121 protein-coding genes, 6 tRNA genes and 1 pseudogene (1 of these 128 running past the window's edge) are annotated in these 115,343 nt (G+C 52.8%); all 128 read left to right on the forward strand.

The genetic code is table 11. The features are described 5' to 3' along the window. The coding region (locus tag PHO67_00005; protein MDD5545534.1) for a macro domain-containing protein at window positions 1-293 on the forward strand (293 nt) is incomplete at its 5' end. A 595-nt stretch (window positions 294-888) separates the two neighbouring features. Continuing rightward, window positions 889-1,203 carry a 50S ribosomal protein L21 gene (gene rplU / locus PHO67_00010; GenBank protein MDD5545535.1) on the forward strand — a complete coding sequence of 105 codons (315 nt, stop codon included), beginning with the start codon at window positions 889-891 and terminating at the stop codon, window positions 1,201-1,203. A 9-nt stretch (window positions 1,204-1,212) separates the two neighbouring features. After that, on the forward strand, window positions 1,213-1,452 hold the full coding sequence (gene rpmA / locus PHO67_00015; GenBank protein ID MDD5545536.1) for a 50S ribosomal protein L27: 240 nt from the start codon (window positions 1,213-1,215) through the stop codon (window positions 1,450-1,452). Between the two features lie 19 nt (window positions 1,453-1,471). Continuing rightward, window positions 1,472-2,440, forward strand: a complete 969-nt coding sequence (gene obgE, locus PHO67_00020) for a GTPase ObgE (protein MDD5545537.1) — start codon at window positions 1,472-1,474, stop codon at window positions 2,438-2,440. After that, window positions 2,437-3,231, forward strand: coding sequence for a glutamate 5-kinase (gene proB, locus PHO67_00025; GenBank protein MDD5545538.1), 795 nt, complete (start codon window positions 2,437-2,439; stop codon window positions 3,229-3,231). The genes obgE and proB overlap by 4 nt, the downstream gene beginning before the upstream one ends. Then, on the forward strand, window positions 3,232-4,491 hold the full coding sequence (locus tag PHO67_00030; GenBank protein MDD5545539.1) for a glutamate-5-semialdehyde dehydrogenase: 1,260 nt from the start codon (window positions 3,232-3,234) through the stop codon (window positions 4,489-4,491). 4 nt (window positions 4,492-4,495) lie between these two features. Continuing rightward, window positions 4,496-5,065: a nicotinate-nucleotide adenylyltransferase gene (gene nadD / locus PHO67_00035; protein ID MDD5545540.1), complete on the forward strand. Its 570-nt coding sequence runs from the start codon at window positions 4,496-4,498 to the stop codon at window positions 5,063-5,065. A 12-nt stretch (window positions 5,066-5,077) separates the two neighbouring features. Further along, entirely contained in the window at window positions 5,078-6,043 is a 966-nt protein-coding gene (gene corA / locus PHO67_00040) for a magnesium/cobalt transporter CorA (GenBank protein ID MDD5545541.1), read from the forward strand. Then, the gene (locus PHO67_00045) at window positions 6,034-7,044 is read left to right on the forward strand and encodes a hemolysin family protein (protein MDD5545542.1); all 1,011 of its coding nucleotides are present in this window, start codon (window positions 6,034-6,036) and stop codon (window positions 7,042-7,044) included. Before corA ends, PHO67_00045 begins: the two co-directional genes overlap by 10 nt. Before the next feature lie 119 nt (window positions 7,045-7,163). After that, window positions 7,164-7,304: a DUF5679 domain-containing protein gene (locus PHO67_00050; GenBank protein MDD5545543.1), complete on the forward strand. Its 141-nt coding sequence runs from the start codon at window positions 7,164-7,166 to the stop codon at window positions 7,302-7,304. Beyond that, on the forward strand, window positions 7,294-7,647 hold the full coding sequence (gene rsfS / locus PHO67_00055; protein MDD5545544.1) for a ribosome silencing factor: 354 nt from the start codon (window positions 7,294-7,296) through the stop codon (window positions 7,645-7,647). Before PHO67_00050 ends, rsfS begins: the two co-directional genes overlap by 11 nt. 60 nt (window positions 7,648-7,707) lie before the next feature. Then, on the forward strand, window positions 7,708-9,372 hold the full coding sequence (gene argS, locus PHO67_00060; GenBank protein MDD5545545.1) for an arginine--tRNA ligase: 1,665 nt from the start codon (window positions 7,708-7,710) through the stop codon (window positions 9,370-9,372). Between the two features lie 69 nt (window positions 9,373-9,441). Further along, on the forward strand, window positions 9,442-11,364 hold the full coding sequence (gene mfd / locus PHO67_00065) for a transcription-repair coupling factor (protein ID MDD5545546.1): 1,923 nt from the start codon (window positions 9,442-9,444) through the stop codon (window positions 11,362-11,364). A gap of 49 nt (window positions 11,365-11,413) precedes the next feature. Beyond that, entirely contained in the window at window positions 11,414-12,247 is an 834-nt protein-coding gene (locus PHO67_00070; GenBank protein ID MDD5545547.1) for a peptidylprolyl isomerase, read from the forward strand. Further along, window positions 12,244-13,203 (forward strand): peptidylprolyl isomerase, encoded by a 960-nt coding sequence (locus PHO67_00075; GenBank protein MDD5545548.1) that lies wholly within the window; start codon window positions 12,244-12,246, stop codon window positions 13,201-13,203. Before PHO67_00070 ends, PHO67_00075 begins: the two co-directional genes overlap by 4 nt. Beyond that, a complete protein-coding gene (pdxA, locus tag PHO67_00080; GenBank protein ID MDD5545549.1) occupies window positions 13,181-14,185 on the forward strand; it encodes a 4-hydroxythreonine-4-phosphate dehydrogenase PdxA in 1,005 nt (334 codons plus the stop codon). The genes PHO67_00075 and pdxA overlap by 23 nt, the downstream gene beginning before the upstream one ends. 2 nt (window positions 14,186-14,187) lie before the next feature. Next, complete coding sequence (gene rsmA, locus PHO67_00085; protein ID MDD5545550.1) at window positions 14,188-15,027, forward strand: 16S rRNA (adenine(1518)-N(6)/adenine(1519)-N(6))-dimethyltransferase RsmA; 840 nt, start codon at window positions 14,188-14,190, stop codon at window positions 15,025-15,027. 48 nt (window positions 15,028-15,075) lie between these two features. Continuing rightward, window positions 15,076-15,372 carry an Asp-tRNA(Asn)/Glu-tRNA(Gln) amidotransferase subunit GatC gene (gene gatC / locus PHO67_00090; protein ID MDD5545551.1) on the forward strand — a complete coding sequence of 99 codons (297 nt, stop codon included), beginning with the start codon at window positions 15,076-15,078 and terminating at the stop codon, window positions 15,370-15,372. A gap of 9 nt (window positions 15,373-15,381) precedes the next feature. Continuing rightward, window positions 15,382-16,827, forward strand: coding sequence for an Asp-tRNA(Asn)/Glu-tRNA(Gln) amidotransferase subunit GatA (gene gatA, locus PHO67_00095; protein MDD5545552.1), 1,446 nt, complete (start codon window positions 15,382-15,384; stop codon window positions 16,825-16,827). Continuing rightward, entirely contained in the window at window positions 16,828-18,264 is a 1,437-nt protein-coding gene (gatB, locus tag PHO67_00100) for an Asp-tRNA(Asn)/Glu-tRNA(Gln) amidotransferase subunit GatB (protein ID MDD5545553.1), read from the forward strand. 43 nt (window positions 18,265-18,307) lie between these two features. After that, entirely contained in the window at window positions 18,308-19,648 is a 1,341-nt protein-coding gene (locus PHO67_00105) for a S41 family peptidase (GenBank protein ID MDD5545554.1), read from the forward strand. Continuing rightward, window positions 19,645-20,826, forward strand: coding sequence for a divergent polysaccharide deacetylase family protein (locus tag PHO67_00110; protein MDD5545555.1), 1,182 nt, complete (start codon window positions 19,645-19,647; stop codon window positions 20,824-20,826). Before PHO67_00105 ends, PHO67_00110 begins: the two co-directional genes overlap by 4 nt. 5 nt (window positions 20,827-20,831) lie before the next feature. Continuing rightward, entirely contained in the window at window positions 20,832-21,827 is a 996-nt protein-coding gene (tsaD, locus tag PHO67_00115; protein MDD5545556.1) for a tRNA (adenosine(37)-N6)-threonylcarbamoyltransferase complex transferase subunit TsaD, read from the forward strand. 16 nt (window positions 21,828-21,843) lie between these two features. Beyond that, a complete protein-coding gene (locus PHO67_00120) occupies window positions 21,844-22,527 on the forward strand; it encodes an MgtC/SapB family protein (GenBank protein MDD5545557.1) in 684 nt (227 codons plus the stop codon). 22 nt (window positions 22,528-22,549) lie between these two features. Then, entirely contained in the window at window positions 22,550-23,083 is a 534-nt protein-coding gene (locus PHO67_00125; GenBank protein ID MDD5545558.1) for a polymer-forming cytoskeletal protein, read from the forward strand. Then, complete coding sequence (locus PHO67_00130) at window positions 23,052-23,447, forward strand: helix-turn-helix domain-containing protein (protein MDD5545559.1); 396 nt, start codon at window positions 23,052-23,054, stop codon at window positions 23,445-23,447. Before PHO67_00125 ends, PHO67_00130 begins: the two co-directional genes overlap by 32 nt. Window positions 23,448-23,452: 5 nt before the next feature. Further along, window positions 23,453-24,202: a nickel pincer cofactor biosynthesis protein LarB gene (gene larB, locus PHO67_00135; GenBank protein MDD5545560.1), complete on the forward strand. Its 750-nt coding sequence runs from the start codon at window positions 23,453-23,455 to the stop codon at window positions 24,200-24,202. Next, the gene (larC, locus tag PHO67_00140; GenBank protein ID MDD5545561.1) at window positions 24,199-25,383 is read left to right on the forward strand and encodes a nickel pincer cofactor biosynthesis protein LarC; all 1,185 of its coding nucleotides are present in this window, start codon (window positions 24,199-24,201) and stop codon (window positions 25,381-25,383) included. Before larB ends, larC begins: the two co-directional genes overlap by 4 nt. Further along, window positions 25,376-27,085: an ATPase, T2SS/T4P/T4SS family gene (locus PHO67_00145; GenBank protein ID MDD5545562.1), complete on the forward strand. Its 1,710-nt coding sequence runs from the start codon at window positions 25,376-25,378 to the stop codon at window positions 27,083-27,085. Before larC ends, PHO67_00145 begins: the two co-directional genes overlap by 8 nt. A 1-nt stretch (window position 27,086) precedes the next feature. Continuing rightward, complete coding sequence (gene gspE, locus PHO67_00150) at window positions 27,087-28,823, forward strand: type II secretion system ATPase GspE (GenBank protein ID MDD5545563.1); 1,737 nt, start codon at window positions 27,087-27,089, stop codon at window positions 28,821-28,823. A 55-nt stretch (window positions 28,824-28,878) separates the two neighbouring features. Then, a complete protein-coding gene (locus tag PHO67_00155; protein ID MDD5545564.1) occupies window positions 28,879-30,147 on the forward strand; it encodes a type II secretion system F family protein in 1,269 nt (422 codons plus the stop codon). Window position 30,148: 1 nt separating this feature from the next. Further along, entirely contained in the window at window positions 30,149-30,616 is a 468-nt protein-coding gene (locus PHO67_00160) for a type II secretion system protein GspG (GenBank protein MDD5545565.1), read from the forward strand. Window positions 30,617-30,628: 12 nt separating this feature from the next. Beyond that, entirely contained in the window at window positions 30,629-30,982 is a 354-nt protein-coding gene (locus PHO67_00165) for a prepilin-type N-terminal cleavage/methylation domain-containing protein (GenBank protein MDD5545566.1), read from the forward strand. Then, a complete protein-coding gene (locus PHO67_00170; GenBank protein ID MDD5545567.1) occupies window positions 30,966-31,742 on the forward strand; it encodes a prepilin-type N-terminal cleavage/methylation domain-containing protein in 777 nt (258 codons plus the stop codon). Before PHO67_00165 ends, PHO67_00170 begins: the two co-directional genes overlap by 17 nt. Then, the gene (locus PHO67_00175; protein ID MDD5545568.1) at window positions 31,739-34,717 is read left to right on the forward strand and encodes a PA14 domain-containing protein; all 2,979 of its coding nucleotides are present in this window, start codon (window positions 31,739-31,741) and stop codon (window positions 34,715-34,717) included. Before PHO67_00170 ends, PHO67_00175 begins: the two co-directional genes overlap by 4 nt. Before the next feature lie 10 nt (window positions 34,718-34,727). Next, a complete protein-coding gene (locus PHO67_00180) occupies window positions 34,728-35,597 on the forward strand; it encodes a hypothetical protein (GenBank protein MDD5545569.1) in 870 nt (289 codons plus the stop codon). Between the two features lie 60 nt (window positions 35,598-35,657). Continuing rightward, entirely contained in the window at window positions 35,658-38,225 is a 2,568-nt protein-coding gene (locus tag PHO67_00185) for a hypothetical protein (GenBank protein ID MDD5545570.1), read from the forward strand. Between the two features lie 19 nt (window positions 38,226-38,244). Then, window positions 38,245-39,324, forward strand: a complete 1,080-nt coding sequence (locus tag PHO67_00190; protein MDD5545571.1) for a hypothetical protein — start codon at window positions 38,245-38,247, stop codon at window positions 39,322-39,324. Window positions 39,325-39,402: 78 nt separating this feature from the next. Next, window positions 39,403-41,052, forward strand: coding sequence for a type IV pilus assembly protein PilM (gene pilM / locus PHO67_00195; protein ID MDD5545572.1), 1,650 nt, complete (start codon window positions 39,403-39,405; stop codon window positions 41,050-41,052). Between the two features lie 15 nt (window positions 41,053-41,067). Further along, a complete protein-coding gene (locus tag PHO67_00200) occupies window positions 41,068-41,817 on the forward strand; it encodes an Amuc_1100 family pilus-like protein (protein ID MDD5545573.1) in 750 nt (249 codons plus the stop codon). Next, complete coding sequence (locus PHO67_00205) at window positions 41,814-42,491, forward strand: hypothetical protein (protein ID MDD5545574.1); 678 nt, start codon at window positions 41,814-41,816, stop codon at window positions 42,489-42,491. The genes PHO67_00200 and PHO67_00205 overlap by 4 nt, the downstream gene beginning before the upstream one ends. 5 nt (window positions 42,492-42,496) lie before the next feature. Then, complete coding sequence (locus tag PHO67_00210) at window positions 42,497-43,624, forward strand: hypothetical protein (GenBank protein ID MDD5545575.1); 1,128 nt, start codon at window positions 42,497-42,499, stop codon at window positions 43,622-43,624. Continuing rightward, window positions 43,621-44,742: a hypothetical protein gene (locus tag PHO67_00215; protein MDD5545576.1), complete on the forward strand. Its 1,122-nt coding sequence runs from the start codon at window positions 43,621-43,623 to the stop codon at window positions 44,740-44,742. Before PHO67_00210 ends, PHO67_00215 begins: the two co-directional genes overlap by 4 nt. Continuing rightward, a complete protein-coding gene (locus PHO67_00220; protein ID MDD5545577.1) occupies window positions 44,739-45,842 on the forward strand; it encodes a hypothetical protein in 1,104 nt (367 codons plus the stop codon). Before PHO67_00215 ends, PHO67_00220 begins: the two co-directional genes overlap by 4 nt. Continuing rightward, a complete protein-coding gene (locus PHO67_00225; protein MDD5545578.1) occupies window positions 45,839-46,171 on the forward strand; it encodes a hypothetical protein in 333 nt (110 codons plus the stop codon). Before PHO67_00220 ends, PHO67_00225 begins: the two co-directional genes overlap by 4 nt. 58 nt (window positions 46,172-46,229) lie before the next feature. Then, window positions 46,230-48,899, forward strand: a complete 2,670-nt coding sequence (gene polA, locus PHO67_00230) for a DNA polymerase I (protein ID MDD5545579.1) — start codon at window positions 46,230-46,232, stop codon at window positions 48,897-48,899. Next, entirely contained in the window at window positions 48,899-50,293 is a 1,395-nt protein-coding gene (glgA, locus tag PHO67_00235; GenBank protein MDD5545580.1) for a glycogen synthase GlgA, read from the forward strand. The genes polA and glgA overlap by 1 nt, the downstream gene beginning before the upstream one ends. Further along, a complete protein-coding gene (coaE, locus tag PHO67_00240; protein ID MDD5545581.1) occupies window positions 50,293-50,895 on the forward strand; it encodes a dephospho-CoA kinase in 603 nt (200 codons plus the stop codon). The genes glgA and coaE overlap by 1 nt, the downstream gene beginning before the upstream one ends. Beyond that, entirely contained in the window at window positions 50,871-51,389 is a 519-nt protein-coding gene (locus PHO67_00245; GenBank protein ID MDD5545582.1) for a GGDEF domain-containing protein, read from the forward strand. The genes coaE and PHO67_00245 overlap by 25 nt, the downstream gene beginning before the upstream one ends. After that, the gene (rho, locus tag PHO67_00250) at window positions 51,379-52,710 is read left to right on the forward strand and encodes a transcription termination factor Rho (protein MDD5545583.1); all 1,332 of its coding nucleotides are present in this window, start codon (window positions 51,379-51,381) and stop codon (window positions 52,708-52,710) included. Before PHO67_00245 ends, rho begins: the two co-directional genes overlap by 11 nt. A gap of 18 nt (window positions 52,711-52,728) precedes the next feature. Continuing rightward, window positions 52,729-52,929, forward strand: a complete 201-nt coding sequence (gene rpmE, locus PHO67_00255; protein MDD5545584.1) for a 50S ribosomal protein L31 — start codon at window positions 52,729-52,731, stop codon at window positions 52,927-52,929. Between the two features lie 15 nt (window positions 52,930-52,944). Continuing rightward, entirely contained in the window at window positions 52,945-54,015 is a 1,071-nt protein-coding gene (gene prfA / locus PHO67_00260; GenBank protein ID MDD5545585.1) for a peptide chain release factor 1, read from the forward strand. A 2-nt stretch (window positions 54,016-54,017) separates the two neighbouring features. Then, window positions 54,018-54,803, forward strand: coding sequence for a peptide chain release factor N(5)-glutamine methyltransferase (gene prmC, locus PHO67_00265; GenBank protein MDD5545586.1), 786 nt, complete (start codon window positions 54,018-54,020; stop codon window positions 54,801-54,803). Continuing rightward, on the forward strand, window positions 54,803-56,068 hold the full coding sequence (murA, locus tag PHO67_00270; protein ID MDD5545587.1) for a UDP-N-acetylglucosamine 1-carboxyvinyltransferase: 1,266 nt from the start codon (window positions 54,803-54,805) through the stop codon (window positions 56,066-56,068). Before prmC ends, murA begins: the two co-directional genes overlap by 1 nt. Window positions 56,069-56,071: 3 nt before the next feature. After that, complete coding sequence (gene rpsP, locus PHO67_00275; protein MDD5545588.1) at window positions 56,072-56,314, forward strand: 30S ribosomal protein S16; 243 nt, start codon at window positions 56,072-56,074, stop codon at window positions 56,312-56,314. A gap of 1 nt (window position 56,315) precedes the next feature. Further along, complete coding sequence (gene trmD, locus PHO67_00280) at window positions 56,316-57,050, forward strand: tRNA (guanosine(37)-N1)-methyltransferase TrmD (GenBank protein ID MDD5545589.1); 735 nt, start codon at window positions 56,316-56,318, stop codon at window positions 57,048-57,050. Then, a complete protein-coding gene (gene rplS, locus PHO67_00285) occupies window positions 57,050-57,385 on the forward strand; it encodes a 50S ribosomal protein L19 (GenBank protein ID MDD5545590.1) in 336 nt (111 codons plus the stop codon). Before trmD ends, rplS begins: the two co-directional genes overlap by 1 nt. Then, window positions 57,372-57,956 carry a ribonuclease HII gene (locus tag PHO67_00290; protein MDD5545591.1) on the forward strand — a complete coding sequence of 195 codons (585 nt, stop codon included), beginning with the start codon at window positions 57,372-57,374 and terminating at the stop codon, window positions 57,954-57,956. The genes rplS and PHO67_00290 overlap by 14 nt, the downstream gene beginning before the upstream one ends. Continuing rightward, on the forward strand, window positions 57,953-58,558 hold the full coding sequence (locus PHO67_00295) for a histidine phosphatase family protein (protein ID MDD5545592.1): 606 nt from the start codon (window positions 57,953-57,955) through the stop codon (window positions 58,556-58,558). Before PHO67_00290 ends, PHO67_00295 begins: the two co-directional genes overlap by 4 nt. Before the next feature lie 197 nt (window positions 58,559-58,755). Next, window positions 58,756-59,928: a glycoside hydrolase family 2 TIM barrel-domain containing protein gene (locus tag PHO67_00300; protein ID MDD5545593.1), complete on the forward strand. Its 1,173-nt coding sequence runs from the start codon at window positions 58,756-58,758 to the stop codon at window positions 59,926-59,928. A 7-nt stretch (window positions 59,929-59,935) separates the two neighbouring features. Then, the gene (gene rlmN / locus PHO67_00305; GenBank protein ID MDD5545594.1) at window positions 59,936-61,036 is read left to right on the forward strand and encodes a 23S rRNA (adenine(2503)-C(2))-methyltransferase RlmN; all 1,101 of its coding nucleotides are present in this window, start codon (window positions 59,936-59,938) and stop codon (window positions 61,034-61,036) included. Then, complete coding sequence (locus tag PHO67_00310) at window positions 61,030-63,057, forward strand: hypothetical protein (protein ID MDD5545595.1); 2,028 nt, start codon at window positions 61,030-61,032, stop codon at window positions 63,055-63,057. Before rlmN ends, PHO67_00310 begins: the two co-directional genes overlap by 7 nt. A 46-nt stretch (window positions 63,058-63,103) precedes the next feature. Continuing rightward, window positions 63,104-64,783 (forward strand): formate--tetrahydrofolate ligase, encoded by a 1,680-nt coding sequence (locus PHO67_00315; GenBank protein ID MDD5545596.1) that lies wholly within the window; start codon window positions 63,104-63,106, stop codon window positions 64,781-64,783. 2 nt (window positions 64,784-64,785) lie between these two features. Further along, window positions 64,786-65,271, forward strand: a complete 486-nt coding sequence (locus tag PHO67_00320; GenBank protein ID MDD5545597.1) for a cyclodeaminase/cyclohydrolase family protein — start codon at window positions 64,786-64,788, stop codon at window positions 65,269-65,271. Next, window positions 65,268-66,083 (forward strand): bifunctional 5,10-methylenetetrahydrofolate dehydrogenase/5,10-methenyltetrahydrofolate cyclohydrolase, encoded by an 816-nt coding sequence (locus PHO67_00325; GenBank protein MDD5545598.1) that lies wholly within the window; start codon window positions 65,268-65,270, stop codon window positions 66,081-66,083. Before PHO67_00320 ends, PHO67_00325 begins: the two co-directional genes overlap by 4 nt. Continuing rightward, on the forward strand, window positions 66,080-66,742 hold the full coding sequence (locus PHO67_00330; GenBank protein MDD5545599.1) for a methylenetetrahydrofolate reductase C-terminal domain-containing protein: 663 nt from the start codon (window positions 66,080-66,082) through the stop codon (window positions 66,740-66,742). The genes PHO67_00325 and PHO67_00330 overlap by 4 nt, the downstream gene beginning before the upstream one ends. Further along, window positions 66,743-67,609, forward strand: a complete 867-nt coding sequence (locus PHO67_00335) for a methylenetetrahydrofolate reductase (GenBank protein ID MDD5545600.1) — start codon at window positions 66,743-66,745, stop codon at window positions 67,607-67,609. Between the two features lie 126 nt (window positions 67,610-67,735). Continuing rightward, entirely contained in the window at window positions 67,736-68,284 is a 549-nt protein-coding gene (locus PHO67_00340) for a hypothetical protein (GenBank protein ID MDD5545601.1), read from the forward strand. After that, window positions 68,253-70,670 (forward strand): homocysteine S-methyltransferase family protein, encoded by a 2,418-nt coding sequence (locus PHO67_00345; GenBank protein ID MDD5545602.1) that lies wholly within the window; start codon window positions 68,253-68,255, stop codon window positions 70,668-70,670. The genes PHO67_00340 and PHO67_00345 overlap by 32 nt, the downstream gene beginning before the upstream one ends. Window positions 70,671-70,675: 5 nt before the next feature. Then, entirely contained in the window at window positions 70,676-71,530 is an 855-nt protein-coding gene (panB, locus tag PHO67_00350; protein MDD5545603.1) for a 3-methyl-2-oxobutanoate hydroxymethyltransferase, read from the forward strand. A 31-nt stretch (window positions 71,531-71,561) separates the two neighbouring features. Further along, the gene (locus PHO67_00355; GenBank protein ID MDD5545604.1) at window positions 71,562-72,371 is read left to right on the forward strand and encodes a sulfide/dihydroorotate dehydrogenase-like FAD/NAD-binding protein; all 810 of its coding nucleotides are present in this window, start codon (window positions 71,562-71,564) and stop codon (window positions 72,369-72,371) included. After that, a complete protein-coding gene (gene gltA / locus PHO67_00360; GenBank protein MDD5545605.1) occupies window positions 72,371-73,768 on the forward strand; it encodes an NADPH-dependent glutamate synthase in 1,398 nt (465 codons plus the stop codon). The genes PHO67_00355 and gltA overlap by 1 nt, the downstream gene beginning before the upstream one ends. Then, window positions 73,769-74,845 carry a hypothetical protein gene (locus PHO67_00365; GenBank protein MDD5545606.1) on the forward strand — a complete coding sequence of 359 codons (1,077 nt, stop codon included), beginning with the start codon at window positions 73,769-73,771 and terminating at the stop codon, window positions 74,843-74,845. Next, window positions 74,842-75,909: a tRNA 2-thiouridine(34) synthase MnmA gene (gene mnmA, locus PHO67_00370; GenBank protein ID MDD5545607.1), complete on the forward strand. Its 1,068-nt coding sequence runs from the start codon at window positions 74,842-74,844 to the stop codon at window positions 75,907-75,909. Before PHO67_00365 ends, mnmA begins: the two co-directional genes overlap by 4 nt. Further along, window positions 75,897-76,697 carry an ATP-dependent sacrificial sulfur transferase LarE gene (larE, locus tag PHO67_00375; GenBank protein MDD5545608.1) on the forward strand — a complete coding sequence of 267 codons (801 nt, stop codon included), beginning with the start codon at window positions 75,897-75,899 and terminating at the stop codon, window positions 76,695-76,697. Before mnmA ends, larE begins: the two co-directional genes overlap by 13 nt. Then, a complete protein-coding gene (locus tag PHO67_00380) occupies window positions 76,697-77,401 on the forward strand; it encodes a diphthine--ammonia ligase (GenBank protein ID MDD5545609.1) in 705 nt (234 codons plus the stop codon). The genes larE and PHO67_00380 overlap by 1 nt, the downstream gene beginning before the upstream one ends. A 40-nt stretch (window positions 77,402-77,441) precedes the next feature. Continuing rightward, window positions 77,442-77,518: transfer RNA gene (locus PHO67_00385), tRNA-Met, on the forward strand. Between the two features lie 104 nt (window positions 77,519-77,622). Continuing rightward, the gene (locus PHO67_00390) at window positions 77,623-78,222 is read left to right on the forward strand and encodes a carbohydrate binding domain-containing protein (GenBank protein ID MDD5545610.1); all 600 of its coding nucleotides are present in this window, start codon (window positions 77,623-77,625) and stop codon (window positions 78,220-78,222) included. Between the two features lie 4 nt (window positions 78,223-78,226). Beyond that, window positions 78,227-79,615 (forward strand): tRNA lysidine(34) synthetase TilS, encoded by a 1,389-nt coding sequence (gene tilS, locus PHO67_00395; protein ID MDD5545611.1) that lies wholly within the window; start codon window positions 78,227-78,229, stop codon window positions 79,613-79,615. 60 nt (window positions 79,616-79,675) lie between these two features. After that, on the forward strand, window positions 79,676-81,508 hold the full coding sequence (gene ftsH, locus PHO67_00400; protein ID MDD5545612.1) for an ATP-dependent zinc metalloprotease FtsH: 1,833 nt from the start codon (window positions 79,676-79,678) through the stop codon (window positions 81,506-81,508). Between the two features lies 1 nt (window position 81,509). Beyond that, window positions 81,510-82,727, forward strand: coding sequence for a dihydropteroate synthase (folP, locus tag PHO67_00405; GenBank protein ID MDD5545613.1), 1,218 nt, complete (start codon window positions 81,510-81,512; stop codon window positions 82,725-82,727). Next, entirely contained in the window at window positions 82,720-83,565 is an 846-nt protein-coding gene (gene cdaA, locus PHO67_00410) for a diadenylate cyclase CdaA (GenBank protein MDD5545614.1), read from the forward strand. The genes folP and cdaA overlap by 8 nt, the downstream gene beginning before the upstream one ends. After that, window positions 83,562-83,723, forward strand: a complete 162-nt coding sequence (locus PHO67_00415; protein MDD5545615.1) for a hypothetical protein — start codon at window positions 83,562-83,564, stop codon at window positions 83,721-83,723. Before cdaA ends, PHO67_00415 begins: the two co-directional genes overlap by 4 nt. Window positions 83,724-83,735: 12 nt before the next feature. Continuing rightward, window positions 83,736-84,461 (forward strand): pyridoxine 5'-phosphate synthase, encoded by a 726-nt coding sequence (locus tag PHO67_00420; protein ID MDD5545616.1) that lies wholly within the window; start codon window positions 83,736-83,738, stop codon window positions 84,459-84,461. A gap of 4 nt (window positions 84,462-84,465) precedes the next feature. Further along, window positions 84,466-84,843 (forward strand): holo-ACP synthase, encoded by a 378-nt coding sequence (acpS, locus tag PHO67_00425; GenBank protein ID MDD5545617.1) that lies wholly within the window; start codon window positions 84,466-84,468, stop codon window positions 84,841-84,843. Continuing rightward, the gene (locus PHO67_00430) at window positions 84,840-85,688 is read left to right on the forward strand and encodes an NAD(P)H-hydrate dehydratase (GenBank protein ID MDD5545618.1); all 849 of its coding nucleotides are present in this window, start codon (window positions 84,840-84,842) and stop codon (window positions 85,686-85,688) included. The genes acpS and PHO67_00430 overlap by 4 nt, the downstream gene beginning before the upstream one ends. Window positions 85,689-85,826: 138 nt before the next feature. Further along, window positions 85,827-85,902 (forward strand) — tRNA-Thr (locus tag PHO67_00435). Window positions 85,903-86,036: 134 nt separating this feature from the next. Further along, window positions 86,037-86,121: transfer RNA gene (locus PHO67_00440), tRNA-Tyr, on the forward strand. A gap of 129 nt (window positions 86,122-86,250) precedes the next feature. Then, a tRNA-Gly gene (locus PHO67_00445) sits at window positions 86,251-86,324 on the forward strand. Between the two features lie 53 nt (window positions 86,325-86,377). Next, window positions 86,378-86,650 carry a TMEM165/GDT1 family protein gene (locus tag PHO67_00450; protein ID MDD5545619.1) on the forward strand — a complete coding sequence of 91 codons (273 nt, stop codon included), beginning with the start codon at window positions 86,378-86,380 and terminating at the stop codon, window positions 86,648-86,650. A 69-nt stretch (window positions 86,651-86,719) separates the two neighbouring features. Further along, window positions 86,720-88,117: a DUF4139 domain-containing protein gene (locus PHO67_00455; GenBank protein MDD5545620.1), complete on the forward strand. Its 1,398-nt coding sequence runs from the start codon at window positions 86,720-86,722 to the stop codon at window positions 88,115-88,117. Between the two features lie 14 nt (window positions 88,118-88,131). After that, the gene (locus PHO67_00460) at window positions 88,132-90,177 is read left to right on the forward strand and encodes a hypothetical protein (GenBank protein MDD5545621.1); all 2,046 of its coding nucleotides are present in this window, start codon (window positions 88,132-88,134) and stop codon (window positions 90,175-90,177) included. 202 nt (window positions 90,178-90,379) lie between these two features. Then, window positions 90,380-90,455: transfer RNA gene (locus PHO67_00465), tRNA-Thr, on the forward strand. 48 nt (window positions 90,456-90,503) lie between these two features. Next, window positions 90,504-91,706: an elongation factor Tu gene (gene tuf / locus PHO67_00470; GenBank protein MDD5545622.1), complete on the forward strand. Its 1,203-nt coding sequence runs from the start codon at window positions 90,504-90,506 to the stop codon at window positions 91,704-91,706. Window positions 91,707-91,710: 4 nt separating this feature from the next. Continuing rightward, window positions 91,711-91,860, forward strand: a complete 150-nt coding sequence (rpmG, locus tag PHO67_00475; protein MDD5545623.1) for a 50S ribosomal protein L33 — start codon at window positions 91,711-91,713, stop codon at window positions 91,858-91,860. A gap of 51 nt (window positions 91,861-91,911) precedes the next feature. Beyond that, window positions 91,912-91,988: transfer RNA gene (locus PHO67_00480), tRNA-Trp, on the forward strand. 12 nt (window positions 91,989-92,000) lie between these two features. Further along, complete coding sequence (secE, locus tag PHO67_00485; GenBank protein MDD5545624.1) at window positions 92,001-92,201, forward strand: preprotein translocase subunit SecE; 201 nt, start codon at window positions 92,001-92,003, stop codon at window positions 92,199-92,201. Window positions 92,202-92,207: 6 nt separating this feature from the next. Next, a complete protein-coding gene (nusG, locus tag PHO67_00490) occupies window positions 92,208-92,738 on the forward strand; it encodes a transcription termination/antitermination protein NusG (protein MDD5545625.1) in 531 nt (176 codons plus the stop codon). 1 nt (window position 92,739) lies between these two features. Continuing rightward, window positions 92,740-93,165: a 50S ribosomal protein L11 gene (gene rplK / locus PHO67_00495; GenBank protein MDD5545626.1), complete on the forward strand. Its 426-nt coding sequence runs from the start codon at window positions 92,740-92,742 to the stop codon at window positions 93,163-93,165. A 13-nt stretch (window positions 93,166-93,178) separates the two neighbouring features. After that, window positions 93,179-93,871 carry a 50S ribosomal protein L1 gene (rplA, locus tag PHO67_00500; protein MDD5545627.1) on the forward strand — a complete coding sequence of 231 codons (693 nt, stop codon included), beginning with the start codon at window positions 93,179-93,181 and terminating at the stop codon, window positions 93,869-93,871. A gap of 5 nt (window positions 93,872-93,876) precedes the next feature. Next, window positions 93,877-94,407 (forward strand): 50S ribosomal protein L10, encoded by a 531-nt coding sequence (gene rplJ / locus PHO67_00505; protein ID MDD5545628.1) that lies wholly within the window; start codon window positions 93,877-93,879, stop codon window positions 94,405-94,407. A 24-nt stretch (window positions 94,408-94,431) separates the two neighbouring features. After that, window positions 94,432-94,839, forward strand: coding sequence for a 50S ribosomal protein L7/L12 (rplL, locus tag PHO67_00510; protein MDD5545629.1), 408 nt, complete (start codon window positions 94,432-94,434; stop codon window positions 94,837-94,839). 34 nt (window positions 94,840-94,873) lie between these two features. Continuing rightward, complete coding sequence (gene rpoB / locus PHO67_00515; GenBank protein ID MDD5545630.1) at window positions 94,874-98,569, forward strand: DNA-directed RNA polymerase subunit beta; 3,696 nt, start codon at window positions 94,874-94,876, stop codon at window positions 98,567-98,569. Between the two features lie 53 nt (window positions 98,570-98,622). Next, complete coding sequence (gene rpoC / locus PHO67_00520) at window positions 98,623-102,612, forward strand: DNA-directed RNA polymerase subunit beta' (GenBank protein ID MDD5545631.1); 3,990 nt, start codon at window positions 98,623-98,625, stop codon at window positions 102,610-102,612. 12 nt (window positions 102,613-102,624) lie between these two features. Next, window positions 102,625-102,996 (forward strand): 30S ribosomal protein S12, encoded by a 372-nt coding sequence (gene rpsL / locus PHO67_00525; protein MDD5545632.1) that lies wholly within the window; start codon window positions 102,625-102,627, stop codon window positions 102,994-102,996. 13 nt (window positions 102,997-103,009) lie between these two features. Further along, window positions 103,010-103,477, forward strand: coding sequence for a 30S ribosomal protein S7 (rpsG, locus tag PHO67_00530; protein ID MDD5545633.1), 468 nt, complete (start codon window positions 103,010-103,012; stop codon window positions 103,475-103,477). 51 nt (window positions 103,478-103,528) lie between these two features. Beyond that, complete coding sequence (gene fusA / locus PHO67_00535) at window positions 103,529-105,607, forward strand: elongation factor G (GenBank protein ID MDD5545634.1); 2,079 nt, start codon at window positions 103,529-103,531, stop codon at window positions 105,605-105,607. A 13-nt stretch (window positions 105,608-105,620) separates the two neighbouring features. Further along, the gene (tuf, locus tag PHO67_00540) at window positions 105,621-106,823 is read left to right on the forward strand and encodes an elongation factor Tu (GenBank protein MDD5545635.1); all 1,203 of its coding nucleotides are present in this window, start codon (window positions 105,621-105,623) and stop codon (window positions 106,821-106,823) included. A gap of 2 nt (window positions 106,824-106,825) precedes the next feature. Then, the gene (gene rpsJ, locus PHO67_00545) at window positions 106,826-107,143 is read left to right on the forward strand and encodes a 30S ribosomal protein S10 (GenBank protein ID MDD5545636.1); all 318 of its coding nucleotides are present in this window, start codon (window positions 106,826-106,828) and stop codon (window positions 107,141-107,143) included. Window positions 107,144-107,171: 28 nt separating this feature from the next. Then, window positions 107,172-107,795: pseudogene (gene rplC / locus PHO67_00550) on the forward strand (50S ribosomal protein L3). Between the two features lie 98 nt (window positions 107,796-107,893). Further along, window positions 107,894-108,523 (forward strand): 50S ribosomal protein L4, encoded by a 630-nt coding sequence (gene rplD, locus PHO67_00555; GenBank protein MDD5545637.1) that lies wholly within the window; start codon window positions 107,894-107,896, stop codon window positions 108,521-108,523. Continuing rightward, window positions 108,520-108,801: a 50S ribosomal protein L23 gene (gene rplW, locus PHO67_00560; protein MDD5545638.1), complete on the forward strand. Its 282-nt coding sequence runs from the start codon at window positions 108,520-108,522 to the stop codon at window positions 108,799-108,801. Before rplD ends, rplW begins: the two co-directional genes overlap by 4 nt. A 10-nt stretch (window positions 108,802-108,811) precedes the next feature. Continuing rightward, on the forward strand, window positions 108,812-109,636 hold the full coding sequence (gene rplB / locus PHO67_00565; GenBank protein MDD5545639.1) for a 50S ribosomal protein L2: 825 nt from the start codon (window positions 108,812-108,814) through the stop codon (window positions 109,634-109,636). Window positions 109,637-109,639: 3 nt separating this feature from the next. Then, the gene (gene rpsS / locus PHO67_00570) at window positions 109,640-109,921 is read left to right on the forward strand and encodes a 30S ribosomal protein S19 (GenBank protein MDD5545640.1); all 282 of its coding nucleotides are present in this window, start codon (window positions 109,640-109,642) and stop codon (window positions 109,919-109,921) included. Between the two features lie 21 nt (window positions 109,922-109,942). Continuing rightward, window positions 109,943-110,338, forward strand: a complete 396-nt coding sequence (rplV, locus tag PHO67_00575) for a 50S ribosomal protein L22 (protein ID MDD5545641.1) — start codon at window positions 109,943-109,945, stop codon at window positions 110,336-110,338. 9 nt (window positions 110,339-110,347) lie between these two features. Continuing rightward, window positions 110,348-111,055, forward strand: a complete 708-nt coding sequence (gene rpsC, locus PHO67_00580; protein MDD5545642.1) for a 30S ribosomal protein S3 — start codon at window positions 110,348-110,350, stop codon at window positions 111,053-111,055. A 48-nt stretch (window positions 111,056-111,103) separates the two neighbouring features. Beyond that, on the forward strand, window positions 111,104-111,526 hold the full coding sequence (gene rplP, locus PHO67_00585) for a 50S ribosomal protein L16 (protein MDD5545643.1): 423 nt from the start codon (window positions 111,104-111,106) through the stop codon (window positions 111,524-111,526). Window positions 111,527-111,545: 19 nt separating this feature from the next. Beyond that, window positions 111,546-111,746: a 50S ribosomal protein L29 gene (gene rpmC, locus PHO67_00590; protein MDD5545644.1), complete on the forward strand. Its 201-nt coding sequence runs from the start codon at window positions 111,546-111,548 to the stop codon at window positions 111,744-111,746. Continuing rightward, window positions 111,743-111,991 (forward strand): 30S ribosomal protein S17, encoded by a 249-nt coding sequence (rpsQ, locus tag PHO67_00595; protein MDD5545645.1) that lies wholly within the window; start codon window positions 111,743-111,745, stop codon window positions 111,989-111,991. The genes rpmC and rpsQ overlap by 4 nt, the downstream gene beginning before the upstream one ends. After that, window positions 111,988-112,356: a 50S ribosomal protein L14 gene (gene rplN, locus PHO67_00600; protein ID MDD5545646.1), complete on the forward strand. Its 369-nt coding sequence runs from the start codon at window positions 111,988-111,990 to the stop codon at window positions 112,354-112,356. Before rpsQ ends, rplN begins: the two co-directional genes overlap by 4 nt. Continuing rightward, window positions 112,357-112,671 carry a 50S ribosomal protein L24 gene (gene rplX, locus PHO67_00605; protein MDD5545647.1) on the forward strand — a complete coding sequence of 105 codons (315 nt, stop codon included), beginning with the start codon at window positions 112,357-112,359 and terminating at the stop codon, window positions 112,669-112,671. A 14-nt stretch (window positions 112,672-112,685) separates the two neighbouring features. Continuing rightward, a complete protein-coding gene (rplE, locus tag PHO67_00610; protein MDD5545648.1) occupies window positions 112,686-113,234 on the forward strand; it encodes a 50S ribosomal protein L5 in 549 nt (182 codons plus the stop codon). 3 nt (window positions 113,235-113,237) lie between these two features. Continuing rightward, on the forward strand, window positions 113,238-113,423 hold the full coding sequence (locus PHO67_00615) for a type Z 30S ribosomal protein S14 (GenBank protein ID MDD5545649.1): 186 nt from the start codon (window positions 113,238-113,240) through the stop codon (window positions 113,421-113,423). A gap of 19 nt (window positions 113,424-113,442) precedes the next feature. After that, window positions 113,443-113,832 (forward strand): 30S ribosomal protein S8, encoded by a 390-nt coding sequence (gene rpsH / locus PHO67_00620; protein ID MDD5545650.1) that lies wholly within the window; start codon window positions 113,443-113,445, stop codon window positions 113,830-113,832. A gap of 9 nt (window positions 113,833-113,841) precedes the next feature. Next, window positions 113,842-114,387 (forward strand): 50S ribosomal protein L6, encoded by a 546-nt coding sequence (gene rplF, locus PHO67_00625; GenBank protein ID MDD5545651.1) that lies wholly within the window; start codon window positions 113,842-113,844, stop codon window positions 114,385-114,387. Window positions 114,388-114,392: 5 nt separating this feature from the next. Then, complete coding sequence (gene rplR / locus PHO67_00630) at window positions 114,393-114,755, forward strand: 50S ribosomal protein L18 (GenBank protein ID MDD5545652.1); 363 nt, start codon at window positions 114,393-114,395, stop codon at window positions 114,753-114,755. Window positions 114,756-114,796: 41 nt separating this feature from the next. Then, window positions 114,797-115,279, forward strand: coding sequence for a 30S ribosomal protein S5 (gene rpsE, locus PHO67_00635; GenBank protein MDD5545653.1), 483 nt, complete (start codon window positions 114,797-114,799; stop codon window positions 115,277-115,279). Beyond that, window positions 115,280-115,343: the start of a 50S ribosomal protein L15 gene (rplO, locus tag PHO67_00640; protein MDD5545654.1), read on the forward strand. 380 nt of this gene lie beyond the right edge of the window; only the first 64 of its 444 coding nucleotides appear in the window; the start codon lies at window positions 115,280-115,282; the stop codon falls past the right edge of the window.

Raw genomic sequence — 115,343 nt, forward strand, 5'->3', positions numbered from 1 at the left:
AACATGTGATTCACACAGTCGGCCCTGTCTGGCGCGACGGCAAGCACAACGAGCCGGAATTACTCGCCTCATGTTATCGTAATTCTCTCAACCTCGCGAAGGAACACGGCCTCAAAACCATCGCTTTTCCGTCCATCTCCACCGGTGTCTACAGATTTCCCATCGAATTAGCAGCACCGATAGCCTTTAAGATGGCGCAGGAATTTATCACTCAGAGCCCCAACGCCTTAGAGAAAATCATCTTCGTCCTTTTCTCCGCGCAGGATCTGCGGGTTTATGATAGTATATATTAGGAAGGAGAATTAAAAAAATGGATCAGATAATTCAGAGGGGTAAAATATGAAACATCCACGAAGTCTTACGCTTAAACTTAAGAGTACGCCTATAGAAGTCAAAAATTACTTGAACGAACTTGAAAAAGAAAATGCCAGTCTTCAAAGAAATATTGCTAAATATCAGGTAAAAAATTTAACTTAACAAAACGAAATAAAGGCGCTTAAGAAAATGCGACCGACTCCATCAGAATATGTAATTCGTCATATAAGTGAAAAATAAGGTGACAGTATACTTAATTCCCTAGTCACCCTTCCTCAAAAGGAAAGATAAATTTCTAGCTTGCTATGACGACCAGGCAATCTGGTGAGCAAAGAGCCGATTTATGACGCAGGGCCGATATATCGGCCCGAGTAATAAAGAAAGGCCGAGCGAACCGATTGACTGGTCGTCGAGTGAATTACTTGTGACAGCTACCTAATTCACCCCACCCAGAAGAGGGAATCAGGAAGCAGTCACCGTAATTCACCGATTATTCATTGACACCCGCCGCTATTTAAGGTATAATCTCCCGAAATCCGTAATTCCCAATAAAATAAGAGAAGGAGTGTTTCTATGTACGCCGTAATAATGACAGGCGGGAAGCAATATAAGGTCGAAAAGGGCGCGACGATCACGGTCGAGCGCCTGACGCATCCCGAAAAAGACAAAGAAGTTACGATAAAAGAAGTGCTCATGGTCCATGACGGCAAGGAAGTCAAGTTCGGCAAGCCTTTCCTCAAGGACGCCAAGGTGGTCGCGGACGTCGTATCCGACTTCAGGGGCAAGAAGCTGATGTCCTATAAATACAGAAGGCGGAAGGACTCGCACTGGAAGAAGGGCCACCGCCAGGAGTTGACGAAACTTAAGATAAAAGAGATAAAGGTTTAGGAGGAGACGATGGCTCATCATAAAGGACAAGGTTCAACAAGAAACGGCCGGGACAGCAATTCCCAGAGGTTAGGATTAAAGGCTTCAGGCGGGCAGAAGGTCACAGCCGGAAGCATTATAATAAGGCAGCGCGGGACCCCGTTTAAAGCGGGCATCAATGTCGGCAAGGGCAAAGACGACACGCTTTTCGCCTTAAAAGACGGAATTGTAACTTTCAAGTCCAAGACAGTCAGCATCCTGCCACAATAACAAGAAGCCGAAAGCCAAGGTGTTTGTAGATACCGCGAAGATCGAGGTCAAAGCAGGCCACGGCGGCGACGGTTGCTCGAGTTTGTATAAGGACAGGTATTCCCGTTACCCGGTCATGAACGGCGGGCCGGGCGGCAACGGCGGCAACGTCGTAATACGCGCGAACGAGAACATACACACCCTCCTGGACTTCCAATTCCGCAGGCATTTCAAGGCCCACAAAGGCGAGAACGGCTCATCCAATAACAGGAACGGAAAGACCGGGGAGGACTGCGTCATCGAGGTCCCGGTCGGGACTATCGTCGCGGATTTTAATAAGGGACATGTCTTAAGGGACCTGACCGCATCAGGAGAGAGTTTTATCGTCGCCAAAGGCGGCCTCGGCGGCCGAGGCAACGCCTGTAAAAAACCCGCGGCACCGGGCGAGCCCGGCGAAGAGAAGATACTCTCGCTCGAGCTGAAATTGATAGCCGATTGCGGGCTTCTCGGTTTTCCGAACGCCGGCAAATCTTCGCTCATCTCGTTCATCTCCAAAGCCAAGCCGAAGATCGCGGCGTACCCGTTCACTACGTTACAGCCGGTGCTCGGCATAGTCGAATATGATGACGGCCGCCATTTTAAGATAGCCGATATCCCGGGCCTGATCGAAGGAGCGCATGAAGGCAAAGGGCTCGGCCATAAGTTCCTTAAGCATATCGACCGCACAAAAATACTGGTGCATATTATTGACATGGCCGGGGTGGACGGCAGGGACCCGCTCGAGGATTACAAGATATTAAATAACGAATTGAAGCAATACGGCGCAAGCGCGGAGAAGAAACCGCAGATTTTAGTCGCCAACAAGATGGATATCGCCGCGGCGAAAAAGAACCTAAAAAGGTTTAAAGAAAAAATAAAAAAGGATATAATACCTATATCGGCAAAGACCGGCGACGGCACAGAGGAACTCGTTGAATTGATAGTGGAAAAACTGGATAAGACAGGATGAGGGAAAAATATCTTTCAAATTTGAAACTCGTAGTAGTCAAGGTCGGGACGTCTACATTGACGTCCAAGACCTCGCCCATGGACAGAAGCTCCATAAAGAGCATCTCCAGGCAGGTCTGCGAACTGCGCGATAAGGGAATAAAGGTCGTCCTCGTAAGCTCGGGCGCTATCGGCGCGGGCATGCACCTTCTGGGGCTTAAGTCCCGTCCGAAGACGCTCGAACACCTCCAGGCGGCCGCGGCGATAGGCCAGGCCCAGCTTATGAAGGCATATGACGAGTATTTCAAGGACCACGGCCGCAAGGTCGCGCAGGTGCTTTTGACGCGCGACGACCTCGAGGAGAGGAAGAGATACACGAGCGTAAAGAACACGATACACACCATTCTTGAATACGGCGCCGTCCCTATCATCAACGAGAACGACACAGTCTCGGTCGACGAGATAAAATTCGGCGATAACGACACGCTCGCGAGCCTCGTGGCGAAATTGCTCGGGGCGGACCTGCTCATACTCCTTTCCGACGTCGACGGCCTCTACTGCCACATGGAAAATAAGGAAGTCATCGATGTGGTCGAGGAGATAGACGGCGGCATAGAAAAACTCGCCTGCGGCACCGACAAGGAGACATGCGTCGGCGGGATGTCGACTAAGATAAAGGCCGCGAAGACGGCCACCGAAGCCGGCATTCCCATGGTCATAGCCAACGGAAAGACCGAAGATATCCTGACCAGGATCGTAAACAAGGAAAAGGTCGGGACCGTATTTATTCCCCGGAAGAGGAGCCAGTCCTAGATGAGCGGCTTGAAAAACGATATGATTGCTATTGCCCGGGACGCGAAGAAGGCGTCTCTCCTCATGGGCCATATCTCATCCGCGGTAAAAGAGAAGGCGCTGCTCGCGATGGCGGACGGGCTCGAGGAGAACAAGTCCGCCGTATTTGCCGCGAACAAAAAGGACGTGAAAGCGGCCGCGGCGAAGAAATTAAGCCCGGCGTTCATAGACCGGCTCACATTGAACGAGAAACGTATAAAGTCCATGGCCGCATCCCTTCGCCAGGTCGCCTCCCAGCATGACCCGATCGGCGAGGTGATAAAAATGTGGACGCGCCCGAACGGCTTATGGATAGGGAAATTAAGGGTGCCGCTCGGCGTGATCGGCGTCATATATGAATCGCGGCCGAATGTCACGGCCGATTGCATAGGGCTATGCCTTAAGGCGGGGAACTGCGCGATATTGCGCGGCGGGAGCGAGGCTATAAATTCAAATATCGCCATCTTCGATATCCTTAACGGCGCGGCAAAAGAGAACGGTATACCTGACGGGGCTATCAGCCTGGTGAAGACGACCGACAGGAAGGCCGTCCATATACTCCTGACTTTAAGCGATTACGTCGACCTGATAATACCCCGCGGAGGCGAGAGCCTGATAAAGGAAGTCGCCCAACGTTCGAAGATCCCCGTCCTCAAGCACTATAAGGGGATATGCCACGTCTATGTGGACGAGGACGCGGACCTCAATATGGCTGAGAAGATATGCTTCAACGCCAAGGTCCAGAGGCCTTCGGTCTGCAACGCGATGGAGACCCTCCTGGTAAACGAGGACGTCGCGGCGAGGTTTTTGCCTTCGATGGCAAAGAAATACAAAGAGGCGGGCGTCGAGATAAGGGGCTGCCCTATGACCCGGAGGATCGTCAAAGGGATAAAGGCCGCAACCGAGAAAGATTGGTCGACCGAATACCTCGGCCTGATAATTTCGATAAAGGTCGTCAAGGGCCCGCATGAGGCGATCGAGCATATAAACAAATACGGCACGAAACTCTCGGATGCCATCGTGACCGAGAATTACCATAACGCGGTCGAGTTCCTCCGCAAGGTCGACTCGGCTGCGGTCTATGTCAACGCCTCGACGCGTTTTACCGACGGCGGCGAGTTCGGGTTCGGCGCCGAGATAGGCATCTCGACCGACAAGTTCCACGCCCGCGGCCCTGTCGGGGTAGAGGAACTCACAAGTTACAAATATATAATCTACGGCGACGGGCAGGTAAGGGAGTGACATCATGCGTATAGGCATACTCGGCGGCACGTTCAATCCCATCCACGTCGGCCATCTCGTCCTGGCCGAAGAGGCGAGGGAGAAGCTCAACCTCGATAAGGTGATATTCGTCCCGGCGTATATACCGCCTCATAAGAAGGACGAGGAGCTCGCCGAGCCGAACGACAGGTTCAAGATGGTTGAGCTGGCGCTTAGGGGTAATTCGGATTTCGAGGTATCGTCGTTCGAAATCGACGCGAAGACGACTTCTTATTCGGTGGAGACACTGAAGGCCTTCAAGCAGAAATACGGCGAGGAGACCAAGCTCTTTTTTATAACCGGCGCGGATTCACTGGGCGAGATATATTCATGGAAAGAGATCGACCAGATATTCAAGCTTTCGAATTTCATCGTGGCCAACCGCCCGGGATACGACATAGGGAACGTCCCGAACGGCATCGATGTTGTCACGATCACTTCGCTGGAGATCTCATCTTCCCTTATAAGGAAGAAGCTAAGGGAAGACAAGTCGATAAGGTATCTTGTCCCCGAACCCGTAAGGGAATATATAATAGCCCGAAGGCTTTACAGATAACGGAGGAAGACGATGAGGAACTATTACGTTACGCCTGAAGGCAGGCTCCGCAAGGATATACCCGTCGAGGAATTCCGCCAGGCCCTGGCGGCGGAGAAATCGTTGCTTTGGGTGGATATGGAAGCCCTCGAGGACGACGATATAGAGATACTGATGGACGTATTCGGCCTCCACCCGCTGACCATAGAGGACTGCATAATGGTCAACGCCAGGCCGAAAGTCGAGGATTTCCAACACTACCTCTCCCTCGTGACCCAGGGCGTAAGGACAAACGACGAGACGAAGAAGATAGAGGTCTTTGAGGTGGATTTTTGCCTCGGGAAGAACTATCTTATAACCGTCCATACCGACGCGATCAAGCCTATAACCCTTAACCTCGAGAGGGTCGATAAAGGTTCGCCTATAATAAAAAGGGGCGGAGATTTCCTCATGTGCTCCATACTGGAGTCGCTCGCTGACAGCTATTATCCCCTCGTCGACCAGTTCGACAAGCGGGTCGATGAGATGGAAGCGGAGCTCTTCAAGGACCCCACGACAAAGACCTTCAACCAGATATACAGGCTCAAGAACGACACAATGCTCCTGCGCCGGACGATAGGCCCGCAGGCCGACATCTTCTCCATCATGACCCGCGGGGACTTCCCGCTCATCCTGCCGGCCAATTACGTATATTACAGGAACGTCTTCGACCACCTGGTGAGGATAAATGATATCGTCGGCACCTCGCGCGATATCGTCACAGGCGCGCTCGAGGCATACGTATCCATCGTCTCAAACAGGCTGAACGAAGTAATGAAGGTCCTGACTCTCCTGGCCACTGTTATGATGCCGTTCATAGTCATCCCGAGCATCTACGGCATGAACCTGAAGTTCCTGCCTTTTTCTCAGCATGAGAACGGCCTCTTCTTCATACTGGCATTCACCCTCGCGTTGACTGTAATCATGGTTTTATACCTGAAGAATAAGAAATGGTTATGATAAACGAGCTTAAGGTATTCTGGCCGCTCCTGATAGCGATAGGAGTCCTGTTGGTCCTGTCGGCTTTCTTTTCTATGTCGGAGACGGCGCTCATATCCTTGAACAAGATACGTTTGCGCCATTTGATGTCAAAGGGAAACAAGAAGGCGAAGCTGGTATACTCCCTCATCTCCAATCCCGACCGTTTTATCACAGGGATACTCGTGGGGAACAATATCGTTAATACCGCGATATCAGTCCTCATCGCCTTTGTGCTCATACGTATATTCGGGGAAGACGTGGGAATGGTGCTCGCCACCGTAATAGGCGCTACCCTCCTCGTGGTCTTCGGCGAGATAATCCCGAAGGTCTTCGCTGTGCAGCACTCGGAGAAGACCTCGCTGGGACTTGCCGTCCCGCTGAAATTCGTCCTTGCGGTCCTGGCGCCTGTCGCCCGTATCTTTTACGGCCTCGGCAACGGCATAATCAAGGCCTTCGGCGGCGAGCCGAAGCGTGCCCCGCTCATCACCGAGGAGGAGATAAGGCTCATGATAGAGCTGGGCAAGGAAGAAGGCGTCCTCGGCGATGAGGAGCGCAAGATGCTCCACAGGATATTCGAGTTCGGCGATACGCTCGTCAGCGAAGTCATGATCCCGAAAGAGAAGATAATAGGAATAGACGTCGATGCCTCGGCCGAGGAGCTGCTCGATCTCCTGGTGGAAGAAGGCCACGCGAGGGTGCCGGTCTATAAGGGCTCGATCGACCGTATAGAAGGGATCCTCTACGCGCGGGACCTTCTCTATATCTGGCAGAACAAAGGCCTGGTCATAATACCGGACCTGCTGCACCAGCCGTATTTCATACCGAAGAACAAACGTGTCAGCGATTTGCTTAAGGATTTCCAGCGGATGCGGATACAGATGGCGATAGTCGTGGACGACAAGAAACAGACGATCGGCCTCATAACCCTGGAAGACCTTATAGAGGAGATAGTGGGGGAGATAGACGAGTCACTGGAATGAAAGGCGCCCGCTTTGTGGCGGGTCATCTTTATCCCGCACCCTACAAAAGGTGCGGGGTTGACAGCGATTTAGAGGTGTGGTAGACTAGAGTCATTCCAAAACCTTACAGGAGGTGCTAGATGGAAGGTTATTGCGTTAAATGCAAGAAGAAGCAGGAAATGAAAGACACAATGAAGCAGAAGATGAAGAATGGCCGCGAAGCGATGAAGGGTAAATGCCCGGTTTGCGGCACGGGAATGTACAGGATACTTGGAAAGTAAGACAGAGCCCAGATCAAAAGCTGTACTGATAGCTGAGACCGCAAAAGAGAAGAAGGCTGAAGACATAGTATTGTTGGACGTGAGCAGGGTGTCCGCGTTCTGCGATTATTTTATCGTTATGACCGCGAACAACACCCGCCAGGTCAAGGCTATATCGGATGAGATAGAAGATAAGCTGGAGGAGGAGGGTTACCGCCTCTGGCACAGGGAGGGCGACAGGGAATCGAGCTGGTTGCTGCTCGATTTCGGGAATTGCGTCGTCCATATCTTCGATCCGGAAGCCAGAAGGTTCTATGGCCTCGAAAGCTTATGGGGTGACGTACCCCGCGAGAATCTCGGCTAGTATTGGATATCCTTAAATGCCACCCGCATCCCTGCGGGTGGCATTATATTTAGGAGAGGTATGATAGAGACCCGGATACTTGAATTTCTCGATAAGAATTTAGGCGCGGCAGAGAAGATCAAAGGCCTTTACGCCCGGGACCTGCTCTGCCTCGAGAACCCCAAGGACCCGGCGCACGGGGATATCTCGACGAATATCGCCTTCAGGCTAGCCAAGCCGCTTAAGGTGAATCCGGCCGACTTGGCTAAAGAGATCGCCAAGGCGCTCACCGGCGCCCTCGCGTCCTCGCCGCTCAAAGGCGAGGTCGACGCCATAGAGCCGCTTAACGGTTTTATAAACATAAGGCTTTCGGCCCAGGCGCTGCGCCAGATACTAAAGGATATAAAGTCCGGGAAAGAAAAATTCGGTTGTAACGATTCCGGGAAGGGGAAGAAGATACAGGTAGAGTTCGTCAGCGCGAACCCGACAGGCTCGCTTAGCGTCGCGCACGCGCGCCAGGCCGCATTCGGCGATTCGCTGGCGAATATAATCAGGGCCAACGGCCATGAAGTTACCCGCGAATATTATATAAACGACGAAGGCGTCCAGATAACGATACTCGGCCAGTCGATATACGCCAGGTACAGGCAGGAGATAGGCGACCAATATGAATTACCGGAGAACGGCTATAAGGGCGAGTATATAAAGGAGATGGCCGAAGAGTTCCGCAAGGAACACGGCGATAAATATAAAGCAGGGACGCCGGAGGACTTAAAGGTATTTTCAGAGTGGGGTTGCGATTATCTCCTGAAGGAGATCAAGCAGGAGCTCCTGGATTTCGGCGTGCTCTTCGACGTCTGGTTCAGCCAGAAGGCGCTCGGCGCGTCCGGTAAGATAGAGAAGACGCTCAGTCTTCTCAGGGAGAAAGGGTTATTATACGAGGCGGAAGGCGCGCTCTGGTTCAAGTCCACGCAATTCGGCGATGACAAGGACAGGGTTGTCAAGAAGAGCGACGGCACATACACATATGTCACGCCGGACATCGCCTATCACAAGGATAAATTCGAGCGCGGGTTCTCGCGGGTCATCGACATTCTGGGGCCGGACCATCACGGATATATAAACAGGATAAAAGCCGCGGTCCAGGCGCTCGGCTACCCGGCCTGCGCGGTATCTATAATAATAATACAGCTGGCGACATTATATAAGAACGGGCAGCCGGTGAAGATGTCCACACGGGCCGGCGAGTATATAACTTTACGGGAGGTCCTCGATGAAGTAGGGAAAGACGCGGCGCGGTTCTTTTTCCTGATGAGAAAAGCGAACGCCCACCTCGATTTTGACCTCGAACTCGCGAAGAAGCAGACGCCCGAGAACCCGGTCTATTATGTCCAGTACGCGCACGCGAGGATATGCAGCATACTCGCCTTGTCGAAATTACCGGACGGGGATATTGCGGGCGCGGACCTCAAGCTGCTCGGCGCGCCGGAGGAGTTGAATTTATTCAAAGAGTTGAGGCAGTTCCCGCAATCGGTGAAACTTGCCGCGCAGGAGCTCGACCCTTACAGGATAATAACATATCTGCAGGAATTGGCGGCTTGCTTCCATAAATTCTACGAGGCGAACAAGGTCATCTCGGACGACGCGGAGCTCAGCCGCGCGAGGATCTATCTCGTTTCATGCGTCAAGCAGGCCCTCGCCAACGGCCTGACCCTGCTCGGAGTCTCCTGTCCCGCGAAAATGTAAACCCGATTCGGTGACAGTATACTTATCTCCCGATAATTAAGTATACTGTCACCATAATTATCTAAAGCTATGTTCGAATCGCTAAAGCTATATAAGAATGAGGAATTGAGCCTCAATAAGGTGCACGGGCAGCTGGTCGAGCTGGGTTATGCGCGCCGGCCGAAGGTAGCCGAACAGGGGGAGTTTGCCCAGCGCGGCGGCATCCTCGACATCTTCCCTGTGACTTTCGACGAGCCGGTGCGCCTCGAGTTCGACGCGGACAGGCTCGCGCATATCAAATCATTTGATATCGCAACCGGCACTTCTTTCCTCGACCACCAGATGGCGATCATCCTTCCGGCCAAGGGCATTGTGCCGCGAAAACTAAAGACTCGCCGCATCCCGGGCGTCGAGATCTCCGAAGACCTGCCGATAAGCAACTTCGTCGACATATCCCCGGGCGATCACGTCGTCCACGTGAAACACGGCATAGGCCGGTATAAAGGGATAGAGCGCGTAAAAGAGCCCAAAGGCGTCATCGATTATATCGTCATAGAATACGCCGAAGGCGCGAAACTTTTCGTCCCGATGCCGGAGATGAACCTAGTCCAGAAATATATAGGGTTCGAGGGCAGGCCTCCGAAACTATACAAACTCGGGACCAGGGCATGGGCGCTGGCCAAGGCCCGCGCGCAAAAAAGCATCTATTCGCTCGCGTTGGAATACATCGAGATCCAGGCGAAGCGCGAGGCGTTGAAGGGTTTCGCCTTTTCGAAAGATACGGACTGGCAAGCGGAGCTCGAGAGGTCGTTCCGGTTCAAGGACACGCCGGCGCAGGCCAGGGCCGCGCAGGAGATAAAACGCGACATGGAAAGCCCGAAGCCGATGGACAGGCTCGTCTGCGGCGACGTGGGATACGGAAAGACCGAAGTCGCCCTGCGCGCCGCGTTCAAGGCCGTCACGGACAATAAGCAGGTCGCGATGCTCGTGCCCACGACCATCCTTGCCGAACAGCATTACGCGACATTCAAGGAGAGGATGGAGAAATACCCGGTGAATATCGAGATGCTCTCGCGTTTCAGGAGCGGGACAGAACAAGGCGCGATAATCGCCGGCGTAAAAGACGGATCGGTCGATATCATAATAGGGACGCACCGGCTCCTCTCGCACGATGTCGCGTTCAGGGAGCTCGGCCTGGTAATAATCGACGAGGAACAGAGGTTCGGCGTAAAACACAAGGAGCGGTTGAAGAGGATGAGGCTCCTGGTCGATGTTCTGACGCTTACGGCCACGCCGATCCCGCGCACCCTCTACATGTCGCTGATGGGAATAAAAGATATGTCGGTGATCGACACCCCGCCCGAGAACAGGATACCGGTCGCGACGAAAGTCGCGGAGTTCGACGAGCGGATAATAAAAGAAGGGATAAAGCGCGAGCTCAAACGCGGCGGCCAGGTCTTTTTCGTGAATAACAGGATACAGGGGTTGAATAAACTGGCGGAGCGGTTGAGGGAGATCGTCCCGGGGGCCAGGGTGGAGGAGGCGCACGGGCAGATGCCGGCGCACGAACTGGAGAATATAATGGTCGGGTTCATAAAAGGCAGGATAGATGTGCTAGTTTCCACCGCTATAGTCCAATCCGGCATAGATATCCCCAACGCGAACACGATATTCGTTAACCGCGCCGATATGTTCGGACTCGCCGACCTCTACCAGTTGAGGGGCCGGGTGGGCAGGTATATAGTCCAGGCCCATTCATATTTTCTTTATCCCAAGGGGTGGCAATTGCCCAAGGACGCCGAGGCGAGGCTTAAAGCGATCGAGGAGCATACCGAGCTCGGTTCCGGCTTCAAGATAGCGATGGAGGACCTTGAACTGCGCGGCGCCGGAAACCTTTTGGGTACGGAACAGCACGGGTTTATCCAGGCGATAGGTTTTGACCTTTACTGCAGGCTGCTGAGGAGCACGATAGCCGGTCTCCGAAAGGGCTTGCCTATCCGGAGCCGGTTATGATATATTATTCCAAATACTTACCAGAGAGAAGATAATGACGGAAAGGCCTATGATAAAAATCCATATTGCAGCGCTGCTCTTAGCCGCGGTTTTTGTGTTCCCCGGATGCGGTAATGCGAAATCGAAGCCCCTCGCGACCGTTGACGGCAAGGCCATTACGGTCGGGGATTTCGAGAAGAGGCTTTCCAAGATGCCGGCTTACTATAAGACGCTCGCGGGCGAGCGTAAAAAGGATTTCCTCGATGATATGATAAATGAGCAGCTTATCTATAAGGAAGCGCTCAAACGGGGCATCAACAGAGAGCGAGAGGTAAAGGATCTTTTGGACGAGGCGAAGCGTAAGATACTTATAGCTAAACTGATGGAAACGGAAGTCAAGAAGTCCGCGGTCTCCGAAGACAAGATAAAGGAGTTCTACGAGTTGCACAAGGACGATTTTGTCACGCCGCTTAAGCTGCGGGCGAGCCATATAATGGTCGATACAGAAGACGAGGCCAACGAAGTCCTCCGGAAGCTGAAAGACGGCGGCGATTTCGCGCAGTTGGCTAAGCAATATTCGAAGGACCCCTCGAAAGGGAGGGGCGGCGACCTGGGCTATTTCATAAAAGGGCAGCTGATGCCCGAGATAGAAGAGGTCTGCTTCAAGCTCGAGGTCGGCCAGACGAGCGATATAATCAAGACGAAATTCGGCTACCACATAATAAAACTGACCGACAGGATCGAGCCGAGGGCGGTGGAACTCTCCGAGGTCAGGGACGCCATAGAAAAAGAGTTGAAGGATAGGGCCCAACAGCGGACGCTCGATGATCTTGTCAAGAACCTGAGGTCGAAAGCGCACGTCAAGATAAACGAAAAGCTGTTGGAAGCGGGGCCGGATAAATGAGGACAGGGATAAGCATGTTATTGTTGGTCCTTGCATTGGGGCTGCATCCCCAGGCCCTTTGCCAGACGACCGGCGCCGTTAACAAGATACTTGCGGTCGTGAACGACGAAGTCGTAACCGAGACAGACCTTGATGCGGCCCTCGGTTCGAGTATCGAGGAGTTAAAGAAGGAATTTTCGGGAGACGAGCTTAAGGCGAAGACGGAAGAGGTGCGCAAGGAACTCCTGAAGCAGATGATAGAGGACAGGCTGATACTCCAGGAAGCGAAAAAATATAAGATTAACGTTGATGATTTCGAAGTGGAGCAAAGGCTGAAAGACGTAAAATCGCGTTTCCCCTCGGAAGACGCCTTTTATTCCGAGGTCGAGAGGTCCGGTGTCTCGACCGACATCCTGAAAAAGCGCTATAAGGAAAATATAATGATGTCCAAGCTCGTGAACCAGCAGGTAAGGGAGAAGATAGTCGTTACTCCCACCGAGATAGAGAGTTATTACAAAAAACATTCGGCAGAACTGAAGGCGCCGGAATCGGTCCATCTCTTCGGTATCGTCATCCGTTTCGATGCGGGAAGCACCGAGGACGACATCAAGCAGAAAGCGGAAGATGTGGTAAAACTCGCCAGGGAAGGCCGCGATTTCAACGAACTGGCCAAGGTTTACTCGCAGGGCGCAAAGGCGCAGGAGGGCGGGGACTTCGGAATTGTCGAGAGAGGGCAAATGCGCGGGGATTTCGAGAATGTCATATTCGTTTTAAAACCGGGTGAGATCAGCGACCCGGTAAAGACCGATGCAGGATATTTTATCTTCAAGGTATACGAGAAAAAAGAGAGTTACGTGCGGCCGCTCCAGGAAGCGCGCAGCGATATAGAGGATATAATATACAGGGATAAGGCCCAAAAGCGGTATCAGGACTGGATAGAGAAACTGAAACGCGATGCTTTTATACAGGTCAAGTAATACCCGCAGGCAGCCGCGTCCGCGGGTCGCCGTAACCATCGGCGACCCTTTTGGCGTAGGGCCCGAGATAGTATTAAAGATGTTGGCAAGCCGCAAATTACGCAGGCTTGCCGATTTTATTATTGTCGGCGACAGTTCGGTCATTAACGCCGCGTTAAGGCTCCCCGGAGTCCCGGCAGAGCTCCCTCGGGGAGTCTCGGTGTCAGACCCGCATATAATCGCTCCCAGCAAGGTGAAATTCGGCCGCCAGTCCAGGCTTTCCGGCGAGGCCTCGCTGGCCTATCTCGATCTCGCCCTCAAGCTCATAAAAGAAAAGAAAGCCGATTGCCTCGTGAACGCCCCCTTAAGCAAAGAAGCGGTCTCGTCCGCGTTCCCGCGCATAAATTTCATAGGCCACACGGAATATATCGCGGATAAGTTCAAGACCGCGGATTTCGCGATGATGCTGATAGGCGGGCCGCTTAAAGTCACGCTTGTGACGAGGCATATACCGGTCCGTGCGGTGTCAGAGGCGGTGACGAAAGAAGAGATAATCAAGGCCATAAAATTGAGCCATAGGGCGCTTACCTGTTATTTCGGCATAGCCGAACCGAGGATAGGGATCGCGAGCCTGAACCCCCACGGGGGAGAAGGCGGGAAGATAGGCACCGAGGAGATCAAAATAATAGCCCCGGCGGTGAACGAAGCGAAGAGGCATTTTAAGAACATAATCGGCCCGGTTTCGTCCGAAGCGCTGTTTTACATGGCTTACCGCCGGAAGCTTGATTGCGTGGTTGCCATGTATCACGACCAGGGGCTTACGCCGCTTAAGATGATAGCGCGCGATACCAGCATAAACATCACGCTGGGCCTGCCGTTTGTCAGGACCTCGCCCGGCCACGGTACGGCTTTCGACATAGCAGGGAAAGGGATAGCCGATCCCCGGCCCCTGGCCGAGTCGGTAAAACTCGCCATAGATATATTCAAAAAAAAGAAGGGCTGAACTTGTTCAACACCCCCGAATTAAAATCCGTTTTAAAAAAATACGGGATCGTGCCCAAGAAATATCTCGGCCAGAATTACCTGGTTGACAGCGATGTTATCGAAGACATAATAGAAGACGCCAAATTCAGCGAGACGGACTGGGTGATGGAGATAGGCGCCGGATTGGGCGCGCTCACCGAACGCCTTACCCGCGAAGTAAAACACGTCCTCGCGATAGAAAAGGACAGGAACACCTGCGTGGCGCTTGGCGATATACTGAAAGAGTTCACCAACGTAAATATCGCCTGTGAAGATTTCCTGGAACTCGACCTCGAGCGTGCCCTCGCCGAATCGCCTTACAAGGTCAAGGTGATCGGGAACCTCCCGTACTATATCACTACGCCTGTGATCGAAAAATTGCTCGTGAATAGGAATAATTTCGAGACGATATTCATAACCATACAGAAGGAAGTCGCCGAGAGGATATGCGCGAAGCCGGGAGGAAAGGATTACGGCTCGTTGTCGGTATTCGTGCAGTACTATACGAAACCTTTTATATTACTGGACATAAATAGGCGCGCGTTCTATCCCGAGCCCGAGGTCGATTCATCGTTCGTCGAGCTCTCGATACTCCAGAAGCCGTCGGTCCAGGCCAACGATACCGAGAAATTCTTCGCCGTAGTGAGGGCCGGGTTCGGCCAGCGAAGGAAGACCCTGCTCAATTCCCTGTTTTCTAGTGATGAGATAAAACTCGATAAGGCCGGCCTGGCGGAGCTTCTTAAAAAGATCGGCATCGACCCGAATATCAGGGCCGAGAGGCTCTCCCTCGAGGAATTCGCCCGCATCTCCAACGCCCTCTAACCCACCGGTTGACATTTTGTGTAAGTTGTGATAACTTAGCAAGTTAAGATGAGTGAAATGGAAGAGAAGGTAAGATATGTCGCGCGGTTGGCGAGGATAAAATTGACCGATGAAGAGGTCGGTTTATTCTCGCGCCAGCTGGACGGGATACTCGGTTATGTCGACAAGCTGAACAAGAAGCTTGACATACAGAAGGAAACCCCGCCGATGAGCCACCCGCACGAAGCTTCGAACAGCTTTAGGGCTGACGAGGTGAAACCGTCGCTTCCGCCCGAAAAAGTGCTTGCGAACGCCCCCCAGAAGAAAGGTGATTTCTTCAAGGTCCCGAGGATAATAGAAGAATAATTCGCGCATATGGATAATCTTTATTCCCTCACGGCAGGCGAACTCCTGGGCCTGCTGGATAAGAAGACTATAAAGCCCGAAGAGATAATCGAATCGGTATATTCCCGCGCGCAGTCCGTCGACAAGAAGATAAAAGGCTACCTCAATCTCGACAGGGAGAAGGCCTTAAGCCGGGCGAAGAGCCTTCCGTCTTCCGGAAAATTGAAAGGTATCCCGGTCGCCGTCAAAGACAATATCTGCGTCGAGGGCGAGCTTACTACCTGCGCCTCGAAGATACTCCGCGGTTTCAAGCCCCCGTATAACGCGACTGTCATCGAGAAATTAAAGTCCGAAGGCGCGGTGATCTTCGGCAAAACGAATATGGACGAATTCGCGTTCGGTTCTTCCTGCGAGAACTCCTCGTATTTCCCGACATTGAACCCGTGGGATACCGCGAGGATACCCGGCGGCTCAAGCGGCGGATCGGCGGCGGTCGTATCGGCCGACGAGGCGGTAATGGCGATAGGTTCGGATACCGGCGGCTCGATAAGGCAGCCCGCTTCTTTATGCGGCGTCGTCGGGATGAAACCGACATACGGAAGGGTATCGCGATACGGCCTTATCGCGTTCGCCTCAAGCCTCGACCAGATCGGCCCTCTTACGAAGGATATCAAAGACGCGGCGCTGTTGTTGGGCGTAATAGCCGGTTTCGACGAAAAAGATTCAACATCGGTAAATGTTCCCGTCCCTGATTATGCGTCTTATCTCAAAAATGACGTAAAAGGCGTGAAGATAGGCATACCTAAAGAATATTTCGTGGAAGGGATGGATAAAGAGGTCGAGGCCTCGGTCAGGGAAGCGATAGCCCTCCTTAAAGGCAAAGGCGCGCAGATCGTCGACGTATCCCTGCCGCATACCGAATATGCCGTAGCGGTATATTATATACTCGCGACCGCGGAGGCATCGTCCAATCTCGCGCGTTTTGACGGGGTGCAATACGGTTATCGCTGCGAGGATCCCGCAAACCTCCTTGATATGTATGAGAGGACGCGGGGTGAAGGTTTCGGCGCGGAAGCTAAGAGGAGGATAATACTCGGCACATACGTCCTGTCGAGCGGATATTATGACGCTTATTATCTCAAGGCGCAAAAAGTCCGCATGCTTATAAAGAACGATTTTGAGCAGGTCTTCAAGAGCGGCTGCGACTGCATATTGACGCCGACTTCACCGACGCCGGCGTTCAAGGTAGGGGAAAGGTCCGCGGACCCGCTTTCGATGTACCTCTCGGACATATTTACGATATCGGTAAACCTCGCCGGCGTCCCGGCGTTATCCATGCCGTGCGGATTCACGAAGAGCGGCCTGCCGATAGGGATGCAGCTCATCGGGAATTTCTTCGAGGAAGGGAAGATATTCAACGCGGCCTACGCTTACGAGAGCAATACCGACTGGCACAAGAGGAGCCCTAAACTTTAAATGGCGTACGAACCCGTCATAGGACTTGAGGTCCACGTCCAGCTTAAGACCGTATCAAAGATGTTCTGCGGCTGCACGACTGAGTTCGGCGGCGCGCCGAACACCCATACTTGCCCTGTCTGCCTTGGTTTTCCCGGGGTCCTGCCGGTATTGAACCGCCGCGCGCTGGTCGAGGCGATAAGGGTCGCCCTTGCCGTCGGCTGCAAAGTATCGGACAAGGTGAAATTCCACAGGAAGAACTATTTCTACCCGGACCTGCCGAAGGATTACCAGATATCGCAATACGACGAGCCGCTTTCGGAGAACGGTCGATTAAATATAAAGATCAACGGCGGGGAGAAGACAATAAAGATAAAAAGGGTGCATATGGAAGAGGACGCGGGAAAGCTCATCCATGAAGAGGGCGGCGATTCAAGTTTTGTCGATTTCAACCGCTCCGGGATGCCGCTCCTCGAGATAGTGAGCGAGCCGGATATAAATTCCCCGGAAGAAGCGTACATGTACCTGACCGACCTGAAGCTGCTCCTGCGTTACCTTGGGGTATCGGACTGCGACATGGAGAAGGGCAGCCTGCGCTGCGACGCCAACATATCGATCAGGAAAAAAGGCGGGACCGGGCTCGGCACCAAGGCCGAGGTAAAGAACATGAATTCGTTCAAGGCCGTGAAATCCGCTCTCGAGTTTGAATTCGAAAGGCAATCCAAATGCCTGGAGGCCGGCGAAAGGATAATCCAGGAGACGCGCCTCTGGGACCCGGATAAAGGGATAACCGTATCGATGCGCTCGAAAGAGGAAGCGCACGATTACAGGTATTTCCCCGAGCCGGACCTTGTCCCTTTCGCGCTCGAGGCGGCGATGGTGGAAAATGAAAGAAAAGATCTCCCGGAACTGCCCGAAGCGAGGAAGGCGAGGTTCATCGCCGCGTTAAGCCTGACCGAATATGACGCGGAGGTCCTGACCCAGGATAAAGATACCGCCGATTATTTCGAGGAATGCGTTAAATTTTATAATAAGCCGAAGATCGTCTCGAACTGGCTGATGGGCGACGTCTCGGGATACCTGAACGCCAAGAATTTATCTGTCAGGGGTTCGAAACTTAAGCCGCAGGCGCTTGCCGGCCTTTTGAAAGAAGTCGATTCGGGAAAGATAAGCGGCAAGATGGCGAAAGACATCGTAATCGAGATGCTCGATACCGGTAAGGACGCGTCCGCCATAATTTCGGAGAAGGGACTCGCCCAGATCTCCGACACCGGAGAGCTCGAGAAGTTCGCCGAAGAGGCGATAGCGGAGAACGCGAAGACCGCGGAAGATTTCCTGAACGGCAAGGATAACGCGCTCATGTTCCTCGTCGGGCAGGTGATGAAGAAGACCAAGGGGAAGGCCAATCCCGCGGTCGTGAACAAGATATTAAGGGATAAACTTTCTAAAAAACAATAACAACCCTAATCTTATTGGGAGAAGAGGGTAAAAGGAGAATAGGATGCGTAAGATCAAGTTTGCAGTCTGGCTTTTGGCGGTATTTTTAACGCTTTCGACCCTACTTTCCGAGGCGTCGACGGATACCGCCAGGGAACAGGCGCCGCAAAAGGCCGCGCCTGTGGCGGGAAAGAGCCAGACCGCCCCGGCGGTCAAGGCCGCGCCCGAGAAGGAAGAGGACATTTATAAACAACTCGAGCTTTTCTCCGACACACTTTCTATCGTCCGCTCCGAATATGTCGATGACGTCAAGACGAAGACCCTGATATACGGGGCGCTCAAGGGAATGGTCCAGTCACTCGACAAATTCAGCGAATTTATGGACCCGGAGTCTTATGCAGAGATGAAGGTCGAGACCGAGGGGGAATTCGGCGGGATAGGCATCGAGATAGCCATCAAGGATGACCTGCTTACGGTCATCGCGCCGATAGACGATACCCCGGCTTTCAAGGCGGGCGTAAAGGCCGGCGACAGGATAGTGAAGATAGATAAAGACATAACGCGCGGCATCACCCTGGTCGAGGCAGTGAAAAAGCTCCGCGGGAAACCGGGGACGCCAGTCACGATAACGGTCCTGCGCGAGAGCGAGAGCAAGGTCCTCGATTTCTCGATAACAAGGGATACCATCAAGGTGAAGTCGATAAAGAACCCGAGGATATTGGAAGATAAGATAGGATACATCAAGCTCAGCATATTCCAGGAGCGTTCGGCCAGGGACCTCGAGGACGCGCTGGTCGAACTCGAGAAACAGGGAATGGACAGCCTTATCCTTGACCTGAGGAACGACCCGGGCGGGCTTTTAAATGTCGCCGCCGAGGTCTCGGGCAAATTCCTCCCTGCCGGAGAGATGATAGTATATACCAAAGGCCGCAATGACAAGCAGGAGATGGAATTCCGCGCCAAAAATAAGAAACCAAGGACCGATTACCCGATGGTGGTCCTTGTCGATCAGGGTTCCGCCTCCGGCTCGGAGATAGTCGCCGGGGCTTTACAGGACCACAGGCGCGCCGTATTGGTGGGGATGAAGACTTTCGGAAAGGGATCGGTCCAGACCGTTATACCGCTTTCCGACGGCTCGGCTATACGGCTTACCACGAGCAAATATTATACACCTAACGGCCGTTCCATCCACGGACAGGGCATCATACCCGATATAGTAGTGGAATTCAAGCCGGTCAAGAAGGAGGCCGCTCCTAAGGAGGATCCCGCCGAGGTCTTCGAGAAACTTGAGGAAAAGCCCGGGAAGCCTTCGGAGAAGAAAGAGGTATATGACAACCAGCTCCAGACCGCAGTGGACGCGATAAAGACGATGAGGATATACAAGTCCTCCGTTGTTAAAAAATGAGCAGGATAAACATCCGCAATATTATAGTTGTCATAGCGGCGGTTATATGCGCTGCTTTCCTGTTCAATGCGGCCAGGGACCTGTTTCACGACAGGACTATCGAGCGCATCCTGAATGCCGAACTCGCCGCCGGGAAGGTCTCCAACAAGGACATGGTCGGCAAAGTAAAACATGTCTACCTCGAAAAGAGATACTGGGTCCCGGATTCTTTCTCCTTCGATGATTTCGAAAGGCGTCTCGGTAAGTCACTCGACAAGGCCGGGTTTAAATTATTGCCGGTCTCGAGGACGGTAAAAGAGAGCGCGGTAAAGGCCGCAGTCCCCGGAGGGAGCAGGGCCCCGGCGGGGGCCAAGAAAGAATTAAGGGAAGAGGCGTCTTTCCTGATCGCGGAACGCCCGTCGAGCAACCCCGTATTCCGCCTGACGCTTATCCACAGGGTTCCGGCCATCCCGGCGCCGCCGGCTCCGAAACCCCCGGTCATCCCTGCGCCCCCTGGAGTAAAACCGTCCCCGGTAACTCCGCGTCCGAAGCTGGCTATAGTGCTGGACGACTGGGGATACAACACGAAAAATCTCGACACTCTTCTGCAATTGGACATGCCTCTGACGGTTTCGGTCCTGCCCGACCTGCCGTATTCTACGCTCATCGCGCAAAAAGCGAAAGAGCGCGGCTTCGAGGTGATCCTGCACATGCCCATGGAACCTAAGGCCAAGATGAGGCTTGAGCTGATGACGCTTCGCACCGACATGAGCGAAAAAGAGATACAGGCCGGGTTTTCCAAGGCGCTGCAGACAGTCCCCGGCGCGGACGGGGTCAATAATCACGAGGGATCCAAGGCTACCGAGGACCGTAAGTTCATGAGGGTAGTGTTCGGCGAACTTAAAAAGAATAACATGTTCTTCCTCGACAGCCTCGTTACGAACTATTCCGCTTGCGAGCGGGTCGCGAAAGAGACTGGCGTGAGGTTCGTCAAGAGGTCGGTATTCCTCGATAACGAGAGCGATCCCGCCTATATAAAAAAGCAGGTCGAAAAGGCGATGGCCCTCGCGATAAAGAGCGGCGCCGCGGTAGCGATCGGGCACGACCGCCCTAACACCATAGCCGTTCTGAAAGAGATGATACCGGTCATCGCGAGCAAGGGCATAGAGATGGTATACGTATCGAATTTGGCGAGGTAAGGATAATGCTTGTCCTCGGCATCGAGACATCTTGCGATGAGACGGGTGCCGGCGTGGTAAAGGACGGCAACAGAGTGCTCTCCGACGCGGTAGCTTCTTCTCTCGAATTCCATAAGAGATACGGCGGTGTAGTACCGGAGATAGCCACGCGCTACCATCTGGAAGTCATCGATTATGTGGTGAAGGATTCGCTCAGATCGGCCGGCAAAACGTTGAAAGATATCGATCTCGTCGCGGTGACACAGGGGCCGGGACTGGTCGGCGCGCTCCTTGTCGGGATATCGTTCGCAAAATCCCTCAGTTATTCCCTCGGTATACCGGTCGTAGGCGTAAACCATCTCTGGGCGCATATCTACTCAGGGCTCATCGGCCGCACCAAGGTCAAATTCCCGATCATGGGCCTTGTCGTTTCCGGAGGCCATACCAGCCTCGTCCTTTGCGAAGATATAGGAAAATTCAGGTTGCTCGGCCAGACGAGGGACGACGCGGTGGGCGAGGCGTTCGACAAGGTCGCAAAGATACTAGGGCTTGGTTATCCGGGCGGGCCGGCGATCGAAAAGGCGGCGCTCCGCGGCGACCCGGACGCAGTCAGGTTTACTTACCCATATATGGGCGATGATTCATACGATTTTAGTTTCAGCGGGATGAAAACTGCGGTATTATATCATGTGAAGGGCCGGAAGCTTACCGCTGCAATGAAAGCGGATATCGCGGCGAGTTTCCAGAAGGCCGCTGTCGGAGCGATCGTCGAAAAAGCCGTATCGGCCTGCGCGGAAAAAAAGATAGGCTGCCTGGTCGTAGGCGGAGGTGTGAGCGCCAACAGGATATTAAGGGACAAACTTACCGGCGCCGGCGAAAGGAACGGGATAGAAGTCATATTCCCGCCGATGCGGCTTTCGCTCGATAATGGCGCGATGATCGCCTCAACGGGTTACCTTTTATTCAAGAACGGGAAGAGGTCGGGACTATCCCTGACCGCTGAACCGGATCTCGGGATCTAGCTAGAAGGAGAGAGCGATGGGACTTAGCGAATATGATATGATAATCAGGCTGTGCCTGGCCGCGATATTAAGCGGGTTTATAGGATACGAGCGCGAGGTCCACGGGAGGCTGGCCGGCCTGAGGACACATATCCTCGTAGGTATCGGCTCGACCCTCATAATGCTTACTTCGATGCATATATTTGATATATACAGGGGAGTGGCGACCCCCGACCCTGCCCGCATCGCGGCGCAGGTCGTTAGCGGTATAGGTTTTCTCGGAGCCGGCACGATAATAAGGTTTAAGGCCTCGGTCCGCGGCCTTACGACCGCGGCAAGCCTCTGGACCGTCGCGGGCCTCGGCCTCGCGGTCGGCGCGGGCTTATTTATAGCGGCTACCGTTACGACGATCCTGGCGTTAGTGGCCCTCTTCTTCCTTAACAGGCTGGAGAGGGTAATGATAAGGAGGGATTGGTATAAGTTCCTCGAGATAGACACAAAGGCCGGCGCCTCTCAGCTCCAGGAGATACGGTCGGTCCTTTCCGAGTATGACGCGGAGATAAAAGATTTCGACGTGAAAAGATCCTCGTCTTCCGAGGACCTCATCATAAAGATCAATGTCAAGCTTTTGACCAACGAATTCGATAGCGAGATATTGTCCAAGATTCGCGAACTGGACGGGGTCAAGAGAGCGGGTTGGTCGTCGTCGGTCGATTCATAAAAGCACGAGAGGGGGTGTCAAGATGCTCGGCAAAGGAAGGAAAGCGGAAGAGAAGGTATTGGATGTCGATGCCAGCATGCAGGGAACGATGTCTTTCAAGGACCCGGTGAATTTGCAGATAAACGGGAGGTTTGAAGGCACGCTTGACACGAAGGGAACGCTTACCATCGGAGAGAAGGCATTCGTAAGCGCGAACATAGTCGGAGACGAGATAACCATTGCGGGCAGGGTGACCGGCGAAGTGGTCGCGAAAAAATCCCTTAAGCTCATCTCCCCGGCGCGCGTCGACGGGAACATAAAGACGCCGCTCCTGGAGATAAGCAAGGGAGCCGTCCTGAACGGCAATTGCCAGATGGTCTCCGGAGGAAGGGCCTCGTCGCAGGCTGCGGCCGAATTGATGGAAGTGGAGGAGGTCGCCAGGTACCTCGAGGTCGATTCGTCGGTGGTCAGGGATTGGGCGGTCAGCGGAAAATTGCCCGCGATAAGGGAAGGTGACAGGCTGCATTTTGATAAAACCAAGATAGATGAGTGGATCGCATCGGAACGAATTAAATAAGGCATTCAACGCTCCGGCCGAACAGGAGAAGCTTATAAGCCTCCATGACGCCGCGGATATCCTTGAGTTGAGCGAGGAGGAACTGCGGCGTTTCGTCGCCGAAGGGAAGATCCCCGCTTACAGGATCGGCGGCGAATACCTGAGGTTCAGGAAGAGCCAAGTCGAGGCCTTGCGCAGCAGGATACGCATACTGAAGCACCAGTCGGTCCCGATACTCGACATCAGGCCGGCGCAGAGGGAAGAGAAGAAGGCCGGGTACTCGATATTCGACAGGATAAGGGATTTCGTATATTTTAACGATTTCTATATCCTCGCGTTCATTTTGATCGTCCTTTTAGTGGCGTTCATTCTCCTGAGAAGATAGGCATCATGGATTATTCCAGGCGTTCAATAAAAAAAGTACTCTCTCATCTTAAAGACGGCAGGATCTCCCGGGGGGCGGCTTTCAAGAAGTTCGAGCATTTTCCTTTTCACGACATGGGTTTTGCCAAGATAGATTTCCACCGCGCCATCCGCAAAGGTTTCCCCGAAGTCATATTCGCGCCCGGCAAGAAAGACCGCGATATCGCCGAGATAGCGAAACGTATCATCGCCAGCGGGAATACGCTCCTTATCACCAAGGCCTCACCGGAATTATACGGGTATCTTCGTATCTCCATACCCGTCCTGAAGTTCAACGAGGACGCGAGGATGATATATTACGCGAGGAAGCGGCCGCGGCTCAAAAAGAGCGAGGTGCTTATCGTGACCGCCGGCACATCGGATATTCCCGTCGCCGAGGAGGCGGTGTTGACGCTTGAACTCCTCGGGAACCGCGTTGGGAAGCTTTACGATGTCGGGGTCGCGGGCATACACAGGGTGGTCGGCAATATCCCGCTCCTGAAGAAGGCTAAGGTCATAATAGTCGTAGCCGGGATGGAGGGGGCGCTGGCCTCGATAGTCGGCGGGCTTGTCGCCTGCCCGGTCATAGCCGTGCCGACGTCGGTGGGATACGGCGCTTCGTTCGGCGGGCTGTCGTCGCTATTAACGATGCTGAACTCGTGCGCGCCCGGTGTGTGCGTGATGAATATCGATAACGGTTTCGGCGCCGGATATTTCGCGGGGCTTATAAATAAATGACCCATCACAAAAAAATATTATACCTTGATTGCCCGAGCGGGATAAGCGGCGATATGTTCCTGGGGTCGCTCATAGATTGCGGCCTCGATATCAGGCGCCTCGCCTCGCAGCTGCGCAAGATTAAGATAGGCGTATATAAATTGGCGGCGCGCAAAGTCTCTCGCGCCGGCGTATCAGGCGTCAAATTCGACGTCATATATAAAAAGCACCGTGGGCACGAGCATACTGATGACAAGACATTCAAGGGCATCGCGAAGGCGATAAATTCATCAGGCCTCTCAAGCCGGGTCAAAGAAACATCCGTCGCGGTATTTACCAATCTCGCGAAAGCGGAGAGCAGGGCCCACGGGATCCCGGTTGGGAAGGTGCATTTCCACGAGGTCGGAGATATAGATTCCGTCGTGGATATAGTCGGCGCCTGCGTCGCTCTGGAGGAGATGGGAATAGATGAGGTTTATTCTTCGCGCCTCACTGTCGCCAATCCCGCTCCGGCGACCGCTTACCTGTTGCAGGGGATAGATATCTCCGTCGCCGTCTCGCCTTTTGAATTGGCCACACCCACAGGCGCCGCGCTCCTTAAGACATTTTCAAGATCACAGATCGATATACCGGCAATGAAGGTCCTCCGGGCCGGGTTCGGCGCCGGAAGCCGCGAGATCCCGGGCCGGCCGAACCTGCTCAAGGCGATAATAGGCGAGAGAAGGACAAACGGCGATGCGGATATCGTCACGGTATTGGAGACCAACATCGATGATATGAACACCCAGGTCTACGGGTATCTTATCGACAGGCTCTTTGAGGCGGGGGCGCTGGATGTTTATATCACGCCTGCGATAATGAAAAAATCGCGGCCCGCCTGCGTATTGACGGTCCTCTCCGGGCCCTCGACGGCCGGGGTTCTCTCGGGGATCATCTTCGAAGAGACGTCCACATTCGGCATCAGGCGGCATAACGCCGAACGGCTGAAACTTGAACGTAAAATAGTTGAAGTAAAGACAAAATATGGTAATATAAAGGTGAAGGCGGGCTTCTACAAGGACTCGCTTAATATCTGTTCTCCGGAATACGAAGATTGCAAAAGGATCGCGGGGCTCAAAAAGGTTCCTTTTTCGGCCGTTAGGCGCGAGGCCGAGGCCGCAGCGCGCAGGAACATAAAAGGGGAGAAGCGGGGATTTGCTTAATAAGAGCAGGCTCATAGCCGAATACGTCAGGTCCATAGGGATCCTGGAAGAATCCCAGGTCAAGAACGTCCTTAAGTCACAGGTCGAATCAGGCGGCCGTCTCTCCGACATCCTCACCGGAATAGGTTTTTTAAAGATAGAGCAGCTCAGGGACCTCATCGTGCAGGAATTCTCCCTCGCCCGTTCCCCGATCTTCGACATGGAGATACCATTCGATGTGCTCCAGAAGGTAAAACCGAACATCGCCTACCGGCACAGGATGGTGCCTATTAAATACGCGGACGACGTGCTTACGGTCGCCACCGATGATCCCATAAATCTCCTCGCGCAGGATAATCTCGAAGACTTAACCGGGTGTAAATTAAATTTTGTCCTGACCTCGGAGACCAATCTTTCGATCGCGCTAGAAAAACATTACGGGGGCAGCAAGAACATCCTCGATGCGGTCGCGCAGAAAAAGGATTCGGAGATAGCGGTATCTTTCAAGGGAGCGGCCGGAGAGGTCGCCAAGGAAGAGGAGAAAGAGGAAGCCCCGATAATAAAACTGGTCACGCAGATAATCGCCGAGGCCGTAAAGAACCGTGCCTCGGATATCCATGTCGAGCCGCTCGAAGATAAATTCCGCATACGGTACAGGATAGACGGCGTCTTGCACGAAGTGCCGGGCCCGCCCAAGCAGCTGCAGCCGTCTATCATAAGCCGCCTGAAGATCATGGCCGGTATGAATATAGCGGAGAAGAGGTTGCCCCAGGACGGCAGGATAAGGATCCATGGCGCGGGAAAGGACCTCGACCTGCGTGTTTCCACGCTCCCTGCTCTTTATGGTGAAAGCGTGGTCATGAGGATCCTCGATAAATCGAGCTTCATGCTGGGCCTTAAGGAATTGGGATTTCTCCATGGGGACGCGGACACGTTTGAAAGGCTGATACATCTCCCTTACGGGATGTTGCTTATAACCGGTCCCACCGGCAGCGGCAAAACGACGACGTTATACGCCTCGCTTAGCTATATCAATAAGCCGAACAAAAAATTAATAACGATCGAGGACCCGGTCGAATACCAGATCTCAGGGATAAACCAGGTCCACGTCAAGCCTTCGATCGGCCTGACTTTCGCTTCCGGCCTCAGGACGATGCTGAGGCAGGCGCCCGACGTCATAATGGTCGGCGAGATACGCGATTTCGAGACGGCGTCTATCGCGATACAGGCGGCCCTGACCGGGCATCTCCTCTTCAGCACGCTCCATACCAACGACGCTGCCGGCGCTTTTACGCGCCTGATAGATATGGGCGTAAAATCGTATCTGGTGAGCTCTACGGTGCAGGCGGTCATGGCCCAGCGCCTCGTCAGGAAGATCTGCGACAACTGCAGGGAAAACTATCAACCGAGCCTAGAGGAATTATATGTGCTTGGTTACAAACAGGACGATCCGAAAGCAAGCGAGATAAAATTATGGCGCGGGCACGGCTGCAAGAACTGCAATTATACGGGCTACCGGGGAAGGATAGGCATTTTCGAGCTTCTTATCAATACCGACGAAATAAGGGAGATGATCATAAAGAGGCTGCCTTCTCCCGAGATCAGGGACGCGGCCCGGAAGCACGGCATGAAACTCCTGCGCGAGGACGGCCTCTCGAAAGCGCTGGAGGGCATAACCACTATATCTGAGGTCGTGCGCATAACGCACGGTTACGAGGAATAAAATGGCTTCGGAAAAAGATCAACAGTCTAAACAGGAAAAATTCAAGAAGATAGGCCAGATGCTTCTCGAGAAAGGCCTTATAAATGACCATCAATTGGAACAGGCCCTCGAGGAACAGAAACTGACGGGAAAACTCCTGGGCCGGATCTTGATCGATATGGGGCTGGTCAAAGAGGAGGATATCCTCCAGGTCCTCGGCGCGCGCTCAGGCTTCTCGGTAGCAAGGCTTAAGGGTACGAAGATCCCGAAGGAGGTCATCGACAAGGTCCCGGCCTCGGTCGCCAAGATATATACTATCATTCCCGTCGCCATCGACGGTAACCAGCTCACCGTCGCTATCGCCGATCCGCTGAATGTGGCTGCCTTCGACGACCTGCGGTTTACCCTCGGGATGAACATCAAGGGCGTCGTAGCCAGTGATGAGGAGATAAAAGAGGAGATACAGAAATATTACGGCGCCGAGGGCGAGACGATACAGGATGTCCTGGGCGTATTCGGCGAAAAGATGGAACTCCTCCCGGTCGGAGAAGAAGCGACGGATATTTCCACGCTGCAGGAGCTCGCTTCCCGCGCCCCGGTCATAAAATTATTGAACATGATATTACTGCAGGGAGTCAAAGAGAAGGCCTCGGACATACATTTTGAGCCGTTCGAATCGGATTACAGGATAAGATACAGGGTAGACGGCGTCCTTTATGAGGTGGCGCGGCCCCCGAAGAACTTGAGCCTCGGACTTTCGTCGAGGATAAAGGTCATGGCGAACCTCGATATAGCCGAACGAAGGCTTCCCCAGGACGGGCGCATCATGGTCACGATAGAAGGAAAGAGCGTCGACCTCAGGATCTCGACATTGCCGACGATTTTCGGAGAGAGCGTCGTCATGAGGGTGCTCGACAGGACTACTGTCAGCCTTTCGATCGACGATGTGGGGATGCTCGAGGATACAAAGAAGAAGATACGCGCCCTGATCATCAAGCCCAACGGGATACTCCTAGCTACCGGGCCGACAGGCTGCGGCAAAACGACCACTTTGTACGGCTGTATGAAGGAGATAAACAAGATAGAATATAAGGTCATCACGACCGAGGATCCCGTCGAGTACGACCTTAAAGGCGTAATACAGGTGCCGATAAACGCCAAGATCGGCCTCACCTTCGCGGCATCGCTGCGCCACATCTTAAGGCAGGACCCCGATATAATCATGGTCGGCGAGATCCGCGACGCCGAAACCGCCCAGATAGCCATCCAGGCCTCGCTCACCGGACATCTCGTCTTCTCGACCATACACACCAATGACGCGGCAGGGACCATAACCAGGCTTATAGATATGGGCGTCGAGCCGTTCCTGGTGACCTCGACGCTCGAGGCTGTACTTGCCCAACGCCTAGTCAGGAAGATATGCCAGTTCTGCAAAGAGGAATATACGCCCGAGCCGGAGATGCTATCCGACCTGGGGATAAAGCCTGAAGTCGCGAAGGGGAAGAAGTTCTACAGGGGAGCCGGCTGCGTAAAATGCAATAATTCCGGATATAAAGGAAGGACCGGCATATTTGAGCTCCTTATCCTTAACGACAAGCTCAGGGCACTGATAATAGAGAAGGCCCATACCGCATTGATAAAAGAGGCCGCCATAGAGGCCGGCATGAAGACCCTTCTTAACGACGGCCTTGAAAAGGTATTCCTCGGCGCCACTACGCTCGAGGAGGTCCTTAAAGAAGCCCAGACTGCGATCCTTTGACTTTCGGTAACTTATAGGGTATATTTATATTATAGACGAGAGAGGAACTACAACTATGGCAATATTCAATTACGTGGCTATCGACAAGGACGGGAAAGAGATAAAAGGCAGGCTAGAGGTCAACTCTAACGATGAGGTGGTGACCCAGCTCCGCCAAAAGGGGCTTTATCCGGTAAGCGTAAGCGAGGAGAAGTCGAAAACGCCCGCCGCCGGCGCGGTTAAAGACCTGCGTGAAAGCCCTGCCCCGGCTAATAAAGTATCTATACTGAATCTCTCGTTGGGAGGGGTCAGCCAGAAGCAGGTGACCGTTTTTACGAGGCAGCTGGCCACGCTTATCGGGTCAGGCCTTCCTCTCGTGCGCGCGCTTTACGTCCTTGAGCGCCAGGAGAAAGGGGCCCTGAAAACGACCATCCGCGGCCTGGCCGAACAGGTAGAGGGCGGCAGTTCTTTTTCCGAAGCGCTCTCGAAATATCCGAAGGCTTTCCCTCCGCTTTATGTAAATACGGTCAAGGCCGGCGAGACCGGCGGCGTCCTTGAAGTCGTCCTGACGCGCCTGGCTGAATTCGCCGAGAAGTCACAGAAGCTGAACAGCAGGATAAAGGCCGCCCTTATATATCCCGCCCTTGTCCTGACGTTGGCGCTTTCGGTCTTATTTTTCCTGATAACTTTCATAGTCCCGAAATTCATGCAGATATTCAAAGAGATGAACGTCGAACTGCCGACCCCGACAAAGGTGCTCCTCTTCGTCAGCAGTTTGATGAAAGACAGATGGTTTGTCGGGCTCGGGATCATTATTTTTGTCATCGTGACCTATACGATATTGTCCAAGGTAGCGGCGACGAGGCTGGTGATCGACAGGATAAAATTGGAGCTTCCGGTAATGGGGCCGTTGATCCGCAGGATAGCCATCGCGCGTTTCTCGAGGACTCTGGGCACTTTGCTTTCGAGCGGCGTCCCCATCCTCCAGTCGCTTATGGTCGCAAAAGATACGACCGGTAACGAGGTCATGGCGCGCTCGATAGTCCATGTCCACGACAGCGTACGCGAGGGAGAGACTGTGGCCAAGCCGCTTTTAAAGGCCGGCTTGTTCCCGGCGATGGCCGTCAACATGATATCTGTCGGCGAGGAGACCGGCGCTCTCGACCAGATGCTCCTCAAGATCGCGGACGTCTATGATGAAGAGGTGGATGTCACGGTAACGGGCCTTATGTCGTTATTGGAACCTTTCCTTATTATCGGCATGGGCCTGATCGTCGGTTTTATAGTAGTTTCGATGTTTATGCCGCTCTTCAACCTCATAACCGCATTGGGAGGGAATGGTTAAAATGGAAAAACGTAAAGGCGGGTTTACGATAATAGAGTTGATAGTCGTCATGACGATCATCCTTATATTGGCTGGCCTTATAACCGGCGCCGCGCAGAAGGCGAAGCAGCAGGCTATGGTGGCCAAGGCTAGGTCGATGATCGCCGGCCTGGAGACGTCGCTTGGGATGTTCCAGGCGGATACGGGGATATATCCCGCCACCGGCAATTTGTACTCGAACCTTACCAGTTCCGCCGGCCTTACGACCGCCCAGGCTGCGAATTGGGCCGGGCCTTACATGAATTTCCAGACGAATGAAGTAAATACCGTCGCCGGCACTATACTCGACCCCTGGAACAACGCCTATCATTACGCTAATACCGGCGCGGCCGCGCACGGTTTCGATCATTACATTGATATCTGGTCCAACGGCCCTAACAAAGTGGACAATAGCGGCGCGGGCGACGATGTAACCAACTGGAGAAGATAGCTCCTTAACATCATGAGAAAAGGTTTTACGTTAATCGAGATAGTCATATCGCTCGCGATACTCGCTGTAGGGTTGGTGGGCATATTGTCGCTTTTTCCGATAGGTTTTGACTCGGCTAGGCGCTCGATGAATTCCACGCAGGTCGCGATCTTTGCCAATGAGAAGCTCGAAGAACTGAGGAACACCGGATTTCCCTCTTTAGGCGTCACGAGCGGGGCCTTCTCCGACGCGTCTTATGCGTGGTCGCAGAGCGTTTCAACCGTAGACGCGATCGACGCATTAAGGAAGGTGGATCTGACGGTAACCTGGGAATACAGGAGCCGCCCTTACCAGCAGGTATTCACGACCTATGTGGCGACCAGATAGATATATAAGAAGGAATAGCTCCGGCCTGACCTTGGTCGAGATCCTCGTCGTGGCCGTCATCTTCTCCATACTAGTTACCTCCCTGTTTACGGTCTTCAGGGGCGGGCTCGATTCCTGGCACAAGGCCGAGACGATCCTAGATATGTACCAGAACGCTAGGTTCGCGCTCGACATAATGGAGAGGGAGATAGCCTCCGCCTGCCTCTACCAGGAAAGCTCCAACACCGCATACTGGACTAAATTCGAGGGTTATCGTTATCCCTCCGTGTCCGGCCTAAAGACCGGCTCCGCAGGCGACGAGATCTTTTTCGTCGCGCCGATAGCGAATAATTCGGCCAAGCAGGACCTATGCGAAGCCGGATATTGGCTCAGGAACGATAACCGCCTCATGCACCATTTCGAGTATTTCGACGGAAGCGTAGTGCCGGTTGCCTATGATTTTTCAAAGAAGGCCGACGGTTCCGCGGATACCGGGGCATCCGATACCACAGTCGCCCGCAATGTCACGGCTTTGCAGTTTACTTATTATTACAGGCATGCGGCCGCCGCCGCGCCGGATTTCGATACTCCGGCATTGCATACATGGAATTCCGGATCGGATAATCCGGGAGGAAGGGCCGAGAACTACGATTCGGACGGAAACGCTAAGAATCCCGACGGCTTGCCTGACGCGGTGGAAATATCCATAACGCTGCAGAGCAAGGACGGCAGCCAGACAAAGACCTTTACGGATTTCATAAGGATCGTAGGTGCGAGATGAAAGAGACTAGCCCCAAATACAAAAAGAAGAGAGGCGTAGCCCTCATAATCTCGGTGGGCATCCTGGCGCTCATCGCGATGATAGCCACGAGTTTCGCTATAAACATGCAGATCGAGTATAGGGCCGCGGCGAATTTTATGTATTATACCGTAGCTAAAGAGCTATCCGGCGCGGGCCTTGATAAGACGATTGCCGATATCCGGGCTTTGGCGGCAAACAACAGTTACGACGACGTCATGACTACCATAAATGCATCTCCTTACGCCGACCCGGGGACCGAGGTGAATTTAGCGGAGGGAAGCTATCAGGTCTATGTGGAGCGGGAGGACCAGAAGATAAACATAAACGCCCTTGATGAGACCGATTATCCGTGGATAGATGAGTTGAAAAGCAAGGGCCTTTCATACGATGACATCGCGAAGATAATCAATTATCGCGTTCCGGAGACGGAGTATAGCAGTATCACCTCTGTATTGACCGCCACCGGCCCTCAGTCCTGTAACAGCGGCACCATCCAGAAGCACGGGCCTTACGCAACAGTCGAAGAATTGCGGCTTGTCCTTAACGACGACGTCAAATATAATGCCATAAAAGACTTCGTTACCGTCTATGCCCCGGTGATACCGGGAGGGCTTACCGGTAAGTATTACTCCCAACCCGATAATACGGTGTGGGATAAAAACTCGATCCTGGGCCTTGGTAATTTTTGCGGCAAAGTCGTGGAATTTCGCGCCCTTAAAGAGGCGAAGGACTCCGGTTCAGACCCCTGGCCTCCTTCCGGGACGTTCCCGGGCGCCGACGGGGATTGGAACGGATGGAGCGAGGCGCACGACGCGGAATTTGCGGGGGGTTATATAGCCGCTGACTGGACGTGGCGGTCGGGATTGGATTATTTCGGCGCGGTATTCACCGGCTATATATACATACCTCAGGATAAGGTAAATCAGGATATAACCTTCAAGATGCGCAGCGAGAACGGCTGCAGGCTTTTTATAGACGGGACAAAATTGATCGAAGATTGGACCGACAGGAACATGGGCGGCTGGCCGTCAGATAATGTCCTTGTCGCTCCGGTTGTTGTCTTCAGCCGCGCCGGCTGGCACTCGATAAGGGTCGAATACTACAACAAAGAGAACCAAAATACGGTCCAGCTTAAATGGGACGCCTACGGTTCTGATGATTACGTTCCGGCCGAATACTTCGGATATAATCCCTCTTCTTTTTACGGGGATATCGCGGTCGACTCGAACCCGGTGACGACGCCTAAGACATACAGGGCTGCCTCCAGGCTCGGGACGGATTATAACTCGGCCGGTATCCTGAAGATAGTCTCTACAGGGAAGACGAAAAAGAACGGAGTCGTCGTAGCCGAAAAGAAGACGGCCTCGGTCATCCAGGTCTTTAATACCCTTACGCAATCGACGCGGGCGGAATTTTGGGCGCCGTGGTTCTCGCTCTACAACAATTTCAGCGATGGGGAGGTAAGGAACGTGACCTGGCTCGATTCGTGTCCGACCAGCCAGGATGGTTTCGACGGCAGCAAGATGAATTGGGAGGGGAATTACACGACCACCCCCGATTCCGTCAAGCTCGGATACTGGGATAACTTCAACGACGATATTGCCTACACCGCGATAATATTGAAGGGGGGATATGTAACGAAGTTATTCGGTATAGCGTGGTGGGATTGGGATGTTCACACATTTCCCAGCACCCATGAACACTGGCTTCCTAGGGGAAGAATAGACGGTGAAGATGCAACTGCTATAAATTGGGACGGCGATTATGTGTGGCCCTGCACTTTCGGCGATTTTTCCGTCCCGGAAGGGTTCAAGGAAGATGGCATTAATGGCACGTATTGCCTCAGAATGGATGTACCGGGATATTATTACGATGGATGCAGGGCTGAGGAAAGGCAAGCTGAATTAAACAGTTATTACTACAAAGCAGACTCGCCGTTGGGCTACGATATCTTCGCCAGGTCTTATGTCTATGACAACGGACAGAAGCAGACATGGGACAGCAACTGGCAACGGCCTCCAAGCCAGCGCTTGGCTAATCCGGGATATGCCTCCCATATTCCGTCATTTTTGACGGGGTATCTCATCCTCAAGACCGATCCGCCGTATACAACTGACCATCAGACAAAACCCGGAGACGTTTATTATACTTTTGTCCAAAACGGGACCGACTGGTTCGGTTCCTCCGACTCGGATGCGAGCGTAATATATTGTCCAGGCAAGACAGACTCGACAGTCGGCGCCTGTTATTCCTGGAATGAGGATACGCAACAGACGCAGTACTACATATTAGCGGCGATAGGGGTGGGAACCACGTATAAGGCTTATTATTCCTATACTACTCAGGATGGTTCCGGTTGGGTCACCACGGGAGCATCCGGAACAGGCAGCGCGTCTAAAGCAGGTGTCGTAGCATTCCGGGCAAACAATATATATTATGTCGATCTCGACTTATTCTGGCAGGGGGACCCTCCCTACACCAATGAAGTATTCGTCGATATGGTATACGACAGGACTGACGGGATCACCGACAATAACCCCAGATATATTGGCAGCACCAGCGAATGCGTGACCGACTTCGATAACGTCAGGGTCATATATCCAAAGGGTTATATAGTATCCGCGCCGCTTATAGCTAAGCCTCCTTCGGATAACGCCAATATAATATGGGATACGATAACGTGGAATGATGCGAACCCGAATCCTGCCAATACCTCAATAACGATGTATGCCAGGGCGGCCGACACCCCTTCCGCAAGCGATGATTTCTCGACTGAATACTCCAAAGGGGACTCATTGTCATCCCTTTCAGGCGGTAAGTTCCAGTATAAGGCTTTATTGGGCACGACAGCGTTGAACCCTAATGACTATTCGGCCAGCAGCTCCACGCCTGTCCTGAAGGGCGTCACCGTGATGTACCACCGGCCGAAAGCCCGGGTATTTTACCAGCAGTAGGGATAACAATATGAAAAAAATAATCGCGTTCTCCGTCATCCTGTTTTTAAGCTTATGCCTGCGGGCCTCTGCCGCTCCCGGGGATAAATACGCGATAAGGGTGCCGGGGGACTGTAAGACCATCAGGGAAGCGTGCGAGAAGTCCTTTCCGGGCGATACCATATACATAGGCGCAGGCGAATACACGGAGAAAGAGGGATTTACCGTTAAGAGTAATATCAAGCTTGTCGGGCAGGGCGCCGACAAGACCCTTATCAAACTTGGAAAGAGCGGATTATCCATAATCTCATCGCGCGGGAGCGTGAATAACGTTGCCATAAAAGACCTCTCCATAGAGGTCAACGGGCAGCCCTTAAGGGTTAGTGGCGTCGACAGTTTTCTTTTAAAGGACTGTGTCTTAATAAGCAGGAACCTGTCTACCTGCATAGAGGTCAGCGGCGTAAAGAACGCGCAGATATTGAACTGCGATATAGTGAACGCAAGTTACGGCCTGATGCTTTGGGGCGGGCCGATCGAGCTTGTCGTAAGGAATTCGGTCTTTTACAACAATAAGGTCGGTATCTGCTCCGCCAAACTTCCGCCGCCGGGGAATCCCCGGGACCTGCCTAAAGGATATCTGGAAGAATATTATAATAAGCCGCGCGAGGACATCAGCCTTACGCTTAGCTACAACCTTTTTTATAACCTGAAGGATTTTTTGGATTGCCGGAAAGGGGAGAAGGACATATTGCTGGATCCCAGGTTCGCGAATGCCGCGAAAGACGATTTTCACCTTAGGGGAGATTCCCCCTGTGTTGATGGCGGCGACCCGGACGCCAAGTATAACGACCCAGACGGCTCAAGGAACGACATCGGGGCTCTCCCATTTGCCGGAAAATAATAAAATTACCAGGAAGCGGAGTTGTTTTTATGTCAGCTACCCTCGCGGGCATACGAGAAAATGAAAATAAGAATAAGAAAAAATAACAAGGGTATCGCCCTCATAGTGACGGTCGGCGTCCTCGCGATGATGCTGATAATCGGGACATCTTTCACCATCAATATGATGGCCGATCACAGGTCGTCGGTGAATATGGCGATGGCGGCGCAGGCCAGGGCCGCGGCAGAGGCGGGATTGAATATCGCTATCGTATCGGCGAGGAACCTGGCCGTCAGCGATTTCAACGGCGTGCCTGCCGCTACCATGAGCGGCTCTCTCGGGAACGTGGGGAGGGGGAATACCGCCGCCTATTCCGTCAATATAACCGATACCGCGAGCCAGCTCAACGTAAACGACACAAATCCCGGGTTGGAAGATATGCTCGAAAGCCTTGTTGCCATACTGGGAAGCCCTCTTCAGGCCGGCGACGGGACCGCGATTATTTCATACCGCTCGACCCTCACGGGCGGAGTTTATATCACAAAGGAACAGGTTACCGACGCGTTTTCCGGCACAACCTCCGTAAAACAGGCCAAGTTCAACAAGATAGCGGAATATGTGACGGTAAATGGTTATATAGACGAGAACAGCGAGGATTCTACGGCCTCGTCTTTTACAGGCCTGGATAATCCTAACTCGACTTACCAGCGCAAGGCGCCGGTAAATATAAATAAAGCGGACGCTAAAGTGCTTAGGGCTGTTTTAGCGCCTGTCATTACGCCGACAGATCCTGCCACGTTAGCCGGTGATATTATTACAAGAAGAAACACGAATTTCTTTACCAGTTGGAATGATTTTGACGGTTTTATAGACGGCCTTGGTTACCTGACCGCCGCTGAAAAAATAAAAATAAAAAATAACGCGAATCCGAATAAAGTAAAAGTTGATAGCGTGGGAGTCCCCCTCTCTTATACAACTGATTTTTGCTTCCATCCCGGCGGCGTTTACGAGATAACATCTACCGGGACGGCCGGACCGGCCCAGAAACGGATAACCGCTCTCGTGCGGATATATGATGTCATAAATTACACGACGAAAGAGCAGTTCAGGGGAGATACTTACACGGTCATCCCTGCCGTATATGATGGCACATTGCCGATTTTTAAGAACGTAAATTGGCTTAACAGCTGTCCGGTTACCTCCGATTACGACAATGGATTGGAGGTCGACCCGCCAAACTACAGCACTAACGCCATCGCTAATTCCCTTAAACTGGGTTTCTGGGATAACTTTGATGAAGATAATGATAATGTCAGTAAAACAGGATGGAGCTGGCGGAATTGGCAAGATTCCAGTCCCGATGGTCATGATATAGTAATAACTGATGTTAATCCCGTGTATCCTAACCCCCCCGGTGCCCATGGTCCTCAACCTAATTTAACGGATGGCGATAACGAATTGAGCGATGACGCATCTTATGGACCGACGGCGTTGGCTTATCTAGATTTACGGGGCACTCAAAGCGGACAGTGGAATTGCAATCAGGAATTCTCCCTGAGAGTCTATTGTAATGTTCTTAAAAATCCTCCGCCTCAGGCTGGCTATCCTCTTGCTAATAATTATTATGACAGCAATGACCGCTGGGAGGGTTATGAGGATACTGAGCAGATAGACTTCGTTCCTGCGGGCCAGACGGGCCAGATATATATCAGTAACTTTCGTTGTGTGTACTTTGGGGACTACGGGTCCAGGGCAATCATCGATGGAATAGGGTACGACGTACCCGGCGATTTTATAGATTCCATGTTAAGATTGAATTTCTACGGCGGCGGTGGTGACCATTATATGTACTTAAACAAGGACATGGACGGCAACTACATGTATTCTTCGATAGGCGACGTGTCTCCTTTACATACACTGGTTCCGGCGGATGCGAACAGGATAGTTCCTATTAATGCTACTTTCAGGTTGATTGTACATGGGGCAGCAGACAACAATTATCAGATTTATCTGGCAGTTTCCCCCACCGGGATCGCTTATCATGAATGGCCGGACTCAACGAACGCTCAGGCTGGGATATGTGAGGCTGACGGAGGGGCATGGATTCCCTGGCTTTGGCAGATTCATTATCTTATCTACAATGCCGTTGACAAAAACTATCATCAATTTGTCGATACGGGAGCGGATGACAGATATGGCTATATGGAGTCGCAGTTTTGGCATGACCAAACAGCAAACAGATTTATATATACTGATTGGTATTTGAGATTAATTAACCATCCGTCCACGATTTACGGACGTTACGCTTTATTCGATGAAGTCCGCTTGATCCCTGACCAGGGCTATTACATTTCTCCCGCGTCCACCACGGCAAGTAACGGGCGCTTTGGCACCGCGTCGTGGACTTTGGCTATCCCGCCGGGCGCAGTTACTAATGAAAGGGCTGCGGTGGAAATTTCCAGAGACGGGGGGGCTAGCTTTAGTCCGGTAAATATCAACGGTGGCGCGAATATCGATCCTTCGACGACCATGTGTTTCAAAGTCACTTTATTATCGGACGACCCGCAGCATTTACAGACGCCTGTCCTTGAGGACATTACTCTTACCCGTTTGCCAAAGGTAGCGGTCTTATATTGCAAATATGAGTAAAAGGAGAAAAAAGAATAAAATGAGACAGGTGTTTCCCGTATTTTTTTTGATGTTCTTTTTGGCCGCGGCTTTTCCGGCCACGGCAGCCGATGTTAGCCAGCCGGAAGCACTTGATGAATCCGTAGGCCATCCGGATGCCCTTGGCGAATTCAACAAAAGATTTTCGGAGATAAAGGCAGGTGATGCCGCGGCTTATTATAATTTGGCGGTGTACTGTCTAGATAACGATCTCCCGGAACAAGCGGAATACCTGCTCGGTGAAGCAGCTAAAGATCCATCTTTTGAAAAAAGGGCGAAAAGACTTCTCGAAGTGCTTACAGGTGAACCGGACAAGTCTTATTATGAATCCGCGTTTAAGCACTATGAATCGGGGTATCTTGCGGAGGCTAAAGCAGAGATCGAAATGCTAAAAGCCTCTTATCCCAAAAGCCATTATATTCGTAAAGCGAGGTCTCTTCTGAAAAAGATTGACAAGGAAGCGCTTGATAAACCTTATCTTTTGACGAATTCCGCCGATCCCGGTAAAATTATTGCTTCTTTGAATCAGAGCGCGGAAAAAGAGGAAGGCAATGCGGAGGAATTGAAAAAGGAATATCTTACGGATATCCTCAAGAAGGCTGAGTATTTCGCGGATGTTATGGCAGCCAAAGCTCCTTCCAAGGGAAAAAAGGAAGAATATTTATTCTATGCGATAAAATGCGCGGAAAAAGTATCCGGATTGTCGGATGACGCTGAATTAAAAAATAAAGCCGGGGATCTGAGAGGCAAGATCACCAAGCAATTATTTGTTGAACACCCGGTATCCGAAGATTTGAAAAATATAGACAGCTATTATGAGAAGTTATACTTGGTCAAAGATAGTGGTTTTGTCGAGGATGTATGCGGCAAATATACCAAGACGGGAGAGGAATATTTAAAGAAAGCCCGGAAGGCCTCGGGCGCTGAAAAAATAAGTAATCTTGTTAGCGCCTATAGATGTTTCTCGTTTGCCAATGCCTATACGAAGTCCGAGAAGATGAAACAGGAGACTTTTCAAAAGATGGAGCTTATTAATGCCGAAAAAAGGAAGGAGATAAGCAAGAAGAAAACGTCAAATTAGGCGCCCATCGAATTTTTTGCTTTTTGAAAAGAAATAATTGACAACATTTGCTTAATCCTATAAAATATACGCAACCATATGGGAAAACGTGCTCTAGGGATCGATATAGGCGCGGGCTCGGTAAAACTCGTAGAGCTGGAAAAGACGGTTGAGGGCATTCAGCTCATCCGGGCGAAATTTTTTGATTTGACCCAATATGCCGACCAGGAAAAAAGGGACACCCTGATCAGGGAAGGCATAGAGGGGTTGTTGAGAACAGAAAAGATAAAGAGCGGCAGGCTCGCGCTCTCCCTCTCGGGCCAGTCGGTATTCATCCGCTTCCTCAAGCTCCCCAAGATCCAGCAAGGCAAGATAGACAAGATAATAAAATACGAAGCACAGCAGCAGATCCCTTTTCCCCTCGATAAGATAAGCTGGGACCACCAGATCTTCCGCTCCGGCGCGGGCCCGGAAGAGGACGTCCTTTTCGTCGCCGCGAAAAAAGAGATCGTCGAAACTACGCTTTCGCACGTAGCGAGGACCAACCTGGACATAGAGTTCGTCGATGTCAGCCCGCTGGCCCTCCTTAACGCCATAACTTACAATGAGCCCCTCGGCAAGGGACTGATCCTTGATATCGGCGCCAAGGCGACCAATCTTATCGTCATCTCGGACAAGGGGTTCTGGGTCCGTTCGATACTTATCGCCGGCGACGAGATGACCCATGCTATCGCCTCAAAGTTAAATATACCTTTCGACAAGGCGGAAGAGCTTAAGCGCAAAGAGGGGATGGTGGTCGCATCAGACAGCCTTGTTCCCTCGAACATCACCCCGGCCGGCAAAGACCTCGTTAATGCCCTGAACCCGGTCGTCTCCGACCTGATATCTTCGATAGTCCAGTCGATGGAATTTTACAGGACCAAACATGCCCGCGATACCGCCTTCAACGAGATCATATTATCGGGCGGCGGCTCAAAGCTCAAGGGCATAGAGGATTTCCTGGCGAAGGGGCTCGGCATGCAGATAAGGCGCGCCAACCTGGGCCAGAAGATAAAATGCCCGTCCAACCTCAGGGTCGATATAGATTTCCAGACACGCTTCGGCTCTTCGATCGGCCTGGCCCTGCGCCTGCTCCAGAGATGCCCGACCAATATAGACCTGTTGCCGGTCGAGAGGAAAGAGGAAAGAGATTTCAAGAAAGAAAAATTCTGGATCATCTCTGCGGGCCTCCTTATCGCCGTGATACCGCTCACGATAGGGTATAATATCTGGTTCCAGACGTCGACCCTAAGGAAGGAAGTGGCCTTCCTGGATTCGCTTTTGTCGGATTACGAGAACATCAACAAGGAAATAGCCAAGCTTAAGGAAGATATAAAGAACAGCGAGGCAAGGCTGGAACCTTTTGAAAATCTGGCCATAAAGAAAAGCCTCTCGCTTGAGGCCATATTGGGGATAAGGAAGCTCCTACCCGAAGAGACCTGGTTGACGTCGGTCTCCAAGGAGAAGGACTTCTTCTCGCTGGAAGGCAGGACGGCCTCGAGCCTCCTGACCATAAACGATTTCAAGAACAGGCTCGCATCCTCGCCGTTATTCGATTCGGTAGAGATAATATACGCGAGCCTGCCCCGCCAGACCGAAGAGGGCGCGGGACAATTCAGGGATTTTTCCATAAAGTTCAGGTTCAAGGGGACCGGCGCGGCTGCGGCGGCCCCGAAGGGCGAGAAGGACGAAACGAAAGGCAATAAATAGAAGATGCCAAAAGGCATGAACGAGTCGTTGACGACTAAGATCTCCTTGGGAGCGGTCATACTTGTCTCATTTCTTTTTTTAGGGATAACCGTGTATGACAGGTTGAGGATCGAAGGGGCTGTCGTGCAGAAGCAGGAGCAGCTCAAGGTCTACAAAAACCAGGGCCTCGGTTTCCTGAGCAGCGAAAAGAACCGCCTTGAGAGGCAGCTCAAGGCCATGCGGGGAGCCGACAAGGAGATAAGCGGCATGCTCTTCTCTAAACCGTCCTCCCGGATGGTTAAGGAGGTCGGGGATCCCCTTAAATTCAAGGAGGAGTTGTACAAGGTCCAGAATAAGATAAAAGAGGACGGCGCTTCCATAAATTTCCAATTCCCGTTCTGGCTGGGTTTCGAGAGGTACCAACACGATATACCGAATCCGGCGGACCTTCCGTTCAGGGTAAAGCAGCTCGACATAATAAACGAGATCGGCAGCCTTGCCCTGGCCTCGAAGGTGCCGGAGATCTCGACGATCGAATTCCTTGAGATCAGGAAAATAACGGCGGACAACAAGGAAATCCTTTTCATGGAATTTCCCGTCAGGGTGGTCATTAAGTGCGGTAACGAGAGCCTGACCAATTTTATGTATAAGCTGAGCGTCGCGGATATGCCTTTCAGGGTGGATTCGTTTAAAATAAAAGTTTCCGCAGACGAAAGCGCGGCCGAGGGTGACATGACCGGCGAGTTGGTCATAGTCGCTGCCGTATTGCCGGCGGAGAAGATATGAAAGGCGCATCCCGGATAGTAGCCGCAGCAGCGTTCATTCTATGGATATTGGCGATGTGGAAATCGTCTTCGGTCTTTGAGTCAAAGCAAGTCCCATTCTATCCGGAAGAAGGCAAAGGGGAAGCTATTCCCGCTAAGGAAGGCGCCGCCGCCCTGCCGAACTCTTTTTCGTACGTGGAAGAATTGCTCAAATCCCCCTATGCCGTCTCGAGATACAAGCCCCTCCTCGACAAGAACATGTTCATAAAGCCCGAACCCCCGGTCAAGGTCTTTTCGCCTGAAGACCTGACGTTAGTATCCGTCACGGCCGTACCCCTGCCTTTTATGTATAAAGGTTTTATCGAGGTGTCGGACGGGACCATAATAGGCCAGATCAACTGGTCCGGTAAGACGTATTTCGTGAAGAAGGGGCAAAAGGTCAAAGACTACAAAGTGACGGAGATCAACAGCAAGATTGTCAAGATGGAAAACAAGGATGGCCAGGTTACCCTCGAGTTAAAGAAACCCGCGAAGAGCAAGGAATTGGTCGCAAAACTGCACGATTCGATGAATAATAAGGATATCGAGGCAAAGAAGGGTGACCTGATCGGAGAGTATAAAGTTCTTGACATAAAAACCGATTCTGTGGTATTATACGGCCAAAATAAAGAGTGGGTTATAACAAAGGGGAGATGATATAAATGAGTATGACCAATGAGGTTAAAAGAACAGCGGGTAGGTTCTTTGTTTGCATCTTTTTGGCTTTTGATTCGTTCTTTATTATCTCATTAGGTAATGCTTTTTGCGCCAGGGTTTACGCCGCTTCCGATGCTGATATAGCCGGGGACTCAGTCGAGGCGAGGATAATAGCACAGGACCTGGCCAAAGAGAAAAAAGTCGAACAAAAATCCCTCATTAAAGACCTCTTCGATCAAGCCAAGAGCGAATACGACGCTAAAAATTACGAAACGGCGCAGCGGATTTTCGAGAGGATAGTCCAGCTGGACCCCAAGAATAAACAGGCCGTCCATTATGTCGAGATGTGCAAAGAGGGCATAGTAAAGACCGTCCCCGATACGATAACAGGCTCTATGATAAAGCGCGGCAAAGCGAATTACGCGAAAAAAGAATATTCCGCAGCGGTAGGTGATTTTGAAAGCGCGCTCGCCGCGAACCCCAGTGACGCCGAAGCCCGGGATTGGTTGATCAAGGCGAGGCAGGCCGAGGGGTTAGTCGCGAGGGAAAAGGCTACCAAGGAAGAGCGCAAGTATGTCGTAAAGGACAGGCACGTAACGAACGAGGAGAAGGATACATCCGAGCAGAAGGCACTGCTCGACGTGGATAGAGGATGGCTGCCTCCGGAGAAGACCGGCAGGGAAGAGTTGCAGGTTGAAGAGGTGATACCTGAGTCGGAAAAGGCCGACATGGAAGCGAGGAAGAAGCTCGAGGAAAAGATGGCGAGTGTTATCGTCCCGGCCATATCGGTTACCGACGCCGACGTCCAGGACCTTATCCGACAGTTGACTGAGATGACGGGAGTAACTATCGTCATCGACGAGAAGGAGCTGTCCGCCCTCACCAGAGAGCAGCCGCTGAAGATCACGATCAGCACGGCTGCGCCTATGCCGTTGCTCGATATACTGGGTATCGCGTTCAAGACTACGCAACTCGCTTATAAGGTCGAGCCGAATTACGTTTATGTATCGAGCAGAGAGAATATAATGAGAGAAGGCCTTGTCACGAGGACTTACAAGCTCAAATACGGCGAACGCAAAACTCGCGCAGTCAAATTAACAGAGTTTGAAACCAAGTCGGCAGAGGCGAAATGAAGAAAAAGTTTATCGCGGGAGCGGTAATAATTTGTTTGACGATCCCCCAGATCGCGCTCTTTGCGGCTGATGACGGCAGCCTCAATATCAAAGATTATCTCGAGCAAAGCCTGCCTGCCCAGGAGGGGAGAAAGATAACCTATAATAACGGCACGAGGCTCCTGACCGTTACCGATACGAAAGACAACCAGGAACTCATCAGGAGTTTAATAAAGGGGTTTGAGGTCGGTCCCAAACAGGTGATGATCGAGACCAGGTTCGTGGAAGTGTCCGTCACCGACCTGGACGAGTTGGGTATAGAATGGGATTTCTTCCATCCCGGCAACGCCAACGACAAAAACAGCGGATTTACCATAGGCGCTCCTGTGGGTACGCAGTATCAGGGCCTGCGCTGGAATAATGATATAGCCTCCACGTTCCCCGTAGTGGGAAATTTCGCCGGCCAGGTCATGATGTTCAAAGTTTTGGCCAACGGCGAGGCCTATATAGCGAATCTCAGATTTTTAGAGCAACAGGGTAAGGCCAATCTCCTTTCCGCTCCCAAGGTTACTGCGATCTCCGGCCAGATGGCGAACATCCAGGTGGTAAGGACATATCCTTACGTATCTGATTTTACGCTTGAGAACATAGGGACGGCTGAGTTCCCTATCTGGAGTTACAAATTGTCCCTTGCCGAAAAACCGGTAGGCATATTCCTTGAAGCGACCCCTTATGTCACCGAAGGGTCGAATACCATAACTTTAGACCTGCATCCGGAGGTGAGTGTCCTGCGGTCGCAAGTGGCCATCTCTAACCTAAGTACGAGCGGCGAGACGGGGCAGCTGGGTAATGTAACCTCCGCAACAAACGTAAAACTCATACCGACTGACCTGGGCTGGCCTGTTGTGGACGTAAGGACCACCCAGACGAGCGTTTCGGTAGACAGCGGTGCGACGATAGTGCTGGGCGGGCTTATTAAGGACAGTGAGACGATAACGAGGAGAAAGATCCCGGTCCTGGGGGATATACCTTTGTTAGGCCAGGCTTTCCGGTATGATTACAAAAACCAGACCAAGACGAACCTGCTTATATTTATTACCGCGAGCATTATCGACGCGAGAGGCGAGGTCATAAGATGAAGAATAAATACGGCGTTTCTTTGCCGCAGGTGATATTGTGTTCGGCGGTGATCCTCCTTTCGTTCGCGTCCGGGCAGGTCTTTGCGGCGGATGAGCCTGCCGCGGGAGAGGCGGCAGGCATCGAGCAATATCTGCAGGACGCCCTGCCTGAGAACCCGGAAAGGAAGGTTGTTTATGACTCATTGACCGGTGTGCTTACCGTTACCGATACCCCGACTAACCAGGCGATGGCCAAGGACCTGATAAGTCTATGGGATACCGGGTCCACGCAGGTAAGGATACAGGCGAGATTTGTGGAGATCCAGGTCACTGATATAGAGGAGTTAGGGATCGAATGGCAGATCTTTAAGGCGCAAAGATATCCCATGGATAAGAACGGCCACTGGAGCAACTTTGGGACCAGTGTTTCTAGCGGGACATTAAGCGAGGATCAGGCTAACGCCGCTTTCTTCGGAACGGCAAACGAGACTTCGGGTCTGGGTTTGACTATCGGAAAGTTCACGAACGCGGGGGATATGTATAGGGCATATATAAAGGCGCTTATCGAGCAGGGGAAAGCCAGTCTCTTGTCTTCTCCTTCGGTGACCACTATCTCCGGCCAGATGGCGAACATCCAGGTAGCTAACATAGTCCCTTACGCCTCGGATTTCACGAGGACTAACATCGGCACCGCCGATTTCCCGGTCATGGTCGAGATATACAAAGTGGCGGAAAAGGTGACCGGCATATCGCTTGAGGTGACGCCTTCGGTGGGAGGCGACAGTAAGGTGGTCACGATGGATATACATCCCGAGGTCAGCATCCTGGTCGACCAGATCCCGATCTCTTCTTCGGACGATTTCCCCGCAAACTTAGGATACCCGGTCATCGACACGAGGACAACGCAGACGTCGGTAGTCGTCAAGAGCGGAGAGACGGTCGTACTGGGCGGATTAATAAGGGAAGATGAAAGAACTACGAAAAGGAAGATCCCGGTCCTGGGCGACATACCACTCCTGGGCAGACTATTTACTACCGACCACACCGACAAGTCAAAGAAGAACCTGTTGATCTTCCTGACAGCCACGATATTGGACTCAAGAGGAGAGCCGGTGCTATGAAACGCGCAATATTGTTGATATCCGTTCTTTTATGCGCTATTATCTTATCGTCAGCCGTGATGGCCCAGTACCTTCCCACTGCCTCTTCTACGACTGCAAAGAGCACTAAACCGAAGGACGTTGTCCTCACTACCTCGGACATAAAAGATTCCTATAAGGTCATAGGGATCGTTTCGGTCCGTGGCGGCGAAGTGAACCTCGACGCCTTAAACAGCAAACTTAAGGACGCGGGAAAGGAATTAGGGGCCGATTACATCATAGGCATACAGTATTTTACCTACAGCGGCTACGTGTATGGCTATGGGACGGCTGTAAAGATCAAGGAATAGGAAGAACAATCCGGAAAGACCACGCCTTTTTCATTTTTCCCCGTAAAAACTTATACTAATGACGGAAAATCCAGATCGTCTTTTCTTAATAGACGGTAATTCATTCTGCTATAGGGCATTCTACGCTATCCGCAGCCTCACGAACTCAAAAGGCCAGCCGACGAACGCGATATACGGGTTCATAACCATGATCAAGAAATTGATCGAGGACGAGAAGCCCGGATACCTGGCGATAGCATTCGACCTCAAAGGGCCGACGTTCAGGCATAAGAAGTTCGAGGAATACAAGATCCACAGGAAGCCGATGCCGGATGAGCTGGTCGACCAGATGCCGCTGATAAAAGAAGTGGTCAGGGGTTATAATATCCCGCTCTTCGAGATGCAGGGTTATGAGGCAGACGACGTCCTGGCGACGCTGGCGGTAAAGGCGGCGGAGAAGGGATATGAGGTCTACATAGTGACCGGCGATAAGGACATGCTCCAGCTCGTCGGGCCGCGCATAAAAGTGTATAACGTCCACAAGGAAGGGCTCATCTACGACAAAGATAAAGTGAAAGAACGCTACGGCGTCCCTCCGGAGGGGATAGTTGACCTGATCGCCCTCATGGGAGATTCCTCGGACAATATACCGGGCGTAACCGGTATAGGCGAGGTCACCGCGAAGAAGCTTATGGAGGATTTCGGCAGCCTCGATAAGGTCCTTTCGGCCGGGGATAGGATAAAATCCGAGAGTCTGCGGAAAAAGCTGGCCGAATACAGGGACCAGGCGATATTAAGCAAGGAGCTCGCGACCGTGGACAGGGATGTCCCGGTAAAGATAGATTTCGACGAACTTAAGGTAAAGGTCCCGGATAACGCCAGGCTCTACGAGCTGTTCAACGAGCTTGAGTTCAAGCGCCTGCTCAAAGATCTTTCAGGCCCGGGGAAACAGCTTACCGGGAAGTACCGCCTCATAGAGGACAAGGGCGCGCTTGACGGCCTGGTGAAGAAATTAGCCGGGCAGAAGGAGTTCGCCCTGGATTTTGAGACGACAGGGACCGACCCTCTTTCATGCGAGCCGGTCGGGATATCTTTCTGCTGGGAAGAAGGCGCCGCGTATTACGTGCCTATAGGGGACGTGAAAGGCGGTTTCGATAAGGCGGCATTGTTCGGGGAACTGAAGCTTGTTTTGGAAGATAAGAGAAAACTCAAAATAGGCCAAAACATTAAATACGAACAGCTCCTGCTCGCGGTGAACGGCATCAATATGGAAGGGCCGGTCTTCGATACGATGGTCGCTTCGTACTTGCTAAATCCCTCGAAATTGAACCATAACCTCGAGGACATAACACTGGAATATCTTAATTTCAATAAAACTCCGATAACCGACCTAATAGGCGAGGGCAAGAAGAAGATAACGATGAAGGAAGTGGAGATAGAAAAGATAAAGGATTATTGCTGTCAGGACTCGGATGCGGCCTTCAGGTTAAAGAACGTCCTCGAAGCCCAGCTCGAAGAGAAGAACCTGTACAAGCTTTTCCACGAAGTCGAGATGCCGCTGCTCGGTTGCCTCGCAGCGATGGAGCTGACCGGCGTCGCGATAGACGTCGATTACCTGGCTAAGATGTCGAAAGAGATGGAGAAGCAGCTCGAGAAGACGACGGCCGAGATCTATGAGATCGCAGGGACGGAATTCAATATTAATTCTCCGAAACAATTATCCGAGATACTATTTGTGAGGATGAAGCTCCCTGTCGTCAAAAAGACCAAGACCGGGCATTCGACCGATGTCGAGGTCCTCGAGGCGCTTTCGGCGGTCCATGCCCTGCCGGCGCTGCTGCTGAAATACAGGGAGATCTCGAAATTGAAATCGACGTATGTGGACGCCCTGCCCCAGCTCGTAAACCCGAGGACGGGCCGGGTGCATACTTCGTTCAACCAGACTGTCACTGCGACAGGAAGGCTGAGTTCGTCAGACCCGAATTTCCAGAACATACCGATAAAGACCGAGGCGGGAAGGCAGATAAGGCGCGCGTTTGTCCCGGGGACGAAGGGATGGGTGATCGTGTCGGCCGATTATTCCCAAATAGAGCTGAGGATACTCGCGCATTTTTCACAGGACAAGGAGCTCCTCGAGGCATTCGATAATGGCCGCGACATCCACACCCATACGGCCTCGCTCATATTCGGCGTCAAGGAAAGCGAAATCACCCCGGAGATGCGATCGATAGCCAAGACGGTCAACTTCGGGATCATCTACGGCATGAGCCCGTTCGGCCTTTCCAGGGAATTGAAGATCGAGGTCTCGAAGGCGAAGGAGTTCATAGACGCCTATTTCGAAAAATACGGACGGGTAAAGACGTTCCTCGATGACCTCGTGAACGAGGCTAGGGAGAACGGCTACGTGACGACCATATTGAACCGCAGGAGATACCTGCCAGAGATAAACAGCCAGAACAATTCCGTAAGGCAATTCGCCGAGAGGGCGGCCATAAACGCCCCGATACAGGGTTCGGCGGCCGATCTCATAAAAATAGCGATGATAAACATACATAATATTTTGAAGGAAAAGAAACTCACCTCAAAGATGATACTTCAGGTGCACGACGAGCTGGTCTTCGAGGTTCCCGGCGACGAGGTAGAAGAGATGAAGAAGATAGTCAAGACCAGGATGGAGGAGGTCGTAAAGCTCACCGTCCCGGTCAGGGTCCAGGTGAAATCCGGCAAGAACTGGCTGGAGGCGGCCTGATGCCTAAGGTCAACAAATTAAAAGTGCTCTTCGCGTCAAGCGAGGTAGACCCTTTCTCCAAGACCGGCGGCCTAGCCGATGTGGCGGGGAGCCTTCCCGTGGCCCTGGACAAGGCCGGGGTGGAGGTCAGGGTGATAACGCCGCGTTACAGGTGCGTAAGGGCCTTCGGCAACGAGGCGATGCTGGCCGATAAGGTGCCGGTCTATTTCGTGAAGAACGACAAATTTTTTATGAGGGATAATCTCTACGCGGATAAGAAGGGCGACTATGCCGACAATCTGGATAGGTTCTCGTTCTTCTCGAGGAGCGTGATCGAGCAGTTGAAGGACTTGGATTTCAAGCCTGACGTGATCCATTGCAACGACTGGCAGACGGCCTTGATCCCGGTCTATTTAAAGGAGATATACGGCAAAAAAGATAAGTTTTACCAAAAGATGAAGACCGTGCTTACGATCCATAACCTGGGATACCAGGGGGTATTCCCGAAGCAGGAATTGCCGAGGACCGGCCTCGGTTGGGAATATTTCACGATGAACAGGCTCGAATTTTACGACAAAGTGAATATCCTGAAAGGCGGGCTCGTCTTCACCGACGCGATAACGACGGTCTCTCCGACCTACGCGAAGGAGATACAGACGGCCGAATTCGGATGGGGCCTCAACGGGCTGCTATCGGAGAGGAAGAAGGACCTTTCCGGGATCCTGAACGGCATCGATTACGATGAGTGGAACCCTTTGAAAGATAAAGAGCTTAAATACCATTTTTCGCCGTCGAAATCAGAAGGAAAATATAAGAATAAAGCCCTGCTCCAAAAGGAAGCTGGCCTGGACGAAAGGCAGGACGTGCCCCTTATCGGGATGATATCAAGGCTTGCCGACCAGAAAGGCCTTGACCTTATCGCCAGGATAATCGGCCCGCTCCTGGACCACGACGTCCAATTCCTTTTGCTGGGCACCGGCGAGGAGAAGTATCACAGGCTGTTCGAGGAAATAAAAAAGAAGTTTCCCCGCAAGGCGTCGATAAACCTTAAATTCGACGAGATCCTGGCGAAGAAGATATACGCCGGCGCGGATATATTCCTGGTGCCGTCGAGATATGAGCCGTGCGGCCTCAGCCAGATGATATCGCTCAGGTACGGTACCGTCCCGGTCGTCCGGAGGACAGGCGGCCTTGCAGATACGATAACCGAATACGACCCCGGGACGACGCGCGGCAACGGATTTGTTTTCGATGCATATGACGCGTGGGAGCTTTTAGATGCCATAAAGAGGGCGATATCCCTCCATAAGCAGAAGGGCTTGTGGGCGAAACTCGTCTCGAACGCGATGAAATGCGATTTCTCGTGGGATAGATCCGCGGAAAAATATCTTGAAGTATACAAGAAACTGGTGTGATGATGATCATAATCGGGGTAACGGGAAGCATAGGCACGGGTAAGACGACTGTCTCGGGGATGTTCAGGAGGATGGGGGCCGTGGTGATCGACGCTGACGAGATCTCCCACCGGCTTATTTATCCGGGAAGGCCCGCGTGGAAGAGGATTGTTTCCGCTTTTGGGGAAACAATCCTGAAGCGCGACCATTTTATCGACAGGAAGGCTTTGGGGCGTATTGTATTTTCCGACAGCCGGAAGCTTAAAAAGTTGAGCGGAATTATCCATCCTCTCGTCTATAAGGAGATACGCGGAAGGATCGCGAAGATAAAAAGGTCGGACCCGTCATCGATCGTCATAGTCGATGTGCCTCTTTTGCTGGAAAGCGGGGGCCGGAAGCATATAGACAAACTGATAGTGGTGACCGCGCCGCGCGGCGCCCAATTAAAAAGGTCGTGCGGGAAATTCGGGATCAGCAGGTCCGACGTTATGCGGCGCATAAAGGCGCAGATGCCGCTAAGGGATAAGGTAAAGGCCGCCGATTTCGTGATCGATAACGGCGGGAGCATTATCTCTACGGCGAAACAGTCAAGGGCCATATGGAAGAAGCTGGTGGGAGCGTAAGCTGTCCTCATAGGATAGAGGATGTCCTCGATGTCCTTAACAATGAGATATCGGGATCGAAGAACAAGAGGATACTTCCGTCTATCGCGCTTCTTTTGGTCGATATAGATAATTTAGAGAGGGTCAACCGGTGGTACGGCAGGAACACCGGCAATGAGGTGCTGTCGGCTACGGCTAAGATCCTGCACCGTACGATCAGGGAGGACGACCTTCTCGCCAGGTTCGGCGGGGACGAATTCCTTCTGCTCTTTCGCGGGATCACCCTGAAGGAAGCGAAGGAGAAGGCGTCAAAGATAATAGAGTCTTTGAAGAACCACGATTTCGCCTCGGACAGGCTGAAGATCTCGGCTTCGATCGGGATAGCGCATTATTTCTCTTTCGCTTTCTCGGGTGATGAACTGCTGGGATGCGCCGTGGAGGCTTTAGCGTTGGCACAAAAAGAGGGAGGAACATTCAAGGTGTTTATGGAAGAGGAGGAATGGAATGAAGACTAATAACGAAGAACCAAACGGGAAACAGGCGGGTAAAGAGACGGCCGAGGCAAAGGAGCCGTCCGGCGCGGGCTTTAACATAACGAAGCTCAAGAAGATGACGATCCAGGAGCTTACGAAGGCCGCTAAGGACCTCAACGTAAATTCGATAAGCGGCTTGAAGAAGCAGGATCTCATCTTCAAGATACTCCAGGCGCAGGCCGAGAAGGAAGGCTTTATGTTCGGCGAGGGCGTCCTCGAGATACTCCCGGACGGGTTCGGCTTCCTGCGTTCGTCGAACTATAATTACCTGCCTTCGCCGGACGACATCTATGTATCGCCGAGCCAGATAAGGAGGTTCGACCTGCGCACCGGCGACACTGTCAGCGGACAGATACGCCCGCCGAAAGAGGGCGAACGTTATTTCGCGCTGCTCAAGGTGGAAGTCGTGAACATGGAGCATCCTGAATCGATGAAAGAACGCACTTTATTTGATAACCTGACGCCGCTCTACGCCAACGAAAGGTATGTCCTGGAGACCGACACTGAAGAGATCTCGATGAGGATCATGGACCTTTTGACCCCGATCGGAAAAGGCCAGAGGGGCCTCATCGTCGCGCAGCCGTACAGCGGCAAGACGATACTGCTTCAAAAGATCGCGAACTCCATCATGAAGAACTATCCGGAGGTCGTCCTTATAGTGCTGTTGATCGACGAGCGGCCCGAAGAGGTCACCGATATGCAGCGTTCGGTCAAGGGCGAGGTCGTGAGTTCGACTTTCGATGAGCCGGCCGAGAGGCACATTCAGGTCGCCGAGATAGTACTCGAAAAGGCGAAGAGGCTTGTCGAGAACAAGAGGGATGTCGTTGTCCTCCTCGACTCGATAACGCGCCTCGCGCGCGCCTATAACACGGTAGCCCCGCATAGCGGAAAGATATTGTCGGGTGGGGTCGATTCGAGCGCGCTGCACAAGCCGAAGAGGTTCTTCGGCGCCGCCCGCGCCGTAGAGGAGGGCGGGTCGCTTACGATCATCGCGACCGCGCTCGTAGATACGGGCAGCCGCATGGACGAGGTCATCTTCGAGGAGTTCAAGGGCACGGGCAACATGGAATTACAGCTCGACAGGAACATGTTCCAGAAGAGGATCTACCCGGCCATAGACATCAAGCGTTCCAACACGAGGAAAGAGGACCTGCTTTTCAAGGAGGATGAGCTCAAGCGCATTTGGATAATGAGGAAGGTCCTCAACGAGATGAATTCGGACGAGGCTATGGAGCTGCTCGTAGACAGGTTAGGCAAGACCAAGACGAACGCCGAATTTCTGTTGAATATGCAGGCAAAATAACAAAAAGGAGAAACCGGAATGAAAGACAAGATCCATCCGAAGTATGAAGCCGCGACGATCACCTGCGCGTGCGGAGAAGTGATCCATACGCGCTCTACCAAACCGAACATAAAGGTCGAGATCTGCTCGAAATGCCATCCGTTCTTTACCGGCCTTACAAAGCTGATGGATGTCGCGGGCAGGGTCGAGAAATTCAAGAAGAAATACAACAAGAAGTAAAAGGGCTTATACAGGATGTTTGAGGCTTTGGAGACCAGGGTCAGGCGCTATGAGGAGCTCGAGAAGCTGATCACCGATCCGAAGGTGATAGCGGATTCGTCCGCCTACCAGCGGTATACGAAGGAATTAGCTTCGCTCAGGCGCATAGTCTCCAAGTACAGGGAGTACAAGAAAATAGATTCGGAGATCGGCGAGCTCGAGGACCTTCTGGAGAAGAAGTCTTCCGACGCGGAATTCGCCGAGATGGCAAAAGAGGAATTATCCGGCCTCAGGAAAATAAGGCCGGGCCTCGAGAGAGAAGTCGAGGAGATGCTCCTCGAGAACGACCCGGATGCGGATAAGAATATAATCGTCGAGATCCGCGCAGGCACCGGAGGACAAGAGGCGTCGCTTTTCGCCGCCGACCTCTTCAGGATGTATTCCAGGTACGCCGCGAGCCAGGACTGGAAGGTCGAGTTGCTGAATTCGAGCTTATCAGAAGCCGGCGGGTTCAAGGAAGTCGTCTTCGGTGTGGACGGCAACGGCGTATACCGGAAGATGAAATTCGAGTCGGGCGTCCACAGGGTGCAGAGGGTCCCGGCCACTGAAGCGTCGGGCAGGATACATACCTCGACTGTCTCGGTAGCGGTGCTCCCGGAGGCCGAGGACGTGGACATAAAGATCGACGCGAAAGACCTTAAGGTGGATGTATTCAGGTCGTCAGGCGCCGGAGGCCAATCCGTAAATACCGCGGACTCGGCTGTCAGGATCACACACATCCCTACCGGGATAGTGGTCCAATGCCAAGACGAGCGTTCCCAGTTGAAGAATAAGAATAAGGCGATGAAGGTCCTGCGCGCGAGGATAATGGATAAGGCGGTGACCGAGCAGCAGCAGAAGATAGCCAATGAGCGCAAGACGCAGATAGGCACGGGAGAACGAAGCGAGAAGATACGGACTTATAATTACCCGGACAGGCGCATCACCGATCACAGGATAGGTTTTACTGTCCATAATCTCGAGAACGTCCTTGAAGGCGACCTCGAGGAGGTCATAATGGCGCTTTTAAAGCAGGAGAAAGACCTCAAGCTCAAGGAGGCAAAATAAATATGGATTCACTAGAACAGCTTGCGTGCTGGGCGTTCAATTGCGACCGCGCGCAATTATATACAGGCGATTACGAGGCGGACGAGGAGAACATAAAACTCTTCCATGAGGCGCTGGACTCATACGCCCGCGGTATCCCGGTCCAATACATCACCGGCGAGGCGGAGTTCATGGGTTTCGATTTCGACGTCAACCCGTCCGTCCTCATACCGAGGCCCGAGACGGAGATACTCGTCGAGAGGGTCCTGGCGCTTATGGAGAGGGAAGGCATCACGGAACCGTCCATCCTAGACCTCGGGACCGGTTCAGGGGCAATAGCCGTCAGTTTGACAAAACTGAGCCCGTCCTGTAAAATAGTAGCCTCCGACGTTTCCGAAGAGGCCCTGGAAGTCGGCAGGGAGAACGCCGCGGCAAACGGCGTAGGCGACAGGATAGAATTCGTCCTATCCGACCTGTTTGAGCGCATTCCCGGCAGGAGGAAGTTCGACCTGGTCATCTCGAACCCGCCCTATATACCGAGCGAGGATTACGGTTCCCTGCCTCCGGAGGTGAGGAGCGAGCCGAGGATCGCCCTGGACGGCGGGTTGAAAGGCCTGGAGTTTTATAAAAGGATAATCCCTGACGCCGCAAAGAGGTTGAACCGCGGCGGGTATCTTGCGCTGGAGATAGGATACGGCCAGGCGCGGGAGATAAACGGTCTTCTCGCGTCCTCGGGATCATATGCCGATGTCGAGATATTGAAAGATTATAACGATATAGACAGGATAGTTTTCGCTAAGAGGCGTTGATGGATAAGATAGTAATTGAAGGCCCGACGAGATTAAGGGGGACGGTCGAGGTAAGCGGGGCGAAGAATTCGGCGCTGCCGATAATGGCAGCCACGCTCCTTACCGATGAGAAGTGCGTATTAAAACGTGTCCCTCCCTTGCGCGACGTAAACACCATGATAAAGATCCTGCGCAACCTGGGCGTGAAAGTGCAGGTGGAGCCCGGGCGGTTGGTGATAGAACCCAGGGGATATAAAAATTATATAGCGCCGTATAAATACGTCAAGGAGATGCGCGCCTCATTCTGCGTCCTCGGGCCGATCCTCGCGAAGCACAGGAAGGCCCAGGTATCGTATCCGGGAGGCTGCGCCATCGGGAACCGTCCGGTGGACCTCCACCTTAAAGGCATAAGGGCGCTCGGCGCGGACCTGAAGATAGAGCATGGTTACGTCGTGGGCGAGACGAAGCAGCTTAAAGGGGCGCATGTATATTTAGGCGGGGCGTTCGGCTCGTCGGTCCTGGCGACCGATAACGTCATGATGGCCGCGACTCTGGCTAAGGGCAGGACCGTTATAGAGAACGCGGCCTGCGAGCCGGAAGTCGTAGACCTCGCGGATTTCCTGAATAAGATGGGCGCGAAGATAAGAGGGGCCGGGACGCATTTTATCGAGATAGAGGGTGTAAAGAGGTTGGGCGGGGCCGAGGCCGAGGTGATACCCGACAGGATAGAGGCCGGCACTTTCATGGTCGCGGCCGCGATCACCGGGGGCGATATCACCGTAAAAGGGGCGAGGTTCGACCATCTCGGCGCGCTGGTGGATAAATTACAGGATTCAGGCGTCACGATAACGCGCCACGGAAAAGATATACGCGTCCGGGTCCAGAGGCAGTTGAGGCCGGTCGATATAACGACCCTGGCTTATCCCGGGTTCCCGACCGACCTGCAGGCGCAGATGATGGCACTAATGACTACAATAAACGGGATAAGCGTCATAACAGAGAAGATATATCCCGACAGGTATATGCATGTGAGCGAGCTGGCAAGGATGGGAGCGCAGATAAAACTCGAGGGCGACTCGGCTATCGTAAAGGGAATAAAACAGCTGAGCGGCGCCCCGGTGATGGCGTCGGATCTGCGCGCCTCGGCCGCGCTTGTATTGGCCGGCATGGCCGCGAGAGGCAGGACCGACGTCTCAAGGGTCTACCATTTGGATAGGGGTTATGATAGGATAGAGAATAAACTGTCGCAATTGGGAGCGAATATACACAGAGAAAGGGAGGAGTAATCAATGGCAGCAGTGATCAGGTTGAAGAGGCTGGGGACAAAGAAGATGCCGCATCAGAGGATAATCGTCATAGATGGCCACAAGGGCCGCGATATGAAGGCGATCGAAGAGCTCGGCTATTATGATCCAACGAAGAAGCCGGCATTCGGCAACCTCAAGAAGGAGAGAATACTGCACTGGATAAAGCTCGGCGCGAAGCCTTCTCCGGCCGTATCGAACATATTCAGGAAATCCGGCATAATCTAATTTGATGCGGATAGATATTCTTACGCTCTTCCCGAAGATGTTCGAGGGCGTGCTCGAGGAATCGATAATAAAGCGCGCGCGGAAAAGCGGGAAAGCGGATATACGGGTGCATAACCTGCGCGACTGGACCGACGACAAGCATAAGAAAGTCGACGACAAGCCGTTCGGCGGCGGGCCGGGAATGGTCATAAAACCGCAACCGCTCTTTGACTCGGTTAGGGATTTAAAGACGAGATCAGCAAGGGTCGTTTTAATGACGCCCCAGGGAAAGAGGCTGGACCAGCAGGTTGCCGGTAAAATGTCCGGGTATAAGCATATCATAATAGTCTGCGGACATTATGAGGGCATCGACGAGCGCTTCCGGAAGAAGCTCGTTACCGATGAGATATCGCTCGGGGATTTCGTCCTGACCGGCGGGGAGATACCCGCTATGGCGCTGGTCGACAGCCTGGTAAGGCTCGTGCCCGGCGTAGTCGGGGATAAGGATTCGCTAGAATTTGAGTCGTTCGCGTCCGGCCTCCTGGAATACCCGCAGTACACAAGACCGGCAGAGTTCAGGGGCCTTAAGGTGCCGGAAGTGCTTTTGTCCGGCGACCATAATAAGATAGATGAATGGAGAAGAGAGATGGCAATGAAGAGGACGAGATCGCGGCGTCCTGATATGTATAAAAAATTGAGCCTCCGCATCGGCGGGGCGAAATCCCGCCTCAGCGGGATAACTAAGGAGAAGAAGTGATGAATAAATGCGCTGCAGCGGAAAAGGATTACCTTAAGAAAGAGATACCGGCGTTCAAGGTCGGGGATACGGTAAAGGTCATGGTAAAGATCAGGGAGGAGGATAAGTTCCGCCTCCAGGCCTTTGAGGGTGTCGTTATAAAAAAGAGAGGAAGCGGCATCTCGTCGAGTTTCACGGTCCGCCGCGTCTCTTACGGCGAGGGCGTGGAGAGGACTTTCCCGCTCCATTCGCCTTCGGTCGATAAGGTCGAGGTGGTAAAATCCTCGAAGCCGAAAAGGGCAAAGCTCTATTACATGCGTAAAAATGTCGGCAAAAAGGCTGATGTTGTATCATGAGCGTAAATTAAGCAGGCAAGGCAAAAAACAGGTCGCGGGGATAGATGAGGCAGGGCGAGGTCCGCTGGCCGGCCCGGTCGTCGCCGCCGCGGTAATATTAAGGGATCTCAGGTTCAAGAACAGGATAGCCGATTCCAAGGTCCTCTCAAGGTTTGCGCGCGAGAGGGCCTACGAGGAGATACTCAGGAAAGCGGATATCGGGATCGGCATCGTAGGCGAAAAAGATATAGACAGGATAAATATCCTGCGGGCGAGCCTCCACGCCATGGAGTTGGCGGTCTACGACCTCGGCATAAGGCCTGACCACCTCCTTATAGACGGCAACATCCAACCGGAATTACCCCACCCAAAGACGACATTAATAGGCGGAGAATCGCGTTCCATCTCTATTGCCTGCGCTTCTATCGTCGCTAAGGTCACGAGGGATTTTATAATGACTTATTACGATGCCTTATACCCCGAATACGGGTTCGCCAGGCACAAGGGCTACGGGACGCGTTTGCATTTCATCGCGATAAGGAGGTTCGGCCCGTCGCCGATCCACAGGCGGAGTTTTACCCTTATAAAATGAACTTATTCATATTGAGGCACGGCGAATCGGTCTGGAATAAAGAGGACAGGGTCCAGGGAAGGAAGGACCCGGGGCTTAGCGGCGCAGGAAAACGCCAGGCCGAGGCCGCCGGTAAACGGCTCAAGAAAGAAAAGATCGGGATCATCTATTCCAGCACCCTTAAGCGTTGCGTCCAGACCGCGCGGATAATCGCGCGCCGGACAGGGGCCAAGATAAAATTCGAACCCGATATGCAGGAGATAATCCTTGGCGTCTGGCAGGGTAAGACGATAGACGAGGTAAAAAAACTTTATCCCAGGTCATACGCGGTCTGGCTTAAGGACCCTTCGAAGGCGGGTATCCCGGGCTGGGAGGGTGTGCCGAAGTTCAGGAAGAGGGTAGACCGCGCCTTCGGTTCGATATTGGGAAAAGACGCCGCGGCGAATGTCTGCGTCGTGACGCACTGGGGCGTGATAGCCGCCCATCTGGCGAAGACGTTCGACGCTGATTTCGACCGTATCTTCCAGAGGATAAGGGTGGATAATTGCGGCATCAGCAAAATTTCATATTTTAACGGAAAGGGGATAATACAATGCGTAAACGATACGCGGCATCTGAGTTAGGCAATCGGTTCGCTCGGCCTTACTTTATTACTCGAAACAAATCTATGGCGGGCTGCGTCATAAACCGGCTCTTCGCTCACCCGATTGCCTTAACTCTGATTTCGTGTTTTTTTATTACGCTCGTTTTTCCCCCCGTTTTTTCGCAAGAAATACAACAAGGAAGCATTGTCAAAATCACAGGTCAAAAAGGAAGCTGGGTGCTCGAGGTCAACGGCAAGCCGTTCTATATCAAAGGCGCCGGGGTCGGAAGGATGACCGGCGCGGGCGGCGCCGATTACCTTAAAATGGCGCAGGAACTGGGCGCCAATGCCGTACGCACCTGGGGCACCGACCAGGGCACGCAGGAATATTTCGATACCGCGCTTAAGTACGGCCTTATGGTCGACGCCGGGATATGGCTTAATTACGCCAAGAAAGGCACGGAATATACTTATATCGGCGATAACGTGTATAAACAGAATAAGACGCAGGAGATAACAGGTTACGTAAATAAATTCAAGGGCCATCCGGCGCTGTTGATGTGGAACATAGGCAACGAGGCGATCTTTTTCACTAAGGACGAGGAAGAACGCGTAGCATTGGCGAAATTCCTCGAGGAAACGGTGCAGATGGTCCATAAGCTCGACCCCAACCATCCGGTCATCTATACCTCGGCCGATACGACCGCGTTACCGTATATACAGCAATACGCCCCAAGCCTCGATATATTCGGCATGAATATATACGGCAGCGTAAGGATGTCGCACGCCAAATGGGACAAATCCGGGTTGGAAATGCCGTATTGCGTTACCGAATACGGGCCGCACGGGCCGTGGGACGTCAAGAAGGACCAGAACGGCGCCTCGCTGGAGGAACCCGACCAGGCGAAAGCGGCCATATACAGGAATATGACGCGCGAGATAATGAACTTCAAGGGATATGATATCGGAGGCTTCGCGTTCCACCTCGGGGAGACTTCGCAGGAGTCGCTTACGTGGTGGAATATAAACCAAAAGTTGCTGAAGAAGGCCTCCTTCTGGGAATTATACAAAATATATACCGGAGGCAGGCCGCTAAATCTCCCTCCGCGGATAACAACGTTGAAATTGGGCAAGACAAAAAATATCGCTCCCGGGGAGACTATAGGTATCACGGCCGAGGCAGCCGACTCCGACAGCAATCCACTCGATTACTCCTTCGTCGTATCGACGGCGCAAGAAGGGATACTGCAGTATTATGTCAACAAGGAGGTGCCGGTGAAGTTCGAGAACGTCGGCGCAAGATTCAGGATGACCGCTCCCGCCGCCAAAGGGCTCTACAGGCTTTATCTCATCGTAAACGACGGGAACGGGAACGCAGCCGCCGCTAACAGGTCGTTCAAGGTCGAATAAAAGACATATGCCCGAAAAAAAAGAGGACATAAAAGACCTCTCCCTCGATGAACTCAAGGCGCGTATCCGCAGCCTCAATGAGCCTCCGTATAGGGCGGAGCAGATCTTCGAATGGATATACAAAAAAGGGGCCAGGTCATTCGGCGTCATGACTGACCTTCCCGCCAAACTCCGCGATTATCTCACCAATAAATTCTTCATTACCGGCTCGGAGACAATAAAAAAACAGGTCTCAAAATCCGATGGCACCCGGAAATACCTCTTCAAATTAAATGACGGCGAGGAGATTGAGAGCGTTTATATCCCGGCCAAAGATCGAACAGGCAGGCACACGGTATGCCTCTCATCGCAGGCGGGGTGCGCCTTCGGCTGTTATTTCTGCGCTAGCGGGTTGCTCGGGTTCAAGAGGGACCTGCGCTGCGGGGAGATACTCGACCAGGCGCTAGCCATACAGGATGATATCGGAGCGGCTAAGGTCCCTGTGGGGTCCAAGGGCACTGCGGGGGCCAGGCGCATAACCAATGTGGTAATGATGGGCACCGGCGAGCCGCTCGTTAATTACGATAACGTTATCAAGGCCGTCGGGATAATGAATTCCCCCCTGGGGCTTGGCATCGGCGCGAGGAAGATAACCGTCTCGACTGCCGGATACATCCCCGGGATGAAACGGTATATGCAGGAGAAAGAACAGTTCGAGCTTTCAGTCTCGCTGCACGCCGCCGATGACATAAAACGGTCAAGGCTCATGCCAATAAACAAAAAGTATCCCCTCTCCGAACTGATGGAAGTTTGCCGCGAATACACAAAAGGTAAGGGGAGGATAATCACTTTCGAATATATCCTTATCAAGGATGTCAACTCTTCGCCTACCGACGCGCAAAATCTTGTCAGGCTGCTAAAGGCGCTTAACTGCAAAGTGAACCTTATCCCGTTCAATGCGGTCCCTGATTTTAAATTTGCCACGCCATCTAATAAGGATGTCGGAAATTTCCAGGAGATATTGGAGAAAGGCGGGATAAACTCGACCATAAGGGCGCAGAGGGGCGCCGACATCGACGCCGCCTGCGGGCAATTACGCCTGCGCGAGGCGGGAGGGGAGAAATGCTGAACAGGAATAAGACCATAACCTTCCTCGCCTTAATCCTGCTTGTTACGCAAGGCCTTTGCTTATCCGAAGAAGAGAAGGGCTGGGTGCCGTATTATTTCGGACCGGCTACGTCCGGCGGGCTCGTCTCGGAAAACGACGAGGGGATCATCCTATCCCTCGATAAGGCAGGCGCGTTCGGCGCCTATAATCCCAGCAAGTTCGGCGGCAATTTTGACGCGCAGACCGAGATAAAGACCGGGAAGGGCATCTGCGGGATGATGTTGTTCAAGGACAACGGCGGCAGACCCGACCCGTCAAATTTCGTCGGCATAGAGAGGCGGGAAGACGAGGACGGCAACAAGACGGTGAGGGTCTTCGCGATAAAAGACGGGCAGGATTTCACGCAGCAGGGCGCCCAGTGGAACCCGCGTTTCGAAGCGGTCCTGAATAACGAGTCGTTCGGCTTCGAGGCGAAGGCCTTCCGGATACTCGAGGACGAGAAGGCGAAATGCCTTCATTTTTATTACAAATACGAGAGGAAGATCGACGGGGAGAAGAGGGAGGGGTGGCTGGAGTTCTCGACGCTTCCCGATTGGGACGGGAAACCGTTCTATTTCTATCCGTATGTGAAAAGCAACGGCGATTTTACCTCGAAAGCGGTCTTTATGAAACCTATGGTAATGCTTACGCCGTCCGATGACAGGTCCGACAAGGATACTGGGTTTAAGGCTACGAGGCGCGATTACACTTTTTCGGGATTCTCCGGGGACGCGGTCGTCGTCACCTTCGACAGGGAATTTCCGTTTTACGATAAGGCCAAATTCGTCTTCTGGAGCGAGGCGGAATATATACCCTGGTGGCATATCGACGACAAATGCGCGGCATATTATGAATTCTGCGAGATATGGGGCGGCGCGACCGAGGGCTGCGATGAGCCTATGGGCGACCGGCTGCTGCGTTGGACCAAGGCGGATATCGTAGAGTCGAACAAGGCGCGCGTCATAGTCCATTGGCGTTATGTGTTGGCGGACCCCGAATACAAGTGGTGGAGCATGGACCCGGTCGAAAAGCCTTATGCGGACGAGTGGTACTGTTTTTACCCGGACGGGACCGGGGTGAGGAAAGTCACATATACGCCGGTCACCACTTCGAAATACGAGACCGATTGGAACGAAATATCGGAGTTGACCGTCATAAAGCGCGGCGGCGTAAAGCCGTCCGAGATCATAGACAAAAAAGCCGTCTCGATATTCAATCTTGACGGGAAGAAGGTCGATTACCTGTGGGACCTCTCCAAGAAAAGGACGCCGGCGAAGAGGGACGATGAGACCAGGAACTGGCCCGAAGCGATATGCCGCGTGAACCTCAAGGACAGGCCTGCCGTATTCGAGGTATTCGCGCAGGGCGAGGAGGCGTATAAAAAGACTTTCCCCGAGCCGTTCAAGAACTGGTGGGGGCATTACGGCGAGGATTGGGCGTTTGAGATGCGGGGCCAGAAGGAATACGAAGGTGATTTCGGTGTATTCTCGCACTGGCCGATAAGCAAAATGCCTTATGAAGAACCAGACAAGACGTTCGGCAGGTACCTGCGCGAGCCGGGCCATATATCGCTATTGCCGATCGCCGGCCATCCCAAAGTCAAGGGCCCGACGACGTGGGCGATGCTTGTGGGTATGAGCAAGCCTTGGGACGACCAGGATGCCCGCGACAGGACTTCGTCCTGGCTTTATCCCGGCGACATCAGCATGATAGACGAGAACGCGAAATTCATCGGGAACGACTATTACCAGCGCGCGCTCGTATTTGAGACGGACAAGCTTAACCGCGCCTGCCAGTTCACTATGTATCCTAAGATCATCTCTTCCGTCGTCGTAAATCCCGTATTCATCATAAAGAACTGGGGCAATAACCCGGTCTCGGTCACGATGAACGGCAAACCGCTCAAAGAAGGCCTCGACTACCGCTGCGCCATTGAAGGCGACTCCGCCGTCATCTGGGTCAAGGCCAAATTCTCCGGCCAAACCGCGTTCTTGATAAAGTAATATGCCTTGACGCAAATCGTTTGTTTGCCTATAATAAAGATTCACCATGTTCGCTAAAAAACCGCATTCCACATCAGAGATCGCGAGGCTCACGCATCCCAAGCAGATCGTTGGGGTTGCGACAAAAGCCGGCTTAAACGCCGACGAGCTCGAGCTTTACGGCAATTTCAAGGCCAAGATCACGCTCGCCGTACTGCAGAGGCTGAAGCAACGCCCTGACGGGAAACTTATCCTGGTCACGGCAATGACCCCGACTAAGTACGGCGAAGGCAAGACATGCATTTCGATAGGCCTTACCCAGGCGCTGGGACGCCTGAAGAAACGCGTCATTCTATGCCTTCGCGAACCGTCGCTGGGACCGGCATTAGGGCTTAAGGGCGGCGGCTGCGGCGGAGGATACGCGCAGGTCCTGCCGATGGAGGATATAAATCTCCATTTCACGGGCGATATACACGCGGTAACCGCGGCGCACAATCTTTTGAGCGCCATCATAGATAACCACTTGGCGAAGGGGAATGAATTAAAGCTTGACCCGAAAAGGATAATCTGGCGCAGGACGATAGACCTTTGCGACAGGAGTTTGCGCGAGGTACAGGTCGGCATTGCCGAAGGCGCGGTAAAGAGGCGCGAGGGCTTTGATATCACGGCCGCCTCGGAGATAATGGCGTGCCTGGCGCTCACTACGGGCTACAAAGACCTAAAAGAGAGGCTCGGGAAGATAATAATCGGTTTTACGAATAAGGGCAGGCCTGTCACCGCGTCCGAGATGAAGGTCGTCGGCGCGATGGCCGCCATATTAAAGGACGCGATAAAGCCCAATATGGCGCAGACGCTCGAGGGCCAGCCGGCATTCGTGCACATGGGGCCGTTCGGTAACATCGCCCACGGAACGAACAGTATCTTAGCTACGCAGATGGCTCTCAAACTCGCCGATTACGCGATAGTCGAGACCGGCTTCGGCACCGACCTGGGATTCGAGAAATTTTGCGATGTGGTTACGAGGCAGGGAAAATTCAAGCCCGACTGCGCGGTAGTGGTCGCGAGCGCGAGGGCGTTGAAGTCCCACGGCGGCGCGGCTGATACTGACCTCGAGAAGGAAGACCAGGAAGCGCTTAATAAAGGCCTGCCGAACCTCGAACGGCACATCGAGAACGTAAAGAAATTCGGGATCTGGCCGGTCGTGGCGATAAACAGGTTCCCGGGGGATCCGGAGAACGAATTGAACAGGGTAAAGGAATTTTGCAGGAGCAAGGGGGTCCTCGCCGAGATAGCGGAGGTGGTCGCCAAGGGCGGGGAGGGCGGCGAGAAACTCGCGCAGGCAGTCATCGCGACCATGCAGGAGCATCCCTCGAAATTCAAGCCGCTTTACGACCCGGAGCTTTCGATAAAAGAGAAGATAGAGAAGATCGCCACCGAGGTATACGGCGCCGAGGGCGTGGTATACGTCGGGACATCAGAAGATGATATAAATTTCCTCACCGAAAATAACTACGATGAGCTTCCGGTGAATATGGCCAGGACGCACCTGTCGTTTACCGACGACCCGAAGGTGAAGGGCGCCCCGGCGGGATGGCGGCTCAAGGTCAAAGAGGTGAAGGTCTCGGCAGGCGCGGGTTTCCTGGTCGCGTTGACCGGCGAGATGAACCTGATGCCCGGGATGCCGAAGGTCCCGCTTGCCGAGCGGGTCGACGTGGATAACGACGGCAATATAACGGGGTTATTCTAAAGATGAAGATAAGCGCGAAGAACAGGATCGATCTTTTTGTAAAAGAACTGGGAGAGAGGAAGCCCTCACCCGGCGGCGGCGCGGGAGCGGCTTTAACCGGCGCCCTCGGGGCCGCGCTCATAATAAAAGTCGCGAATTTTACGATCGGAAAAAAGAAATATAAAAGATACGATAATGAAGCCAGGTCTATGGCAAAAAAGGCCGAGGCGTTAAGGAATAAATTGGGCGCCTGTATAGAAAGGGACGCCAGGAGATATAACGAATACGCGAGGACCAGGAGCAAGGCCTCGATGCAAAAGGCCTCGGATTGCGCGGCAGAGATATCGAAACTTTCCGGGCAAGGCGTGAAGATATGCATGAGGCTAAAGAAGATAGGGAATAAGAACCTGAAGGGGGATATAACCGCCGCGGAATTATTTTTGCGGGCGGCGGCCAAGGCGTCGGGGAACCTGATAAAGCAGAAAAAGAAGAGGTGGATCGTCAGATGACGGCCAAGATACTGGACGGAAAAGAGCTCGCCTCTAAATTAAAAGCGCAGCTGAAGCGCGAGGTGGGTGCCATAAAGAAAAAATACGGCAGGACGCCCATGCTCTCGGTCATACAGGTGGGCGTGCACAAGCCGGCGACCATCTACATAAATTCACAGGAGAAACTGGCCAGGGAACTCGGCATAAAATACAGGAAGGTCTGTTTAGGCGCTTCGGTCTCGCAGGACGAGCTTATCCGCGCGATAAAGAAATTGAACAGGGATAAGGCGACGACCGCCGTAATGCTCGGCCTGCCTCTGCCGAAGACGATAAACCTCAAACAGACGATATTCTATATAGATCCGTCCAAGAACGTCGAGAGGGTCAACCCCACGGCGTCGGCGGTGATGGAGATAATAAGGTCGACCGGGATAAGCCTCTTCGGCAGGGAAGCGGTTGTTGTGGGGCATGGCGAATTGGTCGGTAAACCCATAGCGATGTCTTTGTTGGATAAGCTGGCTACCGTGACTGTCTGCCACATCGGCACGGCCGCGCGAGGGGACCTTAAGGACCATATATCGCGCGCCGAGGTGCTGGTTGTCGCGGTCGGAAAACCGAACCTCGTAAAAGGCGGATGGATAAAGAAGGGCGCCATCGTGGTCGATGTCGGCATAACCAAAGTAGGCGGCAGGATAGTCGGCGATGTGGAATTCGATACAGCGAAGAAGCGCGCGGGGTTCATAACCCCCGTCCCCGGAGGGGTCGGGCCGCTCACCGTGATAATGTCGATGTGCAATTGTATGGCGCTCTTTAAGGAGCAGGTGAAAAGATGATAATCACGAAACAGAAACCCATAGATGAGATACTCAAATACCTCGAAGGCGTTAAGAACGTCTTCATAGCCGGCTGCGCCCAGTGCGCGACCGTCTGCAAGACCGGCGGGGAGGATGAGGTAAAGAAAATGGAAGAGCTCCTCAAGGGTCACGGCAAGAATATCACGGCCATAGAGATATGGGACCCGCCTTGCCACCTGCTCGAGGTCAGGAAACGGGCGCGCGACAATAAAGCGGCGCTCGACAAGGCCGATGTCATACTTTCGATGAGCTGCGGCGACGGATGTTTCACGATATTCCACGGGACCGGCAAGAAGGTGGTCCCGGCCACCGATACGTTATTTTTGGGCGAGGCCGAAAGGGCCGGACATTTCGCAGAGGTGTGTTCGCTCTGCGGCGACTGCACGTTATTCATGACCGGCGGTTACTGCCCGAATACGTTCTGTCCCAAGGGGCTGCAGAACGGGCCGTGCGGCGGAGTCAAGGACGGCAAATGCGAAGTGAGCCCGGATATCGACTGCGGCTGGCTGTTGATATATAACCGCCTCAAGGAGCTCGGGGAACTGGACAAGATGAAAAAGATCCATCCCCCGAAGGACCACTCTAAATCGATAAAACCGCGCAAGGTCGTGGTCGATGCTGTAAAGAAAAGGACATAGATGACCTTAAAAGAAAAAATTAAAAATAAGAAGTTCATGATAACGAGCGAGATAGGCCCGCCTAAAGGGACCGACGTCAAAACTATCCTCGAGGAGGCGCGCCTTCTTAAGGGCAGGGTCGACGCGGTCAACGTGACCGATTCGCAGAGCGCGGTGATGAGGCTCGGCTCGCTCGCCGTCAGCCGGCTTTTGAAAGAAGAAGGCGTGGAGCCTGTATACCAGCTGACCTGCCGCGACAGGAACAGGATAGCGCTGCAGTCCGACGCTTTGTCCGCGGCCGTCCTGGGCATAGAGAATATCCTGGTGCTGACCGGCGACCACCCGTCGCGCGGCGACCATCCGGAAGCGAAGCCTGTCTTCGACCTCGACTCGGTCCAGCTGATCGAGACCTTAAAGAAGCTCGAGAGCGGGAAGGACCTTTCCGGGAAGGAACTTAAGGGTGCCCCGAAATTCTGCATCGGCGCGGTCGTAAACCCGGGCGCGGACCCGGTTGAGCCGGAACTGATAAAATTCGAGAAGAAGTTAAAGGCGGGCGCCGAGTTCTTCCAGACGCAGGGCGTCTATGACGTTAAGGCATTCGCGAAATTCATCGATAAGGTAAAACAATATAATACCTGTATAATCGCGGGCATCATACTTATTAAATCTCCTGACATGGCGAGGTTCATGAACAAGAACGTCGCCGGGATATTTATACCTGACAGCCTGATAAATGAAGTCGAAGGCGCCGCCGATAAGCAGGATAAGGCCGTTGAGATAGCGGCGCGCACCATAAAAGAGTTGAAAGGCCTGGCGCAGGGCGTCCATATAATGTCGTTGGGCTGGAACAGGCTCGTCCCCCGCATCCTGGATGCCGCGGGCCTTTAGGAGATAAAGATCGTCTTTCTGAAGAATATCCCTATAAAGATACCGGCGGACCTCGTCCTCTCGCGCCTCAAATTCGCTAAATATAAGACAAAGGCGGACAAGAAGATATTCGCGTTCATCTCCTGCGTGATCGAGGAGGGCCATTCGCTCGCGGAGCCGAAGGCTGCCTACGGGATATTTGATGTCGCGGTGAGCCGCGAAGTGGTAAGGTTCACTTCAATGAACCTTACCATAAAAAGCAGCGGCCTGGCGAAACGGCTTAAGGGAGCCGGCAAGGCGGCGCTCTTTGTATGCACGATCGGTAAAGATCTCACCGATGCGGTGAACGGATACGTGACCAAAGGCGAGATAGCGCGCGCGACGGTCCTGGACGCGGCCGGCTCGGAAGCCGTCGAGGCGCTCGCCGAGCTTATAGACAATGTGATAAAGGCGAAAGCCAAGGCCGAGGGTTGCGCGGCAACGGCGCGGTTCAGCCCGGGATACGGGGACTGGACGATATTCGACCAGCCTAAAATATTAAAAGTCATGAGGTCGGACAAGATCGGAGTAAAGGCGGTAAAGAGCTGCATCATGGTCCCGGAGAAATCTGTCACGGCATGCATCGGCCTTATAAAGAAAGGCCAAAGGCCCATAAGAAAGGTATATGAAAAAAATATCGGCCCGCTTAAAAAATGAGATACTGATATACGACGGCGCGCTGGGCACTGTCTTACAGGAGACAGGGGCGCTGAAGGCCGGGGCCTGCCCCGAGGAATTGAATCTCCTGGAGCCCGATATCATAAGGGCCATCCATCTTGATTACATAAAAGCCGGTGCCGATATCATCGAAACGAACTCTTTCGGCGGCAGCAAATTAAAACTCGCGGCATACGGGCTTGAGAAAGAGGCAGACAGGATAAATTACGAGGCGGCGCGCATCGCGAGGTCCGCGGCCGCAGGTAAGGCATATGTCGCGGGCTCTGTCGGGCCTCTCGACAGGCAGTTAACGCCGCTGGGCGACCTATCTTTTGACGAAGCGGTAAAGATATTCGAGGACCAGATACGGGCCCTTAAGGAAGGCGGATGCGACCTGATAATATTGGAGACCTTCGCCGATATAAAGGAGCTGAAGGCTGCATTCGTCGCGGCCCGCCAGGCAGGCGGCCGGATCCCCATACAGGCGCAGATGACGTTTGAGGGCGGCGAGCGCAGCACATACGGAACTCCGCCGTCGGCGTTCGCGGTCTTGTTCCGGTCTCTCGGCGCGGATATCATCGGAACGAACTGTTCTACCGGCCCGAAGGAATTGATAAAAGTAGTTAAAGAGATCATCTTATATACCGATAGATCCATCTCATGCCTTCCGAACGCGGGTCTTCCGGAATTACGCGCAGGCAAGACATATTTTCCCGAAAGCCCGAAGTCCTTCGCGAGATACGCCGCGGAGTTCGCCGGATTGGGCGTGAACCTGATCGGCGGATGCTGTGGTACCACTCCGGAGCATATAAATGAACTGAAAAAGATCTTAAAAAACAGGAGGCCGGCAAAGAGGAAGTATTCCCCCGCGTTCAGGCTATCCTCGAGGACAAAGGTCGTGGAGCTTAACGCGAAGACGCGCCCGTTGATCATAGGCGAGCGCATCAACCCGACCGGGAAGAAAAACCTCCAGGAGGAGATAAAGGCCGGCAAGTCCGTCACTATCAGGCGCGAGGCGATAGAGGAGACCAAAAAAGGCGCGGACATCCTGGATATTAATGTCGGTGTGCCGGGGACGCGCGAGCAGGAGACGATCGTCCCGGCCATAGAGGCTGTCCAGGCGGTCAGCGAAGCGCCGGTGTCTATAGACAGCGCGAATCCCGCGGCCGTCGAAGCGGCGCTGAAGGAAGTCTCCGGAAAGCCGCTGATCAATTCGGTCAACGGCGAGAAGGATAAGATAAATTTCATCCTGCCGCTCGCGAAGAAATACGGGGCGGCGATACTCGTCCTGACCCTGGATAAGTGCGGTATTCCGAAGGATTCGAAAGCCCGCGTTAAGATCGCAACAAGCGTCATAAATAAGGCGCTAGCGCTCGGCATACAAAAAGAAGATATAATCGTAGACCCGCTCACGCTGGCCATATCGGCTGAGCCTAAGCAGGTGAAGGAGACGCTCAAAGCGATCAAGGAACTGAAGAAGAAAGGATTCTCCTCCTCGTTAGGCGTAAGCAATGTGTCGTTCGGGCTGCCGAACAGGAGGAAGATAAACGCGGATTTTTTCTCGCTGGCGCTCGCATCCGGCCTTGATCTCGCGATAATAAACCCGAGCGACGACAATATGTTCTGGGTCGCGAAACAAAAGAAGAGGCGCGCTGCGGACGAAGCCGGTATAAAGAAATTCCTGAAGGCCGCGCTCAGCCCTATCGAAGAGGTTTCGAGGAAAAAGCTGGAAGTAAAGCCGGGCGAGCATAAAGACGTGAAGACGCGGCTTAAAGAAGCGGTCCTCTACGGCGACAAGGAAAATATCACCTCGTATGTCGAAGAGGCGCTTTCCCAAGGCATCGCCCCACTCGAGATAAACAGCAAGATACTTATCCCAGCCCTGGAGGTAGTCGGCGAGAAATTCGGCAAAAGGGAATATTTCCTCCCGCAAGTGATATTATCGGCGGAGGCAGTCCAGCGGGCGTTCGGGCGGCTCAAGAAAGAGATAAAACCCGGCGAAGAGGAAGATAAGGGTACTATCGTGATCGCGACCGTCGAGGGCGATATACATGATATCGGGAAGAATATCGTCATATCGGTCCTGGAAAACCACGGCTATAAGATATTCGATCTCGGCCGCGGCGTGCCGGCCGATACGATAATAAAAGAAGCGGTAAAGAACAAAGCCGATATAATCGGCTTGAGCTCCCTGATGACGACGACAATGATACAGATGGAGCGCGTCATAAAGGAATTGAAGAAGAAGGGCCTTAATTTCAAGACGATAGTGGGCGGCGCGGTAGTGACCGAGGCGTTCGCCAAAGAAATAGGCGCCTCAGCCTACGCGCGCGACGCGATCGAGGCGGTCAATATCGTAAAATCGCTCATGAAAGAGGGAAGGTGACGGCAATGGAGCGGAAGAAGATAACCATACCGGATATCCAGAAGAAGAAACAGGAAGGCAGGAAGATAACGCTGCTTACCGCCTATGATTACCCGTCCGGGCGGCTCATCGACGAAGCGGGCGTTGATATCATACTTATAGGCGATTCGCTGGCGATGACCGTGCTGGGGTATGAGTCGACCGTCCCCATAACTATGGATGAGATGATCCATCACGCCAAAGCCGTAAAGCGCGGCGTCAGATACGGGCTTATGATAGGCGATATGCCTTTTATGACATATAACATAGGCGAGAAAGAGACCGTAAGAAATGCAGGCAGGTTCATAAAAGAGGGCGGCTGCGGTGCCGTAAAGATCGAGGGCGGCACCGAGATGACGGGTGTCGTAAAAGCATTGGTAAAGGCAGGAATTCCGGTCCTGGGACACATAGGACTAACGCCTCAGACCGCTACGCAACTCGGCGGGTTCAAGGTACAGGGCAAGGATGCCGCGAGCGCGCAAAAACTCCTGGATTCCGCGCTTGCGCTGGAAAAAGCCGGCTGCTTCGCGATGATCCTCGAGTGCGTCCCGGACAAGCTCGCGAAATTGATAACGGAAAAACTTGAGGTTCCCGCTATAGGGATAGGCGCGGGCGCGTATTGCGACGGCCAGGCGCTCGTCACGAACGATATGATAGGATTATTCGACCGCTTCACGCCGAAGTTCGTCAAGAAATACGCCGACCTTTGGCCGTTACTTCTGAATGCGTTCAAGAGATATAAAGATGAAGTTGAGATAGGCAAGTTCCCGACCGAAGAGCACAGCTTTACGATGAATGAATCGGAGCTTAAAAAGATAAAAACCAAGAGGAGAGGCAAATGAAAAGGGCAGTCCCAACAACCGGAGTGATAGCATGCATAAGATAGCGGAGAAGAAGCAACTTGCGGATACGATAACTTTAATGAAAGTCGAAGCGCCGATGGTAGTGCGCGAGGCGAAGCCCGGGCAGTTCGTGGTCGTCCGGCTCGATGAGTTCGCCGAGAGGATACCGCTTACGATATGCGACGCTGACAAGGCGCGCGGGACCGTGACGCTCATCATACAGCAGCTCGGCAGGTCGACGAAAGACCTCTGCGCGTTAAAGGCGGGGGACCAGATAAGGGATATATTGGGGCCGCTGGGCAACCCCACGGAGATCGAAAAGTTCGGGACCGTGGTGATAATCGGCGGCGGCGTCGGCGCTGCGGAATTATATACCGCGGCAAAGGCCCTGAAAGAAAAAGGCAATAAGGTCATCACCATAATCGGCGCCCGCAACAAGAGTCTTATAATACTCGAGGATGAATTCAAGCCGATCGCCGACGAGGTGCTTATCACCACAGACGACGGAAGCTACGGCATCAAGGGTTTCGTGACCGACGCCCTTAAAAAGGTCATCTCGGAACAGAAGGTCGACCGCGTCATCTGCTGCGGCCCGATACCGATGATGAAAGCGGTCACCATGACCGCGAAGCCGCATAATATCCCCGCGATAGTGAGCCTGAACGCGATACTTTTGGACGCGACAGGGATGTGCGGGAGCTGCCGCTGCACCATAGAGGGCAAGACGAAGTTCTCGTGCGTCGACGGCCCGGAATTTGACGGATATAAAGTGGATTTTGACGAACTCATGGCGAGGAACAAGAGGTTCCTGGACGAAGAAAGGAGAGCGCTCGAGGTATAATGGCTATCAATAAGACACCCAGGCAAGAGATACCGGCCCGCAATCCGGAGGAGAGGAACAAGGATTTCAAGGAAGTATCATTGGGTTTCACCGAAGAGCAGGCGGTGCTCGAGGCGCAGCGCTGCATAGCGTGCAAGAAAAAGCCCTGCTGCAACGGCTGCCCGGTCGAGATAGACATACCTGAATTCATAAAACTCGTCGCGAAGAAAGATTATAAAGGCGCGATACAAAAGATAAAAGAGAAGAATAATCTCCCGGCCATCTGCGGGCGCGTCTGCCCGCAGGAGACACAGTGCGAGGCGTTATGCACTTTGATCGCTAAGGGCCAACCGGTCGCTATCGGCGCGCTGGAGAGGTTCGTTGCCGACCGGGAAGCGGAGCACCCGGGATCGAAAGAACCGCCTGTCATAAAAGAGAAGAAGGATATCAAAGTCGCCGTGGTCGGCGCCGGGCCGGCCGGGTTGACAGCTGCCGCAGACCTCGCCAGGTACGGTTATAAGGTAACACTCTTCGAATCGTTGAGCGCGAGCGGCGGCGTCTTAAGATACGGCATTCCCGAGTTCAGGCTTCCCAAGGCGATCCTCGACCGCGAGACCGAATATATAAAGTCGCTCGGCGTGGAGATAAAATATAACATCCTTATCGGCAGGACATTCTCGATAGCCGACCTTTTCAAGGACGGATACAAGGCGATATTCCTCGGGACAGGCGCCGGGCTGCCGTATTTCCTGGGCATCCCGGGCGAGAACTTAAACGGCGTCTATTCCGCCAACGAGTTCCTGACGCGGGTCAACCTTATGCACGCGTATGAGTTCCCGAAATATAAGACGCCGGTGAAGATCGGCGAACGCGTGGCTGTAGTCGGCGCGGGTAACACAGCCATGGACTGCGTGCGAGTGGCCAAGCGCCTGGGCGCCAAGGACGCGATAATAGTATACAGGAGGAGCGAGGCCGAGGCCCCGGCAAGGCGCGCGGAACTCGAGCACGCGAAAGAAGAACGTATAGAATTCCGGTTCCTTACGGCTCCTATCAAAATAGAGGGGAATGAAAAGGGCGAGGTAAAGAGCATGACCTGCCTGAAGATGGAGCTTGGCGAACCGGACGCGAGCGGCAGGAGGCGTCCGGTCCCGATAAAGGGTTCCGAATATGAGATGCCGGTCGATACAGTGATAATCGCGGTCGGGCAGGGGCCGAACCCCCTGATAGCGCATACGACAAAAGAACTCGCGGTCGACGAAAAATCCGGCGAGCTTAAGATAGACGAAAACTGCATGACCTCGATAAAAGGTATATTCGCCGGCGGAGATATCACTACCGGGGAAGGCACGGTCATCGCTGCTATGGGCGCGGGCAAGAAAGCCGCCGCGGCGATAGACAAGTTCCTTAAGAAAAAATAAATGAAGAAGTCCCTCTTTTTAGCGCTCTTGCCGCTCGTCGCTCTTTGCGCCAGCGGTTGTTTCATAAATATGGCCGCTACGACGAAGATAAACGACGACGGTTCGGGTTTCCGCATAACCGCCTATTCCGCTGACGGCGCGTCCGAGAAAGAGGAAGTGCTCAAGAATTATCTCCTGCCTCCGGGCGGCGAATGGAGGCTCAACCAGTATGTAAAAGATTCCCCGCCCCAGCATATCTACGAGGCAAAGCAGGTATTTACCGACCTGAATAAGCTGGCGCCGGACTATTACAGGAAAGGCGCGAAGCCCGGCGATGTTTCGGCCAATAAATTCTCCCTCAAGATCAACAGGGGCATATTATTTACGACTTACGAATACGGGGAGACGTATAAGGACTGCACCGACAGCGCCAGGATCAGGAAATTATGCGATAGCTGGTATGAACACTCCATAGAGACGGCCGCCACGGAAGTGGCGCGGGCTTTCCCGAAGGCGATAAAAAAGGAGAAAGCCAGGGAGCTGCTGGAAGCCGTATATCGTCCGTATTTTGATTATATGACCGCGGAATTTACCAGCGCCGGCCGGCAGGCGTTTGATGAGAAAAATGTGCAGTTCAAGGCGAAGATGGATGAGTTCGAGAAGAAATTCACCGCCGAGGGGTTCTCCGCGATCTTCGCCGGTTACATAATATCCGCGGATAAGGCGTCCGGCAAGGAAGCCATCTTGGAAAAATTGATGGCGGTGCACGCGAGCATCGACAAACAGCTTTCGGATTACGGGACCGCGATGAATGAGGCGAATTACGACGACGCTTTCGGTGTGTACGGCTGGCCGATATTCATGGGCTATTCGTTCGATATATCGGTCGTCATGCCCGGGCGGATGATCGAGGCCAATGCCGGTAAGATGACTTTGAATTCGGCGAAATGGGAATTCAAGAACGACGATTTCCTCCTCAAGGAATTTACCCTCCGGGCGAAGTCGCGTAAACTCAACCTGGCCGGCATCGGTATCATAGTAGCGATCCTGGCGGCGGCATTACTGGTAGCGTGTAAGAGGGAACGGAAGAATAAGTGAAAAAAGCCGTTGTCGCTATGAGCGGCGGCGTCGATTCATCGGTCGCCGCTTTTTTATTGAAAAAAGAGGGTTACGAGGTCATCGGTATCACCATGCAGCTCTGGTCGAAGGACCTCTGCGGAAAACACGGAGGGAAGAGCTGCTGCTCGCTAGAGGCGATAGAGGACGCCAGGAAGGTCGCCTCGCTCCTCGATATCCCGCATTACGTAATGAACCTCGAGAAGGATTTCAGCGATTCCGTCATTAAGTATTTCTGCTCCGAGTATGAGAAAGGGCGGACGCCTAATCCCTGCGTCGTCTGCAACAGCAGGATGAAGTTCGGCAAGCTAATGGAGAGGGCGAAGGTCCTCGGCGCGGAGCATGTCGCGACCGGCCATTACGCGAGGCTCGGCCGCGGCGAGAGCAACGGCCGGTATTACATAAACGAGGCCGCGGACAAGACTAAGGACCAGTCGTATTTTCTCTTCGACCTGTCCCAGGAGCAGCTTGAACATACGCTCTTTCCGCTCGGCGGGTTATCGAAGAAAGAGGTCAGGGAGATTGCCAGGTCGAACGGCCTGAAGGTCCATGATAAGCCCGAGAGCCAGGATATCTGTTTTGTGATAAAAGGCGATTATCGCGATTTTATAAAGGACAAGATAAAGAGAGTGAAACCCGGCAGGATAGTCGATACCGGAGGAAAGGTTTTGGGCGAGCATAAGGGCATTGCGTTCTATACGATAGGGCAAAGGGAAGGCCTGGGCGTCGCGGCCGGTAAGCCGGTATATGTCGTAAAGATCGACGCAGCAAAGAATGAGATCGTATTGGGCGACGCCGGAGAGGCGAAGGGCAGGGAATTGACGGCGAGAGGAATCTCATGGATGGCTGTAGAAGGACCGGATTCCGGCATCCGCGCTGAGGCGAAGATAAGGTATAACCACCCTAAGGCCGCCTGCGAGGTCATACCGGTCTCCGGCAAAAAAATGAAAGCCGTATTCGATGAGCCGCAGTACGCGATAACCCCGGGCCAGGCATTCGTATTTTATGAAGGCGAAAAGATATTAGGCGGCGGATGGATAGATTAAAAAAGATCTTAATGAGGCTGGGCAAGGTGGTGATCGCTTTTTCCGGCGGGGTGGATTCGACGTTCCTGCTCAAAGTAGCTAAAGATACTCTAGGCAGAAATAACGTCCTAGCTATCACCGCGACATCCGAGACCTACCCGTCTTCGGAACTCAGGGATGCCAAGAGGCTCGCGAAAAAAATAGGCGTCAGGCAGGTGGTGATAAGGACCGGAGAGTTCAACGATCCCAGGTTCAGGAAGAATCCTCCTCAGAGATGTTATTACTGCAAAAAAGAGCTCTTTAAAGAGATCGGGAAGGTCGCCCGGCGCGAAGGGTTCAGGCATATCGCCGATGCCTCCAATTATGACGACAGGAAAGATTTCAGGCCGGGCAGCCGCGCCGCAAAAGAGAGCGGCGTAGCCAGCCCGTTAAAAGAGGCGCGACTGACCAAGGACGATATACGCAGGCTGTCGAAAAAGCTGGGGCTGCCGACATGGGATAAGCCGTCTTATGCCTGCCTCGCGTCGCGCATACCTTATCATGATACGATAACCAGGCGGAAATTGGAGATGATAGAAAAAGCAGAGGATATCTTGCGGAATAATTACAGTTTCAGCCAAGTGCGCGTCCGCTGCCATGGTGATATCGCGAGGATCGAAGTGGCTCCGCGCGAGATACGGAAGTTCTTCAAAGGGGAAGCGGCTTCCGGGGTTGGAAAAAACCTTCAAAAACTGGGTTTTAAATATGTCACCGTGGACATATTGGGTTACCGGACGGGAAGCATGAACGAAACTTTATGGAGACGCTGATGAAAGAGAAAGTGATCTTTTCCTGGAGCGGCGGCAAGGACAGCGCGCTAGCGCTCCATGAACTGAAAGAGACGGGTAAATATGATATTGCCGCATTGCTTACGACGGTCACGAAGGATTATGACAGGGTAAGCATGCATGGCGTAAGGACTGCGCTGCTTGAGGCGCAGGCGGCGTCGCTCGGCATAAAACTTGAAAAGGCGTTGATGTCGAAGGGTGCCTCCATCGAAGAGAACGAGTCGAAGATCGGCGAGATAATGAGGCGGTATTTTGCCGAAGGGATCCTTTTGGCCGGAGCGGGAGATATCTGGCTGGAGGATGTGAGAAAATACAAAGATGACAACCTCGCGCGCATCGGGATGAAGGGCATCTATCCGCTATGGAAGCGCGACAGCGGCCAATTGGCCCGCAAGTTCATCGATTTGGGATTTAAGTCGGTCATCGTATGCGTCGACTCGACGCTCCTTTCCAAGGATTTTATAGGCAGGGAGTTCGACGGGTCTTTTCTGGCCGACCTGCCTGCCGGCGTCGACCCATGCGGAGAGAACGGCGAATTCCATTCATTCGTATACGCGGGCCCGGTATTCCGCCATGAGATACCGTTCGTAAAAGGCGAGATCGTACTCAGGGACAACCGCTATTATTTCTGCGACCTCTTGCCCGCAAATGCCGCCGTGGCGGCGCAGGAAACTGTTGATTTTTGACGTTTTTGTGATAACATAGGAAACCTAAACCAAAAAATTTGGCGGCGTAGCTCAGATGGTTAGAGCGAGCGGCTCATACCCGCTATGTCATCCGTTCGATCCGGATCGCCGCCACCATCCTATTTCGCGGAAAACAGAGGAAAAGGCATATGGATATGCCGCCATTCGAGAACAACCCGTTGTAATCAAGGGTTGTTTCTTGTTATTGAGGAGGGAAATCGATGAAAAAGCTGGTCGTGTTTGTTTTGGCGTTTTCTTTCTTAGGCGTCTTGGGCCATGCCCAGATCCTGAAGCGTCCGGGCTCCGGCTCGGTAAAGACCGTCCAGAAGGTCGCGGTATATGATGAAGGGAAAGGCATCTTTGTCCCGAGCGGATGGATGGGCGATGTGGGCGCGATAAAAGTCGAGCCCAAGTGCGCCGAAAAGCCGAAGAAGGGAAAATATTGCATGAAATGGACATATGATATTTCCAAAGACGCCAAGAACGGTTGGGCCGGCGTTTATTGGCAGTATCCGGCGAACAATTGGGGTACCAAGAGCGGCCTCGATCTCACCGGCCACAAAAAACTTACTTTTTGGGCGAAGGGAGAAACGGGCAAAGAGGTCATAAATATCATAGCCGGAGGCATAAAAGGACAAGTCCCCGACTCGTTCGTCAAAGAACTGAAAGGCACTAAGCTCTCTTCTGGATGGAAGCAGTATACTATAGACCTTTCAGGCAGGGACCTCTCCAATGTCTCGGGGGGTTTTTGCTGGACGGCGGACAGCAAGTTAAATAAAGGGGCCGTAACTTTTTATTTTGACGATATACTCTACGAATGATCGCATGCTCATCAATACGATAGAAAAGACGATTAAAAAATACGGGTTAATAGAGAAAGGCGACAGGGTGGTAGTGGCCGTTTCCGGAGGCCCGGACTCTACCGCGCTCCTGCTCGCGCTCAACGGTTTGAAACGCGAGTACGGCCTTAGGCTCCGCATAGCCCATCTCGACCACATGTTTCGCGCGGCCGGGGAGACGAAGAAGGACCGCGAATACGTATCGTCGCTTTCCAGGAGGCTTGGCATCCCCCTTATTTTTGAGCGGATCGATGTCCCCGCGTACGCCAAAGAGAGCGGGCTTTCGCTTGAGGAGGCGGCGCGCGAGAAGAGATACGGATTTTTGCTCAAAGCCGCAAAGGACTCCGGCGCGAAAAAGATCGCGCTCGGCCATACCATGGACGACCAGGCCGAGACCGTCCTGATGAGGCTTATCCGCGGCTCCGGTTTGGGAGGCCTGCGCGGCATACCGCCGAAGCGTCCCCTCGACGGCGTATTAATAGTGCGGCCGCTTATAGAGGCCTGGAGAAAAGAGGTCGAGGAATATCTGAAGGGGAAGGGCGTAAAACCGCGCCTGGATGCCACTAATTTTATGCGTAAGTTCCTGCGGAACAGGATCAGGCATGAACTGATCGCCGTCCTCAAGAAATATAACCCGAACATCAAAGAGGTCCTTGCCAGGAGCGCGCAGAATTTCAGCTATGACTACGAGGCCCTCTCTGACGCCGTAGACAGGTCGTGCAAGGGATGCCTCAAGGCTAAGGGCGGTTCCGCGGCAGTGGACCTGCGGAGATTAAAAGGCAAGCAGGCAGGCATACGCCGCGGCATCCTGCGGAAGGCCATAGAGATATCAAAAGGGGACCTGCGCGGCATAGATTATTCACATATCGAGGATATAGAGGACCTCATAAAAACGGGAAAAGGCGCTATTGACCTTCCCGGAAAGATGAGGGTCGTGAGGAAAAAAGATGCCCTGATATTCGGCAAAACGGAAGCCGGGGCTGTTTTCCCCAAGGTGTTGAAACGGATATCCGTGCCAGGATCGACGTTTATCCCCGGGCTGAAATTGACCTTCGCTACGAAGTTCTCGGGATCAAATGTGAAGCTGGGCGGATCGAAGTCCGCCGAATATGTCGATTTTGCGAAGATAAAAGGGCCCCTCTATGTAAGGACCTGGGAGAAGGGTGACAGGTTCAGGCCGCTCGGGATGGCTAAGGAGAAGAAATTGCAGGATTTTTTCATGGACCTGAAAGTCCCCCGCGGCAAAAGGGAAAGGGTGCCTTTGCTCGTCTCCGGCAGGGATATAATCTGGGTTTGCGGCCTGCGGCTTTCCGACGCGGTGAAGATCGATAACGGCACGGAACGCGTCCTCAAGATCTCATACAAGACGGCCTAATTCTCTTGCCTTTTACGGCGGCTTTCTGTTATAATCAAAACCTCTAAAGGAAGATCCCCGATGGCAAACGGAAATAAGAAGAAAAAAAAGAACAATCAGGTATTTTTCATAACACAACGGCTGGTTATGGCCTTGCTGTTCGTTGTGATTTTGATGTATGTCTTCCGCGAGCCGATGAACCTGCAGCAGCAGTCCGAGGAGATAAGCCTCTCCGACTTCACCAAATTACTCGTCGCCAAAAAAGTCGCGACCGCCGTAAAGAAAGACTATTCCATTACCGGGAAACTTGTCGGTGAAAAACCCTATAAGGTCTTCGTCCCGGATTTCTATCCCGAACTCAATACTCTCTTGACGCAGAATACCGATTTTAAGGTAAGCGTAAACAACGCATTCTTGGCGAATTTCTTCTGGACCTTCGTGCCTGTCCTGCTGCTCATAGGGTTCTGGCTGTACCTTTCCAGGAACGCTCAGGCTGCCGGCGGCAGGATATGGTCCTTCGGAAAGAGCCGCGCGCGGCAGTTTGCCGGCGGGGCGGTGAAGATCACGTTCCAGGATGTCGCGGGCGTAGATGAAGCGAAGGAAGAGCTCCAGGAGGTAATAGAATTTTTGAAGGACCCGCGCAAATTCACGCGCCTCGGCGGAAAAATACCGAAGGGCGTCTTGCTTATCGGCCCGCCGGGAACCGGGAAGACGCTCCTCGCCAAGGCGGTCGCAGGAGAGGCCGATGTCCCGTTCTTCTCCATAAGCGGATCGGATTTTGTCGAGATGTTCGTCGGAGTCGGCGCATCGAGGGTGCGCGACCTCTTTGAGGAGGCAAAACGCGCCGCGAAGTTAGGCGGCAAGGGATGCATAATTTTCGTCGATGAGATCGACGCGGTCGGAAGACAGCGGTTCGCAGGAGTCGGAGGCGGCAATGACGAGCGCGAACAGACGTTGAACGCCCTTCTCGTCGAGATGGACGGTTTCGGCACCCAGGAAGGCGTCATAGTCATCGCCGCGACCAACAGGCCGGATGTCCTTGACAGCGCTCTCCTACGTCCGGGTAGGTTCGACAGGGTAATTTACGTTACAGAGCCCGACATCATAGGAAGAGAAGCGATACTTAAAGTCCACGCGAAGAACGTGAAACTGGCGCCCGAAGTAGACCTGAAACTGGTGGCGCAAAGGACCGTAGGATTTTCCGGGGCGGACCTGGCCAATCTCGTAAATGAGGCGGCATTGCTCGCTTCACGCAGGAATAAAGATGCCGTTACGATGGAGGAGTTGGGCGAATCGATAGAGAGGGTCATTGCCGGGCCGGCGAGAAAGAGCCGCGTAATGTCGGCGCACGAGAAGGAGATAACCGCCTACCACGAATCCGGACATGCCCTTCTTTCACTCCTGATCGCGAAGGCCGAACCGTTACATAAGGTGACTATACTTCCGAGGGGCATGGCAGGCGGGTATACGCTCACCGCCCCGTCCGAGGACAGGTATTATAAATCCAAGAACGATCTTTTTGCCGAGATAACCGTGTCGTTAGGCGGCCGCGCATCCGAGGAGATCATGTTCAACGATGTGACTACGGGCGCCAGGAGCGATATCAAAGTTGCGACCAAAATAGCGAGGCGCATGGTGACTGAATTCGGGATGAGCGACAAGCTTGGAAATCTTACTCTCGGGTATAGGCCGGACCAGATTTTCCTGGGAAGGGATATCTATGAGGAAAAAAATTACAGCGACCAGACCGCATTGATCATAGACGAGGAAGTGAAGCGTATCGTCGATGAATGCTACATCCGCGCGAAACAGACTCTCATTGATAACAAGGACAAGCTGACCGCGCTGGCGACGAAGCTGTTGGATAAAGAGGTCCTCGACGTCAAGGAAGTAAAAGAACTCCTGGGGATTTAATATGGACCTCCGCGTCATTGAAATAAAAGACCTGGAGGAGGCGGAGGAGGAACTTGCCGCGCTCAATGTCCATAAGGGCGGCGTCGCGATAATGGCGCCCAAAGCGGTCACGAGGATAATAAAGATCGGCGGGATCGATTCAGTGGCGCTGAATATCCTCAAGCAGGAGATGCTCTCGGCCGGAGGCGACTGCGCCGTCTCTTGGGATGCCTTCATAAGAAGGAACAAGGATTCCGAGGGGATACTGATCGGCACTATAGCGCAGATAAGCGAGGTCTGCGAGAAACTTGAAAAACAGCCGTTCGGGCTTTCCGCGCTGGCGCAAAAGATACGGGCTCTTGAGGCGGGTTATTGCAGGAAAGATATTGTGCTGCGCGCCGGCAGATATAAGTTGAACCTGGGGAAGCGCGCTCATATAATGGGCGTATTGAACGTAACGCCCGATTCGTTCTCTGACGGCGGGATGTTTTTTGACAGGGAATACGCGGTCGGCCGCGGCCTGAAGATGGAATCGGACGGCGCCGACATAATAGATATCGGAGGGGAATCGACACGGCCCGGAGCCAAGCCGGTCCCGGTCAGGGAAGAATGCAGGCGCGTCATCCCTGTGATCAAGGCCCTGGCAAAGCGGCTTCGGACACCTGTTTCGGTCGATACCTCAAAATCTGAAGTCGCGGAAAAAGCGCTGGATGCCGGCGCGGCGATGATAAATGACGTCACCGGGTTAAGAAGAGACCGGCGAATAGCAAAACTTGCCGTCAGGTATAAGGCCGCGTTAGTCCTGATGCACATGAAGGGCTCGCCTCGGACGATGCAGAAGGACCCGCGTTATAAAGACCTGATGTCGGAGATAGCGGACAGCCTGCGCAAAAGCGCCGCAGTAGCGGAGGAGGCGGGCGTATCCGGGGACAGGATCGTCGTCGACCCGGGCATAGGCTTCGGCAAGACGCTTGAGCATAACCTGATAATATTGAATAAACTGGGCGAATTGAGGTCTCTTGGTTACCCGGTCATGGTCGGGCCGTCGCGTAAGGCTTTCATAGGGAAGGTGTCCGGCGCCGGGACAGGCGGCAAGGTCCCGCCGGAGCGGGGCAGGGCATTCGGTACCGCGGCGGCGGTGGCTTTGGCCATAAATGCCGGCGCGGATATAGTAAGGGTCCATGACGTGAAAGAGATGCGGCAGGTCGCGCAAATAACGGAAGCTATCTCAAATGTTTGAAGAAATTTTCGATCTATCGCAAGCGAAGACGCCCACCGAGCTCATCATAAAAGTCTGGAAACCGCTTATAGAGGTCGGGATAATCTGGTATATGATCTATAAGCTGCTCGAATTCTTAAAGGGCACGCGCGCCGTCCAGGTATTGAGGGGCATAATAATCATCGCAGTCATATTCTTCCTTACGCAGCAGCTCCGTTTCGACGTCATAAACTGGATATTTACTAAACTCTTCGCCCTTTCGGTCATTGCTTTCCTGGTCGTCTTCCAGCCTGAGATGAGGAGCGGTCTCGCCAGGATAGGCAGGGAGAAAGTATTCGGGAACATAATAACCGAAGAGCGGACCATAGATGAAATCGCGAAATCAGTATCGATACTCGCCAGGAAAAAGATAGGGGCGATAATCGCGATACAAAGGGAAGTGAACCTCGAACCATATACCGAGAGCGGCGTCCAGCTAGACAGCGTGATCACGAGCGAGCTGTTGAACACGATATTTATGCCTAATACGCCCCTGCACGACGGAGGGGTGATCGTCCACGGGGACAGGGTAGTGGCTGCCGGCTGCCTATTCCCGCTCTCGCAGAGCCCGGATATAAGCAAGCTGCTCGGCACAAGGCACAGGGCCGCAATAGGGTTGACAGAGGAGACGGATTCGGTATGCGTGCTCGTCTCCGAAGAGACAGGGATAATATCTATCGCGAACGCAGGAAAGCTCACGCGCGACCTGGACAGGGACCGCCTCATAAACCATCTGCGTTCCCTGCTCTACAGGCCCAAGAAAGAGAAGAGATCGCACGTGAAGTTGTCCATGGACCGTTTTTTCAGGAAGAAGACATGAACGATTGGTTATCGAAAAATTTCTGGCTTAAACTGGTTGCCCTAATATTGGCGATCATAGTCTGGTCTTACGCCCGCCAGGAATTGAAGAATACCCCGGGCTATAAGGCCGAGAAGGTAGCGCACAACGAAACCCCCACAGTGATCCCGCAGAAATAATCATCCAAGAATATGTCTAAATTAGGCGTTAACATTGACCACGTCGCTACTTTAAGGCAGGCAAGAGGAGGCATCGAGCCCGATCCTGTCCTGGCCGCGCGCGTATGCGAGGCCGCCGGCTGCGATTCCATCGTCGCGCATTTAAGGGAAGACAGGCGGCATATGCAGGACAGTGACCTCTATATATTGAGGAAGACGGTGAGGACATGGCTCAATATGGAGATGTCTATCGCGAGCGGGATCGTAAAAGCCGCGTTGGACCTGATGCCGGACCAGGCGACTCTCGTCCCTGAAAGGCGGCTGGAGGTCACGACCGAAGGCGGGCTTGATTGCGTAAAACACGCCAGGCGCGTCGCTTCCGCAGTAGATAAACTTCAAAGCCGCGGGATAGCGGTGAGCCTGTTTATCGATCCCGTATATAAGCAGATAAAAGCGGCGCATGGTACGGGTTGTGCATTTATCGAGCTCCATACCGGCGAATATTCGAACGCGAAAGACGCGCGCGGACGTAAAGAGCAATTAAAGAAACTTCTTGAGGCGACAAAATACGCGAAAGATATCGGGCTCAGGGTTAACGCGGGACACGGGCTCGATTACAATAACGTCCGCGATGTCGCGCGCATAAAAGGGATAGAGGAGCTTAATATCGGCCACTCGGTAATCTCGCGTGCCGTCTTCACCGGGCTCGATAAGGCAGTAAAGGAGATGATTGCGCTTATAGCGCAATCATCGCGCTGATAAGATGATAGAAGGGTTCGGGGTAGACATAGTCGAAGTCAAGAGGATAAAAGCCGCCGCCAAAAAATTCGGGGCCCGGTTCCTCGACAAGATATTTACTAAGCGTGAGCTTGCCTACTGCAGGAGAAGAGTCTCACCCGAGCAGCATCTTGCGGCACGGTTCGCCGCGAAAGAGGCCGTATACAAGGCCTTCGGAGGCGACGGGAATAACCCCATCGCCTGGACAGACGTGGAAATAATAAACGATAAGCACGGAAAACCCCTGATAGTCCTCAAAGGCACCGCAAAAAGGCTAATGACAAAGCGCGGGGTCAAGAAGGCCGTCGTCAGCCTTTCGCATACCAAAAATTACGCGGTCGGCAACTGCATATTATTAAAATGATGAAGATCCCGAAAAGAAAAGCCGATTCAAACAAAGGCGACTATGGCCACGTCTTTGTCCTGGCCGGCTCGCCCGGATTTACAGGCGCGGCCGCCCTCTGCTCCCGGGCGGCGCTGCTTTCCGGAAGCGGGCTTGTGACGCTGGGGATAGCGAAAAGCCTCAATCCTATCATGGCAAGGAAGCTCACCGAGGTAATGACTAAGCCCCTGCCGGAGACACGCGGCGGTACATTAAGCGAAAAGGCCTATGCGGGGATCATGAAATTTGCCGATAAGGCCGATTGCCTGGCTATAGGCCCAGGTTTGTCGCGTAACCCGGGCGCGCAGCGGCTTGTAAGGAAGGTTATCATCGCCTTAAAAGGACCGGTAGTCCTCGATGCGGACGGTTTAAACGCGCTTGAGGGCAGGGTGGAGCTGCTCAAGCGCGCCAAAGCGCCTGTTGTTGTCACGCCCCATCCCGGTGAGATGTCGAGGCTGGCCGGTTTGACCGTGAAAACGGTCTCGGCGGCCAAAGAAAAAGTTGCAAAAGAGTTCGCGAATAAGTATAATGTGGTCTGCGTTTTGAAGGGCCACCGAACGGTCGTGGCCGCTCCGGGCGGAAGGAGATATGTCAATTTCACGGGAAATCCCGGCATGGCCAAGGGCGGTACAGGCGATGTACTTACCGGTATGATCGCATCGTTCATCGGGCAGGGCATAAGGCCTTTTGACGCGGCGAAGCTCGGCGTATACCTGCACGGGCTCGCGGGAGACCTGGCGGCAAAAGATAAAGGCGAGGTCAGCATGCTCGCCTCGGATTTGTTGAATAAGATACCGGAGGCAGTTAAGAAGCTAGCTTCCTCTTAGGAAGAGGGGTCTGTAAGGGGAGAAACTACGTTTCTCCCCTTACAACGAACTCGGCGGCAGACCCTAAACCAAAACAGTTTAATTCAGGCTAACGGTTGAACTGACCGAGATGATTGCCGAACAATTTCCGAGTTCGTTGCTGGCGTAGCTCAGTTGGTAGAGCGGCGGTTTTGTAAACCGCGGGTCGGGGGTTCAAATCCCTTCGCCAGCTCCATTGATAATAATGCTCGAAGAGCAAAAGGGGTTGCAGGGGAGATCGTCCCCTGCGTCTCTAGGAAAGGGGAACAAGGGAAAACCTGGGTTTTCCCTTGGGAGTGAACCCCGCATTTAGATTTATTGGTGAACGACGGGCAGATTCCCGAGCGGTCAAAGGGGTCAGACTGTAAATCTGATGGCTATGCCTTCGGAGGTTCAAGTCCTCCTCTGCCCACCATTTTGCTGTAAACGTTTTTTCCTCTTAGGAAGAGGGGAATAGTAAGGGGAGAAACTACTTTTCTCCCCTTACAACGATTTCGGCGATTGCCGTACGCCGAAACGATTGCAAGCAGTGTCCGAAATCGTTGCGGGCGTAGTTCAATGGTAGAACGGCAGCCTTCCAAGCTGTTCACGGGAGTTCGATTCTCCTCGCCCGCTCCATGATCCCGCATATAGACGTAGCTAATCATAAAATATACCAAGGAGGCCATAAGATGGACCCAAGGATATTTTTTACGATATTTACGACGGTGTTGCTCGCAGAGCTCGGTGATAAGACGCAGCTTGCGACGTTACTCTTTTCGACAAACGGGCAAAATTCAAGATTATTGGTGTTTTTGGCTTCGGCATCCGCCCTTGTATTAGCGTCCGGGATCGCCGTATTGGTGGGGAATACCTTGGGGAAGTACGTGGAGCCGAAGCATCTCTCCTGGATCGCCGGTATCGGGTTTGTGATAATCGGCATCTGGACGATCGCCAAGGCGTAACCTGCGAAACGGATTTTCCGGGAACTTTTTATCGCCTTCCTTGTCTAATTGGGTAAAAGGAGGTTCCAAATGAAAAAGTTTGCTTTAGCCGTACTTTCGCTGTTGTTCGCTTCCTCAGTCTTTGCCCAGGAATCCGTAGAAGTCACCATCTATAACCAGAACTTCGCGTTGGTCAAGGACCAGCGCTATTTCGACCTCGATAAAGGCATAAACAGGATAGAGTTCAAAGATGTGGCCGCGCTCATAGAGCCCACGTCAGTGCATTTTACCTCGCTCTCGGCCCCGGCCTCATGCGGCATTCTCGAACAGAATTACGAATACGACCTGGTCAACGCCGGCAAGCTCCTCTTTAAATACATAGACAAGCCGATTAAGGTCGTGACAAAAGAAGGGGATGTCTACGAAGGCACGCTGTTAAGCTACGATGACAGCCAGCTGGTCATCCAGACGAAAGACGGCCTTGCTATGGTCGCGCGCCCGGATAACATCAAACAGATCTCTTTCGATAAACTTCCCGAAGGCCTTATCACGAAGCCGACGCTCATATGGCTGATCGACAGCGACAAGAAGATGAAGCACCTCACCGAGGTATCTTATCTTACCAACGGCGTCAACTGGAACTGCGAATACGTTACGGTCCTCGACAAGGACGACAAGAGCCTGGACCTCGACGGTTGGGTCAGCATTACTAATAATTGCGGTACTACATATAAAGATGCGAAGATAAAATTGATAGCCGGTGAAATAAAACGCGCATACGCGACAGGCGGCCTCCGCGCCGACAAGATGATGCTGATGGAAGCTAAGGCGTCAAGGGTCCCGCAGTTCGAGGAGAAATCGTTCTTTGAATATCATATGTATACCTTGCAACGCCCCGCCACGATAAAGAACAATCAGAACAAGCAGATATCGTTGATAAATTCGTCCGGCGTTTCGGTAAAGAAAGAGCTGATATTCGACCCTTCGAAGGGGAACAACAGCTGGTGGTATTATTCGGACAGGGATGAGACGCTGAAGGAGAATACCAGGGTAGAGCTGGAAGTGGTCAACAGCAAAGCCAACAACCTCGGCATGCCGCTTCCACAGGGCAAGGTAAAGGTCTACAAGAAAGATACCGACGGATCCCTGCAGTTCATCGGTGAAGACGCCATAGAGCACACACCGAAGGACGAGAAGATACGCCTATATATAGGGAATGCATTCGATGTAGTGGGCGAAAGGACCCGCAAGGATTTCAAGACCGAGTACCGCACCGCCCGAGAATCCTTCGAAATAGTCCTTCGCAACCACAAGGAACAGGACGTGGAAGTAAGGGTGGTGGAGAAGCTGTGGAGATACACAGGCTGGGAGATAACCGCTACGTCCATGAATTTCGAGAAGAAAGATGCTTCTACTATAGAATACGTGGTCAAGGTCCCGAAGAACGGGCAAGCCAGGGTCACCTACACGGCAAAGTATACCTGGTAAAAAGGAGAATGAAAATGAGGCGTTTATTTGCGGCGGCGTTATGTGTAGCGTTATTGGTATCGGCGGCAGCGGCGTTCGCCGGGGCAAAGGATAAATACGGCGGCAAGATAAGCACCAGAAATATACAATTACAGAATCAAGCCGTCTGGGCCAACAAGGAAACGGACGAGATCTCAGCCGGCGAGGATATGAAGAAATATAAGTCTGCAGAGACAGGCCATATACCCCAATCCGCCACATACGCCGTCTATTCGACAAAATATAACGCCTCCCTTGAAGAGGATATCGCCGATGTAAAAGGCGAGATAAACTTTGAGGTCTTCGGAAAAGGGATGGTAAAGATCCCTATAGTAAGGAAGGATGGCGTCGGCCTTATAGAAGTGAGTGTAAACCGCGGGGCGTCGTATGTGATGGCCGAAGGTAATAAATATATGCTTATCGTGGATAAGCCCGGAAAATACAGGCTAGAGCTCGAATACCTTATTAAGGTCAACAGGGAACGCGAAGGGGGCCCGGGCCAGTTCAATGTCGAGATGATGCCCGCCCCCGTATCAGAGTTCGAATTCACGATAGCGGAGACGCGGACCGACGTGTTCATCGAACCTTCGATAAAGACCGAGACAAAGGAAGAGAAGGACAAGACCGTCGCGTGGGCGATAATGCCGATGACGAATAATATCCTCGTGCGCTGGACAAAGGCCCTGCCTAAAGAAACGATAGCGCGCGTGAAATTGGAGCCCAAGGTCTATTCTACGGTAAATAATTTCTTCTCGGTCGGTGAAGGTGTGCTTCGTTGCAATACGGTAATAGGTTATTCCATCCTCCAGGCGGAGATATCGGCTATGCGCGTCGAGATACCCGAGGACGTGACCGTCCTGGAAGTAAGGGCAGGCGACCTGCGTGACTGGAAGGTTGTAAAGGAAGCGGGACGCCAGCTCCTCGATGTCTACCTGAAGTATGGGGTTAAAGGAAATTTTAACATGGAATTCATCAGTGAAAAGCCGATAGGGGACGGTTCGATAGTGGCGCAGCTGCCGGTGATACGGCCGCTCGGAGTCGAGAGGAACAACGGTTTCATAGGCATCGCGTCTATGAGCAACGTCGAGCTCAAGGTGAATAAGCTCCAGAAGGCGTCCGCCATAGACGTAAAAGAACTTCCGCCGTCAATCTGGGACAGGAGCTCCAACCCGATACTTCTCGCGTTCAAATACTTGAATGATGATTACGACATCCAGGTCGAGGTCACGAAGCATGAAGAGATCCCCGTGCTAGTCGCCGCAATAGACCAGGCCAATTACGTGACGCTGATCACGGATGAAGGCAAGAGCCTTACAAAGGCCGTCTTCCAGCTGCGCAATAACGTAAAACAATTCCTTAAGCTCACATTGCCCGCTGACGCTACGCTTTGGAGCGCTTCCGTGTCCGGCGTTCCCGTTAAGCCGGCGAAGGATAAAGAAGGCCATGTGCTCATCCCGCTGGAGAAATCTAAATTGAGGGGCGAGGGACTTTCGCAGATACCCGTCGAGATAGTATATCTCGAGAAAGGCGCCAAATTGGGATTCATCGGAAAGTTATCGCTCGATCTCCCCAAGGCGGATATCCCGACGAACGTCGCCTATTGGTCGGTATTTCTCCCGAAGGACCTTAATTATTTCGGATTCGGAGGAGACATAAAGAAGGCGGAGGAGGATATCGAGCTGTTTTCGTTAAGTTCGACGGTGGGAGAAGGGAGAGGAGCCCGTAATATTAAAGTTTCGGGCTCGGTAGAAGAGAAGGCTGAATATATGAATTCATTCGATAGGGCGCAACAGCAGGTGAGAGTAGAGAGAGAGGTGCTCGATAAGGCGAGCCAGAGAGGCGTGTTCCCGATAAAGATAGATGTGCCCCAGGTCGGCAAGGCATTCCGTTTCTCGAAACTCCTTTTGGCCGAGGACGAGGGAGCCCATCTGTCCGTAGGATATAACGCCATATTTAAAGGCCGGCTGGGCTCTGTCGTAACGGTAATTATCATAGCCATAGCGGTGATTTCGGCAGTAGTGTTATTAAAAAAGAGAAAATAAAAAATAGCGTAAAAAAATTCTTGACAAAAAAATAAATCCTGCTATACTTTAGCCCTACGTCTAAAAGCGTATAGTTCAACAAAAAATCCACATGTTTTTACGGTAAAAGCGATAAATTACCGGGGGGTGGATTTTTTGCGTTTTTTGCTTTTATGCTTGAAAACTCAAAAGAACGACCCGAAGTGCACGCCGGAAGGCTTGCGCTGCTGTAGCTCAGTTGGTAGAGCACGTCCTTGGTAAGGACGGGGTCATCGGTTCGATCCCGATCAGCAGCTCCAGTGAAAAAGATTGCTTAGGTATGCGAGGAACCTAAAAGGAGGAATCCAATGGCAAAGGAAAAATTTTTACGCAATAAGACCCACGTAAACGTAGGTACCATAGGCCATGTCGACCACGGCAAGACGACATTGACCGCCGCCATTACCCTGTGCTTGAACAAGAAGGGTATGGCAGAAGTCCGCGCCTATGACTCTATCGATAACGCCCCTGAAGAGAAAGAGCGCGGCATCACGATAAACATCGCCCACGTAGAGTACCAGTCCGACAAGCGCCATTACGCCCACGTCGACTGCCCGGGCCATGCCGACTACATAAAGAACATGATCACCGGCGCCGCCCAGATGGACGGAGCTATCCTTGTCGTATCGGCCCCAGACGGCCCGATGCCCCAGACAAGAGAACATATACTCCTGGCCCGCCAGGTAGGCGTCCCCTATATAGCGGTATTCATGAACAAATGCGACGTAGTCGACGATAAAGAGCTCCTGGACTTAGTCGAGCTCGAAGTAAGAGAACTCCTCACCAAATATGAATTCCCCGGGGATAAGACCCCGATAGTCCGCGGCTCGGCCCTAAACGCCATGAACTGCGCCTGCGGCAAAGACGACTGCCCCAACTGCAAACCCATCTTTGAATTAGTCAAAGCATTAGACACCTACATCCCCGACCCCAAACGCGAGACCGATAAACCCTTCCTGATGGCCATCGAAGACGTATTCTCCATCACAGGTAGGGGTACCGTCGGCACAGGCCGTATTGAGCGCGGTGTCGTCAAGGTAAACGACGAGGTCGAGATCGTAGGTATGCGCAAGGATACGCGTAAGACAGTAGTAACCGGCATCGAGATGTTCAGAAAACTCCTCGATGAGGGCATGGCAGGAGATAACGCGGGAGTCCTCTTAAGGGGCATCGAAAAGAAAGACCTGGAGCGCGGCCAGGTATTGGCCAAGCCGGGTTCTATCACCCCGCACACCAAGTTCAAAGCCCAGGTCTACATCCTGACCAAGGAAGAGGGCGGCAGGCACACGCCGTTCTTTACCGGATACAGGCCCCAGTTCTACTTTAGGACCACAGATGTCACCGGCGTCTCCACGCTTCCAAAGGGCGTCGAGATGGTCATGCCCGGAGACAACGTATCATTCGAAGTCGAACTCATAATCCCCGTAGCCTTAGAGAAGGGCTTGCGCTTCGCCATACGCGAAGGCGGCCACACCGTAGGCGCGGGCGCGGTATCAGAGGTTATAGCGTAATCTTATGCAAGAGCAAGTGATTTTTGAGTGCACGACCTGTAAGAACCATAATTATTCTTCGTCGAAGAATAAGAAGAACGTTACTGAGCGATTAGAGCTTAAGAAATACTGCAGGTTCTGTAAGAAGCATACTGTCCACAAGGAAAAGAAATAGCAAGACCAAACCGCCTTCGGAAATTGAGTCCGCGAAGGCGGATTTAATTTTAGGCCAGTAGCTCTAATTGGTAGAGCAGCGGACTCCAAATCCGCCTGTTGGGGGTTCGAGTCCCTCCTGGCCTGCCAGAAAAAAATGCGATGAAAGCGATAGAAAACGTAAAAACATTTTTGAACGAAGTGAGGGCCGAGATGAAGAAGGTCTCGTGGTCGAGCCGCCAGGAACTGGTAGCTTCGGCGTGGATCGTCATCGTCTCCGTATTGGTCTTTACCGTGATCTTGGGGTTCTTTGATTTTTCATTCTCGAAAATAATCCATTTGATATTGAAACAAGGATTGTAAGTGAAGATGGCGAAGAAGTGGTACGTTATCCATACCCAGACAGGCGCGGAAGAGAAAGTTAAATCCGCGATAGAGAAGCGCGCCGAGTCGAATAATATGAAGGAAGCCATCGCCCAGGTCCTCATCCCGACCGAACAGGTCTCGGAAGTAAAGGAAGGCAAGAAGAAGATAACCCAGAGGAAGTTCTTCCCCGGTTATGTCCTTGTAGAGATGGACCTTAACGACAATACATGGTACCTCGTCAAGAATACCACCGGCGTCACCGGTTTCATCGGCGCCAGGACAAAGCCCGTAGCCCTCAGGGAAGACGAAGTGCAGTCCATATTGAAACAGAGCGAGGACCGCAAGGTAAAACCGACGCCGAAGGTCATATTCGAGAGGGGCGAATCGGTAAGGGTGACGGACGGCCCGTTCACGAATTTTAACGGCGTAATAGAGGAAGTAAACCCGGATAAGGGCAAGTTGAAGGTTTCAGTCACGATATTCGGACGGTCGACCCCGGTCGAATTAGAATACTGGCAGGTAGAAAAACTCTAAAATGGCAAAGAAGATAAAGGCAACCATCAAATTGTATTGCCCGGCAGGCCAGGCTAATCCCGCGCCTCCGGTCGGTCCGGCGCTCGGTCAGCACGGCGTGAACATCATGGAGTTCTGCAAGAAGTTCAACGAGATGAGCAGGTCGCAGGAAGGCCTGACCCTCCCGGTAGTTATCTCGGTTTACGAAGACAAGAGTTTCAGCTTCATCGTGAAGAGCCCGCCCTGTTCGGTCCTGTTGAAGAGGGCGTGCAACCTCGCCAAGGCTTCGGGCGTCCCGAACAAAGAGAAGGTCGGCAAGGTCACTAAGGACCAGCTCATCGAGATAGCGAAGATTAAATTTAAAGACCTTAATACAGAGGATATAAACGAGGCGATAAAGATAGTCGCGGGAACCGCCCGCAGCATGGGCATCGACGTTGAAGGTTAAGGAAGAATCTAAAATGGCAAGCAAAAGAGTAAAGGCTTTCGAAGGTCTGGTAGAAAAAAACAAGAAGTATTCGCTAAAGGAAGCGATCTCCATATTAAGGAAGGCTCCCAAAGCGAAGTTCGACGAATCGGTCGATCTGGCCATAAAGCTGGAGATAGACCCGAAACAGTCCGAACAGATGGTGAGGGGCACGATCGTCCTTCCTCACGGCACCGGCAAGACGAAAACGGTCGCGGTATTCTGCAAAGGGGAAGCCCAGCACAGGGCAAAGGAAGCCGGCGCTGAGCACGTAGGCGCGGAAGACCTGATAGAAAAAGTATCGAAGGGATTCCTCGATTTTGACGTCGCGGTCGCAACGCCGGAGATGATGAGGGAATTGAGCAAGCTCGGTAAAGTCCTCGGCCCGAAAGGCCTGATGCCTAACCCGAAGGCCGGCACGGTCACCGAAGATGTGGCCAAGGCCGTAAAAGAAGTCAAGGCCGGTAAGGTAGAGTTCAAGATGGACAAAATATCCAACATAAATATATCGGTCGCCAAGGCTTCGTTCGACGACAGCAAGATATACGATAACGCTTATACCCTCATCGAGGCGGTGCAGCACGCAAGGCCGGCCACTTTAAAGGGCAATTACATCAGGTCCATATCGATATCGACGACAATGGGTCCCGGCGTTAGGCTGGACCTTTCGAACCTGGTAAGGGGTTAACGGAAATGGAAAAACTCAGCCGCAAAGTCAAGGGAGTGATGGTAGACGAGGTCGCGGGGCTTATAAAGAAGAACCCGTACCTCTTCTTCGTGAATTTCGAGAAAGTCAAGGCGTCCAAGACCGAGAAACTCAGGAAGACGCTTAAGAAATCCTCTTCCGAGCTCAAAGTCGTAAAGAGGTCGATACTAAAGCTCGCGCTCAAGAAACAGAAACTAGAGCCGTTATGCGATATCGCCGAGAAGTCGTCGGCTGTCACGTTCTCCAAGGACGACCCGACCAAGGCCTCGAGGATATTATACGATTTCGCGAAGGCCGACCAGAACATGGTCATAAAGGGCGGGTATATGGACGGCCAGGTGCTTACGACTGAAAGTGTCAAGGAATTGGCCATGCTGCCGCCGCGGGATGTCATGCTGGCGATGGTCATGGGCGGGATGAAAGCGCCTATCCAGGGCCTGGCTAATGTATTGAGGGGAAATTTACAGAAGCTCGTTATGGTGATTAACGAGATCTCGAAGAAAAAAGAGACCAAATAAAACAAGAAGGAGAAGGAGGTTAAGATGGCAGAAGTGACAGAGAAGGTAGAACTTAGCAAGAAGTTGAATGACATAATGAAGTCAGTCGAGGAGATGAGCGTCCTCGAGCTTTCGACGCTTGTTAAGGCGATGGAAGAGAAGTTCGGCGTGACTGCGGCTGTCCCGATGGCTGCAGCGGCCGGTGTAGCGGCTCCTGCGGCAGCTGCTGCGGTAGAGGAGAAATCGACCTTTACCGTAGTCTTGACTGATTGCGGCGCCAACAAGATAAACGTTATCAAAGAGATCCGCTCGGTGACTACTCTCGGTTTGAAGGAAGCCAAGGACCTCGCTGATTCGGCCCCTAAACCGGTAAAAGAGAACGTTCCCAAAGAAGAAGCTGAAGCTATCAAGAAAAAGCTTGAAGCTGCGGGCGCAAAGGTCGAACTCAAGTAACGTTTTTGTTTAAAACCAAATCCGGGAAAACCAAATGGCGATAAAAAGGAAGAATTACGCAAAATTACCTGAACTTTTCGAGATGCCCAACCTTCTCGACGTGCAGGTCCGTTCGTATGATGATTTTCTCCAAACGGACGTGCCCAAAGCGAAGAGAGGGCGTACGGGGCTTGAAGAGGTATTTCATGAATTCTTCCCAATAGAGAGCCCAGACGGCGCGTATAAGCTCGAGTATGTCAACTACTCTCTCGGGAAGCCTAAGTATGACGATTTCGAATCGTTAAAGCTTGGCATGACATTCGCCGTACCCCTTAAACTTAAAATACGCCTAAGGGGAAAGAAGGACATCAAGGAGCAGGAAGTCTATTTAGGCGAACTGCCCCTTATGACCAGGACGGGAACTTTTATCGTGAACGGCGATGAAAGGGTCATCGTAAGCCAACTGCACCGTTCCCCGGGCGTTTCATTCGAGGAAGAGACCCACGCTAACGGAAAGAAGCTCTTCTCGTCAAGGGTGATACCTTACAGGGGCTCCTGGATAGAGTTCGAGTTCGACGTAAACGATTGCCTGCACGCGGTCATCGACAGGAGGAAGAAAGTCCTCGCTACGGTGCTTTTACGTGCGATGGGCTATTCGACAGACGGTGATATACTTGACGCGTTCTGCGGCATCGATACAAAGACGCTCAAAGATAAGCAGGACCTCAAAGACCTTATCGGCCATACGATAGCCGCTGACATCGTGGACGAAAAGAGCGGAGAGGCGCTCAACCTGAAATATAAGAAGCTCGATAAAGAACTTGTGGAAGAGCTTTGGGACAAGCATCATGTGAGATCGATACAGATACTAAGGCAGGCCTCTCCTGAAATAGAGAATACGCTCCAGAAAGACCATCTCAAGTCGAGGGATGAGGCGCTCATAGATATATATAGGAAGCTGCGCCCCGGCGACCCGGCTACGGTCGAATCGGCGCAGAACCTGATAAACCGGCTATTCTTCGATCCCAAGAGATACGACCTGGGCCGCGTCGGCCGTTATATTATAAACAGGAAGGTCGACCTGAACCTGCCTCTCGACCAGAGGACGATAACTCCCCAGGACCTGGTAGCGATAATCAAATATCTTATAAAGCTCAAGAACGGCGAAGGCCAGCTCGACGATATAGACCATCTCGGGAACAGGCGCATCCGCACCGTCGGAGAACTGCTGCAGAACCAGTTCAGGATCGGCCTTGCCCGACTCGAAAGGTCTATACGCGAGAGGCTCTCGATATACGACCTCGAGAACATAATGCCGCATAACCTGATAAATTCCAAGCTGGTCTCAAGCGTAATAAGGGATTTCTTTGGGCGTTCGCAGCTCTCGCAGTTCATGGACCAGACGAACCCGTTAGCCGAGATGACCCACAAGCGCCGCTTGAGCGCGCTCGGTCCCGGCGGCCTCTCGCGCGAGCGGGCAGGCTTCGAGGTCCGCGACGTCCATCATTCGCATTACGGCCGCATCTGCCCGATCGAGACGCCTGAAGGCCCGAACATCGGCCTCATAGCCTCTCTCTGCACTTACGCGCGCATAAACGAATTTGGTTTTATTGAGACCCCTTACAGGAAGGCCGAGAAGGGGAAGGTCTCGGAGAAGACCGATTATCTTTCGGCCGACATCGAGGATAAATATATAATCGCCCAGGCGAACGCAAGGCTCGAATCGTCGGGCCGTTTCGCGGAAAGTGATGTGCTTTGCAGGCATAAGGGCGATTTCCCGCTCACGCCCAGGGAAAAAGTGGATTATATGGATGTGAGCCCGAGACAGCTCGTTTCGATCGCCGCGAGCCTCATCCCGTTCCTCGAGCATGACGACGCGAACCGCGCCCTTATGGGTTCGAACATGCAGCGCCAGGCCGTGCCTCTTATGGTCACCGAGGCCCCGCTTATCGCGACAGGCATAGAATACAGGGCCGCGAAAGACTCCGGCGCCGTTATCGTCGCGGAAGAGGAAGGCGTAGTGAAGTCAGTACAGGCCGACGAGATAACCATAGGCGATAAGACATACAGGCTGCGCAAATTCATGCGTTCAAACGCGGATACCTGCGTCAACCAGAGGCCGATAGTGAAACTCGGGCAGAAGATAAAGAAGGGCGAAGTCATAGCCGACGGCCCCGGCACCTCGGAAGGCGAATTGGCGCTGGGAAAGAACGTACTGGTCGCTTTCATGCCGTGGAGAGGTTATAATTTTGAAGACGCGATCATAATAAGCGAAAAGCTGGTCAAGGAAGACCTTTACACTTCCCTGCACATAGAAGAATTTGATAGCGAGGCGCGCGATACCCGTTTGGGCAACGAAGAGGTTACGCGCGATATACCGAACGTGAGCGAAGACGCGCTCAAGAACCTCGACGAGCACGGTATCGTCAGGATCGGCGCCGAAGTCGAGCCCGGCGATATTTTAGTCGGAAAAGTCACGCCTAAGAGCGAGACCGAGCTTTCCCCCGAAGAGAAATTGCTCCGCGCCATATTCGGCGAGAAGGCCGGCGACGTCAGGGATACTTCCCTGACAGTCCCGCCCGGCGTAGAGGGTACGGTCGTCGAAGTCAAGGTCTTCAGCAGGAAGGGCGGAAAATCGAAGACCAAAGAAGAAGTGCAGAAAGAGATAAACGAGACCGATAAGATCAAGAAGGAATATAGCAGTCAGATAAACAACATACAGAAACAGAAGGCGCAGAAGCTCTCGAAGGTCCTGGTAGGCCAGAAGCTCGCCGCGAGCCTCGTCGATGACGAGACCGGCGAGACCCTCATCGCTAAAGACAAGACGATAAGGCAGACTGACCTCAAAAAACTCGAGAGATGCGACCTGGATAATATAAAGCTTCCTGAGAACAAGGAAGCCGAGGAAGAGATAAAACGCATCATAAAGATACTCGACGACCAGATACACGAACTCGAGTATGAGGAAGAGCGTGAGATAGATAAGATAAAGAGGGGCGACGAGCTACCGGCGGGCGTATTGAAGAAGGTCGTTGTAATGGTCGCCACAAAGAGGAAGATCCAGGTCGGCGACAAGATGGCCGGTCGCCACGGGAACAAAGGTGTCGTCGCTAGGATAGTTCCGGAAGAGGATATGCCTTTCCTCCCGGACGGCACGGCCGTCGAGATAATATTGAACCCGTTGGGCGTTCCTTCCCGTATGAACGTCGGGCAGATACTGGAGACGCATCTTGGCTGGGCCGCGAAAGTGCTGGGTTTCCATGTCGCTTCGCCGGTCTTCGACGGCGCCAGGGAGGAAGAGATAAAGAAGGAATTGAAAGCCGCCGGCTTGCCCCAGGACGGCCGCATAACCCTCTACGACGGTTTAATAGGCAAGGCTTTCGACCAGAAAGTAACGGTCGGCTACATATATATGCTGAAGCTTATCCACCTTGTGGACGAGAAGATACACGCCCGCTCGATCGGCCCGTATTCCCTCGTCACCCAGCAGCCGCTCGGCGGAAAGGCGCAGTTCGGCGGACAGAGGTTCGGCGAAATGGAAGTCTGGGCGCTCGAGGCCTACGGCGCAGCTTTCACTTTGCAGGAATTATTGACGGTCAAATCTGACGATGTCGTGGGCCGCACGAGGATATACGAGGCTATAGTGAAGGGCGAGAACGCGCTTCAGCCCGGCACCCCAGAATCGTTTAATGTCTTGTTAAAAGAACTCCAGAGCCTGTGTCTTGACGTAAGGACGGAGAAGAAAAAATAATGTTAAAAGAAGATATTTTAGAAAAAGCCGCAAAGAAATCGAAGAAGGACGATATGTTCCTGAAGCCCCGCGATAAGTCTATGGAGGAGCCCACGACTTTCGACGCGATAAGCATCAAGATCGCATCGAACGAGACTATCCGTTCCTGGTCGCGCGGCGAGGTCAAGAAACCCGAGACGATCAACTACAGGACGCTCAAGCCGGAAAAAGACGGCCTCTTCTGCGAGAAGATATTCGGCCCCACAAAGGACTGGGAGTGCAACTGCGGAAAATACAAGAGGATAAAATACAAGGGCATAGTCTGTGACAGGTGCGGCGTCGAGGTGACCCTCTCAAAGGTAAGGCGCGAGAGGATGGGCCATATCGAATTGGCCGCTCCGGTATCTCACATATGGTTCTTTAAGGCCATGCCCACCAGGATGGGCGCTCTCCTGGACATAAATTTAAGGGATCTCGAAAGGGTCCTATATTACGAAGAATATATCGTCGTCGACCCGGGCGAATCTTCCCTCAAGAGGAAACAGCTCCTGACAGAAGAGCAGTACCAGGAGGCGCTTGAGAAGTTCGGCCATAAATTCGAAGCGAGGATGGGGGCAGAAGCGATAAGGCAGCTTATCAAGGAGATAGACCTTGATAAGATGGCGACAAAGCTGCACGCCGACCTCAAGAAGGCCAAGGCCGAACAGGCCCAGAAGAAGATCGCCAAGGTCTTGAAGATAGTCGAGGCCTTCAGGAAATCCGGCAACAAGCCCGATTGGATGATAATAGATGTTATCCCGGTCCTGCCGCCTGACCTGCGTCCGCTGGTCCCGCTTGACGGCGGAAGGTTCGCGACGAGCGACTTGAACGACCTCTACAGGAGGGTCATAAACAGGAATAACCGCCTTAAAAAATTGCTCGAACTGAAGGCTCCCGAGATAATCATAAGGAACGAGAAGAGGATGCTCCAGGAAGCTGTCGACGCGCTCTTCGATAACGGCCGCCACGGCAGGCCGGTCCTCGGTCCCGGGAACAGGCCGCTCAAATCCTTAAGCGATATGCTCAAAGGCAAACAGGGACGTTTCCGCCAGAACCTGCTCGGAAAACGCGTAGATTATTCTGGCCGTTCGGTCATCGTCGTAGGGCCGGAACTTAAACTTAACCAGTGCGGCCTTCCGAAGAAGATGGCGCTCGAGCTCTTCGAGCCTTTCATTATAAGAAAGCTCAGGGAACAGGGTTTCGTCCATACGATAAAGAGCGCGAAAAAGATGGTAGAAAAGGCGCGCCTTGAGGTATGGGATATACTTGATGACGTCATCAAGGAACACCCGGTCATGCTGAACCGCGCCCCGACGCTCCACAGGCTCGGCATCCAGGCATTCGAGCCGGTCCTTATAGAAGGTAAAGCCATAAGGATACATCCGCTGGTCTGCACCGCTTTCAACGCCGATTTCGACGGCGACCAGATGGCCGTCCATGTGCCGCTTTCGATAGAGGCGCAGATGGAATGCAGGCTCCTCATGCTCTCTACGAATAATATATTCTCGCCGGCTAACGGCAATCCGATAACCACCCCGACGCAGGATATAGTCCTCGGCTGCTATTATTTGACGAAGGACAAAGACGGGGCGAAGGGCGAAGGCAAGGTCTTCAGCGACAAAGAGGAAGCCCTTATCGCTTTTGATGACGACCAGATAACGCTTCACTCGAAGATAAAGGTGAGGATAGACGGCAAGATCATCGACACGACCGTAGGAAGGGTCATATTCAACAACGTCTTTCCCGAAGGTTTGCTGTTCGTCAACAGGCCGATGAGCAAATCCGAACTCGGCGGCGTTATATTGGATGTGCACAAGCAGTTCGGCCAGAAAAAGACCGTCGAGATACTGGATAAACTCAAAAAACTCGGCTTCGAATATGCCACTGTAGCCGGCATATCAATAGCGATCGATGACCTCCATATACCGACAGAGAAAGATAAGTTTATCAAGGAAGCCCGCGAAGAAGTCCTCCATGTCGAGACCCAGTACAGGAAGGGCCTTATAACCGACGGCGAAAGATATAACAATGTCATCGACATCTGGACAACGACGACGGACAAGATCTCGGACAAGATATTTGATGAGCTTGATCAGTTCAATCCTATATTAATGATGGCCAACTCCGGCGCACGCGGTTCGAAACAGCAGATCAGGCAGCTCGCCGGCATGAGAGGCCTCATGGCCAAGCCTTCCGGCGAGATCATTGAGAGCCCCATTACCGCGAATTTCCGCGAGGGCCTCACGGTGCTCGAATATTTCATCTCGACGCACGGCGCGAGGAAGGGTCTTGCTGATACCGCTTTGAAGACCGCTGACTCGGGTTACCTGACCCGCAGGCTCGTAGACGTCGCGCAGGATGTCATCATAGCCGGCGACGACTGCGGCACATTGAACGGTATTTTCGTCAGCGCCATTATCGAAGGCGATGAGGTGGTCGTGCCTCTGAAGGAAAGGATCATCGGCAGGGTAGCGCTGGATAATATAGTGGATATAATCACCGACGAGGTCATAGTCTCGGCCGGCGACCAGATAACCGAAGAGGCCGGCGAACGCATCGAGCAGGCGGGGATCGAGAGGATAAGGATAAGATCGGTCCTGACCTGCGAGGCCGACCACGGCTTATGCGCCAAGTGTTACGGCCGTAACCTCGCGACAAACAGGATGGTAGAGCTCGGAGAGGCCATCGGCATAATCGCGGCGCAGTCTATCGGCGAGCCCGGCACCCAGCTGACGATGAGGACTTTCCATATCGGCGGTACGGCGTACCGAGTCGTCGCCCAGTCTTTCATCAAATCGAAGAACAAGGGTATTGTCAAATACCACAATCTGAAGGTCGCGGAGAAGGAGAAGGGATTCGTGGTCCTTAACAGGAACGGGCAGATCTCCGTCAATGACGAGAACGGCCGCGAACTTGAGAGATACACGGTCCCGCACGGCGCGCTTTTAACGGTCGGGGAAGAAAAGAAGGTCTCGAAGGACGAGATATTCGTCAAATGGGATCCTTACACCGTCCCGATACTTACGGAAGTCTCGGGCAAAGTCCGTTATGAAGATATTAAAGACGGCCAGACGATCAGGGAAGAGGCTGACTCCGAAACAGGGCTTACCGAAAGAGTCGTCATCGAGCATAAGGGCGAATACCATCCGCAGATCGTCATACTCGACAATAAGGATGAAGTCCAGGCCCTTTATTCGATCCCGTCCGGCGCGCACATCGTCGTAAAGGACGGACAGAAGGTTGCGGGCGGCGACCTCATTGCCAAGACCCCGCGCAAGACTATCAAGACAAAAGATATTACCGGCGGTCTGCCGCGCGTGGCCGAGCTCTTTGAAGCCCGCAGGCCTAAGGACCCGGCTATCATAAGCGAGATCGACGGTGTCGTGGAGTTCGGCCCTTCGAAGAAAGGCCAGCGCCGCGTCGTCGTCAAGAATCCCCAGACGAACATGAAAAAGGAATATTTGATCCCGCACGGCAAGCACCTTAACGTATACAAGGGCGATAAAGTCGTCGCGGGCCAGCAGCTTATAGACGGACCCGTAGTTCCGCAGGACATCCTGCGCGTATCCGGCGATAAGAAACTCCAGGAATATCTCGTCAACGAGATACAGGAAGTCTACAGGTTCCAGGGAGTAAAGATAAACGACAAGCATATCGAGGTCATCGTCCGCCAGATGCTCAAGAAGGTCAGGATAGACGAGCAGGGCGACACCGATTTCCTGGTGGGTATGCAGGTCGACAAATTCAAGTTCCTTGAAGAGAACGAACGCGTCAAGAAGAAGGGCGGCAAGCCCGCGAGCGCGACACAAATGCTTCTCGGCATAACCAAGGCCGCGCTATCGACCGAAAGCTTCATCTCGGCGGCGAGCTTCCAGGAGACGACAAGGGTCCTTACCGACGCGGCCGCAAGCGGGAAGCGCGATGAGCTCAGGGGCTTGAAAGAGAATGTCATCATGGGCCATCTCATACCAGCGGGAACGGGTTTTGAGGCACACAGGAATATAGAAGTCGGAAAAAATCTGTAATCAGGAGATTAAATGCCAACGATATCGCAATTGATAAGGTACGGCAGGGAACAGAAAAGGAAGAGGACAAAATCCCCGGCGTTGAAAAAATGCCCGCAGAAGCGCGGCGTATGCCTTCAGGTCAAGACGATGACGCCGAAGAAACCCAACTCGGCGTTAAGGAAGATCGCCAGGGTGAGGCTGACGAACAGCATAGAGGTCACGGGATATATTCCGGGTGAGGGCCATAACCTTCAGGAGCATTCTATCGTATTAGTCAGGGGCGGAAGAGTTAAAGATTTGCCCGGAGTCAGATATCACATCGTCCGCGGGACATTGGATGCCGCGGGAGTAAACCAGAGGAAGAAGTCGCGCTCGAAATACGGCGCGAAGATGCCCAAGTAAGGTTAAATAAAATATGAGAAGACGTAAAGCCGAAGGAAGAGAGATTTTACCGGACCCGAAATTCAAGTCGAAGATCGTCTCCAAATTCATGAATATGATCATGGAGTGCGGGAAGAAATCGACCGCAGAACAGATCGTATACGGGGCATTTGAACAGGCGGCAAAGAAAGTCGGCAAAGAGCCGCTCGAAACTTTCCAGAAGGCGCTTGATAACGCCAGGCCCCTGGTAGAGCTCAAATCCAGGAGGGTCGGCGGCGCGACATACCAGGTCCCGATCGAAGTGCGCCAGGACAGGGGCATCTCGCTCGCGATGAGGTGGATCAGGGATTTCGCAAGAAGCCGCAAAGGCAAGCCGATGGTCGATAAGCTGGCTGCCGAGATAATCGATGCTTATAACAGCACGGGATCCGCGGTAAAGAAACGCGAGGATATCCATAAGATGGCAGAGGCGAACAAGGCCTTCAGCCACTTTAGATGGTAAAAATGGACGACGATGGCTATAACAACACAGGTTGCAGCAAATAGACAAAACATGGCTAGAGAATACTCTTTAGAGAATACAAGGAACATAGGCATCATAGCTCATATAGATGCCGGAAAAACGACGACGTCCGAAAGGGTGCTCTTCTATACAGGCCGCGTCCATAAGATCGGCAGTGTCGACGAAGGCACCGCCACGATGGACTGGATGGCCCAGGAGCAGGAACGAGGGATCACCATTACCTCGGCCAGCACGACGTGCTTCTGGAAAGATGTGCGCATAAACCTCATCGATACGCCGGGACATGTGGATTTCACGGTAGAAGTCGAGCGTTCGCTCAAGGTCCTCGACGGCGCGGTCGTAGTATTCTGCGCGGTCGGAGGGGTAGAACCCCAGTCCGAAACGGTCTGGCGCCAAGCGGACAGGTACAAGGTCCCGAGGATCGCTTATATAAACAAGATGGACAGGACAGGCGCGGATTTTTTTGGAACGGTAAAACAGATGATAGAGAGATTGGGCGCTGTGCCTGTTCCGATACAGATACCTTACGGCAGTGAAGAGAATTTCAAGGGCATAGTCGACCTTATCGAGATGAAAGCCCTTAAGTATGATGACGTAAAAGGCGTCGAATTCGAGATACAGGATGTGCCGGCCGACCTCCTCTCGATGGCGAAGGAATACCGCGCGCATATGATAGAGAAGATAGCCGAAGTCGACGACCACCTCATGGAAAAATTCGTCCACGGCCAGGAGCCGACCATCGAAGAGATAAAGAAGGCGTTAAGAAAGGCCGTTGTCAAGAGCGTCGTGGTCCCGGTCGTCTGCGGTAGCTCGTTCAGGAACAAAGGAGTCCAGCCGGTTTTGGACGCGGTATGCGATTACCTCCCGAGCCCGCTCGACGTGCCCCCGATGAAGGGATTAAATCCCGAGTCGGGACAGCACGAGGAGAGGACGGCGTCGGATGACCAGCCTTTCTGCGCGCTGGCTTTTAAGATAATGTCAGACCCTTACGTAGGCAAGCTCACATATTTCAGGGTATATTCCGGCGTGCTTGAGGCCGGTTCATATATATATAATTCCAATAAAGACGTCAAAGAACGTATCGGAAAGATCGTGCGTATGCATGCCAACAAACAGGAGATTGTCGAGCAGGTATATTCCGGCGAGATCGCCGCCGCGGTCGGGTTAAAAGATACAAAGACCGGCGACACGATCTGCAATGAGGACCATCCGATAACTCTCGAGTCGATGCATTTCCCCGAGCCCGTCGTCTCGCTCGCAATCGAGCCGGCGACCAAGGCCGACCAGGACAAACTCGGCATGGTCTTGAATAAATTCATGGAAGAGGACCCCTCTTTCAGGGTCAATTATAACCAGGAGACCGGCCAGACCATAATATCCGGTATGGGAGAACTCCACCTTGAGATCATCGTCGACAGGATGATGAGGGAATTCAAGCTCGAGGCGAATGTCGGTAAACCGCAGGTCGCGTATAAAGAGACCGTGACGAAACCGTCGCACAGCGTCGGAAAGTTCATACACCAGTCCGGCGGCCGCGGCCAGTATGGCCATGTGGTTTTGGATATGGAGCCGGGCGAGCCGAATTCGGGAATCACTTTTATAAACAAGATCGTCGGCGGTTCTATCCCGAAGGAATATATACCCGCGGCAAAAGCCGGCGTATTGATGGCGGCCAAGAGCGGCGCTCTCGCGGGATATCCGGTAATAGATGTCAAGGTCACATTAGTCGACGGCTCATATCATGAGGTCGACTCATCGGAAATGGCGTTCAAGACCGCCGGTTCCATGGGTTTTGTGGATGGCCTGAAACGGGGCGGACCTGTATTGCTCGAGCCTATCATGGAGATAGAGGTCACGATACCCGATGAATTCATGGGCTCGGTCATAGGAGACCTTAATTCACGCCGCGCAAAGATAGATTCCATAAACCAAAGGGCTAACGCGAAGGTCCTAGCAGGGACCGTCCCGTTGGCCGAGATGTTCGGATACGCATCGGCCCTAAGGTCCTTGACACAGGGCCGTGGAACATATACAATGGAACCTTCGTGCTATACGGAAGTTCCGAGACAAATAGCGGAAAAAGTTATAGCTTCCGCGACGAAAGGCTAAAAGGAGGAATCCAATGGCAAAGGAAAAATTTTTACGCAATAAGACCCACGTAAACGTAGGTACCATAGGCCATGTCGACCACGGCAAGACGACATTGACCGCCGCCATTACCCTGTGCTTGAACAAGAAGGGTATGGCAGAAGTCCGCGCCTATGACTCTATCGATAACGCCCCTGAAGAGAAAGAGCGCGGCATCACGATAAACATCGCCCACGTAGAGTACCAGTCCGACAAGCGCCATTACGCCCACGTCGACTGCCCGGGCCATGCCGACTACATAAAGAACATGATCACCGGCGCCGCCCAGATGGACGGAGCTATCCTTGTCGTATCGGCCCCAGACGGCCCGATGCCCCAGACAAGAGAACATATACTCCTGGCCCGCCAGGTAGGCGTCCCCTATATAGCGGTATTCATGAACAAATGCGACGTAGTCGACGATAAAGAGCTCCTGGACTTAGTCGAGCTCGAAGTAAGAGAACTCCTCACCAAATATGAATTCCCCGGGGATAAGACCCCGATAGTCCGCGGCTCGGCCCTAAACGCCATGAACTGCGCCTGCGGCAAAGACGACTGCCCCAACTGCAAACCCATCTTTGAATTAGTCAAAGCATTAGACACCTACATCCCCGACCCCAAACGCGAGACCGATAAACCCTTCCTGATGGCCATCGAAGACGTATTCTCCATCACAGGTAGGGGTACCGTCGGCACAGGCCGTATTGAGCGCGGTGTCGTCAAGGTAAACGACGAGGTCGAGATCGTAGGTATGCGCAAGGATACGCGTAAGACAGTAGTAACCGGCATCGAGATGTTCAGAAAACTCCTCGATGAGGGCATGGCAGGAGATAACGCGGGAGTCCTCTTAAGGGGCATCGAAAAGAAAGACCTGGAGCGCGGCCAGGTATTGGCCAAGCCGGGTTCTATCACCCCGCACACCAAGTTCAAAGCCCAGGTCTACATCCTGACCAAGGAAGAGGGCGGCAGGCACACGCCGTTCTTTACCGGATACAGGCCCCAGTTCTACTTTAGGACCACAGATGTCACCGGCGTCTCCACGCTTCCAAAGGGCGTCGAGATGGTCATGCCCGGAGACAACGTATCATTCGAAGTCGAACTCATAATCCCCGTAGCCTTAGAGAAGGGCTTGCGCTTCGCCATACGCGAAGGCGGCCACACCGTAGGCGCGGGCGCGGTATCAGAGGTTATAGCGTAACGATGACAACTACAGTCCAGAAAGCCAAGATCAGGATAAAACTCAGGGCATACGACCACAGGGTCCTCGACCAGTCCGCGGCCGAGATAGTGGAGACCGCGAAGAGGACCGGAGCGAAGGTCCTGGGACCGATACCCCTTCCGACGGATAAGGAAGTATATACGGTCCTGCGCTCGCCGCATATCGACAAAAAATCGCGCGAACAGTTCCAGCTCAAGACGCACAAGCGCGTTTTGGATATCGTCGAGCCTACATCGAAGACAATCGATGCCTTGAAAAAACTCGATCTTCCGGCCGGTGTGGACGTAGAAATAAAGTAAATGAACAAAAGGATCAGGTAACCGTAAAATGCCAGTAGGAATATTAGGAAAAAAAATAGGAATGAGCCAGGTCTTCAGGGATGACGGGAGGGTCATACCCGTCACCGTGATCGAGGCCGGCCCCTGCAATGTTCTGCAGATAAAGACAAAGGCCAAAGACGGATATGACGCCGTCCAGATCGGCTTCGGCGAAAAGAAAGAAAAGAACGTAAGCAAGCCTGACATGGGAAAATTCAAGAAGACAAAAGTAACCCCTAAAAGGTACGTCAGGGAGATCAGGATTTCAGCCGACCAGAAGTTCGAGCTCGGCCAGGAGGTAAAGGTCGATGTCTTCGCCGCGGGCGATGCCGTAGATGTCGTCGGCACCTCCATAGGTAAAGGGTTCCAAGGCGGCATGAAGAGATGGCACTGGCATGGAGGGAAGAAGACGCACGGTTCCACGTCGCACCGCAGAGTCGGTTCGATAGGTTCGTCTACGACCCCCGGTAGGGTCATAAGGGGTCATCATATGCCCGGAAGGATGGGCGGCGACACAGTTACCGTCCAGAACCTCGAGGTCGTAAAGATAGACCCGGAGAATAACCTCCTTATTGTTGAAGGCGCCGTCCCCGGACCTGCGAACAGCCTTTTGGTTATCAAGAAGGCCTTGAAACGCGCCAAGGCGAAGATACCGCAGCTGGTGATCACCATGGAGAAGAAAGAGAAGGGCAAGAAGGAGACTGGCGCAAAGAAAGAGGCTAGGAAGAAATAATGGCAGAAATAGAAATTTATAATATAAAAGGCAAATCAGTCGGCAAGATCGAGCTGGACAAAGATATATTCAACGGCGAGGTCAACGAACCGATCCTCCACCAGGTAATAAGGATGTATGAGGCCAACCAGAGGCAGGGGACGGCTTCCACAAAGACCCGTTCGGACGTTTCCGGCGGCGGAAAGAAGCCCTGGAAGCAGAAGGGCACCGGCCGCGCCAGGGCAGGCACCACAAGGTCTCCTTTATGGAGGGGCGGCGGCAAGGTATTCGGCCCGCACCCGAGGGATTATTCCTATGAGGTGCCGAAGTCGGTAAAGCGCCTCGCGCTGATCTCAAGCCTTAACGCCAAGCTCAACGACAAGGATATAATAGTCCTCGACGACATAAAGCTTGATAAGCCGAAGACGAAAGAAATCGCCGCGGCACTGCGTAATATAAAGGCCGAGAAGAAGCCTTTGCTGGTGTTGGAAGAAAAAAATGAGACGGTGGTCAGGGCATCGCGCAATATAGCCAATCTTCTTCTGAGGGATTACAAATCGCTCAACGCTTACGAAGTGCTGAAACAGCAAAAACTGGTATTGACCCAGAAGGCACTTGCGGCACTCACTAAAATGCTGGTGAAACAATGATACAGAAATTTAAGATATTAAAGGGTCTGCTCCATTCCGAAAAAGGCTCGACCCTGTTGCCTTTCAACAAATATGTGTTCGAGGTCTACAAGGACGCCAATAAGGCGGAGATAAAGAAAGCCATCGAGCTGGTATACAAAGTCAAGGTGAAAGACGTCAACACCATGATAATGTCCGGAAAATGGCGCAGGGTAAGGTTCAAGCCGGGCAAGACGCCCGATTGGAAGAAGGCGATAGTGACATTGCGTAAGGGCGACAAGATAGACGTAACGACATAAGGTAAAGCAAATGCTAAAGACATATAAACCATATACGAAATCGAGAAGGTGGATGACATCGTCGGATTTCTCGATGCTGACAAAGAAAGAGCCGGAGAAGAACCTTCTTTTGCCGAAGAGGAAGAAAGCCGGGCGCAATAACCACGGCCATGTGACCGTACGCCACCAGGGCGGCGGCCATAAGAGGATGATCAGGATAGTGGACTTTAAGCGTGACAAGGCCGGCATACCTTCTAAGGTCATCGCGCTCGAGTATGATCCGAACAGGTCAGCTTTCCTTGCTCTGCTGGAATATGAGGGTGGAGAGCGGAGGTATATCATAGCTCCGGTTGACCTGAAAGTAGGCGATAGCGTCATGTCAGGGCCTGATGCCGATATCAAACCCGGCAACGCGCTTCCGATAAAAAATATACCGGTAGGTACATTTATACATAATATCGAGCTGGCCAAAGGTATGGGCGCGAAGATCGTCCGTTCGGCGGGAACGAGCGCGCAGCTCATGGCAAAGGAAGGCGAGTACGCTAACATAAAACTGCCTTCGGGCGAGATACGCCTTATCCACCTGGACTGCTATGCGACTATCGGCCAGGTAGGCAATGTCGAGCACGGAACGATATCAATAGGAAAGGCCGGCAGGAAGAGATGGATGGGCATACGCCCGACGGTCAGAGGTGTTGCGATGAACCCGCATGACCATCCGCACGGCGGCGGCGAAGGCAAGTCCGGGCAGGGTAACCCGCATCCGGTTTCACGCGAGGGTCAGCTTGCTAAGGGTTTCAGGACCAGGAAAAAAGGCAAGTATTCTGACAGATTGATAATCAAGCGGAGGAGATAATAGATGGGGCGTTCGGCTAAAAAAGGGCCGTTTGTTGAAGCGAAACTGCTCAAGAAGATAGAGAAGATGAAGGGCGACAAGAAGCCCGTCAAGACATGGTCAAGAAGGTCGACCGTCGTCCCGGAATTTATCGGTTATACTTTCCTGGTGCATAACGGGAACAAGTTCATCCCGGTATTTGTCACCGAGAATATGGTAGGGCACAAGCTCGGGGAGTTCGCCCCGACGAGGACATTCAGGAAGCATGGCGGCGTCAAGTCAAAAGAAGCGCCGGCTGTAACTTAAACCAGAGGATAATCGGAAGAGATGGTATCAGCAGGAAGAGTAGTAGCTAAATATATCAAGACATCCCCCTATAAGATGCGCAAGGTCATGGACGTTATCAGGGGCAAGGACGTGAATTCGGCGCTCGGCATTTTAGAGAATATCGAAAAGCGTTCCCGCATCTACCTGATCCGCGCGTTGAAATCGGCTATCGCGTCGGCGAAACAGGACGGGAAAGTGAAGCAGGACGAGCTTTTCATCTGGAAGATAACCGCCGACGACGGCCCCATAATGAGGCGCTACAAAGCCCAAGCCATGGGCAGGGCCACGATGATACGGAAAAGGACCAGCCATATAATCATAGAGTTGGGCAGGACGGAAGCACCGGTAAAGAAAACTCCCGTAAAAGGCGCTGCGCCGAAAACGGGGAAGAAATAGGAGGAGTTAGTGGGTCATAAAGTAAATCCGATATCAATGCGGTTGGGATATATTAAGAACTGGAAATCGCGCTGGTTTGCCAGGAAGAAGGGCTTTGCCGATGCCCTCCATGAGGACCTCGCGATCCGCAAATACGTCAAAAAGACTTTTTCCGCCGCGGGCATATCATCCATTGATATCGAGCGCGCCAGCAACAGGGCGAAAGTCATAATATATACCGCCAGGCCGGGTATCATAATCGGCAGGAAAGGCGCGGATATCGACCGCCTGCGCGATGACCTGCAGGATAAGACGAAGAAAGAGATATATATAGAGATAAAAGAGGTGAAGAATCCCTCTACCGACGCCCAGCTTGTGGCGGAGAACATCGCCTTCCAGTTGGAGAAACGCATTGCCTTCAGGCGCGCCATGAAGAAAGCGGTCCAGCAGGCGATGAATTCCGGCGCTTTGGGCATAAAGGTCAAGTGCGCGGGAAGATTGGGCGGCGCTGAAATGTCCAGGACGGAAGGATATAAGGAAGGGAAAGTCCCCCTCCAGACATTCAGGGCGGATATAGATTACGGCTTTACTGAGGCGCTCACCACTTACGGGCTCATAGGCGTGAAATCATGGATATACAAGGGTGATATCCTCGACAAGAAAACAGTAGTAGGGAAGGCAGCGGTTGAGGAGCCTGAGGCGACAGGTAAGGCACCCGAGCCACCCGCTCAGGGTTAATCGAGCCCCTCACTTTTTACGAAAAGTACGGGACAAGGAGTTTTATAGATGGCGATATTTCCCAAGAGAGTAAAATACAGAAAGTCGCAAAGAGGCAGGCGCAAGGGCGTTGCGATGACCGGTTCGTCAATGGCGTTCGGCGAATACGGCCTCCAGTGCCTCGAGAACGGCTGGATAAAGAATACGCAAATTGAGGCGGCGAGGGTAGTCATCTCGCGCCACCTCAAAGGCGGCGGCAAGGCCTGGATAAGGATATTCCCGGACAAGCCTGTCAGCAAAAAACCCGCCGAAACGAGGATGGGTAAAGGAAAAGGCATGACCGACCACTGGGTCGCCGTCATAAAGCGCGGCAGGATCCTGTTCGAGGTCGAGGGCCTTCCCGAATCGATAGCCAAAGAGGCGATGCGTCTCGCGTCCTCGAAGCTTCCCTTGAAAACAAAATTCGTGGCTAGAGCAAGAACGGCCGCATAACCCGGGGAAATAACTTAAGATGCCGATGAAAACTCAGGAATTAAGGAATATGGCGGCGGAGGAGCTTAAAGCGAAATATAACCTGCTTACGGAATCGCTCTTCAAGCTGAACCAGCAGGCCAAGATCGGAAAGCTCGAGAAGCCCGACCAGATCCGCCAGATGAGGAAAGACATCGCGCGGATACTGACCATAATAAGGGAAAAGGATATCAAGATATGAACGAAAGAGGCAGCAGGAAAGAACTATTAGGGATAGTGACCAGCGACAAGATGCAGAACACCATCGTCGTGAAGGTGGAGTCCTTCTCGAAGCACGCTGCCTACAAGAGGACCATCCGCAGCGTGAAAAAATTAAAGGTCCACGACGAGGAAAAGAAGGCGAAGGTCGGGGACAGGGTAAAGATAGTCGAGACACGCCCGATCTCCAAAGACAAGAGATGGAGATTGGTTGAGGTACTGAAATGATACAGTTGCGTTCTATATTGGTTGTAGCCGATAATACCGGCGCGAAAAAAGCCGCCATGATACAGGTCCTGGGACGCCACGGGAAGGTAATGGCCGACCTTGGGGATATAATCAAGATCCATATAAAGGAATCTACCCCGGATGCGATAGTAAAGAAGGGCGAGGTCGCCAACGCCGTAGTGGTGAGGCTGAAATCGCCGACCAGGAGATCCGACGGTTCTTATCTCAGGTTCGACAGCAACGCTATCGTCATAATCGATGCCCAGAAGAACCCTAGGGGGACGAGGATATTCGGCCCGGTGGCAAGGGAACTGCGTGAAAGGGGTTTTTCGAAGATAATATCGTTAGCTCCAGAGGTAATATAGATGATAAGGATAAGGAAGAACGACACAGTAATGATAATGAAGGGCAGGGATAACGGAAAAACAGGCCGCGTCATGAGGATACTGTCCGGTGCCGGTAAAGCTATAGTCGAGGGGCGTAACTTCGTGAAGAAGCACGCCCATAAGACACAGAAGAATCCGCAGGGCGGGATAATACAGATAGAGAGCCCGATAGCGCTGTCCAATATCATGCCTGTCTGCCCCAAATGCGGAAAGCCGGTCAGGATCGGGATAACAGCCGGTAAGGACGGCAAGAAGACGAGGATATGCATGAAGTGCAAGGAGGCGCTTGCCTGATGAAAACGGCCACTATCACACCCAGGCTCGTCGGCTTTTACCATAAGGAAGTGATACCGCAGCTGACCAAGAAATTCGGATACAAGAATCTCTTCCAGGTGCCGCGCATAAAGAAGATCGTCGTAAATATGGGGGTCGGGAAAGGCGCGGAAGACATAAAGATACTCGAAGCGGCGCTTGCCGACCTCACTACCATAACCGGGCAGAAGCCGGTAATAACGCGCGCCAAAAAGGCTATCGCGAATTTCAAGATAAAAGAGGGCTCTCCTATAGGATGCAAGGTGACCCTGCGCGGCGCGAAGATGTATGAATTCCTGGACAGGCTGGTCAATATCGCCCTCCCCAGGATCAAGGACTTCCGCGGCGTCCCGTCGGATACCTTCGACGGTTCAGGTAATTACGCCCTCGGCCTGCGCGAGCAGACGATATTCCCGGAGATAGAGGTTGACAGGGTCGCGAGGGTCCAGGGTATGGATGTCATAATAGTTACGAGCGCCAAGTCGAATGATGAGGCGAGTGAGATGTTGCGTATTTTCGGTATGCCTTTCAAAAAACAAGGTTAGGATATGGCTAAAAAATCTTTGATAGAAAAATGGAAGAGGCCGGCTAAATTCTCGGCGAGGAAATACAACAGGTGCCGTCTCTGCGGCAGGTCAGGCGGTTACCTGCGCAAGTTTGAGCTGTGCCGCATATGTTTCAGGGAATTGGCTTCGAAGGGTGAGATCCCCGGCATAACAAAAGCAAGCTGGTAATAATCCAAAAGGAACAGAAATGTCCATTACAGATCCGATAGCTGATTTTTTGACGCTGATAAGGAACGCGACCCGCGCTAAGAAAGATAGCGTCGATGTGGTCCAGTCCAAGATGAACAAAGAGATCCTCGAGATCATGAAGAGGGAGGGTTATATCTCCGACTTCAAGCCTCTAGAGGCGTCCCGTAAGGTCCGCGTTTACCTGAAATATTCATCGAACCGCAGCGTCATAAAGAACGTAAAAAAGATATCAAAACCGGGATTAAGGGTATATACGCCTTATAGCAAGATCCCGATCGTGCTGCGCGGACTCGGAGTGGCTGTCATATCGACCTCCAAAGGGGTAATGACCAATAAAGAAGCCCGGGAACTTAAAGCGGGCGGCGAAGTATTATGTTATATATGGTAAGGGTGAAAAATGTCAAGAGTAGGTAAAAAACCAATACAGATAATCAAAGGCGTCAAGGTCAGTATTAACGGGGATTCCGTGCTTGTGGAAGGCCCGAAAGGCAAACTTTCGCAACAAGTGCATCCCTTGATCAAAGCCGAAATAAAAGGGGAGCAGATCATCGTGACGCCTCATGAGGGCGGCGAATCGCTCAAGAACGTCGGCGCGCTGCACGGCCTTACGCGCACACTTATCAATAATATGATCCTGGGCGTCACCAGCGGTTACCAGAAAGACCTTGAGATCCAGGGCGTAGGTTTCAGGGCCCAGGTCAGCGGCAAGAAGCTCGTTATGCAGCTGGGTTTTTCGCACCCGGTCGAGTTTCCCATCCCGGAAGGGATAGTCATAGAGGCGCCGAAACCCACCCAGCTTATAGTAAAAGGTATAGATAAGCATAAGGTCGGGCAGGTCGCCGCGGAGATAAGGGACATATTCCCGCCTGAGCCGTATAAAGGCAAAGGCATCAGGTATGTGGGCGAATACGTGAGAAAGAAAGTAGGAAAGGCGGTAGGTTAATACCCATGGCTGTAAATAAAGAATTGCACAGGAAGAGGCGCCATAACAGGATCAGGAGAAGGATCATCGGCACGAAGGATAAGCCGAGGATGTCCGTCCGCCGGAGCATAAACAACTTAGCGGTCCAGCTCATAGACGATATCGAGGGCGTGACGATCTGCGCGGTATCGACCATGGATAAGAGTTTAAGGGACAAGGTCAAGACGGGCGGGAACGTGAAGGCCGCGGAGGCTTTAGGCGAGATGGTCGCGAAAGCGGCGCAGTCAAAAGGCATAAAGAAAGCCGTCTTCGACAGGGGCGGGTATCTCTATCACGGCAGGATAAAGGCCTTGGCCGATTCCGCCAGGAAAGCAGGACTCGAATTCTAGCCCAAATTTTGGGATAGAAAAAGCAATCCAGGAGAGAAAAATTGGCAGAACGCAGAGATCAGGATAAACAGTTAAGCGAAAAGGTATTGAGCATAAACCGCGTCGCTAAAGTCACAAAGGGCGGCAAGAAGATGTCGTTTTCCGCCCTGCTTGTCGTCGGGGACGGGAAGGGAAAGGTCGGTTTCGGGTACGGCAAGGCGAATGAAGTGGCTGAAGCTATCAGGAAAGGCCTTGTCGACGCGAGGAGAAGGATGTTCCAGGTAGAGATCGTCGGGACGACAATACCCCATGAAGTCATCGGCAAATACGGCGCGGGCAAAGTTTTGCTTAAGCCCGCCTCTCCCGGTACCGGAGTAATCGCAGGAGGCCCTATAAGGTCCCTGTGCGATGCCGCCGGCATTAAGGATATACTTTCCAAGTCATTGGGCTCGGACAACGCCATAAACGTCATCAAGGCGGCGGTCGTGGGCCTTAAGAGCCTCAGTAACAGGGAAGAGAGCAAGAGAATAAAAGGAGCGATCTAAGTGAAGCTAGGCGAGATACACGTCCCGGTTGGGGCCACAAAGAAAAGAAAGATAGTAGGCAGGG

It is taken from the genome of Candidatus Omnitrophota bacterium, assembly GCA_028716565.1.
GTDB lineage: Bacteria > Omnitrophota > Gorgyraeia > Pluralincolimonadales > Pluralincolimonadaceae > Pluralincolimonas.

Excerpts from the sequence above, each read along its gene's own strand:
- rplU (MDD5545535.1), top strand. The coding sequence starts at position 889 with ATGTACGCCGTAATAATGACAGGCGGGAAGCAATATAAGGTCGAAAAG.
- rpmA (MDD5545536.1), top strand. The coding sequence starts at position 1,213 with ATGGCTCATCATAAAGGACAAGGTTCAACAAGAAACGGCCGGGACAGC.
- proB (MDD5545538.1), top strand. The coding sequence starts at position 2,437 with ATGAGGGAAAAATATCTTTCAAATTTGAAACTCGTAGTAGTCAAGGTC.
- PHO67_00030 (MDD5545539.1), top strand. The coding sequence starts at position 3,232 with ATGAGCGGCTTGAAAAACGATATGATTGCTATTGCCCGGGACGCGAAG.
- nadD (MDD5545540.1), top strand. The coding sequence starts at position 4,496 with ATGCGTATAGGCATACTCGGCGGCACGTTCAATCCCATCCACGTCGGC.
- corA (MDD5545541.1), top strand. The coding sequence starts at position 5,078 with ATGAGGAACTATTACGTTACGCCTGAAGGCAGGCTCCGCAAGGATATA.
- PHO67_00045 (MDD5545542.1), top strand. The coding sequence starts at position 6,034 with ATGGTTATGATAAACGAGCTTAAGGTATTCTGGCCGCTCCTGATAGCG.
- PHO67_00050 (MDD5545543.1), top strand. The coding sequence starts at position 7,164 with ATGGAAGGTTATTGCGTTAAATGCAAGAAGAAGCAGGAAATGAAAGAC.
- argS (MDD5545545.1), top strand. The coding sequence starts at position 7,708 with ATGATAGAGACCCGGATACTTGAATTTCTCGATAAGAATTTAGGCGCG.
- mfd (MDD5545546.1), top strand. The coding sequence starts at position 9,442 with ATGTTCGAATCGCTAAAGCTATATAAGAATGAGGAATTGAGCCTCAAT.
- PHO67_00070 (MDD5545547.1), top strand. The coding sequence starts at position 11,414 with ATGATAAAAATCCATATTGCAGCGCTGCTCTTAGCCGCGGTTTTTGTG.
- PHO67_00075 (MDD5545548.1), top strand. The coding sequence starts at position 12,244 with ATGAGGACAGGGATAAGCATGTTATTGTTGGTCCTTGCATTGGGGCTG.
- pdxA (MDD5545549.1), top strand. The coding sequence starts at position 13,181 with ATGCTTTTATACAGGTCAAGTAATACCCGCAGGCAGCCGCGTCCGCGG.
- gatC (MDD5545551.1), top strand. The coding sequence starts at position 15,076 with ATGAGTGAAATGGAAGAGAAGGTAAGATATGTCGCGCGGTTGGCGAGG.
- gatA (MDD5545552.1), top strand. The coding sequence starts at position 15,382 with ATGGATAATCTTTATTCCCTCACGGCAGGCGAACTCCTGGGCCTGCTG.
- gatB (MDD5545553.1), top strand. The coding sequence starts at position 16,828 with ATGGCGTACGAACCCGTCATAGGACTTGAGGTCCACGTCCAGCTTAAG.
- PHO67_00105 (MDD5545554.1), top strand. The coding sequence starts at position 18,308 with ATGCGTAAGATCAAGTTTGCAGTCTGGCTTTTGGCGGTATTTTTAACG.
- PHO67_00110 (MDD5545555.1), top strand. The coding sequence starts at position 19,645 with ATGAGCAGGATAAACATCCGCAATATTATAGTTGTCATAGCGGCGGTT.
- tsaD (MDD5545556.1), top strand. The coding sequence starts at position 20,832 with ATGCTTGTCCTCGGCATCGAGACATCTTGCGATGAGACGGGTGCCGGC.
- PHO67_00120 (MDD5545557.1), top strand. The coding sequence starts at position 21,844 with ATGGGACTTAGCGAATATGATATGATAATCAGGCTGTGCCTGGCCGCG.
- PHO67_00125 (MDD5545558.1), top strand. The coding sequence starts at position 22,550 with ATGCTCGGCAAAGGAAGGAAAGCGGAAGAGAAGGTATTGGATGTCGAT.
- PHO67_00130 (MDD5545559.1), top strand. The coding sequence starts at position 23,052 with ATGAGTGGATCGCATCGGAACGAATTAAATAAGGCATTCAACGCTCCG.
- larB (MDD5545560.1), top strand. The coding sequence starts at position 23,453 with ATGGATTATTCCAGGCGTTCAATAAAAAAAGTACTCTCTCATCTTAAA.
- larC (MDD5545561.1), top strand. The coding sequence starts at position 24,199 with ATGACCCATCACAAAAAAATATTATACCTTGATTGCCCGAGCGGGATA.
- gspE (MDD5545563.1), top strand. The coding sequence starts at position 27,087 with ATGGCTTCGGAAAAAGATCAACAGTCTAAACAGGAAAAATTCAAGAAG.
- PHO67_00155 (MDD5545564.1), top strand. The coding sequence starts at position 28,879 with ATGGCAATATTCAATTACGTGGCTATCGACAAGGACGGGAAAGAGATA.
- PHO67_00160 (MDD5545565.1), top strand. The coding sequence starts at position 30,149 with ATGGAAAAACGTAAAGGCGGGTTTACGATAATAGAGTTGATAGTCGTC.
- PHO67_00165 (MDD5545566.1), top strand. The coding sequence starts at position 30,629 with ATGAGAAAAGGTTTTACGTTAATCGAGATAGTCATATCGCTCGCGATA.
- PHO67_00170 (MDD5545567.1), top strand. The coding sequence starts at position 30,966 with ATGTGGCGACCAGATAGATATATAAGAAGGAATAGCTCCGGCCTGACC.
- PHO67_00175 (MDD5545568.1), top strand. The coding sequence starts at position 31,739 with ATGAAAGAGACTAGCCCCAAATACAAAAAGAAGAGAGGCGTAGCCCTC.
- PHO67_00180 (MDD5545569.1), top strand. The coding sequence starts at position 34,728 with ATGAAAAAAATAATCGCGTTCTCCGTCATCCTGTTTTTAAGCTTATGC.
- PHO67_00185 (MDD5545570.1), top strand. The coding sequence starts at position 35,658 with ATGAAAATAAGAATAAGAAAAAATAACAAGGGTATCGCCCTCATAGTG.
- PHO67_00190 (MDD5545571.1), top strand. The coding sequence starts at position 38,245 with ATGAGACAGGTGTTTCCCGTATTTTTTTTGATGTTCTTTTTGGCCGCG.
- pilM (MDD5545572.1), top strand. The coding sequence starts at position 39,403 with ATGGGAAAACGTGCTCTAGGGATCGATATAGGCGCGGGCTCGGTAAAA.
- PHO67_00200 (MDD5545573.1), top strand. The coding sequence starts at position 41,068 with ATGAACGAGTCGTTGACGACTAAGATCTCCTTGGGAGCGGTCATACTT.
- PHO67_00205 (MDD5545574.1), top strand. The coding sequence starts at position 41,814 with ATGAAAGGCGCATCCCGGATAGTAGCCGCAGCAGCGTTCATTCTATGG.
- PHO67_00210 (MDD5545575.1), top strand. The coding sequence starts at position 42,497 with ATGAGTATGACCAATGAGGTTAAAAGAACAGCGGGTAGGTTCTTTGTT.
- PHO67_00215 (MDD5545576.1), top strand. The coding sequence starts at position 43,621 with ATGAAGAAAAAGTTTATCGCGGGAGCGGTAATAATTTGTTTGACGATC.
- PHO67_00220 (MDD5545577.1), top strand. The coding sequence starts at position 44,739 with ATGAAGAATAAATACGGCGTTTCTTTGCCGCAGGTGATATTGTGTTCG.
- PHO67_00225 (MDD5545578.1), top strand. The coding sequence starts at position 45,839 with ATGAAACGCGCAATATTGTTGATATCCGTTCTTTTATGCGCTATTATC.
- polA (MDD5545579.1), top strand. The coding sequence starts at position 46,230 with ATGACGGAAAATCCAGATCGTCTTTTCTTAATAGACGGTAATTCATTC.
- glgA (MDD5545580.1), top strand. The coding sequence starts at position 48,899 with ATGCCTAAGGTCAACAAATTAAAAGTGCTCTTCGCGTCAAGCGAGGTA.
- coaE (MDD5545581.1), top strand. The coding sequence starts at position 50,293 with ATGATGATCATAATCGGGGTAACGGGAAGCATAGGCACGGGTAAGACG.
- PHO67_00245 (MDD5545582.1), top strand. The coding sequence starts at position 50,871 with ATGGAAGAAGCTGGTGGGAGCGTAAGCTGTCCTCATAGGATAGAGGAT.
- rho (MDD5545583.1), top strand. The coding sequence starts at position 51,379 with ATGAAGACTAATAACGAAGAACCAAACGGGAAACAGGCGGGTAAAGAG.
- rpmE (MDD5545584.1), top strand. The coding sequence starts at position 52,729 with ATGAAAGACAAGATCCATCCGAAGTATGAAGCCGCGACGATCACCTGC.
- prfA (MDD5545585.1), top strand. The coding sequence starts at position 52,945 with ATGTTTGAGGCTTTGGAGACCAGGGTCAGGCGCTATGAGGAGCTCGAG.
- prmC (MDD5545586.1), top strand. The coding sequence starts at position 54,018 with ATGGATTCACTAGAACAGCTTGCGTGCTGGGCGTTCAATTGCGACCGC.
- murA (MDD5545587.1), top strand. The coding sequence starts at position 54,803 with ATGGATAAGATAGTAATTGAAGGCCCGACGAGATTAAGGGGGACGGTC.
- rpsP (MDD5545588.1), top strand. The coding sequence starts at position 56,072 with ATGGCAGCAGTGATCAGGTTGAAGAGGCTGGGGACAAAGAAGATGCCG.
- rplS (MDD5545590.1), top strand. The coding sequence starts at position 57,050 with ATGAATAAATGCGCTGCAGCGGAAAAGGATTACCTTAAGAAAGAGATA.
- PHO67_00290 (MDD5545591.1), top strand. The coding sequence starts at position 57,372 with ATGTTGTATCATGAGCGTAAATTAAGCAGGCAAGGCAAAAAACAGGTC.
- PHO67_00295 (MDD5545592.1), top strand. The coding sequence starts at position 57,953 with ATGAACTTATTCATATTGAGGCACGGCGAATCGGTCTGGAATAAAGAG.
- rlmN (MDD5545594.1), top strand. The coding sequence starts at position 59,936 with ATGCCCGAAAAAAAAGAGGACATAAAAGACCTCTCCCTCGATGAACTC.
- PHO67_00310 (MDD5545595.1), top strand. The coding sequence starts at position 61,030 with ATGCTGAACAGGAATAAGACCATAACCTTCCTCGCCTTAATCCTGCTT.
- PHO67_00315 (MDD5545596.1), top strand. The coding sequence starts at position 63,104 with ATGTTCGCTAAAAAACCGCATTCCACATCAGAGATCGCGAGGCTCACG.
- PHO67_00320 (MDD5545597.1), top strand. The coding sequence starts at position 64,786 with ATGAAGATAAGCGCGAAGAACAGGATCGATCTTTTTGTAAAAGAACTG.
- PHO67_00325 (MDD5545598.1), top strand. The coding sequence starts at position 65,268 with ATGACGGCCAAGATACTGGACGGAAAAGAGCTCGCCTCTAAATTAAAA.
- PHO67_00330 (MDD5545599.1), top strand. The coding sequence starts at position 66,080 with ATGATAATCACGAAACAGAAACCCATAGATGAGATACTCAAATACCTC.
- PHO67_00335 (MDD5545600.1), top strand. The coding sequence starts at position 66,743 with ATGACCTTAAAAGAAAAAATTAAAAATAAGAAGTTCATGATAACGAGC.
- PHO67_00345 (MDD5545602.1), top strand. The coding sequence starts at position 68,253 with ATGAAAAAAATATCGGCCCGCTTAAAAAATGAGATACTGATATACGAC.
- panB (MDD5545603.1), top strand. The coding sequence starts at position 70,676 with ATGGAGCGGAAGAAGATAACCATACCGGATATCCAGAAGAAGAAACAG.
- PHO67_00355 (MDD5545604.1), top strand. The coding sequence starts at position 71,562 with ATGCATAAGATAGCGGAGAAGAAGCAACTTGCGGATACGATAACTTTA.
- gltA (MDD5545605.1), top strand. The coding sequence starts at position 72,371 with ATGGCTATCAATAAGACACCCAGGCAAGAGATACCGGCCCGCAATCCG.
- PHO67_00365 (MDD5545606.1), top strand. The coding sequence starts at position 73,769 with ATGAAGAAGTCCCTCTTTTTAGCGCTCTTGCCGCTCGTCGCTCTTTGC.
- larE (MDD5545608.1), top strand. The coding sequence starts at position 75,897 with ATGGATAGATTAAAAAAGATCTTAATGAGGCTGGGCAAGGTGGTGATC.
- PHO67_00380 (MDD5545609.1), top strand. The coding sequence starts at position 76,697 with ATGAAAGAGAAAGTGATCTTTTCCTGGAGCGGCGGCAAGGACAGCGCG.
- PHO67_00390 (MDD5545610.1), top strand. The coding sequence starts at position 77,623 with ATGAAAAAGCTGGTCGTGTTTGTTTTGGCGTTTTCTTTCTTAGGCGTC.
- tilS (MDD5545611.1), top strand. The coding sequence starts at position 78,227 with ATGCTCATCAATACGATAGAAAAGACGATTAAAAAATACGGGTTAATA.
- ftsH (MDD5545612.1), top strand. The coding sequence starts at position 79,676 with ATGGCAAACGGAAATAAGAAGAAAAAAAAGAACAATCAGGTATTTTTC.
- folP (MDD5545613.1), top strand. The coding sequence starts at position 81,510 with ATGGACCTCCGCGTCATTGAAATAAAAGACCTGGAGGAGGCGGAGGAG.
- cdaA (MDD5545614.1), top strand. The coding sequence starts at position 82,720 with ATGTTTGAAGAAATTTTCGATCTATCGCAAGCGAAGACGCCCACCGAG.
- PHO67_00415 (MDD5545615.1), top strand. The coding sequence starts at position 83,562 with ATGAACGATTGGTTATCGAAAAATTTCTGGCTTAAACTGGTTGCCCTA.
- PHO67_00420 (MDD5545616.1), top strand. The coding sequence starts at position 83,736 with ATGTCTAAATTAGGCGTTAACATTGACCACGTCGCTACTTTAAGGCAG.
- acpS (MDD5545617.1), top strand. The coding sequence starts at position 84,466 with ATGATAGAAGGGTTCGGGGTAGACATAGTCGAAGTCAAGAGGATAAAA.
- PHO67_00430 (MDD5545618.1), top strand. The coding sequence starts at position 84,840 with ATGATGAAGATCCCGAAAAGAAAAGCCGATTCAAACAAAGGCGACTAT.
- PHO67_00450 (MDD5545619.1), top strand. The coding sequence starts at position 86,378 with ATGGACCCAAGGATATTTTTTACGATATTTACGACGGTGTTGCTCGCA.
- PHO67_00455 (MDD5545620.1), top strand. The coding sequence starts at position 86,720 with ATGAAAAAGTTTGCTTTAGCCGTACTTTCGCTGTTGTTCGCTTCCTCA.
- PHO67_00460 (MDD5545621.1), top strand. The coding sequence starts at position 88,132 with ATGAGGCGTTTATTTGCGGCGGCGTTATGTGTAGCGTTATTGGTATCG.
- tuf (MDD5545622.1), top strand. The coding sequence starts at position 90,504 with ATGGCAAAGGAAAAATTTTTACGCAATAAGACCCACGTAAACGTAGGT.
- rpmG (MDD5545623.1), top strand. The coding sequence starts at position 91,711 with ATGCAAGAGCAAGTGATTTTTGAGTGCACGACCTGTAAGAACCATAAT.
- secE (MDD5545624.1), top strand. The coding sequence starts at position 92,001 with ATGAAAGCGATAGAAAACGTAAAAACATTTTTGAACGAAGTGAGGGCC.
- nusG (MDD5545625.1), top strand. The coding sequence starts at position 92,208 with ATGGCGAAGAAGTGGTACGTTATCCATACCCAGACAGGCGCGGAAGAG.
- rplK (MDD5545626.1), top strand. The coding sequence starts at position 92,740 with ATGGCAAAGAAGATAAAGGCAACCATCAAATTGTATTGCCCGGCAGGC.
- rplA (MDD5545627.1), top strand. The coding sequence starts at position 93,179 with ATGGCAAGCAAAAGAGTAAAGGCTTTCGAAGGTCTGGTAGAAAAAAAC.
- rplJ (MDD5545628.1), top strand. The coding sequence starts at position 93,877 with ATGGAAAAACTCAGCCGCAAAGTCAAGGGAGTGATGGTAGACGAGGTC.
- rplL (MDD5545629.1), top strand. The coding sequence starts at position 94,432 with ATGGCAGAAGTGACAGAGAAGGTAGAACTTAGCAAGAAGTTGAATGAC.
- rpoB (MDD5545630.1), top strand. The coding sequence starts at position 94,874 with ATGGCGATAAAAAGGAAGAATTACGCAAAATTACCTGAACTTTTCGAG.
- rpoC (MDD5545631.1), top strand. The coding sequence starts at position 98,623 with ATGTTCCTGAAGCCCCGCGATAAGTCTATGGAGGAGCCCACGACTTTC.
- rpsL (MDD5545632.1), top strand. The coding sequence starts at position 102,625 with ATGCCAACGATATCGCAATTGATAAGGTACGGCAGGGAACAGAAAAGG.
- rpsG (MDD5545633.1), top strand. The coding sequence starts at position 103,010 with ATGAGAAGACGTAAAGCCGAAGGAAGAGAGATTTTACCGGACCCGAAA.
- fusA (MDD5545634.1), top strand. The coding sequence starts at position 103,529 with ATGGCTAGAGAATACTCTTTAGAGAATACAAGGAACATAGGCATCATA.
- tuf (MDD5545635.1), top strand. The coding sequence starts at position 105,621 with ATGGCAAAGGAAAAATTTTTACGCAATAAGACCCACGTAAACGTAGGT.
- rpsJ (MDD5545636.1), top strand. The coding sequence starts at position 106,826 with ATGACAACTACAGTCCAGAAAGCCAAGATCAGGATAAAACTCAGGGCA.
- rplD (MDD5545637.1), top strand. The coding sequence starts at position 107,894 with ATGGCAGAAATAGAAATTTATAATATAAAAGGCAAATCAGTCGGCAAG.
- rplW (MDD5545638.1), top strand. The coding sequence starts at position 108,520 with ATGATACAGAAATTTAAGATATTAAAGGGTCTGCTCCATTCCGAAAAA.
- rplB (MDD5545639.1), top strand. The coding sequence starts at position 108,812 with ATGCTAAAGACATATAAACCATATACGAAATCGAGAAGGTGGATGACA.
- rpsS (MDD5545640.1), top strand. The coding sequence starts at position 109,640 with ATGGGGCGTTCGGCTAAAAAAGGGCCGTTTGTTGAAGCGAAACTGCTC.
- rplV (MDD5545641.1), top strand. The coding sequence starts at position 109,943 with ATGGTATCAGCAGGAAGAGTAGTAGCTAAATATATCAAGACATCCCCC.
- rplP (MDD5545643.1), top strand. The coding sequence starts at position 111,104 with ATGGCGATATTTCCCAAGAGAGTAAAATACAGAAAGTCGCAAAGAGGC.
- rpmC (MDD5545644.1), top strand. The coding sequence starts at position 111,546 with ATGCCGATGAAAACTCAGGAATTAAGGAATATGGCGGCGGAGGAGCTT.
- rpsQ (MDD5545645.1), top strand. The coding sequence starts at position 111,743 with ATGAACGAAAGAGGCAGCAGGAAAGAACTATTAGGGATAGTGACCAGC.
- rplN (MDD5545646.1), top strand. The coding sequence starts at position 111,988 with ATGATACAGTTGCGTTCTATATTGGTTGTAGCCGATAATACCGGCGCG.
- rplX (MDD5545647.1), top strand. The coding sequence starts at position 112,357 with ATGATAAGGATAAGGAAGAACGACACAGTAATGATAATGAAGGGCAGG.
- PHO67_00615 (MDD5545649.1), top strand. The coding sequence starts at position 113,238 with ATGGCTAAAAAATCTTTGATAGAAAAATGGAAGAGGCCGGCTAAATTC.
- rpsH (MDD5545650.1), top strand. The coding sequence starts at position 113,443 with ATGTCCATTACAGATCCGATAGCTGATTTTTTGACGCTGATAAGGAAC.
- rplF (MDD5545651.1), top strand. The coding sequence starts at position 113,842 with ATGTCAAGAGTAGGTAAAAAACCAATACAGATAATCAAAGGCGTCAAG.
- rplR (MDD5545652.1), top strand. The coding sequence starts at position 114,393 with ATGGCTGTAAATAAAGAATTGCACAGGAAGAGGCGCCATAACAGGATC.